General features: G+C 70.1%; 62 protein-coding genes, 1 rRNA gene and 1 other RNA gene (1 of these 64 only partly in view). 38 read left to right on the top strand and 26 right to left on the bottom strand.

Annotated elements, in window-relative coordinates; translation table 11 throughout:
- Positions 1-92 (top strand): 5S ribosomal RNA (gene rrf / locus ACIPC1_RS32600); the annotation flags it as partial.
- A 121-nt stretch (positions 93-213) separates the two neighbouring features.
- Here the strand turns inward: rrf and ACIPC1_RS32595 are convergent.
- From ACIPC1_RS32595 to ACIPC1_RS32575, 5 genes are read right to left on the bottom strand one after another with little or no spacing between them, the layout of a single operon-like run.
- Entirely contained in the window at positions 214-1,524 is a 1,311-nt protein-coding gene (locus ACIPC1_RS32595) for a DUF58 domain-containing protein (RefSeq protein ID WP_402523511.1), read from the bottom strand.
- Positions 1,524-2,513, bottom strand: coding sequence for an AAA family ATPase (locus tag ACIPC1_RS32590; RefSeq protein ID WP_402523558.1), 990 nt, complete (start codon positions 2,511-2,513; stop codon positions 1,524-1,526). The genes ACIPC1_RS32595 and ACIPC1_RS32590 overlap by 1 nt, the downstream gene beginning before the upstream one ends.
- Positions 2,513-3,721 (bottom strand): DUF4350 domain-containing protein, encoded by a 1,209-nt coding sequence (locus ACIPC1_RS32585; RefSeq protein ID WP_402523508.1) that lies wholly within the window; start codon positions 3,719-3,721, stop codon positions 2,513-2,515. Before ACIPC1_RS32585 ends, ACIPC1_RS32590 begins: the two co-directional genes overlap by 1 nt.
- Complete coding sequence (locus tag ACIPC1_RS32580; protein ID WP_402523506.1) at positions 3,718-4,503, bottom strand: DUF4129 domain-containing protein; 786 nt, start codon at positions 4,501-4,503, stop codon at positions 3,718-3,720. The genes ACIPC1_RS32585 and ACIPC1_RS32580 overlap by 4 nt, the downstream gene beginning before the upstream one ends.
- Before the next feature lie 4 nt (positions 4,504-4,507).
- The gene (locus tag ACIPC1_RS32575; RefSeq protein ID WP_402523504.1) at positions 4,508-5,884 is read right to left on the bottom strand and encodes a hypothetical protein; all 1,377 of its coding nucleotides are present in this window, start codon (positions 5,882-5,884) and stop codon (positions 4,508-4,510) included.
- Between the two features lie 140 nt (positions 5,885-6,024).
- Between ACIPC1_RS32575 and mtnA the strand changes: the two genes are divergently transcribed.
- The 7 genes from mtnA to ACIPC1_RS32540 all read left to right on the top strand — a co-directional run bounded on the left by mtnA (position 6,025) and on the right by ACIPC1_RS32540 (position 15,054).
- Positions 6,025-7,170 (top strand): S-methyl-5-thioribose-1-phosphate isomerase, encoded by a 1,146-nt coding sequence (mtnA, locus tag ACIPC1_RS32570; RefSeq protein ID WP_402523502.1) that lies wholly within the window; start codon positions 6,025-6,027, stop codon positions 7,168-7,170.
- Positions 7,171-7,178: 8 nt separating this feature from the next.
- Complete coding sequence (mtrA, locus tag ACIPC1_RS32565) at positions 7,179-7,868, top strand: two-component system response regulator MtrA (protein WP_199820881.1); 690 nt, start codon at positions 7,179-7,181, stop codon at positions 7,866-7,868.
- Between the two features lies 1 nt (position 7,869).
- Positions 7,870-9,963: an MtrAB system histidine kinase MtrB gene (gene mtrB, locus ACIPC1_RS32560; RefSeq protein ID WP_402523498.1), complete on the top strand. Its 2,094-nt coding sequence runs from the start codon at positions 7,870-7,872 to the stop codon at positions 9,961-9,963.
- Entirely contained in the window at positions 9,953-11,797 is a 1,845-nt protein-coding gene (locus ACIPC1_RS32555; RefSeq protein ID WP_402523496.1) for an LpqB family beta-propeller domain-containing protein, read from the top strand. Before mtrB ends, ACIPC1_RS32555 begins: the two co-directional genes overlap by 11 nt.
- Before the next feature lie 282 nt (positions 11,798-12,079).
- Complete coding sequence (locus tag ACIPC1_RS32550; protein ID WP_402523494.1) at positions 12,080-13,093, top strand: ComF family protein; 1,014 nt, start codon at positions 12,080-12,082, stop codon at positions 13,091-13,093.
- 316 nt (positions 13,094-13,409) lie between these two features.
- Complete coding sequence (hpf, locus tag ACIPC1_RS32545; protein ID WP_402523491.1) at positions 13,410-14,102, top strand: ribosome hibernation-promoting factor, HPF/YfiA family; 693 nt, start codon at positions 13,410-13,412, stop codon at positions 14,100-14,102.
- Between the two features lie 205 nt (positions 14,103-14,307).
- Positions 14,308-15,054 (top strand): response regulator, encoded by a 747-nt coding sequence (locus ACIPC1_RS32540; RefSeq protein ID WP_384393188.1) that lies wholly within the window; start codon positions 14,308-14,310, stop codon positions 15,052-15,054.
- A gap of 71 nt (positions 15,055-15,125) precedes the next feature.
- On the opposite strand, the gene ACIPC1_RS32535 is transcribed toward ACIPC1_RS32540, so the two are convergent.
- A complete protein-coding gene (locus ACIPC1_RS32535) occupies positions 15,126-16,316 on the bottom strand; it encodes a winged helix-turn-helix domain-containing protein (protein WP_402523489.1) in 1,191 nt (396 codons plus the stop codon).
- A 184-nt stretch (positions 16,317-16,500) separates the two neighbouring features.
- Positions 16,501-17,091 (bottom strand): GNAT family N-acetyltransferase, encoded by a 591-nt coding sequence (locus ACIPC1_RS32530; RefSeq protein WP_402523487.1) that lies wholly within the window; start codon positions 17,089-17,091, stop codon positions 16,501-16,503.
- A 244-nt stretch (positions 17,092-17,335) separates the two neighbouring features.
- Between ACIPC1_RS32530 and secA the strand changes: the two genes are divergently transcribed.
- Entirely contained in the window at positions 17,336-20,149 is a 2,814-nt protein-coding gene (gene secA, locus ACIPC1_RS32525; RefSeq protein ID WP_402523484.1) for a preprotein translocase subunit SecA, read from the top strand.
- An 85-nt stretch (positions 20,150-20,234) separates the two neighbouring features.
- Here the strand turns inward: secA and ACIPC1_RS32520 are convergent, their stop codons facing one another.
- On the bottom strand, positions 20,235-20,924 hold the full coding sequence (locus ACIPC1_RS32520) for an Rv3235 family protein (RefSeq protein ID WP_402523482.1): 690 nt from the start codon (positions 20,922-20,924) through the stop codon (positions 20,235-20,237).
- Between the two features lie 322 nt (positions 20,925-21,246).
- Here ACIPC1_RS32520 and ACIPC1_RS32515 point away from each other — a divergent pair, with 322 nt between their 5' ends.
- From ACIPC1_RS32515 to ACIPC1_RS32495, 5 genes are all read left to right on the top strand, one after another.
- Positions 21,247-21,762 (top strand): DUF6912 family protein, encoded by a 516-nt coding sequence (locus ACIPC1_RS32515; RefSeq protein WP_402523480.1) that lies wholly within the window; start codon positions 21,247-21,249, stop codon positions 21,760-21,762.
- Between the two features lie 77 nt (positions 21,763-21,839).
- Complete coding sequence (locus ACIPC1_RS32510) at positions 21,840-22,505, top strand: HAD family hydrolase (RefSeq protein ID WP_384392106.1); 666 nt, start codon at positions 21,840-21,842, stop codon at positions 22,503-22,505.
- A 290-nt stretch (positions 22,506-22,795) separates the two neighbouring features.
- A complete protein-coding gene (locus tag ACIPC1_RS32505; protein ID WP_402523476.1) occupies positions 22,796-25,102 on the top strand; it encodes a LuxR C-terminal-related transcriptional regulator in 2,307 nt (768 codons plus the stop codon).
- A gap of 929 nt (positions 25,103-26,031) precedes the next feature.
- Entirely contained in the window at positions 26,032-26,154 is a 123-nt protein-coding gene (locus tag ACIPC1_RS32500; protein WP_402523473.1) for a hypothetical protein, read from the top strand.
- A 131-nt stretch (positions 26,155-26,285) separates the two neighbouring features.
- Positions 26,286-31,223 carry an NAD-glutamate dehydrogenase gene (locus ACIPC1_RS32495; protein ID WP_402523471.1) on the top strand — a complete coding sequence of 1,646 codons (4,938 nt, stop codon included), beginning with the start codon at positions 26,286-26,288 and terminating at the stop codon, positions 31,221-31,223.
- 95 nt (positions 31,224-31,318) lie between these two features.
- On the opposite strand, the gene ACIPC1_RS32490 is transcribed toward ACIPC1_RS32495, so the two are convergent.
- On the bottom strand, positions 31,319-32,146 hold the full coding sequence (locus ACIPC1_RS32490; RefSeq protein WP_402523555.1) for an ABC transporter ATP-binding protein: 828 nt from the start codon (positions 32,144-32,146) through the stop codon (positions 31,319-31,321).
- Position 32,147: 1 nt separating this feature from the next.
- Positions 32,148-33,089: an ABC transporter permease gene (locus tag ACIPC1_RS32485; protein WP_402523469.1), complete on the bottom strand. Its 942-nt coding sequence runs from the start codon at positions 33,087-33,089 to the stop codon at positions 32,148-32,150.
- A gap of 168 nt (positions 33,090-33,257) precedes the next feature.
- On the opposite strand from ACIPC1_RS32485, the gene ACIPC1_RS32480 reads away from it, so the two are divergent.
- Positions 33,258-33,962 (top strand): TetR/AcrR family transcriptional regulator, encoded by a 705-nt coding sequence (locus ACIPC1_RS32480; protein WP_402523467.1) that lies wholly within the window; start codon positions 33,258-33,260, stop codon positions 33,960-33,962.
- A gap of 104 nt (positions 33,963-34,066) precedes the next feature.
- Here the strand turns inward: ACIPC1_RS32480 and ACIPC1_RS32475 are convergent, their stop codons facing one another.
- From ACIPC1_RS32475 to ACIPC1_RS32465, 3 genes are read right to left on the bottom strand one after another with little or no spacing between them, the layout of a single operon-like run.
- Entirely contained in the window at positions 34,067-34,756 is a 690-nt protein-coding gene (locus ACIPC1_RS32475; protein ID WP_402523465.1) for a class I SAM-dependent methyltransferase, read from the bottom strand.
- 55 nt (positions 34,757-34,811) lie between these two features.
- The gene (locus ACIPC1_RS32470) at positions 34,812-35,738 is read right to left on the bottom strand and encodes an ADP-ribosylglycohydrolase family protein (protein ID WP_402523463.1); all 927 of its coding nucleotides are present in this window, start codon (positions 35,736-35,738) and stop codon (positions 34,812-34,814) included.
- The gene (locus ACIPC1_RS32465; RefSeq protein WP_402523460.1) at positions 35,735-36,376 is read right to left on the bottom strand and encodes a TetR/AcrR family transcriptional regulator; all 642 of its coding nucleotides are present in this window, start codon (positions 36,374-36,376) and stop codon (positions 35,735-35,737) included. Before ACIPC1_RS32465 ends, ACIPC1_RS32470 begins: the two co-directional genes overlap by 4 nt.
- A gap of 118 nt (positions 36,377-36,494) precedes the next feature.
- On the opposite strand from ACIPC1_RS32465, the gene ACIPC1_RS32460 reads away from it, so the two are divergent.
- Positions 36,495-37,418 (top strand): oxidoreductase, encoded by a 924-nt coding sequence (locus ACIPC1_RS32460; protein ID WP_402523457.1) that lies wholly within the window; start codon positions 36,495-36,497, stop codon positions 37,416-37,418.
- Here the strand turns inward: ACIPC1_RS32460 and ACIPC1_RS32455 are convergent.
- From ACIPC1_RS32455 to ACIPC1_RS32445, 3 genes are all read right to left on the bottom strand, one after another.
- Positions 37,396-42,306, bottom strand: coding sequence for an amino acid adenylation domain-containing protein (locus tag ACIPC1_RS32455; RefSeq protein ID WP_402523455.1), 4,911 nt, complete (start codon positions 42,304-42,306; stop codon positions 37,396-37,398). The genes ACIPC1_RS32460 and ACIPC1_RS32455 overlap by 23 nt on opposite strands.
- Before the next feature lie 134 nt (positions 42,307-42,440).
- Positions 42,441-43,460, bottom strand: a complete 1,020-nt coding sequence (gene galE / locus ACIPC1_RS32450; RefSeq protein ID WP_402523452.1) for a UDP-glucose 4-epimerase GalE — start codon at positions 43,458-43,460, stop codon at positions 42,441-42,443.
- Positions 43,461-43,571: 111 nt separating this feature from the next.
- On the bottom strand, positions 43,572-44,849 hold the full coding sequence (locus ACIPC1_RS32445) for a glycosyltransferase 87 family protein (RefSeq protein WP_402523450.1): 1,278 nt from the start codon (positions 44,847-44,849) through the stop codon (positions 43,572-43,574).
- 93 nt (positions 44,850-44,942) lie between these two features.
- Here ACIPC1_RS32445 and ACIPC1_RS32440 point away from each other — a divergent pair, with 93 nt between their 5' ends.
- Positions 44,943-46,508 carry a hypothetical protein gene (locus ACIPC1_RS32440; protein WP_402523448.1) on the top strand — a complete coding sequence of 522 codons (1,566 nt, stop codon included), beginning with the start codon at positions 44,943-44,945 and terminating at the stop codon, positions 46,506-46,508.
- Here the strand turns inward: ACIPC1_RS32440 and ACIPC1_RS32435 are convergent.
- Complete coding sequence (locus ACIPC1_RS32435; protein WP_402523446.1) at positions 46,505-47,044, bottom strand: MarR family winged helix-turn-helix transcriptional regulator; 540 nt, start codon at positions 47,042-47,044, stop codon at positions 46,505-46,507. The two genes, ACIPC1_RS32440 and ACIPC1_RS32435, sit on opposite strands and share 4 nt — an antisense overlap.
- A gap of 130 nt (positions 47,045-47,174) precedes the next feature.
- Here ACIPC1_RS32435 and ACIPC1_RS32430 point away from each other — a divergent pair, with 130 nt between their 5' ends.
- Positions 47,175-47,588, top strand: a complete 414-nt coding sequence (locus tag ACIPC1_RS32430) for an organic hydroperoxide resistance protein (protein ID WP_402523444.1) — start codon at positions 47,175-47,177, stop codon at positions 47,586-47,588.
- Here the strand turns inward: ACIPC1_RS32430 and ACIPC1_RS32425 are convergent.
- The 6 genes from ACIPC1_RS32425 to ACIPC1_RS32400 form a co-directional block, all read right to left on the bottom strand.
- Positions 47,537-49,144: a hypothetical protein gene (locus tag ACIPC1_RS32425; RefSeq protein WP_402523441.1), complete on the bottom strand. Its 1,608-nt coding sequence runs from the start codon at positions 49,142-49,144 to the stop codon at positions 47,537-47,539. The two genes, ACIPC1_RS32430 and ACIPC1_RS32425, sit on opposite strands and share 52 nt — an antisense overlap.
- Positions 49,145-49,343: 199 nt before the next feature.
- Complete coding sequence (locus tag ACIPC1_RS32420) at positions 49,344-51,611, bottom strand: CDP-glycerol glycerophosphotransferase family protein (RefSeq protein ID WP_402523439.1); 2,268 nt, start codon at positions 51,609-51,611, stop codon at positions 49,344-49,346.
- A 133-nt stretch (positions 51,612-51,744) separates the two neighbouring features.
- On the bottom strand, positions 51,745-52,626 hold the full coding sequence (locus ACIPC1_RS32415; RefSeq protein WP_384392152.1) for a carbohydrate ABC transporter permease: 882 nt from the start codon (positions 52,624-52,626) through the stop codon (positions 51,745-51,747).
- Entirely contained in the window at positions 52,623-53,981 is a 1,359-nt protein-coding gene (locus ACIPC1_RS32410; protein ID WP_402523437.1) for a carbohydrate ABC transporter permease, read from the bottom strand. Before ACIPC1_RS32410 ends, ACIPC1_RS32415 begins: the two co-directional genes overlap by 4 nt.
- An 11-nt stretch (positions 53,982-53,992) precedes the next feature.
- Positions 53,993-55,408 (bottom strand): ABC transporter substrate-binding protein, encoded by a 1,416-nt coding sequence (locus tag ACIPC1_RS32405; RefSeq protein WP_402523435.1) that lies wholly within the window; start codon positions 55,406-55,408, stop codon positions 53,993-53,995.
- A 738-nt stretch (positions 55,409-56,146) separates the two neighbouring features.
- Positions 56,147-59,809 carry an FHA domain-containing protein gene (locus ACIPC1_RS32400; RefSeq protein ID WP_402523432.1) on the bottom strand — a complete coding sequence of 1,221 codons (3,663 nt, stop codon included), beginning with the start codon at positions 59,807-59,809 and terminating at the stop codon, positions 56,147-56,149.
- A 442-nt stretch (positions 59,810-60,251) separates the two neighbouring features.
- Between ACIPC1_RS32400 and ACIPC1_RS32395 the strand changes: the two genes are divergently transcribed.
- From ACIPC1_RS32395 to ACIPC1_RS32380, 4 genes are all read left to right on the top strand, one after another.
- Complete coding sequence (locus tag ACIPC1_RS32395; protein WP_402523430.1) at positions 60,252-61,943, top strand: protein kinase; 1,692 nt, start codon at positions 60,252-60,254, stop codon at positions 61,941-61,943.
- A 126-nt stretch (positions 61,944-62,069) separates the two neighbouring features.
- A complete protein-coding gene (locus ACIPC1_RS32390) occupies positions 62,070-63,314 on the top strand; it encodes a serine/threonine-protein kinase (protein ID WP_402523428.1) in 1,245 nt (414 codons plus the stop codon).
- Between the two features lie 267 nt (positions 63,315-63,581).
- Positions 63,582-64,688 carry a peptide chain release factor 2 gene (gene prfB / locus ACIPC1_RS32385; protein ID WP_384375442.1) on the top strand — a complete coding sequence of 369 codons (1,107 nt, stop codon included), beginning with the start codon at positions 63,582-63,584 and terminating at the stop codon, positions 64,686-64,688.
- Positions 64,689-64,992: 304 nt separating this feature from the next.
- On the top strand, positions 64,993-65,823 hold the full coding sequence (locus ACIPC1_RS32380) for a hypothetical protein (RefSeq protein WP_402523426.1): 831 nt from the start codon (positions 64,993-64,995) through the stop codon (positions 65,821-65,823).
- A 163-nt stretch (positions 65,824-65,986) separates the two neighbouring features.
- Here ACIPC1_RS32380 and ACIPC1_RS32375 read toward each other — a convergent pair whose 3' ends face one another.
- Positions 65,987-66,178 (bottom strand): hypothetical protein, encoded by a 192-nt coding sequence (locus ACIPC1_RS32375; protein ID WP_402523424.1) that lies wholly within the window; start codon positions 66,176-66,178, stop codon positions 65,987-65,989.
- 376 nt (positions 66,179-66,554) lie between these two features.
- On the opposite strand from ACIPC1_RS32375, the gene ftsE reads away from it, so the two are divergent.
- The 7 genes from ftsE to ACIPC1_RS32340 all read left to right on the top strand — a co-directional run bounded on the left by ftsE (position 66,555) and on the right by ACIPC1_RS32340 (position 71,851).
- Positions 66,555-67,244 carry a cell division ATP-binding protein FtsE gene (gene ftsE / locus ACIPC1_RS32370; RefSeq protein WP_384375451.1) on the top strand — a complete coding sequence of 230 codons (690 nt, stop codon included), beginning with the start codon at positions 66,555-66,557 and terminating at the stop codon, positions 67,242-67,244.
- A 46-nt stretch (positions 67,245-67,290) separates the two neighbouring features.
- A complete protein-coding gene (gene ftsX, locus ACIPC1_RS32365) occupies positions 67,291-68,208 on the top strand; it encodes a permease-like cell division protein FtsX (protein WP_384375454.1) in 918 nt (305 codons plus the stop codon).
- A 67-nt stretch (positions 68,209-68,275) separates the two neighbouring features.
- Positions 68,276-69,466: a S41 family peptidase gene (locus ACIPC1_RS32360; protein ID WP_402523421.1), complete on the top strand. Its 1,191-nt coding sequence runs from the start codon at positions 68,276-68,278 to the stop codon at positions 69,464-69,466.
- A gap of 238 nt (positions 69,467-69,704) precedes the next feature.
- Positions 69,705-70,253: an SsrA-binding protein SmpB gene (gene smpB, locus ACIPC1_RS32355; RefSeq protein WP_384376085.1), complete on the top strand. Its 549-nt coding sequence runs from the start codon at positions 69,705-69,707 to the stop codon at positions 70,251-70,253.
- A gap of 103 nt (positions 70,254-70,356) precedes the next feature.
- Positions 70,357-70,744: a transfer-messenger RNA gene (ssrA, locus tag ACIPC1_RS32350) on the top strand.
- Positions 70,745-70,854: 110 nt separating this feature from the next.
- Positions 70,855-71,331, top strand: a complete 477-nt coding sequence (locus ACIPC1_RS32345; protein WP_402523419.1) for a hypothetical protein — start codon at positions 70,855-70,857, stop codon at positions 71,329-71,331.
- A 28-nt stretch (positions 71,332-71,359) separates the two neighbouring features.
- Positions 71,360-71,851, top strand: a complete 492-nt coding sequence (locus ACIPC1_RS32340) for a hypothetical protein (RefSeq protein WP_402523417.1) — start codon at positions 71,360-71,362, stop codon at positions 71,849-71,851.
- A 113-nt stretch (positions 71,852-71,964) separates the two neighbouring features.
- Here the strand turns inward: ACIPC1_RS32340 and ACIPC1_RS32335 are convergent, their stop codons facing one another.
- Positions 71,965-73,308, bottom strand: a complete 1,344-nt coding sequence (locus ACIPC1_RS32335; RefSeq protein ID WP_402523414.1) for an MFS transporter — start codon at positions 73,306-73,308, stop codon at positions 71,965-71,967.
- Positions 73,309-73,391: 83 nt separating this feature from the next.
- Between ACIPC1_RS32335 and ACIPC1_RS32330 the strand changes: the two genes are divergently transcribed.
- The 7 genes from ACIPC1_RS32330 (at position 73,392) to ACIPC1_RS32300 (ending at position 81,758) form a co-directional block, all read left to right on the top strand.
- Complete coding sequence (locus ACIPC1_RS32330; RefSeq protein ID WP_402523412.1) at positions 73,392-74,372, top strand: LysR family transcriptional regulator; 981 nt, start codon at positions 73,392-73,394, stop codon at positions 74,370-74,372.
- 630 nt (positions 74,373-75,002) lie between these two features.
- Entirely contained in the window at positions 75,003-75,731 is a 729-nt protein-coding gene (locus tag ACIPC1_RS32325) for a hypothetical protein (RefSeq protein WP_402523410.1), read from the top strand.
- Positions 75,731-77,953 carry a glycosyltransferase gene (locus ACIPC1_RS32320; protein WP_402523407.1) on the top strand — a complete coding sequence of 741 codons (2,223 nt, stop codon included), beginning with the start codon at positions 75,731-75,733 and terminating at the stop codon, positions 77,951-77,953. Before ACIPC1_RS32325 ends, ACIPC1_RS32320 begins: the two co-directional genes overlap by 1 nt.
- Positions 77,950-79,227, top strand: coding sequence for an acyltransferase (locus ACIPC1_RS32315; RefSeq protein ID WP_402523405.1), 1,278 nt, complete (start codon positions 77,950-77,952; stop codon positions 79,225-79,227). The genes ACIPC1_RS32320 and ACIPC1_RS32315 overlap by 4 nt, the downstream gene beginning before the upstream one ends.
- Positions 79,228-79,642: 415 nt before the next feature.
- Positions 79,643-80,299, top strand: coding sequence for a hypothetical protein (locus ACIPC1_RS32310; protein WP_402523403.1), 657 nt, complete (start codon positions 79,643-79,645; stop codon positions 80,297-80,299).
- Positions 80,287-81,336 carry a hypothetical protein gene (locus ACIPC1_RS32305; protein ID WP_402523401.1) on the top strand — a complete coding sequence of 350 codons (1,050 nt, stop codon included), beginning with the start codon at positions 80,287-80,289 and terminating at the stop codon, positions 81,334-81,336. The genes ACIPC1_RS32310 and ACIPC1_RS32305 overlap by 13 nt, the downstream gene beginning before the upstream one ends.
- 80 nt (positions 81,337-81,416) lie before the next feature.
- Complete coding sequence (locus tag ACIPC1_RS32300) at positions 81,417-81,758, top strand: transposase (RefSeq protein WP_402523553.1); 342 nt, start codon at positions 81,417-81,419, stop codon at positions 81,756-81,758.
- Here the strand turns inward: ACIPC1_RS32300 and ACIPC1_RS32295 are convergent.
- Positions 81,665-82,108 carry a nitroreductase family deazaflavin-dependent oxidoreductase gene (locus ACIPC1_RS32295; RefSeq protein WP_402523399.1) on the bottom strand — a complete coding sequence of 148 codons (444 nt, stop codon included), beginning with the start codon at positions 82,106-82,108 and terminating at the stop codon, positions 81,665-81,667. The genes ACIPC1_RS32300 and ACIPC1_RS32295 overlap by 94 nt on opposite strands.
- 803 nt (positions 82,109-82,911) lie before the next feature.
- Between ACIPC1_RS32295 and ACIPC1_RS32290 the strand changes: the two genes are divergently transcribed.
- Both ACIPC1_RS32290 and ACIPC1_RS32285 read left to right on the top strand, forming a co-directional pair.
- Positions 82,912-84,327 (top strand): nitrate/nitrite transporter, encoded by a 1,416-nt coding sequence (locus tag ACIPC1_RS32290; RefSeq protein ID WP_402523396.1) that lies wholly within the window; start codon positions 82,912-82,914, stop codon positions 84,325-84,327.
- 146 nt (positions 84,328-84,473) lie between these two features.
- On the top strand, positions 84,474-85,418 hold the 5' portion of the coding sequence (locus tag ACIPC1_RS32285) for a uroporphyrinogen-III synthase (protein WP_402523394.1). The gene runs 285 nt beyond the window's last position; only the first 945 of its 1,230 coding nucleotides appear in the window; its start codon is at positions 84,474-84,476; its stop codon lies off the right edge, out of view.

Genomic DNA, 85,418 nt, shown 5'->3' with positions numbered 1-85,418 from the left:
CGCCCGGTTACATTCCGAACCCGGAAGCTAAGCCTCACAGCGCCGATGGTACTGCAGGGGGGACCCTGTGGGAGAGTAGGACGCCGCCGAACTATTTTTGGAGAAAACCCCCGTACCGGGAAACGGTACGGGGGTTTTCTGCGTTCAGAGGCTTTGTGTGCTTGAAAGGGGGGTCTCTTGGAAAAGAGACCCCCCTTCTTCTTTTGTGCTTGCCTATAGTCGGCCGGCGGCCTTCAGTGCCAGATACGCATCCGCGAGGGCCGGTGCGAGGTTCTCCGGAGTCGCGTCGACGACGGTGACACCGTGGCGTTGGAGCTTTTCGGCGGTCCGATGGCGTTCTGTCTGGGCCTGGGCCGCGGCTGCCGCCTCGTACACCGCTTCGGTGTTGCCGCGGGACGCTGCCATGCGGGCGATGTGCGGGTCCGCCACTGACGCCAGGAGAACAGTGTGGCGTTGCGTCAGGCTGGAGAGCACCGGGAGCAGGCCTTCCTCAATGGGGGCCGTGTCCAGGCTCGTCAGCAGCACGATCAGGGAGCGGCGTGGGGCCGTACGGAGTGCTGTGGCGGTGAGGCCGCGCGCGTCCAGCTCGACGAGTTCCGGTTCCAGCGGCGCCATTGCGTTGACCAGGGAGGGGAGGAGTTCGCCTGCCGCCCGGCCCTGGACAAGGGCGCGTACTCGGCGGTCGTACGCGAGGAGGTCTACGCGGTCGCCGGCTCGGGAGGCCAGGGCTGCGAGGAGTAGGGCCGCATCCATGGAGGCATCGAGGCGTGGGGCGTCGTCGACGCGGCCTGCTGAGGTGCGGCCCGTGTCGAGGACGAGAAGGATGCGGCGGTCGCGTTCGGGGCGCCAGGTGCGTACGGCGACTGTGGTGCGGCGGGCTGTGGCGCGCCAGTCGATGGAACGGGTGTCGTCGCCGGGGACGTACTCGCGGAGGCTGTCGAATTCCGTGCCCTCGCCGCGGGTCAGCACGCTGGTGCGGCCGTCGAGTTCGCGGAGCCGGGCCAGCCTGGAGGGGAGGTGCTTGCGGCTGGTGAAGGGCGGCAGGACTCGTACTGTCCAGGGAATCCTGTGGTTGCCCTGGCGGGAGAAGAGGCCGAGTGGGCCGTAGGAGCGGATGGTGACGCGGTCGGACTGGCGGTCGCCGCGGCGGGTGGGGCGTAGGCGGGTGGTCAGGCGTCGGCGTTCGCCGGCCGGGATCGTCAGGCGGTGGCGGGAAGCGGCGACTTCGGTGCCGGACTCCCAGCTGCTTGGCGGCCAGGCGTCGCGGAGCCGGGCGCGGAGGGGGCGGCCGGAGGGGTTGGTGACGGTCAGGGTGACGTCGGCGGTTTCGCCGAGGCGTACCGAGGTGTCGCCGGAGCGGGTCAGGCCGAGGCGGCGTACAGGTGCTGCCAGTGCGGCGTCGCAGGCGCAGGCCAGGGCCAGCGGGCCGTTGACGGCGAGGATGCCTGTCCAGCTCGGCTCCCAGATGCCGATGGGGAGTGTGCCCAGGGCTGCCAGGAGGGCAGCGCGTCCGGTGAGCGGCATCAGCGGGGGACGGGGACGTGGGTGAGGATCGCGGTGATGACGGAGTCGGCGGTGACGCCCTCCATCTCGGCCTCGGGACGGAGTTGGACCCGGTGGCGGAGCGTGGGGAGGGCGAGGGCCTTTACGTCGTCAGGGATGACGTAGTCGCGGCCGGTCAGCCAGGCCCAGGCTCGGGCCGTGGCGAGGAGGGCCGTCGCGCCGCGCGGGGAGACGCCGAGGGCGAGGGACGGTGATTCGCGGGTGGCGCGGCAGATGTCCACTACGTAGCCGGTGATTTCGGGCGAGACCGAGGTCTTCGCGACTGCGGCCCGGGCGGCTTCCAGGTCTGCGGGGCCCGCTACGGGGCGTACGCCGGCGGCGCGCAGGTCACGCGGGTTGAAGCCCTCGGCGTGGCGGGTGAGGACGCTGATCTCGTCCTGCCGAGACGGCAGAGGGATCGTCAGTTTGAGCAGGAAGCGGTCCAGTTGGGCTTCGGGCAGGGGGTACGTGCCCTCGTACTCGACCGGGTTCTGGGTCGCGGCGACCAGGAACGGATCGGGGAGCGGGCGTGCGGTGCCGTCGACCGTGACCTGGCGTTCCTCCATGGCTTCGAGGAGGGAGGCCTGGGTCTTGGGCGGGGTGCGGTTGATCTCGTCGGCGAGCAGGAGGTTGGTGAAGACCGGGCCCGGCTGGAAGGAGAACTCCGCGGTGCGGGCGTCGTAGACGAGGGAGCCGGTGATGTCGCTCGGCATCAGGTCGGGGGTGAACTGGACGCGTTTGGTGTCGAGTTCCAGTGCCGATGCGAGGGCGCGTACGAGCAGCGTTTTCGCGACTCCGGGGACTCCTTCGAGGAGGACGTGTCCGCGGCAGAGCAGGGCGACGACGAGACCGGTCACGGCGGGGTCCTGGCCGACCACGGCTTTTGCGATTTCGGCGCGCAGGGCTTCCAAGGAGGCGCGGGCGGTGCCCTGGTCCCCGGTGTTCCCGGCGTTGTCAGTGGTCGGGTCCATCATGAATGGCGTACCTCTCTTTCGAGGGCGTCGAGTTGGTCGGCGAGGGAGATGAGGGCCGCGTCGTCGTGGGGTGACGGCCCGAAGAGGAGGGAGTGCAGGGCCTGTCCGTCGCGTTGGCCGCGGAGTTGGGCGGACAGGGCGGGGAGCAAGGACTCGGGCGCGTGCGCCTGGGTGACGGGGACGCCTACGAGGGGGGCGAGGCGGGTGCGGGTGGTGGAGCGCAGGGCGGTGGCCGCGCGGTCGCGGGCGTTGGCCTTGCGGTAGAGACGGGCGCGGCCTTCGACGGTTTCGGAGGCGCGGATCGCTACGGGGAGGCGTTCGGGTACGAGGGGGCCCAGTCGGCGTGCCCTCCAGAAGGCGGCGAGGCCTGCCGCGATGAAGAGCTGCAGCGTGCCCCAGAGCCAGCCCGAGGGCAGTAGGTCGAAGAAGCCCTGGTCGCCCGCTTCGGTGGCCGAGGGATCGGAGAGCGAGGGGAGGTACCAGACCAAGTGGGGACGGGAACCAAGCAGTTGGAGCGCGAGCGAGGCGTTGCCGTGCTTGTCGAGGCGGGAGTTGTAGAGGATGTCGGGGGCGCCGAGTACGACGGTGTCGCCGTCCCCCTTGAGGGCCGGGATGCGCAGCAGGGTAGGCAGGCCTTCGCTGAGGTAGCAGGCGTCGGCGATGGGATCGGTGGTGGTGTAGCGGATACCGCCCGTGTCGGCGGTGCCCGCGCGCTTGGCGGCGGGCAGGTCACACCTTGGGGAGAGCTTCGAGTCGAAGCTGGTCACGGGGTCGGCGGTGACTGCCGGGGCGAGGATGCCCAGGGAGGGCGACGTCGGGGAGATCAGGATCGTGCGGCCGCCGGAGTTCTCGGCCGCCGTACGGAGGAGGGTCTGCTGTCGGTCGGTCAGCAGGTCCGGGGCGGCGATCAGGAGGGTGGTGTCGGGGCCGGCTGCGGCGCGAGCCCCGTCCAGGGTGCTGACCACGCGGGTGGAGACGCCCTCGTCGGCGAGGAGTTCGGCGACGGCTCGGCTGCCGGAGGGGTCGGCGGAGCGGGGGTCGAGCTGGCCGTGCTGGGCGTTGGAGCGGACGGCGGCGATCGCGATGGCGGCCGCGAGGAGGATCACGACCGCGAGGACTACTCCGCGGGCGCGCGTCCACCGCTGGCGGGCCGTGGGCGAGACCGAGGTCGGGGTCGAGGTCGACTGGAAGGTGGCCTCGGTCATTGGGCGGCCCCCTGGCGGGCGTTGTGGGCCGGGCTCTGGGGGCTGCTGCTCGTGAGTACGGGTTTGGTGTGCTCCAGGTCGCGGTCGAGCTCGGTGAGGCGGTGGTATGTGCGCGGGTTCGCGGTTCGTCCGCCGTACGTCACGTCGTCGAAGTCCCGTGCCGCGGCGCGCAGTCGGTCCGCGTGGGAGGGCAGGGTGCGGGCAGCCTCGGCGGCTGCCTCGTCCGCGGTGCGGCCGGGGCGTGGATCGAGCAGGGCGCGCTCTTCCAGAGACCGGACCATGGCGCGCATGCGCTCCTGGACGGCTTGGTTCCAGTGGCCCTGGGCGGCGTGTGCTTTTGCCGAGGCGCGGTGTTCGGCGGCGCTGCGGGGGCGGTCGTCGAAGAGTGCCGGGGCCGATGTGGGGGCGCGGTGCGGGGTGCCCAGGCGCCACCACAGTGCGGCCAGGACCGCCAGCACGGCCAGCACGATGACGACAAGCCCAAGCGTCCCCCCGGGAGCCACGGTCGAGGCGGCGCCGAACAGCTTGTCGACCCAGTCCCAGAAGGCGTCCAGGGCGCGCTGGGCCAGGCTGGGATCGTTCTCGTGGTACATCGGCTTGGACAGCTCGCGTTCGGCCGCCTCCCGCGCGGGGTCGCGTGGGATCGTCACCGGCGGTTCGTCGCCGGTGAGCGGACGTGCCAGGACGGCTGTGACGCCGTTGCGCGGTAGTGCCACGACGCCTGTGATGCCATTGCGCGGTAGTGCCAGTACCGCTGTGAGAACTCCCCCCGCCAGGCTCACCCCATCAGCTCCCCGGAGTGGTGCCGGGGGCGGCGGAGCCGTAGTCCTGGACGCCGGCGGCGCGGGCCAGGTCGAGGTCGAGGGCCTCGCGTCGGATGCGCTGGTCGATGTAGAGGAGCACCGTGACTCCGGCGGTGACGGGGAAGGTGAGCGTGGATCCGATCACCGAGCCGATCCCGCTGATGACGAGGAACGTCCAGCCGAGGGAGCCGCTGTCGCTGTCGAGGAAGCCGGTGATGCCGTCGCCGCTCAGCGCCGCGGCGAGGAAGGTGAACGGGATGACGATGATCGAGGCCATGATGTTGGCGATGATCGTGGCAAGCAGCTGGATGCCGAAAACGCGCCACCAGGAACCGCGCACGAGCTTCGCGGAGCGGCTCATCGACTTGAAGACGCTCTGCTTCTCCAGCATCAGGGCGGGCGAGGCGAGCGAGAAGCGGGTCATCAGCCAGACGGCTACAACGCTCGCGCCGAGTCCGCCGATGACGGCGAGCGCGATGCCCGCGTCACCCGAGACGGCCACCCCGACGATCACTCCGGGCAGGATGCCGACCGCGACGATCGCGGCGGCGATCAGCGGCAGCAGGATGGTCAGGCCGAACAGCTTCGGAAGCTGAGGACGGGCATCCCGCCAGGCCTCAGGGGTGGTCACCGGCTTGCCGAGCACGGCGCGGCTGGTCACGGTCGTGAGCAGGGCCGTGGCGACGATGGTGCCGAGCAGGGTGATGAGCAGGACGGCACCGGAACCCAGCAGGGTGCTCCCGAGGGCGCTGCCCACCTCACTGACGGTGGCGGTCGAGTCGTTGAGGGTGTCCGTGGTGGAGCTGTCGTCCAGGACGAAGCCCTGGAACAGGACGATCGCGATCTCGGTGACCACCGCGACGGTCAGCGAGATGCCGAGGACGGTGCGCCAGTATGTGCGCATCGTGGAGACCGCGCCGTCGAGGATCTCGCCGACGCCGAGCGGACGGAGCGGGATCACGCCGGGTTTGGCCGCGGGCGGCGGGCCACCCCAGTTGCCTCCCCAGCCGCCGGGACCCCCGGGGCCGCCGTAGCCGGGGCCGCCCCAGCCGCCGCCCCCCTGACCGCCGTAGCCACCCTGGGCTCCGTAGCCGCCCGGGCCGCCGGGGTACTGGCCGCCCCAGCCCGGGCCGGGCGGAGGTGGTGGCGGGGTTTGGCCGGGAACAGCGTCCTGGGGGCCGGGGGCGGACCACTGGCCGGGCGGGGGCTGCTCTTTGGACCACTGCGAAGGGGCGTCCGGCTGGTCTGTGCTGCCCTGGTCCGCGGGCTGCTCCGTGGGCTGCACGGCGCCGGAGGTGTCCGGCCCCTGCCCGTCGGAGGGGGCAGATCCGGGCGAGGCCCAGCCCGGAGTGTCGTTCATCGTCGCTCCTTCACGGTGCCCGTCCGCGGGCGCGGCGGCAGGTTGGCAGCCATCGTGCCACGGTGTGCGCGGCTGGGGACCGGCGGTCGTATGAGCTGTACACCTTCAATTGTCTGCCGGGTACGGGGCAGACTGGGCGGATGGCTGATCAGTACGCGCAATCCCGCCAGGACAGCGGGCCGACGGAGATACCCGCGATCCGCTGGGACGAGCCACCCGAAGGCCCCGTACTTGTCCTCCTCGACCAGACGAGACTGCCGGCCGAGGAAGTCGAGCTGGTGTGCACGGACGCGCCCGCGCTGGTGGAGGCGATCCGCACGCTCGCCGTGCGCGGGGCGCCGCTGCTCGGTATCGCCGGGGCGTACGGCGTCGCGCTCGCCGCCGTACGCGGCTTCGACGTGGACGATGCCGCCCGCGCGCTGGCCGGGGCCCGGCCGACCGCGGTGAACCTCGCTGTCGGCGTACGCAGGGCGCAGGCGGCATACCGGGCCGCGCTCTCCGGCGGTGGTGATCCGGAGCGGGCGGCCGGGGCGGCGCTCACTGAGGCGCGTGCGCTGCACCGGGAAGACGCCGAGGCCAGCGCGCGGATGGCCGTGCACGGGCTGGCGCTGCTCGACGAGTTGCTGCCGGGCGGCGGGCACCGGATTCTGACGCACTGCAACACCGGGGCGCTGGTGTCCGGTGGGGAGGGCACGGCGTTCGCGGTGGCCCTCGCGGCGCACCGGGCGGGGCAGCTGCGCAGGCTGTGGGTGGACGAAACGCGGCCTTTGCTGCAAGGTGCTCGCCTGACGGCGTACGAAGCGGCGCGCAACGGAATGGCGTACACCTTGCTCACGGACAATGCGGCGGGCTCGCTGTTCTCGGCGGGCGAGGTGGACGCGGTACTGATCGGCGCCGACCGGATCGCGGCCGACGGTTCGGTGGCGAACAAGGTGGGGAGCTATCCGCTCGCGGTGCTGGCCCGTTACCACCACGTGCCGTTCATCGTGGTGGCGCCGCTGACGACGGTGGACCTGGGCACCCCGAACGGGGCATCCATCGAGGTCGAGCAGCGCCCCGGTCATGAAGTGACGGAGATCACAGCACCGCAGGTGCCGGTGGCAGGAGTGGAAGCGGGAGGCGGGATACCGGTGGCACCCCTGGGGACCCAGGCGTACAACCCGGCGTTCGATGTGACGCCGCCCGAGTTGGTGACGGCGATCGTGACCGAAGAGGGCGCTGTGTCGCCCGTGACAGCTGAGGCGCTTGCCGAGCTGTGTGACAGGTCACGCCAGGTAACGATTTAGTTAATGGGATGATGTCGTTTATGAAGGGACGAGTCCTTGTCGTCGATGACGACACCGCACTGGCCGAGATGCTCGGCATTGTGTTGCGTGGTGAAGGTTTTGAGCCGTCTTTCGTAGCCGACGGCGACAAGGCGCTGGCCGCTTTCCGTGAGAGCAAGCCCGATCTGGTGCTCCTGGACCTGATGCTTCCCGGCCGGGACGGTATCGAGGTGTGCCGCCTGATCAGGGCGGAGTCCGGGGTGCCGATCGTGATGCTCACGGCGAAGAGCGACACCGTCGATGTCGTGGTGGGCCTCGAGTCGGGCGCGGACGACTACATCGTGAAGCCGTTCAAGCCGAAGGAGCTGGTCGCGCGGATCAGGGCGCGGCTGCGCCGTTCCGAGGAACCGGCGCCGGAGCAGCTGGCCATAGGTGACCTCGTCATCGACGTGGCCGGTCACTCTGTGAAGCGGGACGGGCTGTCCATCGCGCTGACGCCGCTGGAGTTCGACCTGCTGGTGGCGCTCGCCCGTAAGCCGTGGCAGGTGTTCACCCGAGAGGTGCTCCTCGAGCAGGTGTGGGGATACCGGCACGCCGCCGACACCCGCCTGGTCAACGTCCATGTCCAGCGGCTGCGCTCCAAGGTCGAGAAGGACCCGGAGCGGCCGGAGATCGTGGTGACCGTCCGTGGCGTCGGTTACAAGGCCGGACCGAGCTGACATGTCCCGGGACAGTGCCGCTTCGGCGCCCGGTGAGCCGGGGGTCCGTTCGGGGCGGCCCGTCGGCCAGAAAGTGACGGGCTCCCCGGGCTCCCGCTGGATGCAGTTCGTCGAGGGCGGGCTGCTTCAGGGCGGAGTCCAGGGCAGCCCGGTCCTTCGGCTGTTCATGCGCTGGGTGCGCCGTCCGCTGCTGCCGGTGATACGGCTGTGGCGGCGCAACATCCAGCTCAAGATCGTCGTCACCACGCTGCTGATGTCCCTCGGCGTGGTGCTGCTGCTCGGCTTCGTCGTCATCGGGCAGGTGCGCAACGGCCTGCTGGACGCCAAGGTGAAGGCGTCGCAGAGCCAGGCCACCGGCGGATTCTCGGTGGCCAAGCAGAACGCGGACTCGGCGGCGACGGCGAACGGCGCCGACACGTCGAGCCCGGACGGCCGCCCCGCCAAGAACGTCAGCCAGTGGATGAGCGACCTCGTGGTGTCCCTCTCCAGCGGCGGCCAGGGCGCCTTCGACGTCGTGACGCTCAGCTCCACCGCGGCCGGTGACGGCGGCGGCGGACTCGGGCCGCGCTCCTCCGGGAACGTCGACCCGACGCTGAGTGTGCCGGAGGACCTGCGCGCCCGTGTCGAGGGCAGCACGGTGGCGGCCCAGAGCTACACACGGGTCGTCTACAAGGACGCCAAGGATCCGCAGCCGGCGCTGGTCATCGGCAAAGAGGTCAACGACCCCAACAACGACACGTACCAGCTCTACTACCTCTTCCCGCTGACCCAGGAGGAGAAGTCGCTGAGCCTGGTCAAGGGGACGCTCGCGACGGCGGGGCTGTTCGTCGTGGTGCTCCTTGGGGCCATCGCCTGGCTCGTGGTGCGCCAGGTCGTCACGCCCGTACGGATGGCGGCGGGCATCGCCGAACGGCTGTCCGCCGGGCGCCTCCAGGAACGTATGAAGGTCACCGGCGAGGACGACATCGCGCGGCTCGGCGAGGCCTTCAACAAGATGGCGCAGAACCTGCAGCTGAAGATCCAGCAGCTGGAGGAACTGTCGCGGATGCAGCGGCGGTTTGTCTCCGACGTTTCGCACGAGCTGCGTACGCCGCTGACGACCGTCCGGATGGCGGCCGACGTCATCCACGACGCGCGCGTGGACTTCGATCCGATGACCGCGCGGTCGGCCGAGTTGCTCGCCGACCAACTGGACCGTTTCGAGACGCTGCTCGCGGACCTGCTGGAGATCAGCCGCTTCGACGCGGGCGCGGCCGCGCTGGAGGCCGAGCCCATAGACCTCCGTGTGGTCGTACGACGGGTGCTCAGCGGGGCCGAGCCGCTCGCCGAGCGCAAGGGCACCCGGATACGCGTTCTCGGTGACCAGCAGCCGGTGATCGCCGAGGCGGATGCCCGGCGGGTGGAGCGGGTGCTGCGCAATCTCGTCGTCAACGCCGTGGAGCACGGCGAGGGCAAGGATGTGCTGGTCAAGCTGGCCGCGGCGGGCGGGGCGGTCGCGGTCGCGGTACGCGACTACGGGGTGGGCCTCAAGCCCGGCGAGGCGACCCGGGTCTTCAGCCGCTTCTGGCGGGCGGATCCGGCACGCGCGCGTACGACGGGCGGAACGGGACTCGGGCTGTCCATCGCCCTGGAGGACGCGCGGCTGCACGGCGGCTGGCTGCAGGCGTGGGGCGAGCCGGGCGGCGGTTCGCAGTTCCGGCTCACGCTGCCCCGGACGGCGGACGAACCGCTGCGGGGGTCGCCCATACCGCTGGAGCCCAAGGACTCGCGGCGAAATCGTGGACTTAATGAGGCCGGTCTGCCGCCCGGTGGCGGTGGCAAGCTCGCGACGGTGCCGGTGCAGCAGCCCGTCGGCGGGAGTACGCCGCCTCGGACGACCATGGGTCCGCGACTGCCCGCGGTGTCGCCCACGGCCGACCCGACGGCGCTGCCGGGCAACGGCGCGCGCGTGGTGCCGCGGCCCACCGGGGCCGCACGACGGCCGGACGACACACCTGCCGCGGACGGCGAGCGGGCCGGACAGGAACGCGGGGCAGCCGACGGAGAGTCGCAGGGGCTCGGACAAGGGCAAGGGGAGGCATTTCGTGGGCGCTGACCGCGAGCGAAGCGGCGGTCGACGGCGTCCGGTGCGGGTGGCCGCGTATGTCGGCTGCGGTGCGCTGCTGCTGGCCGGATGCGCCTCGATGCCGGACAGCGGGGACCTGCGTGACGTCGAGTCCACGCCACGTGCGGACTCCCAGGTCCGGGTCTTCGCGATGCCACCACGGGAGGACGCCCAGCCCGCGGAGATCGTGCGGGGCTTCCTGGAGGCGCTGACCAGCGACGACCCGGAGTACGCGACGGCGCGCCTGTATCTGTCCGCGAGCGCCCACAAGACGTGGGACCCCTACGAGTCCACGAACGTCCTCGCGGACGGACCCAACACCGAGGTGGTGCAGTCGGGGGCCAGAGAGGGCGCCAACGACGATTTCCTGTACCAGTTGAGCGGCAATAGGGTCGCCACGGTGGACACGCAGCACGCGTACGCGCCGGAGTCCGGCTCGTACTCCGAGGCCGTGCATCTCACTCAGCAGCCGGACAAGCAGTGGCGCATCGACCGCCTGCCCCAGGGTGTGGTGATGGGCAAGTCCGACTTCGAGCGCAACTACGACTCCGTCAACAAGTACTACTTCGCTTCCAACGGGTCCTCAGGGACCGACGGACAGCTCGTGACCGTCGCCGACCCGGTCTACGTACGCGGGGAGGTGGACCCGATGACGGAGATGGTCCGCACCCTCCTCCAGGGGCCCACCAGTTGGCTGGACCCGGTGGTGACGTCGAGTTTCCCCTCCGGTACGGCGCTCAAGAAGGGCGTCAAGTCCCTGTCGCCCGATGACCGCAACAGGGTGACGGTTCCGCTGAACAGCAAGGCCGACCAGGTCGGACAGGCCCAGTGCACCAGGATGGCGACCCAGCTTCTCTTCACACTGCAGGACCTGACGCCCACAGGTGTGGACGAGGTCGAGCTGCAGAAGTCGGACGGTTCGCAGCTGTGTGTGCTGACCGAGGGCCGGGCGGAGAGCGTCGCCTCGCACGGCACCGGACAGCCTCCCGAGTACCAGTACTTCATCGACGGCAAGCAGCGCCTCGTACGGATGCCCAGCGGCAACGGGGACAAGCAGCCCGAGCCGGTGCCCGGTGCGCTGGGCGAGGGCGAGACGAAGTTGCGGTCGGCCGCCGTGTCGCGGGACGAGGACATCGCTGCCGGGGTCTCGACCGACGGGAGTTCGCTGTACGTCGGGTCGCTGGTGTCGGGCAGTTCGCTCGGCGAGGCGGTGCTGCACAGCGCGGGCAGGACTCCGGACGACCGGCTGACGACGCCGAGTTGGGACGGGCGGAGTGACCTGTGGGTGGCCGACCGCGATCCGGAGAACCCCCGGCTGCTCCTGCTGGAGAAGGGCGCGGGCGAACCGCTGGTGGTCTCGGCGCCGGGCCTTGACGGGCGCATCGAGGCGGTACGGGTCTCCGCCGACGGGGTGCGGATCGCGCTGATCATCGAGAAGGACGGCAAGAGCTCGCTGCAGATCGGCCGTATCGAGCGCGACACCGAGTCCGCCGAACGCCCCGTCGTCTCCATCCTCGAACTGCGTGCCGCGGCACCGCAGCTGGAGGATGTCACGGCCATGTCGTGGGCCGGGGACAGCCGTCTGGTGGTGGTCGGGCGCGAGGAGGGCGGCGTCCAGCAGATGGCGTACGTCCAGGTCGACGGCTCCACTCCGGTCGGTACGGCTCCCTCAGCGCTGACGGGCGTGAAGGAGATCGCCGCGTCCGAGGACGAGCGGCTGCCGTTGGTGGCGCACTCGGAGGAGGACGGGATCGTGCGGCTGTCGTCCGGGGAGCAGTGGCAGACGGTGGTCAAGGACGGGACGGCGCCGGTCTATCCCGGGTAGCGCGCCGGTCTGCGGGTGACGCCGGGCGGGGTCGAGAGGGGCACGGGCGACGGGGTCGACCGGGCTGTCCGAGGGCTGCGTGGGTTGTCCACAGGGAGTTATCCACAGGGGTGGCCGGTCTGCCCGTGCCTTGGCACAGTGGTGGGCATGCGGGGGTGGTGGCAGGACCTCACGGATCTGGTGCTGCCGGCCGAGTGCGGAGGCTGCGGGAGGCCTCGCACGGTGCTCTGCCCTGAGTGCCGTGCCGCTCTGACAGGGGCCGCACCGAGCCGGGTGCGACCGGTGCCGGAGCCGGCCGGGCTGCCTGTGGTGCACGCGGCGGCTCCCTACGAGGACGAGGTGCGGGCGGCGCTCCTCGCCCACAAGGAACGGGGTGCGCTGCCGCTCGCGGGCCCCCTCGGCGCGGCGCTGGCCGGGGCTGTGCGGGCAGGACTGGGGTACGCGCGCCTCCCTGTGCCGGACGGGCGGCTCATGGCCGTGGAGGGGCAGCTGAGAGCCGGGAACGGGCTGCTGTGGACCGAGGGGCGGTCGGGAGTGGGGGGTGGGTTGCCGGGGACTGTGGACGGCTGGTCGGGGGCGAGTGGATCGCGAGTGGGGCAGGGGGGTCGGGTCGGGGTTCCGGACGGTGGTCCGGGAGGCGGTGGTGGGCAGCCGTTGTCGGGGCGGGAGCGGGCAGGTCCGGGAGATCCCGGGGGAGCCGGACGTGGGGCCGTGCTGCTTGTTCCTGTGCCGTCCTCGCGGTGGGCGGTGCGGGCGCGTGGTCATGATCCGGCGCGGCGGATCGCGCTCGCCGCGGCGGGTGAGCTGCGGCGCACGGGGACGCCGGCCCGGGTGCTTGCGGTGCTGCGGCAGCGGCGGGCCGTGGCCGACCAGTCGGGGCTCAACTCCCGGCAGCGGCTGGACAATCTCGCGGGTGCCCTGGAGGTGGCTGCCGGGGGTGAACGGCTGTTGGCGGCCGGCAGCAGCATCGTGCTGGTGGACGACCTGATGACGACGGGCGCCTCGTTGACGGAGGCGGCACGGGCCGTACGGGCGGCGGTGGCGGACATCGGTGACGCCGACGCCTACGGGGCGGCGGTAGGGGAACGGAGGGCGTCGGCTCGGGCAATGTCGGCGGAGAGGGCGGCCGGGCCACCGGTGGGCCAGGGAATCGCGGGTAGGTGCCAGGCCGGAGGTGCGACGGGTATGGGCGGAGCGGGAGCCATGGCGAGGACGGGTGCGGGCGGCTCGGGAGTCATGATCTGCGCGGCCGTGGTCGCGGCACCTCCGGACTCGTTCGAAATAAACCGGAACTGACTGGAAACTTGCATCGTTGCAGGTAATGAGTCGGCCAATTCACCTGAACGGAGGTACGCCGCAGTAGAGGGTGACGTCATCCGTCCGGGCGAGATATGTTCGGTTGTGAGGCAATGGCGCGGGCCGTACCTCGCTTATCCGAATGCCGTGCCGCGGGTTTTCTGCAATCACCCGCCTCGGTTGGGGTGTAGATCTTGCCCATGGGGGAGGAGGAGGTGAAAGTCACCGAGTCCGAGGTTCCGGGACTCACCGGAGCCTGGTGCAAAAGGGAGATGCTCCGCCAGTGGAGCGGAGCTATCCGGGAACGGAGTTCTGCGTGGACATCGTCGTCAAGGGCCGCAAGACCGAGGTGCCCGAGAGGTTCCGCAAGCACGTGGCCGAGAAGCTGAAACTGGAGAAGATCCAGAAGCTCGATGGCAAGGTGATCAGCCTCGACGTCGAGGTGTCCAAGGAGCCCAACCCCCGGCAGGCCGACCGTTGTGACCGAGTGGAGATCACGCTTCGCTCCCGCGGACCGGTGATCCGGGCGGAGGCGTCGGCGAGCGATCCGTATGCGGCACTCGACCTGGCGGCGGACAAACTCGAAGCCCGGCTGCGCAAGCAGCACGACAAGCGCTACACCCGCCGTGGCACCGGCAGGATCTCGGCCGCCGAGGTCGCCGACCGCGTCCCGGACGCCGCGACGCTGAACGGCGACGGCAGCATCGTCCACGACGAGGAGCCCGACCGCGTGCCGACCAAGAAGGTCGGCCCTCTCGAGGTCATGGGCGAAGGCCCCCTCGTCGTCCGCGAGAAGTCCCACGTGGCCGCACCGATGTCGCTGGACCAGGCTCTCTACGAGATGGAACTGGTCGGGCACGACTTCTATCTGTTCGTCGACTCCGAGACCAAGGAACCGAGTGTCGTCTACCGGCGGCACGCGTACGACTACGGCGTGATCCACCTCAACACGGACCCGATGGTCGCCCGAGCCGGGTCGTCCGCGCCCGGCGGAGCGCTCGGCGGCTGATCCACCCCGGTGACAGTTGGGCCGGTGCCCCTGGAGCGCTCATGCGCCCCCAGGGGCACCGGTGTGCGACCTCTCGCGCCCCGCTCTGTCACCGCATTGGCGTCCGGGCATGGAATCATGGCCGCACCGGCCCAACCCGTGGGCCGCTGCCTTGGGTTGGCGATGGCACAGAAACACAGGGCCACGGCCTTCAGGGGGAGGAACGATGGCGGACAGCTTCGGACCGATGCGTGACGGGGATGCCGACGACGGCGTCACCGGCATGGGCCCGGACGCGGGGTCTCCACGAAAGGAGCCCATCCGGGTCCTGGTGGTGGACGACCACGCCCTCTTCCGCCGCGGTCTGGAGATCGTGCTCGCGGCCGAGGAGGACATCCAGGTCGTCGGTGAGGCGGGTGACGGGGCCGAGGCGGTCGACAAAGCGGCCGACCTGCTGCCCGACATCGTGCTGATGGACGTACGCATGCCGAAACGGGGCGGTATCGAGGCATGCACCTCCATCAAGGAGGTGGCCCCCAGCGCGAAGATCATCATGCTGACGATCAGCGACGAGGAGGCCGATCTCTACGACGCGATCAAGGCGGGCGCGACCGGTTATCTCCTCAAGGAGATTTCCACGGACGAAGTGGCCACGGCCATTCGCGCGGTCGCCGACGGGCAGTCGCAGATCAGCCCCTCCATGGCGTCGAAACTGCTCACCGAGTTCAAGTCGATGATCCAGCGCACCGACGAGCGACGACTGGTGCCTGCGCCGCGGCTGACGGAGCGCGAGCTGGAGGTTCTCAAGCTCGTCGCCACCGGGATGAACAACCGGGATATCGCCAAGGAGTTGTTCATCTCCGAGAACACGGTGAAGAACCACGTGCGCAACATCCTGGAGAAGCTGCAACTGCACTCCAGGATGGAGGCCGTGGTGTACGCGATGCGGGAGAAGATCCTCGAGATTCGCTAGTCACTCGGGTGAGGTCGGGTGAGATCGGGTGAGATTCGGGTCGGTTGGGCGGTCGCGTGTGCGTCGGCTGGTCACGCGAGGGCGTGGGACAGCTCTCTGGTGAGCGGGGCGCGCAGCTCCGGAGCGTCCACCCGTTCCACCCGTACGTCCGTGCAGTCCACCCAGCTCGCGGCCTCCACCAGGGCCTGGGCCACCGCGGGGACTGCCTTGGGGCCGTCCAGGGTGACCTGCTTGGCGACCAGGGTGCGGCCCTCGCGGGCGGGGTCCACGCGGCCGACCAGGTGGCCGCCGGCGAGGACCGGCATCGCGAAGTAGCCGTACACCCGCTTCGGCTTGGGGGTGTACGCCTCCAGGCGGTGGGTGAAGCCGAAGATCCGCTCCGTGCGGGCCCGTTCCCAGATGAGAGAGTCGAACGGCGACAGCAGTGTCGTACGGTGGCGGCCGCGCGGGGGCGACTCCAGGGCCGCCGGGTCCGCCCACGCGGGCTTGCCCCAGCCCTCCACCGTCACCGGGACCAGGCCCGATTCCGCGATCACGGCGTCGACCTGCTCGCCCCTGAGGCGGTGGTAGTCGGCGATGTCCGCGCGCGTGCCGACGCCCAGGGACTGGCCCGCGAGGCGGACGAGGCGCCGCACGCACTCCGCGTCGTCCAGCTCGTCATGGAGCAGCGTGCCGGGGACGGCGCGCTCGGCGAGGTCGTACACCCGCTTCCAGCCGCGGCGTTCGGTGCACACCACCTCGCCGTACATCAGCGCGCGCTCCACGGCGACCTTGGTGCCCGACCAGTCCCACCACTCGCTGGTCTTCTTCGCGCCGCCCAGATCCGTGGCCGTGAGGGGGCCTTCGGCGCGGAGCTGCTTGATGACCTGGTCGTAGGTGCCGTCCGGCAGGTCGTGGTTCCAGTGCGGGCGGGCGCGGTAGGCGCGGCGGCGGAAGGCGAAGTGGGGCCACTCCTCGACGGGGAGGATGCAGGCCGCGTGGGACCAGTACTCGAAGGCGTGGGGTGCGCCGTCGGAACCCGGTGTCCAGTACGCCGCGTCCACCGTCTTGCGGCCCACCGCGCCAAGGCGGGCGTACGGGATGAGTTCGTGGGAGCGGGCGAGGACGGAGATCGTGTCGAGTTGGACCGCGCCGAGGTGCCGCAGGACTCCGCGTACGCCGGCTCTGCGGTCGGGGGCGCCCAGGAAACCCTGTGCCCGTAGGGCGATTCGGCGGGCTTCGTCTGTGGAGAGTTCGGTGGTGGGGGGCGGGAGGGTGGTCATGTCCTCACGGTAGGCGGTGCCACTGACAGTGAGGGGTGGCCGTGGTGCCGGCTGGGGTGGGCGCCCGCTTCATGGTGCCCGGCGTGGGGGCTGGGGTTGGGGGTTTTCGCCCCCTTCGCCCCTACCCGGCCCGTACCTGGGGGCTGCCGCCCCAGACCCCGCGTCGGCCTGAACGGCCTCGTCCTCAAACGCCGGACGGGCTGGAGGGTGTCGGCGTCGGCAAGTACGGCGCTGTCGAGGGGAGGCCCAGGTCCGAGGGGAGCAGGGAGGCCACCCAGCAGTCTCGGCGTACGCCCTTGTTGTTGATGGCGGAGCGGAGGGTGCCTTCGAGGGTGAAGCCGGCGTGTTCGGCGACGGCGCGGGAGGCTGTGTTGCCGACCTGGGCGCGCCATTCGACGCGGTCGAGGGAGATGTCGGTGAAGGCCCAGCGGGAGGCGGCGAGCGCGGCCTCGGTGATGTAGCCGTTGCCGCGGTGTTCCTTCTTCGCCCAGAAGCCGATCTCGCCGACACCCAGGGACCGCATCGTGATGGCGAGCATGCCCACCAGCTCCCCGGAGGGGAGGAAGACACCGAAGGTGAACATGGAGCCGTCAGCCCAGCCGTCGGGCACCATCTGGTCCGTGAAGCCCTCTGCGTGCTCGCGGAGATAGGGCGACGGGATCGTGGTCCAGCGCTGGATGTCGGGGTCCTGGACGGCGTCGTACACGGCGTCCGTATCGAGCGGGCCGACGGTGCGCAGCAGAAGACGGTCCGTGGTCAGGGTGACGGGGTCCATCGGCCGATTCTGCTCGGGCGGGCGCGAGGGCGCCATTCCTTTGCTGAGAGTGAGTCCGCGATTACTTTTCGCGACGCGAACGCGGCACCTTCCGCAACCCCTGGCCGTTGTCCTAGTGGCTCTCACGAGCAGGCCTCCCGGTGCGGTGGGGTCCTCGCTTACGATGGCCGTTGCTCAAGCTGCTAATTGAATCTGTCATTGCAACCGACCGTCCCAGGCCCGACCGGCAAGGAGACATAGCCCAGTGTCCGTCCTCTCAAAGATCATGCGTGCAGGCGAAGGCAAGATCCTGCGCAAACTGCACCGCATCGCGGACCAGGTCACCTCCATCGAAGAGGACTTCGTCGACCTCTCCGACGCCGAGCTGCGGGCCCTCACCGATGAGTACCAGCAGCGGTACGCCGACGGGGAGAGCCTCGACGACCTGCTGCCCGAGGCCTTCGCGACCGTCCGTGAGGCTGCCAAGCGCGTCCTTGGCCAGCGTCACTATGACGTGCAGATGATGGGTGGCGCCGCGCTCCACCTCGGCTATGTCGCGGAGATGAAGACCGGTGAGGGCAAGACCCTGGTCGGCACGCTGCCCGCGTATCTGAACGCGCTCACCGGAGACGGCGTTCACTTCATCACGGTCAACGACTACCTGGCCGAGCGCGACTCCGAAATGATGGGTCGCGTCCACAAGTTCCTGGGTCTGAGTGTCGGCTGCATCCTCGCCAACATGACGCCGGCCCAGCGCCGCGAGCAGTACGCGTGCGACATCACCTACGGCACGAACAACGAGTTCGGCTTCGACTACCTGCGCGACAACATGGCGTGGTCGCAGGACGAACTGGTGCAGCGGGGCCACAACTTCGCGATCGTCGACGAGGTCGACTCCATCCTCGTCGACGAGGCCCGTACGCCGTTGATCATCTCCGGCCCCGCCGACCAGGCCACCAAGTGGTACGGCGACTTCGCCAAGCTGGTCACGCGGCTGAAGAGGGGCGAAGCGGGCAACACTCTCAAGGGCATCGAGGAGACCGGGGACTACGAGGTCGACGAGAAGAAGCGCACCGTCGCCATCCACGAATCCGGCGTCGCCAAGGTCGAGGACTGGCTGGGTATCGACAACCTGTACGAGTCGGTGAACACCCCGCTCGTCGGCTACCTGAACAACGGCATCAAGGCCAAGGAACTCTTCAAGAAGGACAAGGACTACGTCGTCATCGACGGCGAAGTCATGATCGTCGACGAGCACACCGGCCGTATCCTCGCCGGCCGCCGCTACAACGAGGGCATGCACCAGGCGATCGAGGCGAAGGAAGGGGTGGACATCAAGGACGAGAACCAGACGCTCGCCACGATCACCCTGCAGAACTTCTTCCGCCTCTACGACAAGCTCTCCGGCATGACCGGTACGGCGATGACCGAGGCCGCCGAGTTCCACCAGATCTACAAGCTCGGCGTCGTCCCGATCCCGACCAACAGGCCCATGGTCCGCAAGGACCAGTCGGACCTGATCTACCGCACCGAGGTCGCCAAGTTCGACGCGGTGGTCGACGACATCGCCGAGAAGCACGAGAAGGGCCAGCCGATCCTCGTCGGTACGACGTCGGTCGAGAAGTCCGAGTACCTCTCGCAGCAGCTCTCCAAGCGCGGCATCCAGCACGAAGTGCTGAACGCGAAGCAGCACGACCGCGAGGCGCCGATCATCGCCCAGGCCGGCCGCAAGGGCGCTGTCACCGTGGCCACGAACATGGCCGGCCGTGGTACGGACATCAAGCTCGGCGGCAACCCCGACGATCTCGCCGAGGCGGAGCTGCGCCAGCGCGGCCTCGACCCCGAGGAGCACATCGAGGAGTGGGCCGCGGCGCTCCCTGCCGCCCTGGAGAGGGCCGCGAAGGCGGTGGAGGCCGAGTTCGAGGAGGTCAAGGACCTCGGCGGGCTGTACGTGCTGGGCACCGAGCGGCACGAGTCGCGGCGTATCGACAACCAGCTGCGCGGTCGTAGCGGCCGTCAGGGCGACCCGGGCGAGTCCCGCTTCTACCTGTCGCTGGGTGACGATCTGATGCGCCTCTTCAAGGCCGCGATGGTCGAGCGGGTCATGTCGATGGCGAACGTTCCCGACGACGTACCGATCGAGAACAAGATGGTCACGCGCGCGATCGCGTCCGCCCAGTCGCAGGTCGAGCAGCAGAACTTCGAGACCCGTAAGAACGTTCTGAAGTACGACGAGGTGCTCAACCGGCAGCGCGAGGTCATCTACGGCGAGCGCCGCCGCGTCCTGGAGGGCGAGGACCTGCAGGAGCAGATCCAGCACTTCACGGACGACACGATCGACGCGTACATCGAGGCCGAGACCGCCGAGGGCTTCGCCGAGGAGTGGGACGTCGACCGGTTGTGGGGTGCCTTCAAGCAGCTCTACCCGGTGAAGGTGACCGTCGAGGAGCTGGAGGAGGCCGCCGGTGACCGTGCCGGTCTGACCGCCGACTTCATCTCCGAGTCCATCAAGGACGACGTCCACGAGCAGTACGCGGCCCGTGAGGAGCAGCTCGGCTCGGAGATCATGCGTGAGCTGGAGCGCCGGGTCGTGCTGTCGGTCCTCGACCGCAAGTGGCGTGAGCACCTCTACGAGATGGACTACCTCCAGGAGGGCATCGGCCTGCGCGCCATGGCGCAGAAGGACCCCCTGGTCGAGTACCAGCGCGAGGGCTTCGACATGTTCACCGCCATGATGGACGGCATCAAGGAGGAGTCCGTCGGCTATCTGTTCAACCTGGAGGTCCAGGTCGAGCAGCAGGTCGAGGAGGTTCCGGTCGCGGACTCCGCGCCTTCGCTGGACAAGAAGTCGGACACCGTCCCCGCGGGTGCGCGTCCCGAGATCCGCGCCAAGGGGCTCGACGCCCCGCAGCGGCCGGACAGGCTGCACTTCTCCGCGCCCACCGTGGACGGCGAGGGCGGCATCATCGAGGGCGACTTCGCCAGCGACGACGACGAGCCCGTGCGCTCCGAGTCGGACGGCCTCACGCGCGCGGAGCGCCGTAAGCAGCAGAAGGGCGCGCGTCGCCGCAAGAAGTGACCGTTTCCTTCAGCGGTTCAGCGGTTCAGTAGTCGGCTGAGGGCCGGGCACCTTCGGGTGTCCGGCCCTTTGCGCTGCCCCCGGTTCAGTCGTCGCTCGTGTGCGGCATGCGGGGGCCGCCCAGTTCGACCGCTGTGCAGCGCCAGCGGAGGTCGGGAGCCTGTTCCAGGCGGAAGGCCATGGCGCGGAGCTGTTCGCCGGCGCCGATGCGGGCGAAGGCCTCGATCGCGCCGGGGCGCGGCACGTAGTAGCCGATGTCGCGGACGACCGGGCGGGTGCCGCGGGTACGCAGGAGGCCGCGTTCGGCGAGCCAGGCCAGCTCGTCGTAGGCGCGGCCCGCGGTGTGGCGCAGCATGCAGTGGACGGGGCGCTGGCCGCTCAGGACGGCGAGCAGGAGGTCGGCGAAGAGGTCGGTGGGGCGGGGGCGGGAAGTGGGCCTGTGGGGGGTCTGAGCGGGGACCGGGCGGTGGATGGCCGCAGGGGGCGCGGTGCGGGTCGTGGCTCCGGCCTGCGTCGTGGGCGGGCGACCGGCGGGCGGTGTGGTTCGGCTTCCGGGCGGTGTGGTTCGCGATGCGGGAGATGTGGTGTGCGAGGCGGAAGGTGTGGCTCGGGATGCGCCTCCGCCGGGCGGCGGCGGGCTGCCTCCCGGGGGCGTACGAGGCGTGGTGCCGCCGCCCGGTGCGCGCGGTGAGGTGGTAGCCGGGCGGCGGGAGTCCTGACGGCCCGGCGGGCGGCTGCCCGGGTGGCGCGTCGTCCTGGTCATCACCTTGTTCATCCGTGGTCCCCGCTCGCTGGGCCCGGCTTGATACCGGGCGGTAACTTTTGCGTTGGGGATCTTGTACGAGGCGGGTGCGGGCCTCCGCAAGGACGTGGCGCCCGCGTCGGTGCGGCAGGAATGTTCACTCATCAGAGTGGCCGGGCGGTGCGGGAGCCTTGGCGGAGCCGGGGTGTACCGGGTGAATCCCGAGCCGGAGGTGGACGCTCCGGAGGGTGCGACCGGGGACTCGAAAGGGGACGCCCACACGTATCCTGAAGGCCCTCCCGGGAGGCGCAGGAACGCCCTTCCCGGAGCTCTCCGACTACGAAAGCGGCCAGCCATGCGCGTCTACGTCCCCCTGACCCTCTCCGGTCTCGCCGAGGCGTACAAGACGGGGGAGCTGGGGTCGGGACCGTTCGTCGCCTACGCCGTCACGCCCGCCTTGCGGGAGTGGTATCTCTCGGACGACATCGAGGAGCTCGAGTACGCGGCGCTGAACCGTGCCGCGCTGGCGTCGCTGCGGCTGCTCGCGGTCGATCCGGGGGCCGTGCGGCGCCGGGTGGTTGTCGCGGTCGACGTGGCCGACCGGGACGCGGTCGCCGACCCCGACCGGGGGCTGGAACCCGCGGCGCTCGGTGAGGTGCGCGTTTCCGGGGCAGTGCCCCTGGCCAAGGCGGCTGCCGTGCATGTCGACCTGGCGGACGCGGAGGCGGACATCGTCGCCGCGGTGGAGGCGCTGGGGGCGGCCGATCACGGGGACGACGACGCTCAGTTCATCGTGGACGGGGCCGAGGACCACGAGCTGCTGTGGTTCGCCACGCAGGAGATCCCCAACCTGGTGGGCCTGGGGGACTGAGGCTTCGCTGCTCCGGGCGCCGCCGCCGCGGACGGGCTGTCTGGAGCGTTGTCAGTGGGGGCGGGTACTTTCTTGTCATGGGGAAGTACGGAGCAGCGCACATTGTGTGGGACTGGAACGGGACTCTGTTCCACGACAATGCCGCGATCATCGGGGCGACGAACGCGGCGTTCGCCGAGCTGGGCCTTGAGCCGATCACGCTGGAGCGGTACAGGGCGTTGTACTGCGTTCCGGTGCCGAAGTTCTATGAGCGGCTCATGGGGCGACTGCCGACCGCCGCCGAGTGGCAGATCATGGACGAGACCTTCCATCGGTACTACACGGAGCAGCGGGTGGTGTGCGAGCTCACCGCGGGTGTGCCGACGCTCCTGGCGGAGTGGGGGTCGGCGGGGCACAGCCAGTCGATCCTCAGTATGTACGGGCATGAGGAACTGGTCCCGTTGGTGAGGGAGTTCGGGATCGAGCCGCACTTCGTCCGGGTCGACGGGCGGACCGGGCCCTCCGGCGGCAGCAAGGCCGAGCACATGGTGCGGCACCTGAGCGCGCTCGCCGGTGTGGAGCCGGCCCGCGTGGTGGTGATCGGTGACGCCGCCGACGACGCGATAGCCGCCCGCCATGTGGGGGCGCAGGCGGTCCTCTACACCGGCGGTTCGCATGGCCGCGCCAGCCTGGAGGAGGTGGGCGTGCCCGTGGTGGACAGCCTGGAGGAAGCGGTCGTGGAGGCACAGCGGCTGGCGGCCTGACCGGGGTGGGGCAGCCTGGCCGGCGTGAGGTGGCGGCCCGACTGTGACGTGGCGGTGCTCCCGCAGTCTCACTGGGGCATGGCGATGACCGGTGGCCGGTGCGGGCGGCCGGCCAGGGCTTGGCGCCGGGGTGAGCCGGGCGTGTTCGGCGGGATGTGCAGTGAGGCAGTAGGGACTATGAGGGAGTAGGGACTTGAGGCGAAGACGTTAACGCTCCGCTTCCGGGTGCGTACGCTGTGCGGGGGACCAGGGCCCCGGTGTGAACGGTGGCGCGTGCTGTGGGGGGCGCGATGGGATTCGGGTTCGGCTTCGGGCAGCGGCGGGGTGGTCACCTTCCCGTCGAGCTCACCAGTTTCGTCGGGCGGGCCGAGGAACTCGCTCTGGCGCGGGGCGCGTTGGAGCGGGCGCGGCTCGTCACGCTGGTGGGGCCCGGCGGGGTCGGCAAGAGCCGTACGGCGTTGCGGGTGGCGGCCGGGGTCGGGGAGCGGTTCCCGGACGGGGTGTGGCTGGCCGAGCTGTCGGAGCTGCGTGACCCGGAGCTCTTACCGGCGACACTCGCCGCGGTCCTCGAACTGCCGGAGCAGTCCGGCATGAAGCCGCTCGACGCGGTGGTCGCTCATCTCCAGGGGCGTCGCCTGCTGATCGTCCTCGACACCTGCGAGCACCTGGTCGACGGCTGCGCGATGCTCTCCGACATCCTGCTGCGGGAGGCCGAGGGCGTCAGCGTCCTCGCGACCAGCAGACAGCCCCTGGACGTGCCGGGCGAGCACTGTCTCCAGATCGCGCCGCTGGCCCGTGACGACGCGCTGGAACTGTTCGTGCAGCGGGCGCGGGCGGTGGTGCCGGGGTTCGCCGTGGCGGACGGTGACCAGGGGCAGTTGCGGGCGCTCGTCGACCGGCTCGACGGGATTCCGCTGGCGCTGGAGCTGGCCGCGGTGCGGTTGCGCGCGGTGCCCCTGGCGGAGTTGGTGGCCCGGCTCGACCGTCGGTTCGAGGTGCTCACCGGCGGGCGGCGCACGGCGCTGACACGGCACCAGACCCTGCGTACGGCCATCGGCTGGTCGCATGAGCTGTGCACCCCCGAGGAGCGGACGTTGTGGGCACGGTTGTCCGTCTTCGCGGGTTCCTTCGAGCTGGCGGCGGCGGAGCGGGTGTGTGCGGGCGGCGAGTTGCAGGCGGGCGGGGTCCTTGAGCCCCTGATCGGGCTCTTCGACAAGTCGGTGGTGCAGCGCGTCGGGCAGGACGGCGGGCGTTATCGGCTCCTGGACACCATCCGGGAGTACGGCGCCGACCGGCTGGAGGAGTCGGGTGGCGGGGCGGCCGTGCGGGAGCGGCACTTCGCCTACCTGCGGGATCTGGGGGTCCGCTTTGAGGACGGCTTCTTCACGCCACGCCAGACGGAGTTGCACCACGAGGTGCGCGCCGGGATCGCCGATCTGCGGGCCGCGCTGGAGTACGCGTACGAGAGCGGGGTGCCCGGCAGGGCGGAGGAGGGGCTGCGGCTCGCGGCCAGGCTGTGGCCGCACTGGCGGGCCCGCGGGGCCTTGTCCGAAGGGAGGTACTGGATCGAGAAGGGGCTGGAGCGGGTTCCGGGGGACTGTCCGGCGCGGGCCTGGGGGCTGCTGGTGACCGGCATGTTCGGGGTGTGGAACGCCGATCTGGCGCTCGCGCTGGAGCGGACGCGGCAGGCCGAGGAGGTCGCCGCGCGCGTCGGTGGGGAGACGGAGACGGTGGGGCCGATCGCGCGCGGGTACATCGGCGGGCTGCGGGCCTTGTGCGGGGAGGTGAGTTTCGAGGAGGGGCTGGCCATGGTGGAGGTGGAGCGGCAGCTACTTCTCGTGCGCGACGACCTGTTGGGTATCGCGCTGCACCACTACGAGGGAGCGCTCGTACGGGCCGTACTCGGCGATGTGCCCGGCGCGCTGGAGCTGTGCGAGGTGGGGCTCGCCCGGCTTGAGGAGACCGGCGAGCGGCAGATGCACGCCTCCACGCTCGGGGCGTACGGGCTGATTTCGTGGCTCGCCGGGGACCGGACGGAGAGTCCCGCCCGACTGCGGCAGGCCCTCGAAGAAGTGGCCGGGATCGGTGAGGTGCTGGTGGCGGGGCTGTGCTGCCTCGGGCTCTCCTGGTCGGCGGCGTACGAGAAGCGGTATGTCCGGGCTGCCTGGTTGCTTGGGTACGCGGAGAACGCGCAGCGGTTGCACAGTGCGCCGATCGGGCTGTTGCCCTCGGTGCTGCGGGAGCAGGAGTCGGTGGGCAAGGAGATCAGGGTCGCGCTGGGGGGTCCGCAGTTCGAGCGGTGGCGGGTGGTGGGGGCGCGGTTGAGCGGGCCGGAGGTGTTGGAGGCGGTGCGGGGAGATGTGGATACGCCGGGGGCGGTGCCGGGGCCGCGGGGCGGGGTTCGGCGGGGTGGGGCGGATGCGTTGACCCGGCGCGAGCGGGAGGTCGCTGCGCTGGTGGCGCAGGGGCTCTCCAATCGGGAGATCGCTGAGCGGCTTGTCATCTCCAAGCGGACCGCCGATGCGCATGTCGAGCACATTCTGGCGAAATTGGGGGTGGGGTCTCGGGGGGAGATCCCTGCGGGGCCGGACGCCTAGCGGCGGGCTGGGGGGTGCTGACCCCCGGTGCCTGGGCGCCTGGGGAGGGGGCTTACCGGCGTTGACCAGGTACCCGGCGTGGAGGCTTGGGTCGGGGTGGGTCGCGCGGCCCGGCGCTATGCGGGGTGCCGCTGTGCCCACCCGTGCCGCCCCTAGCGGCACGCATGCCCACAGCTAAGACGGTTGCAGCGGCACGCATGCCCACGGCTGGGACGGGAGCAGTGGCACGCACGCCTACAGCTGGGACGGGAGCAGTGGCACGCATGCCCGCAGCTGGGACGGTTGCAGCGGCACGCATGCCCGCAGCTGGGACGGTAGCGGTAGGTACACCTAGCTGTTGGCCTGATCCCCCTATACGTATACGGATCTTCGTGGGTACCGATGGTGGGGGCATGCAGGGTGGGGGAGGCTCGGGTCGAGCTGTTCGGGGTGAGGAATCCGTAGGGAGCGGTTGGGTGTCGGCAGTGTTGGTTCCCGTCCCCACGGGCCTTGGCTGTCATGGCAGGCGCCCAGCCGTTTCGCCCCGGGCGGTGTCACGGCGGCTGCCCTCGTCGGCGGGGCAGCCGCCGCCCGCTGTCATGGGAACCGGGCTAGGTCCTGTCGTCAGAGTCCCGTCGTCGCCCGGAGGGCAGACGGGAATGTGACGACAGGACCTAGGGCCAACGCGCTCGCCCCGCAGGGAAGTCGCCCGCACTGCACGCCCGCGTCCCTTTCGTCCCTGTGCAGAGTGTCAAAGTTCGACCCCTGCTTTTGTACACATACGGCTCATGACGACTCCCCGGTGGGGAGCGATAGCCTGGGGGCGTGATCAGCGCGATATCTCGCGGGGGCCTTGACGCCCCTGCTCCGCGCCCGGACAGCACGGACGACATCCGTGACCGGGCGGCGGTCGTTGATCTTCGCAGGCGGGTCGGGGAGTCAAGGGCAGCATGGACACCCGGAGCGACATCCAGAGCGCCGAGGGCACCCGGGGCAGCACCTGGGACACCCGAGGCACCGGCGGCGCCGAGAGCAGCGTCACAGTCGCCGCGGGTGCCGAGAATGGCCGATAACCCCCCGCTCATCTCTCCGTGCGACATAGCGTCGGACCAGACCGGACACCCCGCGTCACGGCGCTACGTCGGAGAAGAGACCGTACTTCCTTCTACGTCACGCAATGGCGCGCGACAGGAGCCAGAGGACAATGCAGACCAAGCTGGACGAAGCCAAGGCCGAGCTGCTCGAACGGGCCGCCCGGGTAGCTGAGAACAGCCCGGTCGGGGCGCACCTACCGACTGGGACGACGGACGAGGGCACCCCCGACCGGGACACCGTGCTCGCGTTCCTCCAGCGCTACTACCTGCACACCGCAGCGGAGGACCTGACCGACCGTGACCCGGTCGATGTCTTCGGAGCCGCCTTCTCGCACTACCGACTGGCCGAGAACCGCCCCCAGGGCACGGCCAGCGTCCGGGTCCACACCCCGACCGTCGAGGAGAACGGCTGGACCTCCAGCCACTCCGTCGTCGAGGTCGTGACCGATGACATGCCCTTCCTCGTCGACTCGGTCACCAACGAGCTCTCGCGCCAGGGGCGCGGCATCCACCTCGTCATCCACCCGCAGGTCGTCGTACGGCGTGACCTCACCGGCAGGCTCATCGAGGTCCTGACGACCCGGCCCACCGGCGACCTCCCGCACGACGCCGCCGTCGAGTCCTGGATCCATGTCGAGGTCGACCGCGAGACCGACCGCGCGGATCTGAAGCAGATCACCGCCGATCTGCTGCGCGTGCTCTCCGATGTCCGCGAGACCGTCGAGGACTGGGAGAAGATGCGCGACGCCGCGCTGCGCATCGCGGAGGAGCTGCCCAAGGAGCCGACCGCGGACGACCTGCGTGACCAGGAGGTCGAGGAGGCCCGGGGGCTGCTGCGCTGGCTCGCGGACGACCACTTCACCTTCCTGGGATACCGGGAGTACGAGCTGCGGGACGACGACTCGCTCGCCGCCGTGGCCGGTACCGGTCTCGGCATCCTGCGCTCCGACCCGCACCACGCCGGCGAGGACAGCCACCCGGTCAGCCCGTCCTTCGAGCGGCTGCCCGCGGACGCCCGCGCCAAGGCCCGCGAGCACAAGCTGCTGGTGCTGACCAAGGCCAACAGCCGTTCCACCGTGCACCGGCCGTCGTATCTCGACTACGTCGGTGTGAAGAAGTTCGACGCCGACGGCAATGTGATCGGCGAGCGGCGCTTCCTCGGGCTGTTCTCCTCGGCCGCCTACACCGAGTCCGTACGGCGGGTTCCCGTGGTGCGCCGCAAGGTCGAGGAAGTCCTGCGCGGCGCCGGGTTCTCGCCCAACAGCCATGACGGGCGCGACCTGCTCCAGATCCTGGAGACGTACCCGCGCGACGAGCTGTTCCAGACCCCGGTGGACGAACTGCGGTCCATCGTCACCTCCGTCCTGTACCTCCAGGAGCGGCGCCGGCTGCGGCTGTACCTGCGCCAGGACGAGTACGGGCGCTACTACTCCGCGCTCGTCTACCTCCCGCGCGACCGCTACACCACCGGCGTACGCCTGCGGATCATCGACATCCTCAAGGAAGAACTGAACGGCACCAGCGTCGACTTCACGGCCTGGAACACCGAGTCGATCCTGTCCCGGCTGCACTTCGTGGTCCGGGTCGAGCCGGGCACCGAGCTGCCGCAGCTCTCCGACGCCGACAAGGAGCGCATCGAGGCGCGGCTCGTCGAGGCCGCCCGCTCGTGGGCCGACGGCTTCGGGGAGGCGCTGACCGCCGAGCTGGGCGAGGAGCGCGCCGCCGAGCTGGTGCGCCGGTACGGGGGTGCCTTCCCCGAGGGATACAAGGCCGACCACAACCCGCGCGCCGCCGTCGCCGACCTGGTCCACCTCGAACGGCTGACCAAGGACGACAACAAGGACTTCGCGCTCAGCCTGTACGAGCCGGTCGGCGCGGGACCCGGCGAGCGCCGCTTCAAGATCTACCGCACCGGCGAGCAGGTCTCGCTCTCCGCGGTGCTGCCCGCGATCAACCGCATGGGCGTCGAGGTCACCGACGAACGTCCGTACGAGCTGCGCTGCTCGGACCGTACGACCGCCTGGATCTACGACTTCGGGCTGCGCCTGCCCAAGTCCCTGAACGGCAACGGCGATTCCCTCGGCGACGACGGCCGCGAGCGCTTCCAGCAGGCCTTCGCCGCCACCTGGACCGGCGCGGCCGAGAACGACGGCTTCAACGCGCTGGTGCTGAGCGCCGGCCTCAACTGGCGCCAGGCGATGGTGCTGCGCGCGTACGCCAAGTACCTGCGCCAGGCGGGCTCGACCTTCAGCCAGGACTACATGGAGGACACCCTCCGCAACAACGTCCACACCACCCGGCTGCTGGTCTCGCTCTTCGAGGCGCGGATGTCGCCGGACCGCCAGCGCGCCGGTGTCGAGCTGACCGACGCGCTGATGGAGGAGCTGGACGCCGCGCTCGACCAGGTGGCCAGCCTGGACGAGGACCGCATCCTGCGTTCCTTCCTCACCGTCATCAAGGCGACCCTGCGCACGAACTTCTTCCAGGAGGCGCTGGGCGCGAAGCCCCATGAGTACGTCTCCATGAAGTTCGACCCGCAGGCCATCCCGGACCTTCCGGCGCCGCGTCCGGCGTACGAGATCTGGGTGTACTCGCCGCGCGTCGAGGGCGTCCACCTGCGGTTCGGCAAGGTGGCGCGTGGTGGTCTGCGCTGGTCCGACCGGAAGGAGGACTTCCGGACAGAGATCCTCGGTCTGGTGAAGGCGCAGATGGTGAAGAACACCGTCATCGTGCCCGTCGGCGCCAAGGGTGGATTCGTCGCCAAGCAGCTGCCCGACCCGTCCGTGGACCGCGACGCGTGGCTCGCCGAGGGGATCACGAGCTACAAGACCTTCATCTCCGCGCTGCTCGACATCACCGACAACCTGGTGGCAGGTGAGGTCGTCCCGCCCGCGGACGTCGTACGGCACGACGAGGACGACACCTACCTCGTCGTCGCCGCCGACAAGGGCACCGCGACCTTCTCCGACATCGCCAACGGGGTCGCGGAGAGCTACAACTTCTGGCTCGGCGACGCCTTCGCGTCCGGCGGCTCAGCCGGTTACGACCACAAGAAGATGGGCATCACCGCGCGCGGTGCCTGGGAGTCCGTGAAGCGGCACTTCCGGGAGCTGGGCGTGAACACCCAGACCGAGGACTTCACGGTGGTCGGCGTCGGTGACATGTCCGGTGACGTCTTCGGCAACGGCATGCTGCTCAGCGAGCACATCCGGCTGGTGGCGGCCTTCGACCACCGGCACATCTTCATCGACCCGACGCCGGACGCCGAGACGTCGTACGCCGAGCGCCGCCGGCTCTTCGAGCTGCCGCGCTCCTCGTGGGCCGACTACAACAGCGAGCTGATCTCGTCCGGCGGCGGCATCTTCCCGCGTACCGCCAAGGCCATCCCGGTCAACGCGCACATCCGCGAGGCCCTCGGCATCGAGTCCGGCGTCGCCAAGATGACGCCGGCCGACCTGATGAAGGCGATCCTCAAGTCGCAGGTCGACCTGCTGTGGAACGGCGGCATCGGTACGTATGTGAAGGCGTCCACCGAGACGCACGCGGACGTCGGCGACAAGGCCAACGACGCCATCCGGGTCGACGGCGCCGACCTGCGGGTCAAGGTCGTCGGCGAGGGCGGCAACCTGGGGCTCACCCAGCTCGGCCGGATCGAGTTCGCGCAGCACGGCGGCAAGATCAACACCGATGCCATCGACAACAGCGCGGGCGTGGACACCTCCGACCACGAGGTGAACATCAAGATCCTGCTCAACGCGGTGGTGACGAACGGCGATCTGACCGTCAAACAGCGCAACAAGCTGCTCGCCCAGATGACCGACGAGGTCGGCGACCTGGTCCTGCGCAACAACTACGCACAGAACGTGGCGATCGCCAACGCGCTGGCCCAGTCGCCGGACATGCTCCACGCCCAGCAGCGCTTCCTGCGCCACCTGGTCAGGGAGGGCCACCTCGACCGGGCCCTGGAGTTCCTGCCCACCGACCGGCAGATCCGCGAGCGGCTGGCCGCCGGGCAGGGACTGACCGGTCCGGAGACGGCCGTCCTCCTCGCGTACACGAAGATCACGGTCTCCGACGCGCTGCTCGCCACCTCGCTGCCCGACGACCCCTACCTCCAGCGCCTGTTGCACGCGTACTTCCCGACCGCGTTGCGCGAGAAGTTCCGCGAGCAGATCGACGGGCACGCGCTGCGTCGCGAGATCGTGACGACCGTCCTGGTCAACGACACGGTCAACACGGGCGGTACGAGCTTCCTGCACCGCCTGCGCGAGGAGACGGGCGCCTCCCTCGAGGAGATCGTCCGGGCGCAGACCGCGGCCCGCGCGATCTTCGAGTCGAGCCAGGTGTGGGACGCGGTGGAGGCGCTCGACAATGTCGTCGCCGCCGACGTCCAGACCCGGATCCGCCTCCACTCCCGCCGTCTCGTCGAGCGCGGCACGCGCTGGCTGCTCAACAACCGGCCCCAGCCGCTCCAGCTCGCCGAGACGATCAGCTTCTTCAGTGACGGGGTCGAGCAGGTCTGGTCCCAGCTGCCCAAGCTGCTGCGTGGCGCGGACTCGGAGTGGTACCAGCGGATCCACGACGAGCTGACGGGCGCCGGCGTCCCGGACGAACTCGCCACCCGCGTGGCCGGGTTCTCCTCCGCCTTCCCGACGCTGGACATCGTCGCGGTGGCCGACCGCACCAGCAAGGACCCGATGGCCGTCGCCGAGGTCTACTACGACCTCGGCGACCGCCTCGGCATCACCCAGCTCATGGACCGGATCATCGAGCTCCCGCGCGCCGACCGCTGGCAGTCCATGGCCCGCGCCTCCATCCGCGAGGACCTGTACGCGGCCCACGCGGCGCTCGTCGCCGACGTCCTCTCCGTCGGCAACGGCACCTCCACTCCCGAGCAGCGCTTCAAGGCCTGGGAGGAGAAGAACGCGGCGATCCTCGGCCGCGCCCGCACGACCCTGGAGGAGATCCGCAGCTCGGACGCGTTCGACCTGGCGAATCTGTCGGTGGCCATGCGGACGATGCGGACGCTGCTGCGCACGCATTCGTAGCCGACGTACGCCTTCTGCTTTCAGGCGGTACGCCGAAGGGGGCGCCCCCCAGCCATCACGGCTGGGGGGCGCCCCCCTTCTGTCGGTGCCGGGTTCTACTTCCCCGTGAACTTCTCGTACTCCTTGAGGACTTCCTCCGTCGGGCCGTCCAGGCGCAGCTCGCCGCGCTCCAGCCACAGCACCCGGTCGCAGGTGTCCCGGATCGACTTGTTGTTGTGGCTGACCAGGAAGACGGTGCCCGCGGTCTTGCGCAGCTCGCGGATACGGGCCTCGGAGCGCTTCTGGAAGGAGCGGTCGCCGGTCGCGAGGGCCTCGTCGATCATCAGGACGTCGTGGTCCTTGGCGGCGGCGATGGAGAACCGCAGACGGGCCGACATGCCGGAGGAGTACGTCCGCATCGGCAGCGTGATGAAGTCGCCCTTTTCGTTGATGCCCGAGAAGTCGACGATCTCCTGGTAGCGCTCGCGCACCTGCTCCCTGGACATGCCCATCGCGAGGCCGCCGAGGTAGACGTTGCGCTCGCCGGTCAGGTCGCCCATCAGGGCCGCGTTGACGCCGAGGAGCGAGGGCTGGCCGTCGGTGTAGATCCTGCCGTTCTCCACGGGGAGGAGACCCGCGCACGCCTTGAGCAGCGTGGACTTGCCCGAGCCGTTGGTGCCGATGAGGCCGATGGCCTCGCCGCGGTACGCCGTGAAGGAGACGTTCTTCACAGCGTGCACCTTGCGGACACCGGAGGCCTTCTCGGTCTTGCCGCGGTGCAGGATGCGGTTGAGCGCGGCGGTGGCGGAACCGCGGCCGCCGCCGGTGCCGTTGACGCGGTAGACGATGTCGACCTGGTCGACGATGACCGTGGGGATCAGCTCGCCGGGAGTGTCGACGGGGGTGTCGACGGCGGTGGTCTCGGGGTTGCTCTTCGTGATGATGTCAGCCACGGCCGTACGTCTCCTCAGCCTTCCAGAAGTACAGGAACCCGCCCACGCCGGCGAGCAGTGCCCAGCCCGTCGCGACCGCCCACACGTGCGGCGGCAACTGGCTGGCGTGGAAGCTGTCGATCAGCGAGAACCGCATCAGGTCGATGTACACGGCGGCGGGGTTGGACTGCAGCGCCACCAGGACCCAGCCGGGCAGGTCCTGGTTCTTCAGCATGTGCTCGATGCTCCACATGACGCCCGAGGTGTACATCCAGGTGCGCAGCAGGAACGGCATGAGCTGGGAGATGTCGGGGAACTTCGCGCCCATCCGGGCCATGATCATCGCCACGCCCGCGTTGAAGACGAACTGGAGCGTGAGCGCGGGGATGACGAGCAGCCAGGACATGCTGACCGGCACCCCGAAGGCGAGCAGGATCATGACCAGCGCGCACATCGAGAACAGCAACTGCTGGAGCTGCTGGAGGCAGTACGACACCGGCAGCGCGGCCCGCGGGAAGTGCAGGGCGCGTACGAGCCCGAGGCTGCCGGAGATGGCCCGCGTCCCCGCCATGATCGAGCTCTGCGTGAAGGTCCACACGAAGACGCCGGTGACCAGGAACGGGATGTAGTCGGGGATCCCCTTACTGGTGCCCATCAGGATGCCGAAGATGAAGTAGTAGACCGCCGCGTTCAGCAGCGGGGTCGCCACCTGCCAGATCTGGCCGAGCTTCGCCTGGCTGTACTGGGCGGTGAGCCTGGCGGTGGCGAAGGCGGTGATGAAGTGGCGCCGCGCCCAGAGCTGGCGGATGTACTCGGGCAGGGAGGGGCGTGCGCCGCTGACAGTGAGGCCGTACCGGGCGGCGAGCGCCTCGGCGCTCTCCGCGGCGGGCCGGCCGGCTGTCTTGTCGGCGGGGGAGGCCGACACGGGGGGCGGTGTGTCGAGGACCTGGCTCACATCCGCTGCTTTCGCTCGGGGGGTGGGGGGCGAAGCGGTCCGGTTCGTCCTTGACCTGGCTCTTACGTCGTCTTTGCCGTCTTCTTACGTCGGAACGGGACCGTATCGTCGCATCGCGAGCCTAGGCCTATTCCACGTCGGAACGCAACCGTTTCGTCGTCACGCCCTATGCTGGAACGCATGACGACGAACGCCGATGCCACCGGGACCGTGACCGGCGCCGCGACCCGGGCCGGGACCGCGACCGGGGCGGGGAGCGGTCCTGTTTCCGGGAAGGCCCCGCGCCGCCGGGCCCCCGCGGGCGCGGCCGTCCTCCGGGAGGATGTGACCGAAGCCATCCGCGCCGCCGTCTTCGAGGAGCTCGCGGCCGTCGGCTACGCCCGGATGTCCATCGAGGGCATCGCCCGTCGCGCGGGTGTCGGCAAGACGGCGGTGTACCGGCGCTGGCGCTCGAAACTCCACCTCGTCCTCGACCTGGTCTCGGCCATCGCGGTCCAGGGCCTGCCCGCGCCGGACACCGGCTCCCTGGAGGGCGACCTGCGGCTGCTGTACGAGGTCACGTCACGTGCCTTGCGCCACCCCGTGGCCGGCCAGATCATCCCCGACCTCCAGGCCGAGGCGGCCCGCAACCCCGAGATCGCCGACGCCATGCAGAAGGCCCTGCGCGAGGGCCAGCAGGGCGTCACCGACGGGATCGTCGCGGCGGCGGCCGCGCGGGGAGAGGTCCGCGAGGGAATCAGCCTCGACCTCGCGCTCGACCTGATGTCCGGGCCGCTGTACTGGCGGGCGGTGGTGGTACGCAGCCCCAAGCTGCCCAAGGGTTATCTGGCGAGCCTGGCCCGGGCCACGGCGGCGGCGCTCAAGGCGTTGTGAGGGCCGGCTCCGGAGTTGGCGCCGGTGTCGGGCTTGGTGGGGGCACCGGTGTCGGGTTTGGTGTTGGCGCCGGGCCTGCGTTGGAGTCCTGCCGTGCCGCCGCTCTAGGCCTTGACGGCCAGGAACCCGAACAGGTCCGGGATCCCGCCGGGACCGGCCTCCACGGTGCGTACCAGTCGTAGGCCGGCCGCCGTGGTGGCATTGAGCAGGTCCGCGAGCGGGAGGTGCCAGGCGCCGACCCGGGCGCGGACCCCCGCCGGGTTCCACGCGTCATAGCTGCGGGAGCGGTCTTCGTACCGTTCGTCGACGATGACCCTCGGCCGTTCGCTCCAGTCGGCGAACGCGCCGATGTAGCAGGGGTGCACGCCCAGGTGCGCGAACCGGCCGCCGGGTCGCAGGACGCGCGCGACCTCGCGCAGAACAGCCGCGTAGTCGGGTACGTCCGTGTGCGCCAGGACGCAGGCGGCGGCGGGCAAGGAGGCGTCCGCGAACGGAAGCGCCGTCGCGTCCGCCCTGACCACGGGCAACCGCCTCACCGCGTGCCGGAGTTGACCGCCCGACAGGTCCACACCCACGGGCGTCCACCCCAGCCCGGCCAGCGCGGGCGCGTGGGCACCCGTTCCGCAGCAGACGTCCAGGCAGGTCCCCTCGCCGGGTCCCAGCAGATCCTCAAGTGCGCCGTGCACCCGCCGAATGTACTCACCGGGCCCGGCGGCCGACATGAACTCGTTGTACCAGTCGGCGTGTTCGTCGTACGTCGCCCTCGCGGTCCCACCTGCCGTGTCTGCTCCCATACCGCCGATGCTAGGGACGGCGGACGGGAGCGCGGGGCGCTGTTCGCTCAGGGCTTCAGCACGCCAACTCGCCTGCCAGGAGGGTGAGTTCCGCCGTCCGTAGTATCCGTCCGCCGGAGCTCGGCAGAGGTACGTGCAGGGGCTCGGTCCAGCGGGCCGGAATGGCATCCGCCCCGTGTACGGCTCCTGCCAGGGCGCCCGTCACCGCCGCGACGGTGTCCGTGTCACCGCCGAGGTCGATCGCGGCGCGCACGGCATCCTCGTACGACCCTGTCGTCCGCAGGGCCCACACGGCGGAGCCGAGGCAGGGCCACACCGCGCCGTTGAACTCGGTTGCCTGGTCGGGATGCCAGTCGGGGGCGAGGACGGTGGCATAGCGGAGCCGGTGGTCCGGGTGGGTGGCGGTGAGGGTTTCCGGGATCGCGGTGAGGGGGTCGTGGCCCTCCAGTGCGACCCGGATCAACTCGTGGAGGATCGCGGTGCCTTCCCAGGCCGCCCGGTCGCCGTGGGTGAGGGCGGCGATGCGGCGGGCGGCGGTCATGGTGGCCGTACGGCCGTGCGGGGCGAAGTACACGGCGGAGGTGGCCGCCCGCATCAAGGAGCCGTTCCCCGCCGCTCGTTGGTTGATCTGGAAGTGGATCGCGGCGGCCAGGTCCCAGGCGTCTCCGCTCGTCAGGACCGCCTCCGTCTGTAGGCCGATGTCCTTGGGGTCGGCTGCCGCCCATCGCCGGAACCTGCTGAAGATGTCCGGGAGTTCGAGGCCGGCGTGGTCGATGAGCGACTCGCCGACCAGGACCGCCATCTGCGTGTCGTCGGTGGCCTCGCCCGGGTCCCAGCCACCGCCTCCGCACATCTCCCCGCCGTGACCGGGGGTGGGGAAGCGTTCCGTGAACGCGCCTTCGGGACCGAACTCGAAGGGGGCGCCGAGGGCGTCGCCCACTGCGGAACCGAGGATCGCGCCGATGGCGCGGGCGGTGGTCACTGAGGGAGCGTACGGGGGTGTTCGTCCGGCTGGGGGGCGTCCGGGGCGCAGCCTCTGAGGGTGTAGGCGATGACGTTCTCCAGGTCCGAGTCCGTCGACTCGGTGGAGAGGGTGCCGCTCACGGCGAGGCTGGCGAAGCCGTGGAGGGTGGTGAAGAGGGGAACGGCGACGGTGTCGACGGGGCCGGTGCGGACCTCGCCGCGGCGCTGGCCCTCCTCGATGAGCCGAATGGCCAGGACGGACATGTTCTGCGAGGCCTCGACGAGGGTCTCGGAGGCCTCCGGGTCGTGCTTGATCGAGAACATCAGGTCGAGGAGTTCCGCGTTGGCGGTGGCGAAGCCGACGTAGGCGCGGGCCAGGGCGCCGAGGCGGTCGGCGAAGGTCTCGTCCGCCGTCGCCTGTGACGCGGCCAGCGCCTCGCCCATGCGCGCGAAACCGACCTGGGCCAGCGCGTCCAGCAGCGCCTGCTTGTCCTTGAAGTGACGGCTCGGTGCGGCGTGGCTGACGCCCAGGTCGCGGGCCAGTTCGCGCAGGGACAGGGCGCCCGGGCCCTTCTCCCTGAGCGTCTCCTCGGCGCGGGTCAGCAGCGCGGCGCGCAGGTCTCCGTGGTGGTAGCGGCGTGTCTGGCGAGTCTGCATGGCCCTCAGTGTAAGGGCCATGTGACTGCTGGCTACATTGTTGTCGGCATCAACTTTGTTGGCATCGACACCATTGTTGGCATTGACAGCATTGTTGACGACGCCTACATTCATCGGCATGGCTACCAAGCAGAAGTGGAACGCAAGCGATCTCGTCGACCAGACCGGCCGTACCGCCGTCGTGACCGGCGCCAACAGCGGGCTGGGTATCGCCACCGTCGACGCCCTGGCCCGGGCGGGCGCACACGTCGTGCTCGCCGTACGGGACCCGAAGCGCGGCGAGGCAGCCGCCCGTACCGTCCAGGGCGCCAGGGGCACCGTCGAGGTGCGCCGCCTCGACCTCGCGGACCTCGCCTCCGTGCGGGAGTTCGCCGAGTCGTGGCACGGAGACCTGGACCTGCTGATCAACAACGCCGGCGTGATGAACATCCCCGAGGCCAGCACCAAGGACGGCTTCGAGATGCAGTTCGGGACGAACCATCTGGGGCACTTCGCCCTGACGAACCTGCTGCTGCCGTATGTCACCGACCGCGTGGTCACCGTGGCGTCCGGGGCCCACAAGATCCCCCGCAGCACTCACATGCACTTCGACAACCTGAATCTGACCGGCGAGTACTCACCCATGGCCGCCTACAGCCAGTCCAAGCTCGCCAACCTGCTGTTCACCCTGGAGCTCCAGAGCCGGCTGGCCGCCGAGGGATCGTCCGTACGGGCCCTCGCCGCACACCCCGGCTGGGCCGCCACCAGCCTCCAGAGTCACGACGCGAGCGTCGCACGGCGCGCCTTCATGGCGGTGGGCAACCGGTTCATCGCCCAGGACAACGCGGCCGGCGCCCTGCCCACGCTGTACGCCGCCACCCAGGATCTGCCCGGCGCCAGCTACGTCGGACCGGACGGGTTCGCCGAGATGCGCGGCGGCCCGGCCCTCGTCGGCCGGTCGGCCGCGGCCAGCGACCCCGAGTCCGCCGTCCGCCTGTGGACGGCCTCCGAGGAACTGACCGGCGTCACCTTTCCCCAGCTCACCCGGGCAGTGAGCGTCTAGGACCTGTGCGACGAATGTCTTTTGGTGGCTGTTCCGAAGCGAGGTCGAGTCGGCGGGCGAGCCCGGCGACGGTCGGGTTCTCGAACAGTGCGCGCACCGGAAGCTCGACGTCCAGCACGGCTCGTATCCGGCCGGTCAGCCGCAGGGAGAGCAGCGAATGCCCGCCCAGCGCGAAGAAGTCGTCGTCGGCACCGACGGAGGGTACGTCGAGTATCTCGGCGAACAGCTTGGACAGGACCGCCTCCGAGCCTGCCGAGGCCACCCGGCCGGTACGTGGGGCGGGCAAGGACGGGAGGGCGGGCGCCGTGGTCTGTGGCAGGGCGTGATCTGGTATCGGCGAATCCGGTGTGGACTCCAGCTCCGAAACCACTTGGTGCAGGGCTTCGACCAGCGCGGTGCACACCCAGTCGGTGCCGATCGACGGCAGCGCCTGGGCGACGAGCAGGAAGCCGTCCGCGGAGTCGTCGACCGACAGGAAAACCGGGTAGTTCGTCCGCTCCTCGCCCGCCAGGAGCGTGATGCCCGGCACTATCTCCGTCACCCCCGGTTCCAGCACGACGGACGTGGCGTGCCGGTAGTTGAGGACCGTCGTGAACAGCGGCAGGCCGGCGTCCACCGCACCGCAGCGCTGCGCCCGTGCCAGCGAGGCGTGTTCGTGGCGCATGAGCTCGGCCAGGAGCCGGTGTGTGCTGCGCACGCACACAGCGACGTCCTGCGCGCCCGCCCCCACACGGACCGGCAGCGTGTTGACGAAGGCGCCGATCCCTCGCTGCGCGTCCGCGCCGCCTCGCCCGAACAGCACCGTTCCGAACACCGCGTCGTCCTGGCCGGTGGTGCGTGCCAGCGCCCGTCCCCAGGCGACGTGGAACAGCGTCGCCGGTGAAACCCCCGCTCCTCGCGCCGTCCGCCGTACGCGCGCGGCCAGTTCCGTGTCGAGCCATGTCCGTGCCTCGTCGACGCCGAGGCCGTTCCCCTGCACGTCGAGAACGCCGAACGGCGCCGTTGGCTCGGTCACCCCGTCCAGCATCCGCCGGAAGAAGCGGTCGTGCTCCGCCTCCTGCGCGTCGAGGACCGACCGGGCGACCACCGTGCGGTACGGCACGGGGTCCGGCAGCCGTCCGCCGGTACCCGCCATGTGCGCGCCGATCTCGGCGAGCAGAAACTGCAGCGACGTGTTGTCGTCCACCAGGTGGTGCAGCAGCAGCGAGACGAGCCAGCGCCCGTGTTCCGCGTCGAACATGGTGTCGAACATGGTGGAGACCCGCAGCAGCGGTGCCGCTTCGAGATCCATCCGGTACCGGCGCGCGTCGACCGCACTCACCAGGTCCGCGGCCGAGCCCGGCCCGAGCCACCGGACCGGCAGCTCCGCGCGTCGCCGCACCACCTGGACCGGCAGCGGAAGTCCTCGCCACACCACCGCGGTCCGTAGGACGTCGTGACGCTCGACGGACTTGTGCAGTCCGTCGAGGAACGCGTCGAGCCTCTCCCGTGAGTCGACGGCCAGCAGCCCGGAGATCACGTACGGGTCGCCCTCCTGCGCCAGGGCATGGTGGAAGAGCATGCCCTCCTGGAGGGAGGTCAGCGGATAGATGTCCTGCACGCCCGCCGCCCCCTCCGGGACGGTGGCCAGCACCCGGTCGATCTCCCCCTGGGTCAGCTCGACCAACGGCAGCATGTCCGGGGTGATCGCCTCGGTCCCGGGCGTCACCAGGTTCGGCGGTACCTCTGGCTCGGCGCTCGGCACGCCGAGCGCCAGGGCGAGGCCGGCCGCGGTCGGTGCCGAGAACACGGCGCGGACGTCCAGCCGTATCCCCTGGGCGCGCAGGGCCTCCACCAGCTGCACCACCAGCAGGGAATGGCCGCCCAGCTCGAAGAAGTTGTCGTCGACACCCACCCGGCCGACGCCGAGAACCTGCGCGAACGCCGTGCACAGCAGTTCCTCGTCCGGCGTGGACGCCTCCCGGCGCGCGTCCTCGCGGGCTGCCGCGTAATCGGGAGCGGGCAGCGCCGCCCGGTCGAGCTTTCCGTTGACCGTGAGAGGGAGGGCGGGCAGCTCGACGAAGGCGGCGGGCACCATGTGCGCGGGCAACGCCGCCGCCACCCACGCCCGCAGCTCACCGGTGTCGAGACCGCCGGCCGACGTCAGGTAGCCGACGAGACGCCGGTCGCCGGGGGAGTCCTCACGTACCACGACGGCGGCCTCGCCGACCCCGGGATGGGCGGCCAGCCGCGCCTCCACCTCGCCCGGCTCGATACGGAAACCCCGCACCTTGACCTGCGAGTCGGAGCGCCCGAGGTACTCAAGACGCCCCTCACGGTCCCACCGGACGACATCCCCGGTCCGGTACATACGCCTGCCCGGTTCCCCGAACGGACAGGCGACGAACCGCTCCGCCGTCAGGTCGGGGCGCCCCAGGTAACCGCGCGCGAGCTGGGCACCCGCCAGATGGAGGTCGCCCGCCACGCCCACCGGCACCGGACGCAGCCGCGTGTCCAGCACGTACGCCTCCAGACCCGGCAACGGCGGACCGATGACGCTCGACGCCCGCGCCGAGCCGGACTCCACAGGCAGCTCCTGGCAGCTAGCGTGGACCGTCGTCTCGGTGATCCCGTACATGTTCACCAGGCTGGGCGACTGCGTGCCGTGCCGTGCGAACCACCCCTCAAGACGCGCATGGTCCAGTGCCTCGCCGCCGAGGACCACCGTGCGCAGCGCCAGTCGCGCGGACAGCTGCGGTGCCTGTTCGTCGGCGCGCACCAGCTGGTAGAAGGCGGAGGGGGTCTGGTTCAGCACCGTGACCCGCTCACGCACCAGCAACGCGAGGAACTGCGCCGGCGAACGCGAGACCGAGAACGGCACGACGACGAGCCGGCCGCCGTGCAGCAGCGCCCCCCACAACTCCCACACGGAGAAGTCGAAGGCGAACGAGTGGAACAGCGTCCACACGTCATCCGGGCCGAACCCGAAGCGCTCACGAGTCGCCGCGAACAGACTCACGACGCTGCCGTGCTCCACGGCGACCCCCTTCGGCCGCCCGGTAGAACCGGACGTGAAGATCACGTAGGCCGGCTGCCGCGCGTCCACGCCCGGCGTGAGGTTCGCCCCGCTCAGCCCCGCCAGCCGCTCTGCCGTCCCCGGATCGTCCGACACCACGACGGGCACCCCGCCCGATATCGCACCGGCGGACGCGGTATCGGTCACCGCCAGCAGGGGCGTGGAGTCCTCCAGCAAGGAGGCGATGCGCTCTTGCGGATAGCCGGGATCGACCGGGACGTAGGCCGCGCCGACCTTCAGCGTCGCCAGGATCGCCACCACCAGCCCGGTGGAACGCTCCAGCACCACGGCCACGCGCGTGTCCGGCCCTGCGCCCCGGGACCGCAGCAGGCGCGCGAGCCGGTTGGCCCGCGCGTTCAGCTCTCCGTACGACAGCGACTCCGCGCCGTGCGTCAGGGCCGTCGCTCCCGGAGCGCGTAAAACCTGCGCCTCGAACAGCTCCGGCAGCGCCGCCCCGGACACCGTCGGCGCCGGGCTGCTGCCCAGGGCCAGGACGTGCTCGCGTTCGGTGGCGTCGAGCAACTCGGCGTCGCCCACCGTCGCGTCGGCCCCGGACCGGACCGCCCAGTCGAGCACGCGCCGAAACCTGTCGGCGTGCTCACCGACGTCGTGCGCGTCGTACCGGTCGGCGGCGGCGTCGACGACGATCTCCATGCCGTCACCGCCTCGCCTGTCGTACACGGCGAGCGACACGTCTTCCACCGGCCCGTTCGACAGGTTCCGGCCGCTGACCGCACACCCGCCGAAGGACGTCGTCGAGTGGTCGAACGACATCACGTTCACGCGGAAGTCGGCGAGGCCGCCCCGCTCGACGAGCCTCAGGTCGCGGAGCATGTCCTCATAGCGGTACCGCTGGTGCCGCAGCCCGCGTCGCACCGACGCTGTGACCTCCCGCACCACCTCGCCCAGCAACATCCCGGCCTGCACGCGGCAGCGAACGGGAAGGACGTTCGAGGTCATGCCGGGTATCCGGAGCCGCCGGGACCCCGAGCGACCGAGCACAGGGATGCCCACAAGAAAGTCCTCCGCCCCCGTGACGCGGTGCGCGTACACCGCCGAGGCGGCGATGACCAGGCCGGACAGACTCGTCCTCAGCCGCCGGGCCGCCTCGCGCAGCGCCTCCGTCCCGGCCGGACCGATCTGGTGTGTCGCACGCACCGTTGCCCGCGACCAGGCACCCGTGGTGCCGCGTCCCCCGAAATCGAGCGGCGCGGGCGGCTGCGCGAGCGTCTCCCTCCAGTACGCCTCGTCCGCGGCGCGGTCCGCCGACGCACGGTAGGCCGCTTCGTCCTCGAACAGGACGGAAACCGGCGCCAACCGCCCCTCGTCCGGATCGCCGCCGGCCGTCAACGCGTCGTAGACCTGTGCGACGCGGGCCAGGATGACCGAGCCGCTGAACCCGTCGACGGCGATGTGGTGGCACCGCTGGTAGCAGAAATAGTGGTCGTCCCCGGCTGTGAGGAGCGCCGTGGTGAACAGCGGGCCCTCCTGGAGATCCGTGGGGCAGCCCATGTCTGCCCGCATCCACTCCTCCGCCGCCGCACGTGGGTCGGCCTCGGCGCTGACGTCGACCCGGCGCAGTGTCCAGTCGTCGCGGTCCCCCACGACCTGCCACAGGTCCGCGCCGTCACCACCGAACCGCAGATGGAACGCGTCGACCTCGCGCAGCGCCCTCCGCAGTGCTTCCTCGAACGCCGTGGGATCCAACGGGCCCCGGAACTCGAAGTACTCGCCGATGTTGTAGCGAGGGTCGTCGGGGGCGAGCTGTTGGGCGTGCCAGATTCCCAGCTGCCCGGCCATCAAATCCGACCGGGTCTCCCCGCGCTCCGTCATGAGCATGTCCCTCAAGGTGCGGTGGTACAAAAAGTGAGTCCGAGTATGCGTGCTCCGATTTCCCGCTGACCAACTCATGTCATGGGCGGGCCAGGCCGCTGTCGCGGCTGGCGTGCTACCGGGCTCCGGCAGGGTCAACTGCCGTGCGACGGGGCCGAAGTACCCCTGGACCACTGGTCCCGCGCCGCCCCCGGATGCAGCCGCACCCACCCCGCCCACGCCGACGTGATCATGTCCTGGACGCCGTACTTCGCCTTCCAGCCCAGTTCGACGGCGATGCGGTCGGCCGAGGCCACCACGCGGGCCGGGTCGCCGGGACGGCGGGGAGTGGTCACCGCAGGGCGGTCGTAGCCGGTGACCGTGTTGACGAGGTCGATCATCTCGCGGACCGAAACGCCTTCCCCGCGGCCGATGTTGAGGGTCAGGTCCTTGCCCGGCGACGCCACCAGGGCGCGGGCCGTGGCCACATGAGCCTCGGCGAGGTCCACCACGTGGATGTAGTCGCGGACACAGGTGCCGTCGGGGGTGGGGTAGTCGTCGCCGAAGATGCGCGGCGGCGCGTCCTCGGTGAGCTTCTCGAAGATCATGGGGACCAGGTTGAAGACGCCGACGTCCGCGAGTTCGGGCGTCGCCGCGCCCGCCACGTTGAAGTAACGGAGGGACGCGGTGGACAGGCCGGTGGCGCGGCCCGTCGCGCGGACCAGCCACTCGCCCGCCAGTTTCGTCTCGCCGTACGGGCTCATCGGCGCGCACGGCGTCTCCTCCGTCACCAGGTCCACATCCGGCATGCCGTACACCGCCGCCGAGGAGGAGAAGACGAAGGAGGTGACGGACGCGGCGGTCACCGCCTCCAGCAGCACCCGCAGGCCCTCGACGTTCTCCCGGTAGTAGTGCAGGGGGAGGGTCACCGACTCGCCGACCTGCTTCTTCGCCGCCAGGTGCACGACACCGGTGACGGAGTGCTCCCTGAGCGTGCGGGCCAGCAGTCCGGCGTCCAGCGTCGAGCCGACCACCAGCGGGACACCGGAGGGCACCCGCTCCTCGATACCCGTGGACAGGTCGTCGTAGACCACGGCCTGTTCGCCCGCGTCGAGCATCGCGCGGACGACGTGCGCCCCGATGTAACCGGCGCCGCCGGTGATCAGCCAGGTCATGTGCGGCCGTCCCCTCGTGAAGTGAGCTCGGTGGGCCCGGTGAGCTCGGTGGGCTGTGAACCCGTGGTCCTGCCCGTGTCCTGCGGTCGCGTATCAGTGAATCAGGCGCCTTCAGTGCCTGGCCCGGGAGGCGGCGGGAACGGGGAGCGGCATCCGGTGGGAAACGTCCGAGGCGGTCCCCTGGGGCACGACCGAGCCCGACCGCCACAGCCGCATGAAGGACAGTGCCGCGGCGGCCGCCAGCAGACCGTTGCGTACGAGCATCAGCAGGCAGCCCGTCAAGGTGCTGTGGATGACCTCCCCGTACATGGCGGGGTACACGACGGAGCTGACCGCCGTCGCCGCCACGATCAGTGCGGCCACCGGGCGCTGGGTGGTGTGCCGCGAGGTCAGGCACACGGCGGACAGGCCGAGCAGCCACACCATGTACTGAGGGCTGATCACCCGGCTCGTCACGGTGAAGAGCAGTACGGCGGCGAGGGCGGCGTCGTACGGAGTCGCCGCCGTCCAGTGCCGCGCGCGGACCCGCCACAGGAGCAGCAGTCCGAAGGAGGCGACGGTGAGGGCGAGCGAGGCGGCCGCGACGGCGGAGACGTAGGGCCCCACGAACTCCATCGCGCCGTACTGGTAGCGGGCGGTGCCCGGCCACCCGGCGTGGCGCGCGAAGCCGAGGACCGTGCCGCCGAGTGACTCGATCTGCACGCCCCGGCCGCCCTGCTGACGCAGGAAGTCGAAGGGGTTGCTGAATGCGGCGACCAGCAGCAGGAGCATGGCGGCCGCCGTGACCACCGCCGACGTCCAGGCCTGCCGTGTCGTACGGCCCTTCGGCGTGCCGATGAGCACCAGCGCGGGCCAGACCTTCACCAGTGCGCCCAGCGCGGCGAACGCACCGCACGCGCGCGTGGAGCGCGACAACGTCAACAGGGAGATGACGGCGAACGCCGTGACCTGGACGTCGTAGCGAACGAGTGGGAGGTGCAGGAGGAGGGGGAGCGCCGCAATCCACAGGGCCGCGCCGGCCAGCGTGCGGCCGGGGCGGGTTCCCGCGCAGGTGAGGGCGATCATGATCACGGCGTCCGTGGCGAGGGTGAGCGCCACGAAGGCCGTGAAGTACGTCAGGGTCGGCAGCAGTGCCGGCGCGAGCAGTACGGGACCGGCGCCCGGCGGGTACTGCCACAGCCGGTCGTCCGCCGGAAAGCTGCCGTGGGACAGCACGCCGTACCAGCGGAAATAGAGGCTGCTGACCTCGCGTGAGACCCCGCCCCGGCCGAGCAGGCGGAGGTGGTCGTGGGCGAGCAGCCACAGCATCAGCGCCCGGGTGGCGAGCCACCCGGCGGCGAGGAGGAGCGGGCGGCGGTGTTTCGGCGAGGTGCTCATCAAGGTGCTCATCAAGGCCGGATGGTAAGCCGCATGGATGGGTCAAAAGGGCTGATACGCCGTCAATACCTCTCAAAGGTTGTTTAATCGCACAAGATCTTGCTCATGGTGAGCTCGTGGGTGAGGCGGTCGGGGGTCGGACGTACCGAGGTCGTGGCCGTGCTGGTGCCCGTGGCCGTCATGTTCGCGATCGGGCTCTGGGGCCTGGACCGCGGCGGTATGTGGCGCGACGAGGCCGTCACCTTCCAGGTCGCGCGGCGCTCGGTCCCGCAGATCTGGCAGCTGCTGCACAGCGTGGACGCGGTGCACGGCCTCTACTACCTCCTCATGCACGTCGTCCTCGCCCCGCACCCCGGCGAGGTCGCCCTCCGGCTCCCCTCGGTCTGCGGGGCCGCCGCGACCGCGGGCCTCGTCGCCGCCCTCGGCGTCCGCCTTGGCTGCCCGCGGGTCGGCCTGTGGGCGGGTCTGCTGTACGCCGTCACGCCCATGGCCGGGCACTTCGCGCAGGAGGGACGGTCCTACGCGCTGGTCGCGGCCGGTGTCGCGGGCGCGACGCTGCTGCTGGTGAGGGCGGTGCGGACGGGAGCCTGGTGGGCGTACGGCGGGACGGTCGCCGTCACCTGCCTGCTGCACGAGTTCGCGGTGCTGGTGCTGCTCGCGCACGCGGTGACCCTGGCGCTCACGCGGGTGCCGCGGCGGGTGTGGCGGGGGTGGGCGCGGGCGGCCGGCGCCGCGGTGCTGGTGCTGCTGCCGCTCGCCGTCGTCTCCAAGGGGCAGTCCGCGCAGGTCGCGTGGCTGTCGGCGCCCGGGCTCGACAGCGTGGACCATCTGCTGCGGGCGTTCGCGGGACCGGAGTTGATGGTCCACGTGCCCTACCTTGCCCTCATCGCGCTGGCTCTGAGTTTCCCGCCCGCGCGGCAGGGAGCGTGGCAGGGCGAGCGGCGCGGGGCACGGCAGGGCGAGCGGCGCGGCGAGCTCACGCTCCGGGCGGTCGCCCTGCCCCTGATGGTCGTCCCGCCCGCGGTACTGATGACCGTGTCCCGCTTCTCGCCGCTGTACGACGAGCGCTATGTGCTGTACGCCCTCGCCGGGGCCCCGCTGCTGGCCGCGGCCGGAGCCGAACGCCTGGTGCAGCTGGCGCCGAGACTGGCCGTCAGCACCCTCACCGGCACCCTCACCGGCGTCTTCGCCGTCGCCCTCGTCTTCGTCTGGCAGCTCCCCGTCCTCCGCCAGGACCGCACCCCCGATCGCCGCCCCGACAACCTCGCCGTCGTCTCCGCCCTCGCCGGGCGGGAACTGCGGCCCGGGGACCCCGTGCTGTTCCTGCCGTCGATCGTGCGGCGCTCGGCGCTGGCGTATCCGAAGGGCTTCCGCGGGGTGCGGGACATCGCGCTCAGGAAGCCCGGGCCGGTGTCCGGGACCTTGTACGGGCAGGAGACGGACCCGGGAGAGCTGCGGCGACGGCTCGCCCGCCTCGACCGGGTGTGGGTGGTCGCGGAGCCGTTCGCGCTGCGGCCGTCCTGGTATCCGGGCAGCGCCACCGAGCGGGTCAAACTGACCGTGGTCGGGGAGGAGTTCGTGCCGCGCGAGGAGGTCGCGCGCAAGGGCGTGACCCTGCGGCTGTACGTGCGCCGGCCGGCGAATCCGGTCATGGCCCGGGCGGCCGACTAAAGCGCGTGGCTACCCGCGGTCTCCTCCAGTGCCGCCGAGTCCAAGGCCGCCGAGTCCAGGGCCGCCGTCAGGTGGTCGAGGCGGGTTCGCAGCTCATGGATCTCCTCCAGGCTCGCGCCCGTCGCGGCGGCGATCCGGCGCGGCACGACCAGTGCGCGCTCGCGCAGGGCGACGCCCTCGTCGGTGAGGTGGACGTGCACGGAACGCTCGTCGCGGACGCTGCGCTCACGTCGTACCAGACCCGCCGCCTCCAGCCGCTTCAGCAGCGGCGACAGTGTCCCGGAGTCGAGCCGCAGGTGCTCGCCGAGCTTCTTCACGGGCAGTTCGCCGTGTTCCCACAGCACCAGCATCACCAGGTACTGGGGATAGGTGAGCCCGAGGTCCTTGAGGAGCACGCGGTAGACGGCGCCGAAGGCGCGCGACGCGGCGTTCAGGGAGAAGCAGATCTGGTTGTCGAGACGCAGGAAGTCCCCGTCGGCCGGGCCCTGGGGTCTCGGGGACGGCGGACTCGGGGTCGGCGTCGGGGTGGCGGTCATGGGTCCAGGATAGCAAGCTGCCCACCATTCAGTTGTGCGCAATTGAATTGCGTGCTCTAATTGGTGCTGTGAGGCGGCCGGACCGGCCGCCCGGGCAAGACATTGAATCGACCTGAGAGGGATGGTCCCCATGGACGCGCTCTACACCGCCGTTGCCACCGCCACCCACGGCCGCGACGGCCGTGCCGTCAGCTCCGACGGCAAGCTCGACCTCCAGCTCGGCATTCCGGTGGAGATGGGCGGCAACGGCCAGGGCACCAACCCCGAGCAGCTCTTCGCCGCCGGTTACGCCGCCTGTTTCGCCAGCGCCCTCGCCGTCGTCGGCCGCATCGCGAAGGTCGACGTCTCCGAGGCCGCCGTGACCGGTGAGGTCGGCATCGGCAAGCAGGGCGAGGGCTTCGCTCTGAAGGTCACGCTCCGCATCGAGCTGCCCGAGACCCTGGACGAGGCCACCGGCCGCAAGCTGGTCGAGCAGGCCCACCAGGTCTGCCCCTACTCCAACGCGACCCGCGGCAACATCCCGGTCGATCTCGTCATCGAGTAGTCCCCGACCCGCGCCAGCACCTCGCCCGTCTCGCGGCTCCACGCCACCACCACCGCCTCCTCGGGCACCCGCTGCCGGGGCGTCAGCAGCAGCCACCGCACGTGATAGCGGTGCGCCACGGCGGTGCGTGAGGCGCGGGTCGAGGACGGCGCGAGGTAGGCGCGGACCGCCGCGAGCCGCCGTTGCCGTTCCGCCTCGTCGAGGGCGGGGTCGGGCAGGGCGGGCGCGGCGAGGTCCACTCCGTGGCCCGGGATCAGCCGGACCGCGTAGTACCCGTCCGCGATGACCGCCTCGCCGGGCCGGATGTACCGCGCCGCCCAGGCGTACGTCGGCCAGCGCGGCGGCTGCGCGAAGCCGACCGGGTCCAGCGAACGCGGTACGAGGGCCCCGGCCTGCGCGGTCAGCAGGCCGACGCACGCCCCCGTGGCCGCCACCGCCCCGAGCCCGCGCCGCCAGAGCGGCCAGGGCCGCGGCGCCGCAAGCTCCACCGCGAGTGCGAACTGCGGCGCCACCAGCGTCAGCCCCAGGATCCCGCCGACCGCGTGGTGCCCGCCGACCCAGCCGTACGCCACCGCCGCGCAGTCCAGCGCGAACATCAGCACGAGCGGATCCCGTGCCGACCGCCGTGCCCGCAGCCACAGCGCGGGCACCCCGGTCAGCGCCAGCCAGAAGTGGCCCGGCATCCCCGCGTACCACGCGTCCGAGGCGCTGTGTCCGCTTGCCGCGCGGGCATCGAAGTACGGCCAGCAGTACGCCACCAGCAGCGCCGTCATCCCTGACAGCGCCCAGCGGCCCACGACGGCGGCCCGCCACCGGCGCTGCCATCCCGCGACGAGGGCCACCGCGCCGAGCACCGCCGCGAGGGCCGTGACCGGGTGCACGAGCAGGATCAGCCCGTACAGGGCGCCGGCTCCCGCGTACCCGGAGAAGCTCCGCAGCCCGCTCGGTCCGACGTACCGGACCCGGCCACCGCCCCCGCTGCCCCCACGCGCGCGCGTAGCCGTCAACGCCCAGGCCCAGAAGGTCAGTCCGATGGCGAACGTCGACGGATCGCCGAGGTTCCCCGTCATCGGCAGCAGCCCGAGGAAGCCGCTCCACGACGCGCTCTCGGTACCCCACAGGAGGGTCGTCGCGATGAGCGCCAGCACGGGCGCCCAGGGCCTGCGCGGCGCCAGGACGCGCACGAAGCGCGCGATGCCGGTCAGCAGGACCAGCAGGTTCAGCGGTCCGGCCAGCCGTACGACCTCCCAGCCGCCCAGACCCGTCAGCCGGGCGAAGACTCCCTGCGCGAGGGCGTACGGCGAGTAGTACGGGCTGCCCGCCCCGGGCAGGTCCGCCGTCGGGTGGCGGGGGTGCAGGAGACTCGCCCTGAGCCGTTCGACGACCGCCGCGTGCTGGCCGGCGTCGCAGCACAGCGGGACGCGCCAGTACGCGAGCGACATCACCAGCCAGAACAGACCGCCGAAGACCTGGTACGGGGTCGGGCGCCAGGAGGCACCCCCGCGCAGGGCGGTGGCGCCCCGTACGGCCCGCCGCAGGAGGACGTCGGCGCTCACCGGGTGGCGGGGCGGGGCTGGGCGACGGCTTGGGGCATTTGTCATACGTCCCCGCAGTCGTCAAGTACCTAGCCGGACGTCACCTCATCGAGTGATGTCGGCTGCCCCGGTCGGTGTGCACACGGCCGGGGCGTCCGGCCGGTCTCCAGGTGACGGGGCGACTGGGCGTGGGCCTGCTGGAAGACATCGGCGATCCGGTTCAGAGGTTCTCGGACACGGGGACGGACACCGGCCCGGCGGGCCGTGGCACGGTGGCCAGGGGCGTGCGCGGGTGGGCCGCGGCGGCCGACGGGACGGGATGCCGTTCGGGCAGTGGCACGACCGGTGTCTCGCCTTCCCCGAGCACGACCCGGCGTACGACTCGCTCGGCGGCACGCCCGTCGTCGTACGGGCAGAAGCGCTCACGGAACGCGGCCCGCAGCTGGGTGGAACGCGAACCGCGCCAGTGTCCCGTCGCGAAGATGTCGATCAGCTCGTCCTCGCTGCGGGCCACCGCGCCCGGCGGGAAGCCGCGCAGGTCGAAGTAGGTGCCGCGGGCGGCCTCGTACGCCTCCCAGTCGTCGGCGTGGACGACGATCGGGCGGTCGAGGCCCGCGTAGTCGAACATCAGCGCCGAGTAGTCGGTGACCAGCGCGTCCGAGGCGAGGCACAGGGCTTCGATGCTCGGATGGTCGGAGACGTCGATGAGCCGGCCGCCCGAAGCCTGGGTGAGCGGGGCGTCGTAGGAGTGATGGGCGCGGGTCAACACCACGAAGCGCGGGCCGAGTTGGCGCAGGACGCGCTCCAGGTCGAGGGTGTGGCGCTGGGTGCGGCGGTAGTCGCGGTACGTCGGCGCGTACAGGACGGCGACCGTGCCCTCGGGGATGCCGAGCGACTCGCGCAGCCGGGTCACGTCCGCCGAAGTCGCCTGCTGGAACACGTCGTTGCGCGGGAGGCCGTACTCCAGCGTCGTGTACGAGGCCGGGAACACGCGCTCCCAGATCAGGGTGGAGTGGCGGTTGGCGGACAGGCAGTAGTCCCACTTGTCGGCGCCCCGCAGCAGCTCGGCGAAGTCGGTGTCGCGGGCTGCCGCCGGACGGTCCTGGAGGTCCAGGCCCATGTACTTGAGCGGGGTGCCGTGCTGCGTCTGGATCATGACCTGGCCGGGGCGCTTGACCAGCCTGTCGTCGAAGTCGACGTTGTTCACCAGGTACTTGGAGCGTGCAAGCGCCGTCCAGTACGCGGCCGAACCGGGGCGGATCCTGCGCGTCGCGGCCGGGATCGTGTGGTGGTGCTCGGGGCGCGCGATCCACGTGGTGCGGATGTGCGGCGCCAGGGCGCGGAAGGCGGATTCCAGGGCGCCCGGGTTGCAGCCGTGTCCGCGGCCACGGTGACTGGAGAAGACGGCGCGGTCGGCGCGCAGGGGGAGGCGGCGCTGGATGCGGTAGTGGAGGCGGAGGGCGGTGCCGTGTGCCGCGCGGAGTGCCTTTGAACCGATCTTCAGGAAACGCCTGTTGAGGCTCGAAGCCAGCGAGAGCAGCCGGTACGTGCGGTGGGTGCCGAAGCGGACCAGGACATGCCGCGCGCGGGCGCCGACGCGGGCCTGGGCGCCCGGTGTGCGGTAACGGCGGTAGTGGGCACGGGAGTTGCGCAGGAATTCGGCGCGGGAGCCGCGCGGCAGCCGGTCGTGCCTGACGAACACCGCGGAGAGATGGTCGACCATGCGGCGGAACAGGACCGGGCGCCAGCGGGCCAGCTCCGGGTGCGAGTCGAGGTACGCGAAGAGGCGGTCGTACTGCTCGAAGATGTCGAAGTGTCCGGCGCTGCTCGTGGTGAGGACGCCGGTCCGGCGGCGCCTGCGGTGGTGGACGCAGACCCGGTCGAGGGTGGTGATCGTCTTCGCGGACATCAGCACCGGATACGTCCAGGGCGTGTCCGTGCAGTGGCCGGGCGGGAAGGTGAGGCCCGTGCGCTCGACGAACTCCCGGCGGTACGCCTTGTTCCACGCCACCGGCAGGGCCGAGAGCAGCCCCGGCCGGTCGTCCAGCCGGAAGGGGGCCGGGCCCTCCTCCGTGAGCTGCTGGGCGAGTTGGCTGCGGACGGTCTCGCCCGACCAGTCCGTGCGCGCGAAGTCGTAGACCAGGACGTCCGGTTCGGACGTCTCCTTCAGACGGTCCGCGATCGTGCGCAGAGCGTCCGGAGTGAGGGTGTCGTCGCCGTCCAGGAAGATCAGGTAGTCGCCCCTCGCGTGCTTCAGGCCCGCGTTGCGGGCGCGGCCACGGCCCACGTTCTCCGGCAGATGGACGGGGCGTACGCGGGCGTCGCGGGCCGCGAACTCGTCGATGAGCGCGCCGCAGGCGTCGGGCGAGCAGTCGTCCACCGCGATCAGTTCGAGGTCCGGGTGGGACTGTCCGAGGACGGATTCCAGGCATTGGCTCACGTACGCCTGAACCTTGTATGCGGGGACGATGACACTGAACCTGGGCAAGGCACATCCATGGGTCGGCGCGGCATTACGCCCGGGAACGGCCGAAGAGGTGACCTGGTTACGCCAGTTGCGGCATCCGGGGGAATCCCGGGTGCCGCAACTCGGAGCATCCGCCGACTCGGAGAACCTCCCGCTACTTCACCGCGCCCGCCATCACCCCCGACACGAACTGTCGCTGGAACGCGAAGAACACGGCCAGCGGGATCACCATCGAGATGAAGGCGCCCGGTGCCAGGATCTCGATGTTGCTGCCGAACTGCCGTACCTGCTGTTGCAGGGCGACCGTCAGCGGCTGCGAGTTCGAGTCCGAGAACACCAGGGCGACCAGCATGTCGTTCCACACCCACAGGAACTGGAAGATCCCGAGGGACGCGATCGCGGGCGCGCCCAGCGGAAGGACGACGGTCGCGAAGAGCCGGGCCTCGCCAGCGCCGTCCAGGCGTGCCGCCTCCAGGAGTTCACGCGGGATCTCCGCGAAGAAGTTGCGCAGGAGGAAGATCGCGAAAGGGAGTCCGAAGCCCACGTGGAAGAGGACGACACCGATGATGTCGCCGAAGATCCCGATCTTTCCGAAGAGGCTGGAGAGCGGGATCAGGGCCACCTGCACGGGTACGACGAGCAGCGCCACCACCGCCATGAACCACCAGTCGCGCCCCTTGAAGTCCATCCACGCGAAGGCGTATCCGGCCATCGCGCCGATGATGACCACCAGCAGGGTCGCCGGGACCGTGATGTAGATGGTGTTGAAGAGGGCGCTGGTGACGTCGCCGTTCTCCAGGAGCGACTGGTAGCTCTTGGTGGTCAGCTGGGCGGGCGCCGAGAAGACCTTCCACCAGCCCGACGCGGCGATGTCCGTCGGGTCGCGGAACGAGGAGACCAGCAGGCCGAAGGCGGGCACCAGCCAGAACAGCGCGACCATGAACAGGAAGACGCGCAGTGCTCCGCCGGCCGCGCCGCTCGCCACCCGGGCGGCGAGGGAGCGCTTGGCGCGTACGGACGTGTCGAGTGCGGTCACCGCTGACGCTCCTTCCTGAGACGGCGGAGGTTGACGTACATCATCGGCAGTACGAGCAGCAGCAGGATGACGCCGATCGCGCTGCCCACGCCGTAGTTGCCGCCGCCGCCGAAGGAGGACTGGAACAGTTGCAGGGCGAGCACGTTGGCGTCGTCCTGACTGGGCTGCGGCGCGATGATGTAGATCAGGTCGAAGATCTTCATCACGTTGATCATCAGCGTGACCAGGACGACGATCAGGACCGGTGCGAGAAGGGGAACGGTGACCCTTCTGAACACCTGCCACTCGTTCGCGCCGTCGACTCGTGCCGCTTCGAGGAGGTTGCGGTCGACCCCCGCGAGTCCCGCCGCGATCAGCACCATCGCGAAGCCCGCCCACATCCAGACGTACGACAGGATGATGGACGGTGTCACGAGCGTCGGGCCGAGCCAGTCGACGCCGTTGTAGGGGGCGGCGAAGTTCGAGCCGGGGAGCCGGAGTTGGGCCCCGTCGGCCTCCTTGGGGAGGGTGAAGGTGCCGTCGGCGCCCGTGGTCGCGGAGGCGACGGTCCTGCCGTCCTTCACCGCCTCGACCTTGACGCCCTTCAGGGCCTTCTCACCCGGGTCGATCCTGCCCTTCTCACCGCCGCCACCGAGCTTGAAGTCCAGCCAGACCGTGCCGGTGATTTCGTTGTTGGTTGTCGGCGTCCTGGCGTCCTCGGGGGTGCCGGGGAGCTTGTTCGGTGCGATGCCGACGAGCGGGAGCAGGGCCGGAGAGCCCGCCCGGACGGTGCCCGTACTCGTGAAGGAACCGCCGCCGGACGCCTTCAGGTCGCTCACCTGGGCGTTCGGTCTCGCCTTCGGATAGACCGAGGAGTCGACGAAGGCGTCGTGCACCGAGGTGACGATCGCGTTGGCGACACCCTGGTCCGGGTCCTGCTCGTACACCAGCCGGAAGATGATGCCCGCGGCGAGCATCGAGATCGCCATCGGCATGAAGACGATCAGCTTGAACGCCGTACCCCAGCGCACCCGTTCGGTCAGCACGGCGAAGATCAGGCCGAGGACCGTGACCACCGCCGGGGCGACCGCGACCCAGATCGCGGTGTTCCGCACCGCGGTGAGCGTCGAGTCGGTGGTGAAAATGTCGATGTAGTTGTCCAGGCCGACGAAGCCCGAACCGCCGGCGTCGTAGAGACTCCGCCAGACCGAGTACCCGATCGGGTAGACCACGAGCGCGCCGAGCAGGAGCAGCGCGGGCAGCAGAAACAGCACCGCCACCCACAGCCTGGTCCCGGTCACGCTCTTGCGCGTTTTCCCGGCGGGGGGCACCGGCAGTTCGCCGGCACCGCCCGCCTTCAGCGTCGAAGACGACATCCCGGGTGCCGTCAGCTGCTCTTGTACGCCTTGGCGGCGTCGGCCTCTAGCTGTTTCTGGGCGCCCGCGACGTCGGACGGGTCCTTCAGGAAGTCCTGAAGGTCCTTCCACTCACCGATGCCCTGCGTGCCGCCGAAGGCCGCCGGGGCCTGGTCCGACATGTCGAAGCGGAAGTCGTCACCCGCGGCGAGCAGCGCCTTGGCGATGCCCCGGGTGACATCGTCCTTGTAACTGGCCTGGTCCAACTCCTTGTTGGGGGAGAGGAAACCGCCCTGGGCCGCCCAGATCTCCGCCGCGTCCGTCGAGGCGAGGAAGGTCAGCAGTGCCTGGGCGCCCGAGCCGCCCTTCAGCGCCACGGCCACGTCGCCGCCGCTGACCACGGGGGCCTTGTCGCCGACCGCCGGGAACGGGAAGACCTTGGCGTCCGTGCCGACCTTCGCCTTGGTGTCCGCGTTGATGTTCGCCGTCACGAAGTCGCCCTCGAAGACCATCCCCGCCGGGGTGTCACCGGAGAACGTCTGCGTCACCGACTTCGGGAACTCCGTCTGTAGCGCGCCCGAGCGGCCGCCCGCGATCAGGTCGTCCTTGCCCCACAACTCGGCGAGCGTGGTGAGCGCGTCCTTGACGGACGGGTCCGTCCACTTGATCTCGTGCGTGGCAAGCTGGTCGTACTTCTCCGGGCCCGCCTGGGAGAGGTAGACGTTCTCGAACCAGTCCGTGAGCGTCCAGCCGTCGGCTCCGCCGATGGAGACCGCGGGGGAGCCGGCGTCGGACAGCGTCTGCGCGGTGGAGATGAAGTCCGGCCAGGTGGTGGGCGTCCCGGTGATGCCCGCGGCCTCGAACGCCGCGGTGTTGTACCAGACCAGGGACTTGTTGGCGGCCTTCACATAGATGCCGTACTGCTTGCCCTCGTACGCGCCCAGGTCCTTCCAGCCCGCGGAGAAGTTCTTGTCGAGCTGGGCCTGGGCGTCGGGGCCGATGTCCTTAAGCCAGTCCTTCTGTGCGAACTGGTGGAGGACGCCGACCTGGGGGAGGAACGCCACGTCCGGCGGCTTGCCGCCCTCGATCTTGGTACCGAGGAAGGTGGAGGTGTTGTTGCCGGTCGGCACGAAGTTGACTGTGGCGCCGGTGCGCTTCTCGAACTCGTCGAGGACCTTGGTGAAGTTGGCCTGCTCCGGGCCGGTCCAGACAGCCGCGACTTCGAGGGTCTGCCCGTTCAGTTTGGGGAGTTGGACGGAGGCGCTGCTTTCTTGGCCGCCGCTGCTTTCCGTGTTGCCCGCGTTGTCGTTGCTGTCGCCGCCGCATGCGGTGAGTGCGAGGGCGAGTACGCCTGCGGTTACTGCGGCTGTGGCGGTTTGTGCGGCTCGGGGTGACCTGTGGTGTGTGGAGCTCTCGGGCGACCTGCGTGTACGAAGTGTGCTGCGCATCTTTGCCCCGTTCATCGTTCCTCGTCGAACGTCCGGCGCTGTCCCGTGCGGTCTGGTCTACGCCCGTGTCTGCGAGGGCGGCAAGAGCGCCGACGCTGTCAAGTGAGCGATCGTGACCGCGTCGTGATGTGTTCTGGCCGGGGGTGCGCTGGGCTGGTGCGGGGCTGGTGGGTGCGTTTGCCGTCCGGTGCGGGTGCGCTGTCCGGTGCCGGTGCGTGTGCCGTCTGGTGGGTGGGTCGGGGGCGTGCCGGTACGTCCCGCCCGTCGCCGACGGATCAGACGTCGGGCAGGGTGCGGGGGTTCGGTGACGCGGGCGTACGCGACGGGCATCTGGACGTACCGGCACGCCCCCTTCCGTCGTCGTTCGGCTGCGGGTCGTGGGGCGGCGGCAATGCTTTTCGGCTCCGGCCCGGTGGTCTGCGGTCGGCAGCTCGCGGTCTGCGGTGTTGCGGTGTCCCTCACCCGCCCGTCGGGGCTCCACATTTCGGTCCCGGGAATTGTCTTCAGCCTGGCCGAGCAGTCTGCGGCTTGTCCGGCGTGCTTGAGGGCGGGTTGTGCCGTCCCGATCCCCACCCGCCCGTGGGGGCGGCGTTTCAGCCTGTCCGGCGTTTGAGGACGAGGCCGTTCAGGCCGGTGTGGGGGTCTGGGGGTCTGGGGGCGGTAGCCCCCGGGAACAAGGGACGGGTAGGGGCGGAGGGGGCGAGGAAAGGTTGTTGTGGTCGGCGTTCGCGTCGGGGGTTAGAGGAGGGAGGGGACTTCGGTGGCGGACACTGAGCGGGCGGCGCGTTCCAGGGCGCTGGCCAGGAGGGCCAGGTCTGTGGGGCCGTTGCCGAGTTCGCGGACGGGGCGGCGCGCCGGTGGGTCGCCCATGCGGTGCCACTCCAGGGGGACGACCGTGGGTCGAAGGGTGGCCGTACGGGGGATACGCCCCGTGACCCGCCCGGCCTGGAAGGGTGTGACCCGCCCGTCGGGGCCGAGCAAACGCCCCCGCCCGGGCGCGGGTTCGTCCGGCCCGGGCACCGACGCCGCCGCGTCAAGAGTGACCCGCAGCGCCGCGGAACGACCCAGCTCGGAATCCCCGGTACGCCCCTCCACACCCGCCGCCGCCACGAGATGCACCCCGAGCCGCTGCCCTTCACGGGCAACCGACTCCAGAGCTCGTACGACCGACCCGGCCGAAGGCCGCCCCAGCGACCCCAACGCAGGGGAAAGCAGCGCGTCCAGGTCATCGACGACCACGACGAGACGAGCCAACGCCGGCCCTGGCTCCGTACGCTCCCGCGCCGCCGCCGGCCGCAACCGCAGCGTCGAACTGGGCTGCGCGTCGAGTTCCCCGGCGCCGGACGAGCCACCGGCCGCCGATCGCTGCGTGACTATCCGCCCCGACACCTCGCGCCGGGTGTGCCACTCCGTGAAGTCGAGACGTCCGAGCAACTCCGCCCGCCGCTTCAGCTCGGCGCTCAGCGACTGGGCGAACTCCCGCATCCGTACGGGGTCGTTGGCGGCGAGGTGCGTGGTGACATGGGGGAGGTCCGTGCAGACGCGCAGCCCCTCGCCCTGCCCGGCGACATTGCCTCCGGTGCCGTCCCGCCCGTCTATGAGGACGATCCCGAGCCGGTCCGGGCGCTCGGCGGCGGAGAGGGAGGCGGCGATGGAGCGCAGCAGTTCCGTACGACCGCTGCCCGACGGGCCCTCGATCAGCAGATGCGGGCCCTCGGCGGCGAGGTCCACACAGACGGGCCCGCGGGGACCGGCACCGAGCACGGCCCAGCCGCGCCCGCCCAGCGTCTCCGCGTCGTCGCCCGCGTCGGCCCAACGGGCCATCAACGACGCCGGGGTGGCCCGCGCCAGCCCCAACTCGTCCAGCAGCCGCGCCATTTGAGGCAGTGGCACGGACACCCGCACATGCCGCTCCCCCTGCGCACCAGCACCATCCGTACGCAAGGGAGCCAACGCCCGGGCGAACCGCTCCGCCCACGCCACCGACACGGCGTCGACCGCGGCGACCGTGCCACGGCCCACGGGCCCACGGGTCACGGGGCCGGCTGGCAGGTGTCCGGAGGAGGTGGGGAGTGGGGAAGTGGGGCTGAGGGGGGCGAGGCGGGTGGAGCCTCCGTGCGTGGTGCCTCCGTGCATGGATCCGGCTTCGGTGCGACCTGCGTGTGGTGCCGCCGAGCCGCCGGTCTGGGGCGGTTCGGCGTGTGAGGGGGCGTCGTGTGCGGGTCCGTGCCCGTGGCCGGCATGCGCGGGGCCGCTCCCCGTGGTCCCGCTGTCCTTGGACCCGGCATGGGGGGATCCGAAGCGTGCGGACCCGGCGTGCGTGGACCCGGGATGCGTGTTCTCGGGATGCGTGGCCGAGGAATCCGTGGCCAAGGAATCCGTGGATCCCGAATACGGGGTCTCGCCCCGGCCTGGAGTCGTCGCCTCCGGTGACCCTGCCGGGGCCACCCGCAATAGCCGCAGCGCCGTCGCCACATCTCCGCTGAGCAGCGCGACCGCCCCGCACTCCCGGAACGGCGGTGACGTCACGCACGCCGCCTCGTAGGTGTCCGTCACCGGGGACGCGGGTGAGGCGGATGCCGTCTCGGCGAGGCAGATGACATGGATGCCGGCCCGCGGACCCTCGTGGGCCAGCCGTGCCACGGACTCCCGTACGTCGGCGCCTCCGGGGTCGCCGTCCACGACGACGACCGTGTACGGGCCGTCGAAGGCGCCGTCCGCCGGGTCCTCGTCGCGGGCCCACGAAGGGCGCCGGGCTCCGCCGGGATGGGGGGTGTCGGGCGTCGGCGGGTGGTCGTCCAGGCGGCGGAGGAGTTCGTCGGTGCGGGCCGTGGCCTGTTCGCGGTCGTAGGCGAGGAGGAGGCGGCAGTCCTGGCCGTGGGTGGGGCGGAGGTGGGGGAGCCAGCCGAGCCAGGACCACTCGGCGGTGCGGTCCTCCACCGTGCGGGAACGGTCCGCGCTGAGCAGGACGATCTCCAGCACGTCGGGCGAGTGCAGCGCGGCGAGTTGCGCCACGACCGCGCGGGCCAGCCCCATGAGCCGGTCCCGCGGGCCGGCCAGGCCCAGCGCGCCGGCCTCCCGCAGGTCGGCGGTGACCGGCACCGCGGGCAGTAGGCCGGAGCCGTCCGGCGCCGCCCGGTCGGCCGTACCCAGCCGGACCGTCAGTGTCTCCGGGTGCCCCGGACCGCGTTCCCACAGCCGGGGTCCCGGTCCCAGCGCGGTGAGCAGCAGCATTGCCGGGTCGGGCCAGCTCTCCGGTGACTGCGTCACCGGAAGGGGGTGCTTGTCTTGTGCGGTTTCTTCCTCGTCGTACGGGTCCTGCCCGGCCTCTGCCGGCTCTGCGCGTCCGCCGGCCAGTCGCCGGGCCCATGCGCCGAGTCCGGCTCGCTTGCGTACGCCGGAGGGTACGTCCGTGTCCCTGGGGGGAGTGCCTTTCCGCCCGCCCATGCCAGGAGCGTCCGCGTCGGCCGGGTCGTCGCTGTCCGTGCCTTCACCGGGAGGGGCGGTGGTCGTACCGGAGGATTCGCTGTTCTCGATCCGCGGGGCCCTGCCCTGTTCCGGCACGGCCGGGCCGTGCTCCTGGGCGGCGGTGATGCCCTCGGCCGACCCCCACTCCGCGGATCCGTAGGCGTGATGTGTCTCCCCGCCGGGCGGGCGGCTGGCGCCTGCGTCTCCCGCGCGCGCGTGGGGCACGCTCGCCGTTGGCGCGGACCGTGCCTGTCCGCCGCCGGGCGCACTGGCACTGCCGGTATCGCCCTGGACGGGCACCCGGACATGCCCTTCCCCGTCGGGTGTCGTCGCCACCGGCCTCGTACCCCCGGGGAGAGCGAGCCTCAGGGCCGACTCGCCGACGCGCAGGAGCGCGCCCGGGGCGAAGCGGACCGGGCGGGTGCCCACGCGGGTGCCGTTCAGCACGGTGCCGTTCGTGGAGCCGAGGTCGGCGACCGAGACGCGGCCTTCGGGGGTGACCGTGATGGCCGCGTGCAGGCGGGAGACGTCGGGGTCGTCCAGCGGTACGTCCGCGTCGGCGGAGCGGCCGATGCGGATCTGGCCGCCGTGCAGCAGGTGGACGCCGCCCGCGTCGGGGCCCGCGACCACCTGGAGCTGGGCCGCGACGTCGTCCACGTCGGGACCGGGCTCCGCGGGGGAGCCCAGGGACAGCACGGCGCCGTCCGTCAGCGGTGGCTCGCCCACCGTGCAGCGCTGGGCGTCGAGGCGCTCGGCGCCCGCGTACAGCACGACCTGGCTGTCGCTTGCGCCGACCGCCGAGGCCAGACCGGACGCCACCGCCGCCAGTGCCGTCCCGGCGGGGGCGGTGACCAGCACATCGCAGGTCGCGGCACGCCCCCGCGGCTCCGGGGGCGGGCCCAGCGGGTCTACGACGGTCAGCCGGATCTGCATCGCCGTCAGAGGTCCCTTCCGCGCGGGTGTCCGCGACGAGGACGAGGCTGCGCTGTGGTCCCTCCACCGCAGATTCCCCCACCGCCTACGGGCACGTCGGCCAGTAAGGAAAGCATCCTCGCACCTGCCACTGACAACACGCCCGCCCCCCACCCGTAAGTGATCTTGATTGGTCGGCTCTGCCCGGAAAAGTTCCTGACCAGTGCCCTACCCGTGTCCGACCGGTACCCGCTTGAGATCGGTCACGTTCACGTCTCGGCAACCAACGGACCAGACCGAGCGTCTTTCCATCGAACATGTACGGCAACTGGTACGTAAGCGACTATGAGGCGCACGGGACGAGGGGGGCAGCACAGGAGGACGACAGCCCGGTGCTCTGCACCCCGGCACTAGAGTGGGTCGGAATCAGCAGGCGAGAAGCAAGCAACAGGGAGCGCATGACGTGCGGCCGGTAGGGAGCAAGTACCTCCTTGAGGAACCGCTGGGACGCGGCGCCACAGGCACCGTCTGGCGCGCCCGCCAGCGGGAGACGGCGGGCGCCGAGGCGGCGGTCCAGGGCCAGCCCGGCGAGACCGTGGCGATCAAGGTCCTCAAGGAAGAGCTCGCGAGCGACCCCGACATCGTGATGCGGTTCCTGCGGGAGCGCTCCGTCCTCCTCCGGCTGACCCACCCGAACATCGTGCGCGTACGGGACCTCGTCGTCGAAGGTGATCTGCTCGCGCTCGTCATGGACCTGATCGACGGTCCCGACCTGCACCGCTACCTCCGCGAGAACGGCCCCTTCAGTCCCGTCGCCGCCGCCCTCCTGACCGCCCAGGTCGCCGACGCGCTCGCCGCCAGTCACGCCGACGGCGTCGTGCACCGCGACCTGAAGCCGGCAAACGTCCTGCTCACCCAGTACGGCGGCCAGATGCACCCGATGCTGACGGACTTCGGCATCGCCAGGCTCGCGGACTCCCCGGGGCTGACCCGGACCCACGAGTTCGTCGGCACGCCCGCGTATGTCGCGCCCGAGTCCGCGGAAGGCCGTCCGCAGACGTCCGCCGTCGACATCTACGGCGCAGGCATCCTGATGTACGAGCTGGTCACCGGACGTCCGCCGTTCGGCGGAGGGTCCGCGCTCGAGGTGCTGCACCAGCACCTGAGTGCCGAACCGCGCCGCCCGTCGACCGTCCCGGACCCCCTGTGGACCGTCATCGAGCGCTGCCTGCGCAAGAACCCGGACGAGCGGCCCAGCGCCGAGAACCTCGCGCGCGCGCTGCGTACGGTCGCCGCGGGCGTCGGTGTGCACGCGAACTCCGCGCAGATCATGGCCGCGGAGGGCGTCGGGGTGCTGCTCGCCCCCGACCTGTCCCCAGCGACCGTCCCGGGCATGCCCGGCGCCGCCGACCCCACCCAGGTGCTGCCGCAGGGCGCGGGCGCGTACGACCCGAACGCCGCGACCAGCTACCTCCCGCACACCGGCGCCGCCGACCCCACCTCCGTACTCCCGGGCCGTGGTGCGGCCGACCCGACCGCCGTCATGCCGCCCGTGCCGCAGAACCAGCCGGGCGCACCGGGACCCGAGGACCCGCACCCCTGGCAGAGCCAGCTCCGCGCGGCCCGCGACCGCAACGAGCCGACGCAGGTCCAGTACCTCGACCCGAACGAGGACCCGCTGCGCCGCCGCCCCCAGCGGCAGGTCGCGCGGCCCCAGCAGCGACCGCAGCAGGGTCAGCAGCCGCCGCCCGGATACGGATATCCGCAGCAGCAACAGCCGCAGCCCCAGCAGTACGCGCCTCAGCAGCCCCGGCGTCAGCAGCCTCCGCCGCAGCATCAGCAGCCCCAGAGGTACGCTCCCGCGCCGCAGCAGCCGCAGCAGCCCGCCCCGCGTGAACCCCGCGAGCCGCGGCAGCGCAGTGCCAACCCGATGAAGATTCCCGGGCTCGGCTGCCTCAAGGGATGCCTGTTCACCCTCGTCATCCTCTTTGTCGCCGCTTGGCTGATCTGGGAGTTGAGTCCCCTTCAGGATTGGATTGGGACCACCAGGAGTTTCTGGCAACAGCTGACGACGATGTACCACACCGTCTCCGGGTGGGTCGGGGATCTCGGCGGAGGTTCCAGCGGGAGTTCCAGCGGGAGTTCCGGGACGTAATTCGGGACTTCTGGGAACCGACTCTGGGGATTTGTCGACACCCGGCGGGTGATTTCCGGCTCCGGCGTGAAGGTTGGCTCTTCAGGCGCGTACTTTTAGCGACAACACGCGTCCGTAGGAGCAGCCTTGGCACGGAAAATCGGTAGCCGGTACACCGCGAACCAGATTCTTGGGCGGGGCAGCGCCGGCACGGTGTGGCTGGGTGAGGGGCCCGACGGGCCCGTCGCCGTCAAGCTGCTGCGCGAGGACCTCGCCTCCGACCAGGAGCTAGTGGGGCGCTTCGTGCAGGAGCGCACGGCGCTGCTCGGGCTCGATCATCCGCATGTGGTCGCGGTGCGGGATCTCGTCGTCGACGGCAATGACCTCGCGCTCGTCATGGATCTCGTACGAGGCACGGATCTGCGGACCCGGCTGGACCGGGAGCGGCGGCTCGCCCCCGAGGCCGCCGTCGCGATCGTCGCCGATATCGCGGACGCGCTGGCGGCCGCGCACGCCGCCGGCGTCGTCCACCGGGACGTGAAGCCGGAGAACGTGCTGCTCGACATGCAGGGTCCGCTCGGGCCCGGCGGCTCGCACCCGGCGCTGCTGACCGACTTCGGTGTGGCCAAGCTCATCGACTCGCCCCGGCGGACCAAGGCGACGAAGATCATCGGTACGCCGGACTATCTCGCGCCCGAGATCATCGAGGGGCTGCCGCCCCGCGCGGCCGTCGACATCTACGCCCTGGCGACCGTGCTGTACGAACTGCTCGCCGGGTTCACGCCCTTCGGGGGCGGACATCCGGGAGCGGTGCTGCGGCGGCATGTGACCGAGACGGTGGTTCCGCTGCCCGGGATCCCGGACGAGCTGTGGCAACTGCTCGTGCAGTGTCTGGCGAAGGCGCCGGCGTCGCGGTTGCGGGCGTCCGAGCTGGGGGCGCGGTTGCGGGAGCAGTTGCCCATGCTGGCGGGGATGCCGCCCTTGGACGTCGATTCCCCGGACTCCGAGTCCGGGGAGGACCAGGGGTACGAGGAGGCGGAGCCGACCGCGCCGCGGGATCCGTCGCCGGTGCGGCGGGGGGCTGTGCCGCTCGTGCCGGGGGCTGTGTCCGACTCGAACCGGGACACCCATACGTCGATGCGGGTGCCGGGGCCGGATGAGCTGGCGGGGGGTGCGCGGGGGACGGCGCGGGTGCCGCGGGCCGCGGGGACGCCGCGTCCTGGGTCCGCGCGGCATCGGGCTTCCGCTCGGCGGCGGCGGATCACGCTCGGGACGGCGGCCGTCGCGCTGGTGGCCGCGGTGGGTGTCGGTACGTGGCTGGCCACCTCGGGGGAGGACGGCGGGTCCACGCCGTCGCCGGACACGAAGAACTCGGCCCCGGCGGCCCCGTGAACCTGGTTTTCTCCGCCCTCTCCGCCCTCTCAGCCCCCTCCGTTCCTTCCCGCCCCTTCCCGTCCCTTGTTCCTGCGGGCTGCCGTCCCCAGGCCCCCGCTGTCGGCCTGAACGGCCTCGTCCTCAAACGCCGGACGGGCTGAAGATCTTCAGCCCGTCCGGCGTTTGAGGAGCGGGGTCTGGGGCGGAGGGGGCGAGAAATCCCTCCTCAGCCCCACCCCCGACCGAGCGGACGGCCCCGGTTGTCGTTGCCGTTACGCTGGAGGCGTGGCAGTCGTCGATGTATCCGAAGAGCTCAAGTCCCTCTCCTCGACCATGGAGTCGATCGAGGCCGTCCTGGACCTCGACAAGATGAGGGCAGATGTCGCCGTGCTCGAGGAGCAGGCGGCCGCGCCGTCCCTGTGGGACGACCCGGACGAGGCGCAGAAGATCACCAGCAAGCTGAGCCACCTCCAGGCGGAGGTCAGGAAGGCCGAGGCGCTGCGCGGGCGTATCGACGATCTGAGCGTGCTCTTCGAGATGGCCGAGGAGGAGGACGACCCGGACACCCGCGCCGAGGCCGAGTCCGAGCTCACCGCCGTCAAGAAGGCGCTGGACGAGATGGAAGTACGGACCCTGCTCTCCGGTGAGTACGACTCCCGCGAGGCAGTCGTCACCATCCGCGCCGAGGCCGGCGGCGTCGACGCCTCCGACTTCGCCGAGAAGCTGCAGCGCATGTACCTTCGCTGGGCGGAGCGCCACAACTACAAGACGGAGCTCTACGAGACCTCGTACGCGGAAGAGGCCGGCATCAAGTCGACCACCTTCGTCGTGCACGTTCCGTACGCCTACGGAACGCTCTCCGTCGAGCAGGGCACCCACCGGCTCGTCCGGATCTCCCCCTTCGACAACCAGGGGCGCCGCCAGACGTCGTTCGCCGGTGTCGAGATCCTGCCGGTCGTCGAGCAGACCGATCACCTCGAGATCGACGAGTCCGAGTTGCGTGTGGACGTGTACCGCTCGTCCGGACCGGGCGGCCAGGGCGTCAACACGACCGACTCCGCGGTCCGCCTGACCCACCTCCCCACCGGGATCGTGGTGTCCTGCCAGAACGAGCGCTCCCAGATCCAGAACAAGGCCAGCGCCATGAACGTCCTCCAGGCCAAGCTGCTCGAGCGGCGCCGCCAGGAGGAGCAGGCCAGGATGGACGCCCTCAAGGGCGACGGTGGCAACTCCTGGGGAAACCAGATGCGTTCGTACGTCCTGCACCCGTACCAGATGGTCAAGGACCTGCGCACCGAGTTCGAAGTCGGTAACCCCGAGGCCGTGTTCAACGGTGAGATCGACGGTTTCCTCGAGGCCGGAATTCGCTGGCGCAAGCAGCAGGAGAAGTAAGCGGGAGCTTTGAGACCGCTTTGTCGACAAGGCAACTGCCGTCACATCGACGGCAGTTGCCTTTTGTGTGTGGGTTGTCTGGGTTTTACATCACAGTCACATGACTCACGCCAGTCAAATGATGTTGATCCGGACATCGCGTACGCAACGACCTTGACGTTGCTTTGAAAAGTGGGGATGGTAACGCGAGGCATGCGTATCTCTGGGGCGCATGTGAACCGGGGGGCTTGAGTAAGGCCTCCTGTGACGCCATGGCCCCGTTGCGCTGCTCCACTCACGATGAGCTACTGGGGGTAGCAAGCAGATGACCAAGAAGACGCGGATCCGTGTGGCACGGATAGCCGCTGGTGCCGTGATCGCCGCCGGCGCCTCGCTGACCGCCGCGGGAGCCGCTTCGGCTCTGGACGTCGGCATCGAAGCAGGGCCGATCAGTGTCAGCGTGGGCGACGGCGGCACCGGTGACGACGGTGGCGCGACGACCGGCGGTGACACCACGGTCGGTGCGACGACCGGCGACACGACCGGTGGTGGTGACACCACGGTTGGTGCGACCACTGGTGAGACGACTGGTGGTGAGACGACCGGCGGTGAGACGACCGGCGGCGAGACCACCGGTGGTGCGACGACCGGTGAGACGACTGGTGGTGAGACGACCGGCGGTGACACCACCGGTGGTGCGACGACCGGCGAGACGACCGGCGGTGACACCACGGGTGGTGACACCACGGGTGGTGACACCACGGGCGGTACGTCCGGTGGTGGCGACACGACCGGCGGTACGACTGGTGGTGACACCACGGGCGGTACGTCCGGTGGCGACGACACGACTGGTGGCACGACTGGTGGTGACACCACGGGCGGTACGTCCGGTGGCGACGACTCGACCGGTGGTTCCTCGACCGGTGGCACCGACACCGACGGTGGCAACAACCCCGTCGAGCAGGGCGAGGGTTCCTCGTCCCTGACCGACACCGGCTCCGACACCTCGGCCCAGGGCTCGGGCGGCGAGCTCGCCGAGACCGGTGCCGCGGAGACCACCTTCCTGGTGATCGGCGCGGCCACGATGATCGCCGGCGGTATCGGCTTCCGTCTGCTGCCGCGCCTCATGGGCGGCCGCGGCGGCGCAGTCGCCTGACGCACACGTGCATGAAGGAGGGCCCGGAGCGTCATGCTCCGGGCCCTTCTCATGTTCAGTCCGGTCTCACGTCAGCTCTCCGGGCCGCGGTGCCGGCGGGCGACTCCGGGCGTCCTTCGGACATGGGGCGCGGTGGCCGCCGTAACGCCGGAATTCGTGGGTCTCACACCGTCTGGTGGGCCACCAGTACCAGTGCCGCGACCAGCACGGCCAGCAGTGAAATCAGTGCCATGGGGTTCAGACCGGCGAACGGGCTCTCCTGCTGGAGTCGCTCCCGGTTCGCGCGGCAGACGCGGCAGCGACCCTCGCTCACAGGCCCCGCGCAGTTCGCGCACACCAGTCGGTCGTACGTCATGCGCTTGCCCTCCTTGCGCCGGCTCTCCGCTGACATAACGCTGCGGGGAACGCAACCGTTCCCCCTCCACTGTGCCAGGTTCCGTGGATTTCGGCTCGGTTCCCCTTATCCTGCCCCGACGCTCCGCTGGTTAGGCCGTCGCTCTCGTCGGGGTGGCTGACGTTTTGTCCCGCGGCTGCGGGTGCGTCGTGGTTGCTCGCGCAGTTCCCCGCGCCCCCATGGGGCGCCCCCGTGACGCGGCGTTTTCATGGCGGGGCGCCTTCACGACCCACACAAAAACGCACAACCCACACGCAACCGCGACCGGCGACTGCGCTCGCCCATCCGGTTCGCGTATGGTCACGCACATCTACCCCCGGCGACCCGTGGTGCATCCGTGATCCGATTCGACAATGTCTCCAAGGTCTACCCCAAGCAGACCCGTCCCGCTCTCAGGGATGTCTCTCTTGAGGTCGAGCGCGGCGAGTTCGTGTTCCTCGTGGGGTCCTCCGGCTCCGGAAAGTCCACCTTCCTGCGGCTGATCCTCCGCGAGGAGCGGACCAGCCACGGCCAGGTGCACGTCCTGGGCAAAGACCTCGCGCGCCTCTCCAACTGGAAGGTGCCGCAGATGCGCCGCCAGCTGGGAACCGTGTTCCAGGACTTCCGGCTGCTGCCGAACAAGACGGTCGCCGAGAACGTCGCCTTCGCGCAGGAGGTCATCGGCAAGTCGCGCGGTGAGATCCGCAAGTCCGTGCCCCAGGTGCTCGACCTCGTCGGCCTCGGCGGCAAGGAGGAGCGGATGCCCGGTGAGCTGTCCGGTGGTGAACAGCAGCGCGTCGCGATCGCGAGGGCGTTCGTGAACCGGCCCAAGCTGCTCATCGCCGACGAGCCGACCGGAAACCTCGACCCGCAGACCTCCGTCGGCATCATGAAGCTGCTCGACCGCATCAACCGGACGGGCACGACCGTGCTGATGGCGACACACGACCAGAACATCGTGGACCAGATGCGCAAGCGCGTCATCGAGCTGGAGGGGGGCCGTCTCGTCCGCGACCAGGCGCGCGGCGTCTACGGCTACCAGCACTGACCGCGACACTCCCGCACCTGTCCATGGAAAGGCCTGAGTAGACGCCATGCGCGCCCAGTTCGTCTTGTCGGAGATCGGAGTCGGTCTCCGCCGAAACCTGACCATGACCTTCGCGGTCGTCGTGTCGGTCGCCCTCTCGCTCGCCCTGTTCGGCGGCTCACTCCTGATGAGCGACCAGGTGAGCACCATGAAGGGCTACTGGTACGACAAGGTCAACGTCTCGATCTTCCTCTGCAACAAGAGCGACGCGGAGTCCGACCCCAACTGCGCCAAGGGCGCGGTCACGGCCGACCAGAAGAAGGAGATCCTCGGCGACCTGGACAAGTCCACGGTCGTCGACTCGGTCACCTACGAGTCGGCGGACCAGGCCTACAAGCACTACAAGGAGCAGTTCGGCGACTCCCCGCTGGCCGCGTCCCTCACACCGGACCAGATGCAGGAGTCGTACCGGATCAAGCTGAAGGACCCGGAGAAGTACCAGGTCATCGCGACCGCCTTCGACGGGCGTGACGGCGTGCAGTCCGTGCAGGACCAGAAGGGCATCCTGGACAACCTCTTCGGGCTGCTCAACGGCATGAACTGGGCCGCCCGCGCGGTCATGGCGATGATGCTCGTCGTCGCGCTGATGCTGATCGTCAACACGGTGCGCGTCTCGGCGTTCAGCCGACGGCGTGAGACCGGGATCATGCGCCTGGTCGGCGCCTCGGGCTTCTACATCCAGGCGCCGTTCATCATGGAGGCGGCCGTCGCGGGACTCATCGGCGGCACGGTCGCGTGCGGCTTCCTGGTGATCGCGCGGTACTTCATCATCGACCACGGTCTGGCACTGTCCGAGAAGCTGAATCTGATCAACTTCATCGGCTGGGACGCCGTTCTCACGAAGCTTCCGCTGATCCTCGCGACGAGTCTGCTGATGCCGGCGCTGGCCGCCTTCTTCGCGTTGCGCAAGTACCTGAAGGTGTGACGCATGACAAGGGGGCCGTACTGCCAACCGGCGGTGCGGCCCTTCGCGTTGTCCTAGACTCACCGGCATGTCAGGCCGTGACCTGTTCTGTGAGCCCCGCCGCATCCGCCGCGGGGCCGCCCTGACATTGCTTTTCGCCAGCGTCCTCGTCGCCGGAGCGGCCACCGGGTCCTTCCCCGACCCCGGCCGGAAATCCACTGCCGAGCCCTCCGCGGCTTCTTCCGGGGACCGCTCGACGTCCACGAGCGACCAGCAGGACGTCACCGAGGCCGCCGAGGAGGCCATGGCCGCCGGGAAATCCCCCATGGAGGCCGCCGAGCGTGCCGTCAGCCGCAGCGGCGACCGCTGGGGCGCGGTCTACTCCGAGGGCGAGTACGAGGAGTTCGAGGAAGCCCTCGACGGCCAGTACACCGGCGTCGGGCTGTGGGCCAGGCGCGAGAGCGACGGACGTATCGAAGTGACCCAGGTGCAGGCCGGCTCGCCCGCGGCCGTCGCCGGGATCCGCAAGGGCGACCTGCTGCGCAGCGTCGACGGTGCGAAGGTCGACGGCCGTCCGGTGACAGAGGTCGTCTCCTTGCTGCGCGGCGACGCGGAGGACGCAGCCGCCGGTACGGAGGTCTCGCTCGGTCTGGAGCGGGGCACGCGCGCGTGGAGCGAGACGCTGCGCCGGGCCCGGCTGTCCACGGACTCGGTGACCGTGCGCAAGCTCGCCGACGGCGTCACCGTGATCAAGGTCGACGCGTTCACCAAGGGCTCGGGCGATCTGGTGCGGACCGCCGTCGCCGCCGCGCCCCAGGGTTCCGGGATCGCCCTCGACCTGCGCGGGAACTCCGGCGGCCTGGTGACCGAGGCCGTCGCCGCCGCCTCCGCCTTCCTCGACGGCGGCCTTGTCGCCACGTACGACGTCGACGGTGCTCAGCGCGCCCTGCACGCCGATCCCGGCGGGGACACCCGTAGACCTCTGGTGGTGCTCGTCGACGGCGGCACGATGAGCGCGGCCGAGCTGCTCACCGGCGCTCTCCAGGACCGCGGCCGCGCGGTCGTCGTGGGCTCCCAGACCTTCGGCAAGGGTTCGGTCCAGATGCCCAGCCGACTGCCCGACGGCTCCGTCGCCGAGCTGACCGTGGGGCACTACCGCACCCCCTCCGGACGCGGCGTCGACGGGCAGGGCATCACTCCCGACCTGGACGTGGACGCGCAGGCGCAGGCACTGGAGCGGGCCGAGACCGTGCTCAGCGGGCTCGGGGATCCTTCGTAGCCGACGGGACGACCCGACCGGGTGACCTGTCGAAGCCGGCCGGGTGACCCTTCGTAGTCGATGGGGCGACCTGTCGTAGTCGACGGGGCGACCTGTCGTAGCCCACGAGGACGACCCTTCGTAGCCGACGAGGACGACCCTTCGTATCCGACAGGGCGTCCCTTCATAGCCGACCGGCACGGTGCCCGGTAATCGGCTTTCCCTCCTGCCCCTCTGTAGTGCGAAAATGGCCAGCACTATGAGCAAGGGAATGTACGTACCGAAGGAGTCCCAGCCGAAGCAGGGCGGCCAGGCGGGATCCGGCAAGGTCAAGGACGGCAAGCGCAAGATCGTCGCGCAGAACAAGAAGGCACGGCACGACTACGCGATCGTCGACACCTACGAGGCCGGGCTCGTCCTGACCGGCACCGAGGTGAAGTCGCTGAGGCAGGGCCGCGCCTCGCTGACCGACGGCTTCGTCCAGATCGACGGGAACGAGGCGTGGCTGCACAACGCCCACATCCCCGAGTACAGCCAGGGCACCTGGACGAACCACACCGTGCGCCGCAAGCGCAAGCTGCTCCTGCACCGCGAGGAGATCGACAAGCTGGCGTCGAAGTCGGAGGAGACGGGTCACACGATCGTGCCCCTCGCCCTGTACTTCAAGGACGGCCGGGCGAAGGCCGAGATCGCGCTCGCCAGGGGCAAGAAGGAGTACGACAAGCGGCAGACCCTGCGCGAGAAGCAGGATCGGCGGGAGTCGGACCGCGCGATCGCGGCGGCCAAGCGGAAGCAGCGGAGCGAGTAGGCGCGCGTCGGGCGAGCGGGAATACGGCTGGCGCCGTCGTGCGTTGTTCACGTACGATGGACCCTGCACCTCATAGCGGGTGCGCGCATTGAAAAAACAACATGGGGATGATCGGTTTCGACAGCGGCTGTCGAAGCAGGTGAAGCGAGCCGAGGAAGCGGCAATGATCTCGTTAACCATATGTCGCAACCAATAATCGCCAATTCAAAGAGCGATTCCCAGTCCTTCGCCCTCGCTGCCTAATAACAGCGACTGAAGGACCCTAAAAGGGTGTCAGCCCGGGAGTGTTCCCGACCCGGATCCTGGCATAATCTAGGGAACTAAACCGCCGAGCCCGGTCACGGGGTTCGGTGGGAAATCAAACAGTGACTGGGCCCGTCGGAGACTTGTTCGCGAGATCGCCGGGGCCGAGAAAATCACAGCGAACTGCGCTCGGAGAAGCCCTGATTCTGCACCGTTGGACGCGGGTTCGATTCCCGCCATCTCCACTCATCCCATGTTTTGTATGAATGCAGTGTTTTGTATGAATACAGTGGCAAGGCCTCGTCGCTTTCGAGCGGCGGGGCCTTTGTCATGCGGCGAGAGGTACTAAACCCGGCTCATGTTCCTCCTCTATCTCCTGCCCCGGCTGCCCCGCGAGATATCCCTCGCCGTCTTCGGGCTGGTCGTCGGCCTCTTCCTGGCCGTCCACGGCGGCATGCAGGCCTACGCCGAATCGACCGGCGTCCCCGGAACCATCCATGTCAGCGACTGCAACCACGCCGAAGGCGGCTGGGACGAGCTGTGGACGGAAGGCTGGGCGTGCGAAGGGCAGTTCGACGCCGACGACCGCACCGTCCACATCGCCGGCGTGGCCGTCGACGGCATCCTCGACTCCCGCCCGGACGCCTCGCTCGCCGCCCTCGTCGACGGGCCCGGCGCCCACACCGCTGCCCAGGACGGCGCCGGCGCCTGGAAATGGCCGGCCGTCACCGGCGTTGTCATTCTCGCCTTCACTGCTTGGCGGATCCGCACGCTCACCTTGCTGTTCCGGCTCCGCCGGGCCGTACGGGCGGCCGACGCCGCCGTAGCGGCCTGATGCCCCATTTCCGAGAGAGGTGATCCGCATGAGCGGCCCTGCGAGTCCCTTTCCTCCAGGCGACTCCGGTGGACGACCGGCACTGACGTTCCGACTGGGGGCGCTGCAGGTTGCTGCCCCCATTCTGGGCGGGCTGCTGGCCGGCACCGCGTTGGCGAACGTCCTCCTGGTGGTCACCGCCGGTGAGTACATGACGTCGGGGGAGCTGCGGTCCTGCCTTTCCGCGGTCGTGATCGCGAGCCTGGTCGTTCCGGCCCTGCCTTCTCGCTACGGAGTCGAGCTCACCCACAACTGGCTTGTCGTCCTGGGGAACAGGCGTCGCGAGATCGCGTGGCGGGACATCATCGGCCTGGAGATTCGGAAGACCGCCGGGATCCGGACGGTCATCGTGGTGGTGGCTGACGGGCGCCGGATACTGCTCCGTGCGCCGATGTCCCTCCTGGACCGCCGCTTCGACCACAAGGCCCAGATCCTCACCGACTGGTGGGTCGCGGGCCGGGGTGGACCCTACGGCGGGTAGCCGCCGTCCTTCTCCTGTGTGCAGAACATCGCAGCCGACCTGCGCACCTGCGAGGCTGAATCCGGCGCAGGCACTCGAAGGCGACCTTGGTGAAAGGGCTTCGGCGCGTTCGGTCAAGCCGTGGACGCCGTGGACGCCGCGGCCGGAAGGGCGATCAGCACCGCCAGTGCCGCCGCCGCAACCGGAACCCCGTACCCCGCCGTCACCGACACCCGCTCCACCACCCACCCCCCGACCGCCGCGCCGCACGCGATCCCGCCGAGCAGGCCGGTCACCGCGAGGGTCATGCCCTCGTTCAACCGGCCCTCGGGAGTGCGGCGTTGGACGAGGGCCATGCCGGTGACCATGGTTGGGGCGGTCGCCATGCCGGCGAGGAGGAGGGCGGGGGCGAGAACGAGGAGGGAGCCGGTCAGGGAGGCGGCGAGCAGGGGGAGGGTCAGCAGCGCTGCCATGACGGCGACGCACCTCACGTAGCGCCGTTCGGCGGGACCGGTCGGCTTACGGGCCCCGTACAGCAGGCCTGCCACGCACGAGCCCGCGGCCTGGAGAGCGAGAACCGCCCCCGCCGCCGACTGATGGCCCCGCGCGTCCGCGAACGCGAGCGTGACGACTTCCATCGAGCCGAAGACCGCGCCGGTGGCGAGGAATCCGAGGAGGAGCGGGGGCATTCCGGTTGCCCGGACAGGGGACTTGGTGTTCGTACGTCGCTGAGGTGGCGGTTCCGTCGAGCGCTGGGCGGCGAAGAGCAGGACGCCCGTCATCATCAGGACGCCCCCGACCAACGTGCCCGCCTCCGGGAACAAGGTCCCGCAGAGGAAGGCCGCGAGGACCGGACCCAGCATGAAACACAGCTCGTCCGCGGCCTGTTCGAAGGAGTTCGCGGTGTGCAGGGCCTTGTCGTCGCCCTTGTGGAGGTGGGCCCAGCGGGCGCGTGACATGCCGCCGGTGTTGGGAATCGTGGCGGTGGCGGCGTAGGAGACGAACAGGGTCCAGTCGGGCGCTCCGTGGTGCACGCACAGCATCAGCGCGATGGTGCCAAGGAGGGCGAAGGCCGTCGCGGGCACGGCAACGCGCGCCTGACCGTGGCGGTCGATGAGCCGCGCGGTCCAGGGAGCGACCGCCGCCGTCGCCGCCAGACCCGTCGCGGTCACGGCACCGGCGAGCGCGTAGGACCCCCGCGACCCCGCGATCATGATGACCGCGCTCACACTGAACATGCCCATGGGGAGGCGGGCGAGGAGATTCCCGAGAGTGAAGGCGCGGGTGCCGGGAGTGCTGAAGAGGCGGCGGTACGGGCCCGGTTGGCGTCCTTGCTTGCGGCGCGGGCGGAAGTCGGTGGCGGCGAGGGTGTCGGCGGTGACGGTGGGGAGGGTGTCGGTGGTGACGGTGACGTGGGTGTCGGCGGTGACGGTGAGGAGCGGCAAGTGCGCCTGCTCGGAGGGCTGTTGCGGCGGCATGGGTCAAGCGTCGCGTCGGGCGGTGCCCGGGGTCCAACACCTACTCCGTGGTGATTGACGCACCTGGGTTGTAAGTTCGCGTGGTGTCCGCTCAGCAACCGATCCTTGATCCCCGTCTCCTCCGCGCTTTTCTCGCCGTCGCCGAAGAGCTGCACTTCACGCGTGCCGCCTCCCGTCTCTACGTCGCCCAGCAGGCCCTGAGCCGGGACGTCCGGCGCCTGGAAAGGGAGTTGGGCGCCGATCTCTTCGTACGCACGACCCGGCAGGTGGCGCTGACGGCGGACGGTGAGCGGCTGTTGCCGTACGCGCGGCGTGTGTTGGAGGCGCAGGACGAGCTGCTGTCCGCGTTCACGCGGGGGCAGCGGGAACGCCCCCTGCTCGTCGACGTCAACTCCCCGGGCCTGGTCTCCGGCCGGGTGCTCGACCGAGCCCGCGAACTCGCCCCCGGCAGCGAACTGATGGCCCGCTTCGAGAGCGGGCTCACCGGCGCGGCGGGGGAGATGCTCGCGGGCCGTCTTGATGCGTCGTTCGGGCGGTTCGCGGGGCTCGACCCGGCGCTGCGGGCCCGGCTGGAGCAGCAGCCCGTACGGTACGAGCCGATGGCCGTCGTGCTGCCCGAGGATCACCACCTCGCCGCACTGGACGAGGTGCCGCTCGCCGCTCTGGCGGGCGAGACCGTATACGCCGGTGCGGGAAATCCGCGGACTTTGGAGTGGACCGACCTGGCCCGCCACCTGTTCGAGGGACGCGGCATCGCACTCGCGCCACCTGCTCCGGTGGCCGTCGGGGCGGAGGAGTTCCGGCGGGTCATGGCGAGGACGCGGACTCCGGTCCTCGTCGTGGTGGATTTTCCGGCCATGGCGGAAACCGTCCTTAAGCCCCTCGTGGACCCCGTCCCCCTGTCACCGGTGTCTCTGGTGTGGCGCAAGGGGCTGGTTCATCCAGGAATTGACGCACTCCGGCGTGCGGCCGTCGAACTTGCGGGCGAGGAAGGATGGCTGCGGCATCCCTTGGACGTATGGATTCCGGCCACAGATGCACTCATCATGATGAGTCCCAGCTGATACCCAGCAACGTGTGTCACTGGCGTGCGCTACATTCAGTGTCCGGGCGCAGTGTGGTAATGGGGGGCGCTGGATCAGGTGGGGGCCTGATCCGGACGACGAACGAGCAAGGCCCGGAGTCGTGTGCGCACCCAGTAACTGTCCCGTGGGGGGATGCGCGTGCACGTAGAAATCTGGCGGAAAGACGCCCAACCGGTCGGACGAGATGTCGATCAGCCGAATGGTCGTGGAGCGGATCCGTCACAGCCGCAGGAGCGTGGAGTGGATCCGGCGCAGCCCCAACCGCAGTCCCAGTCGTATGGAAATGGAAACGGTCCGTTGCAGTCGCGTGACGCCGACAAGTCCTCTATACCGGAGCCCGGCGGGCCGGTGGTCTGGCCGGAGGCCGGTGGCAGAACCTCGTCCTGGCCGCTGATCCAACGACAGGGGTCGAGCGGCGCGGAGCGCGGGTCGGAACCGGAACCGGAACATGGTGGATCGGGACCGGCCTCTGAGTCGGGACCGGCTTCGGAGCCGGAGTCGGCGGCGGAGCCCCGGTCGTCGGGTGCTCAGCGCGGCCCCGCTCCGGAGTACCCGCACCCCTCCTGGGAGCAGCCCGACGAACCGGGCCACACCCATGATCCCCACGAGGTGACGATCCAACTTGACGGCGCCGGACGTCAGTTGGAGGACTGGCTGGTCCAGCAGGCCAAGGGCGAACCGGCGGCCCAGGAGGGCTCGGACGGTCCGGTCTTCGTCGACGCGTCGGGCCGGCGCAGCCGGAGATACCGCCGCCTCGGCATGCTCGTGGGCCTGGCCTGTGCCGTCTACGCCATCGTCATCGTCGTCACCCTCCTGTCGGGCAACTCGAACGCGCCCTGGATCCCGATGCCGGGCCAGCAGGAGGATCAGCCGGCGGGCCAGGTCGACACGTCACCGTTGCCCGCCGAGACGGTCGGCCCGACCGGCACGGCCGACGTCTCGCCGGGCGCGACTGCGACGACCAGTGACGGTACGACGCCGGAGCCGGGCGTCAGCCCGACGCCGGACGCCTCGGCAAGCGCCGCGAACCCGGGCACGTCCACGGACCCGAAGCCCTCGGTGTCCGCCACGGACAAGCCGGACCCGGGCACCAGCACCACGCCGGGCCCGGACCCCGATCCGACCGCCACGGCGACCGCCCCTCCCGACCCCAGTCCTCCGGTCAGCCCCACATTCCCCACGCCGTCGGACAGCCCGGTCGTCGGCGGCGGCCCGGGCGGCGGTTCGGGAGGCGGCCCGGGAAGCGTCGCCGGCGGCTCCGTCGATCAGAACCCCGTAGCGACCCTTGAGCCCGAGCCGAGCACCACCAGCTCCTCGTCCCCGGAGAACATCCTCTGATGGCATCCCGCACCAGCCGTCACGCCTCCGCGCCCCGCGCGAGGCGACCCGAACCCAGCGCCGGGCGCCGACGCCTGCCCATGCGCTATCTGCTGCCGTCGCTCATCCTCGTCGCCCTGCTGGCGATGTTGATGCTGCGCGGTTACACACACAGCGAGATCCTCGCCGACCACCGAGTCCGCCCCCCGGTGTCCTACGACCAGGTGCCCGACAAGATCCTCAGCGGCGGCCCGGTCATCGACACCCGAAGCGGCCGTACGGAGACTCTGAGAGTCCCGGACCACCGTCTCGTCCTCACCTTCGACGACGGCCCGGACCCGAAGTGGACGCCGAAAGTCCTCGACGTCCTGAAGAAACACCATGCGCACGCCGTCTTCTTCGTCACCGGCACCATGGCCTCGCGCTACCCCGAGCTGGTGCAGCGCATGGTGGACGAGGGTCACGAGGTCGGCCTGCACACCTTCAACCACCCCGACCTCTCCTACCAGTCCACGAAGCGCATCGACTGGGAGCTCTCCCAGAGCCAGCTGGCGCTGGCGGGCGCGGCGGGCATCCGTACGTCGCTCTTCCGGCCCCCGTACTCCTCCTTCTCCGACGCCATGGACAACAAGTCCTGGCCGGTGACGAAGTACATAGGGACCCGCGGCTACATCACCGTCCTCAACAACACCGACAGCGAGGACTGGAAGAAGCCCGGCGTCCGCACGATCATCGAGAACGCCACGCCCAAGCGCGGCCGGGGCGCGATCGTCCTGATGCACGACTCCGGCGGCGACCGCCACCAGACCGTCCAGGCGCTCGACAGGTTCCTGCCCCAACTCCAGCACCGTGGCTACGAGTTCGAGAACCTCACCGAGGCGCTCGACGCCCCCAGCGCGAGCACCAAGGTCACCGGACTCGACCTGTGGAAGGGCAAGACCTGGGTCAACCTGGTCCAGGCCTCGGAGAGGACCACCGACGCCCTCGTCGTCGGCATCGCCGTCATCGGCGTCCTGGTCTTCACCCGCTTCGGCCTGATGCTCCTGCTCTCCGTCCTGCACGCCCGCCGGGTGCGGCGCACCGGCTTCCGCTGGGGTCCGCTACCGATCACCGAACCGGTGTCGGTGCTGGTCCCGGCGTACAACGAGGCCAAGTGCATTGAAAACACGGTGCATTCGCTGATGGCGAGCGAGCACCCCATCGAGATCATCGTCATCGACGACGGCTCAAGTGACGGTACGGCCCGCATCGTCGAGGACCTGCGCCTGCCGAACGTACGCGTCGTACGGCAGCTCAACGCGGGCAAGCCCGCCGCCCTCAACCGCGGTATCGCCAACGCCCGTTGCGAGCTCATCGTGATGATGGACGGCGACACGGTCTTCGAACCGGCGACGGTACGCGAGCTGGTCCAGCCCTTCGCCGACCCGACCGTCGGCGCCGTCGCCGGCAACGCGAAGGTCGGCAACCGCGACTCCCTCATCGGCGCCTGGCAGCACATCGAGTACGTGATGGGCTTCAACCTCGACCGCCGGATGTACGACATGCTGCGCTGCATGCCGACGATCCCCGGCGCCGTCGGGGCCTTCCGCCGCTCCGCGCTGGAACGCGTCGGCGGCATGAGCGACGACACCCTCGCCGAGGACACCGACATCACCATGGCGATGCACCGCGACGGCTGGCGGGTCGTCTACGCGGAGAAGGCACGCGCGTGGACGGAGGCACCGGAGTCCGTCCAGCAGCTCTGGTCCCAGCGCTACCGCTGGTCGTACGGCACGATGCAGGCGATCTGGAAGCACCGCAGGGCGGTCATCGAACGAGGCCCGTCGGGTCGCTTCGGCCGAGTGGGCCTCCCCCTGGTGTCCCTCTTCATGGTCCTGGCCCCGCTCCTGGCCCCGCTGATCGACGTGTTCCTCCTCTACGGGCTGGTCTTCGGCCCGACACAGAGGACGATCCTGGCCTGGCTGGGCGTCCTGGCGATCCAGGCGGTGTGCGCGGCGTACGCCTTCCGCCTCGACCGGGAACGCATGACACACCTGCTCTCCCTTCCGCTCCAGCAGATCCTCTACAGGCAGTTGATGTACGTCGTTCTCCTCCAGTCCTGGATCACCGCGCTCACCGGAGGCCGACTGCGCTGGCAGAAGCTCCGGCGCACGGGTGTGGTGGAGGCACCGGGATCGATCCCGCGACAACCGGACCGGGACTTGCGTGACCGGACCTCGAACGATCGGAGGCCGGTCGGATGACGGCGCAGGACTACACGGCGGGTACGACACCGGCGTTGGGGGCGGCGAGGGCGGTGGTGCCTGAGCAGGCGCCGGCCGCGAGTGGTGTTGCGGACGTGGCTCCGTCCGTGAAGAGGCCGGGCCGCGACCGCTACTTGGACATGCTGCGCACGATCGCTCTGGTCCGCGTGATCGCGTACCACCTCTTCGGCTGGGCGTGGCTGACTGTCCTCTTCCCCTCCATGGGCGTGATGTTCGCGCTGGCGGGTTCGCTGATGGCGCGCTCCCTGGGCCGCCCGGCGTGGGGTGTGATCCGCGGCCGCATTCGCCGACTGCTGCCGCCTCTCTGGGCGTTCAGTGCGGTGGTACTGATCCTGCTGTACGCCGGCGGCTGGAACCTGTCGAAGGACCCGGACCACGGCGGCACCTGGGGCCTGGTCGAGATGATCAACTACGTCATCCCGATCGGTGCCCCACCGTTCCCCTGGAGCATCGGCTCCAAGTCCGGCCTGCTGGAGAACACTTGGGCTGTCCAGGCAGTGGGCCCGCTGTGGTACCTCCGCGCGTACCTGTGGTTCGTGATCGCCTCCCCGCTGCTGCTGTGGGCGTTCCGTCGCGCACCCTGGCCCACGCTCCTCGCCCCCCTGGCTCTCACCGCGGTGGTCGGCACCGGCGTGGTGTCGATCCCCGGCGAAACGGGCAACGCCGTCTCGGACTTCGCGGTCTTCGGCGGCTGCTGGGTCCTGGGCTTCGCCCACCATGAGGGCGTCCTGCCGAAGGTTCCCCGCTACCTCGCGATCTCCTGCTCGGCCCTGCTCATGGCCTTCGGCCTGTGGTGGGCGTCGGGCCATCTGGGCCCGGACGGCTGGGACTTGAACGACATCCCGCTGGCCCAGGCGACCTGGTCCTTCGGCTTCGTCGTCATCCTGCTCCAGTACGCCCCGTCGTGGCAGGAGTTGCCGGGCCGCCTGGCCAAGTGGGACAAACTGGTGACTCTGTCCAACAACCGCGCGGTGACGATCTACCTCTGGCACAACATGCTCATCATGGCCACGGTCCCGATCATCGACCTCGCGTACAACCTGCCCTTCATGCAGAGCGAGGGAGCGACCGGCCTGCTGGACTCCACGTACATGCTGTGGATGTTCGTCCTGGTCTGGCCCCTGATAGGCCTCGCGATCATCTCCGTCGGCTGGATCGAGGACCTCGCGGCGAAGCGGAGCCCCAGGTTGTGGCCGACCGGCGCGAAGCGGGGGGCTTCCCCCTCCTCCTCCCGGTCTCGGCGGAAGCCTTGATGTGAGTACGTACTTGAGGACGTACTTGAGTATCTGACGCGGTTGTGGGTGGGCGGCGTGTGGTGAAGGGTGGGTCGGGCGGGGCGGGATGGGTGCCCCTGCGCCCCACCCTCGCCTCGCTGACGCGACCCTAGGAGTGACACCCACGGATGACTCAGTGTCCTGCCCGACTCGGGGCGGTGCAGACGAAGAGGGGCCATGGCGCAGATCTGGAATTTGCGGTGGCCAACGAGGTCACCCTTCCCGCCCGCCACGGTCACTCAATCGAAGGTTCCGGAACGCTATTCAGCGCCGCTCTGTGCCGCTATGTCCGGAGTGTGTTCCCTCTTGGGTGCAATTCGCTCTGGTGTCGCCCTGCACGCCCCCGATACCGTATCGCTGCCCTCTCGAACCCCACCCCGCACAGGAGTCTGCCGTGAACCGCCGTCCCCGCCTGCTCGCCACGGCCGCCTTCGCTGCGGCCACGGCCCTCGTTCTGACCGGGTGCGGGGGCGGTGACGGTGACTCCGCGGACAACGACAAGATCGCTGGGGCTGATACGGGGGGTGAGACGTCGGCTTCGCCGAGCGCCTCTGCCTCGCAGGCCGCTGATCGGCCGAAGATCGAGTTGCCGTCGGACGTCACGGACAAGTACGAGAACTGGAAGACCGGCGACGACACCAAGGACGCAGTCCTGGCGGACACCGCCGGGCGTATCGACGCCACGAACGACGCCATCTTGCGCGGCGACGCCGGTACGACGGGGCTTTCCTTCTACTACCGGGACAAGGCGTTGACCGATGCGGTGGAGTGGGTGCAGGCGTATGTGGACGCCAACCTGTCCTTCACTGGCACGACTCGTTACTACGCACCCAAAGTCACCTTGTCCGGTGAGAAGTCGGCGGATGTCGTCTACTGCGCTGACGAGAGCAAGGGGTTCAACAAGAACCGCAAGACGAACAAAGTCGATACGACGCCCTCGGACGAGAGCCCGTACGTGCTCTACAACACGCGCCTTGAGAAGAGCGAGCAGGGCGTTTGGCAAGCCATCAACCTGATCTCGAAACGGGGAGACAAGACATGCGCCGCGTGAGCGGATGGGGACGCACCTTGGCCTTGAGTTTGATGATTTCCGTCTGTGCCGCGGCGTTGCCCGGCACCGCTGTGGCTTACGGGCCGGGTGAGGGGCAGGGGTCCGGCACCACTGGCCCTTCCGGTAACGCTGACAACAAGGGCAACATCTCAGCGACCGCGGGCGCCGTTGTCTTTGACCGTTCGAAGAATGGTTCGGGTGAGTCGGCGGGTCCGGTGGCGTCCACCGCGAGTACATGGACCCCGCCTGCCTGTTATTACGCGCCGAAGTACTCGCCTGCTCAGTTGCAGAAGTATCTGGAGCCGATCTGGGCGGTTGATTCGACGGGTTATGAGTGGGATGCGAAGCAGCGTGACCACTACGTCGAGGGCAATCCGTACACGGACTTCAACAAGGAGAAGGCCGGTAAGGGTTATTGGTGGTCCTCGTATGTGACCGAGGGCCGCGAGGGTGATCCGGGTGCGCTCGACTGTGACGCGGACATCTTCTGGGTGGACACCGGTGATCCGCCGCCGGCGGCCATTCCGGAGGCGATTACGCCGGAGATGCTGGCGCAGTTGGCGTACGCCGAGATCCGCGTGCCCTCGACGAAGGTGACCCTGGCGCCCGAGGGCACTACCAAGGTGAATCTGCCGACGTGGGCGTGGCTGGACACAGCCGAGTTCAAGACGGTGTCGGTCACGGCTTCGGTTCCGTTGCTCGGTATCAACGCGACGACCGTCGCGGAGCCGGTCTCGCTGAAGATCGAGCCGGGGACTGCCGATGCCACGACGTACCCGGCGTCCGGGGTGTGCACGCTCAATGGTGACGACTCGATCGGTGAGGCGTACGCGGCCGGCAAGGCGGACGAGACCCCGCCGTGCGGGGTGAAGTACCTGCGTTCCTCGGGCGACGACTCGTACCAGCTGAGGGCGACCATCACCTGGAAGATCCACTGGACCGGCACCGGCGTCGACGCGGATCAGCCGCTGCCGGACGGTGAGTTCGGGGCGGAGCAGGAAGTTGTCGTGCAGGAGATCCAGGCTGTCAACCGCTGACGTTGGGACAGGACAACCGGGCAGGGAGGCCCGGCAGTACTCCTGGGGCGCTGGGCGGGATCGGACTGTGCCGGGTCGCGGTGCACCACCTCTCCTACGCGAGCGCCGACGGACACGCTCTGACCGACCGCCGCCTGCATCGGGGCTGGGCCGCTGATGACGAAGGGCGCACGCCGACCGGGTTACCGGACGAGACGGTGTTCGCCACCAAGTTGCAGCCGGCCGGCGACATGCTGGAGGCTGCGCACACCTCGGGCGTCCGCGCCGCGTGGGTGGCGGCCGACGAGGTCTACGGCGGTGGGCTGTCAGCCGCCGGTCGAGCCGCCACTCAGTCGCGCACGGTCAGCCGGATGACGGCAGCCCCTGCGGACAAGGCGCGACGAAGGTCGGCACGGTTCGGTTGTCCGTCCGGGTCGATGTGAATTCCGGCGTAGCGAGCGTGCACGGGGTTTCGGGGGAGGATCACGCGATAGAACTCGGCCGCACGCTCCTCGTCGGTGATTACCTCGGCTTCGGCCCGTACGTCGACTCCACGCAGGCGGATCGGAACTAGCTCGCCGGGACGGAGGTTGCGTCGCCAGCCTGCGACGCTGCCGACCAACAAGGCACCGTCATGCTGGGCGTACCCGACCGGATTGGAATAAATACGGCCGGTCTTACGGCCGGTCACAGTGATGATCAGCAATCGTTGGCTGAGCAGTCCGTGCAATGGCGACCGCAACAGCTTGCGAACGACCACGTCGCCAGCACGTCCAAAAAGGGTGCCGCTCATCTCAGTCTCCAAACCCATTGACTGAATATCGGTCGAAAAAGTACACCCGAGGCCGGGCATGCAACTACGAGCGTATATTACAAAGTTTATGCTTCCTATAGTGTCGGGCAGCACTGGCCTCGATTCGTCAGCGGGATCTGGAAGCAGGTCCTCTCCGGCTACGGCACCGTCGCCAACGACGTCCTCGGCACCGGTGACCCGGCCTACGACAAGAGCCTCCCGCAGCGCACCCGCGACCTCGCCAAGGGGGGAGCGGGCGTTGGCTGACGGCGTTGCCGGTGATGGGTAGCTCTGTGCCGCTACCGGGGGTGCCGTGTTGTCTTGTTTCCTCGGTGCCTGGTCGCGAGCCGGTGGCCAAAAGTCTCCAACTGGTCAGGCGTGGCCCACGGCCGGGAGGGTTTTTCATGCCTTGTATCAGGGTGTGGAGGCAGTCAAGGGTTGTTGTCACCATGACGTCCGGTTCATCGCTCTCGCGGAGGTACGGTCAGTCGGCCCCGGCCAGCCGATCCCCGCCCCGCCCCCGCCACACGCCCGCCCCGCCCCGTACGGACAATCGCAGCCCCATCCGTGCCGCAATCCCTACACCCACCCCCCAGCAGCAGCCACATACCCTGGTGCCTCCCCGCACCGGACACCCGCCGGCCCGCGGAAGCCTGACGGCGACCTCACCGACGGCCCCCCACCAGAGTGAGAGCAACGTTCCCTTCCGGTCACCCACAGCCACAGCGTGGAAACGCGCCCTCCCTACCTTCGGTCTCATCCCCAAGTACGAGACCTGAGCACCGGAGAACCGTGGAGGCGTCATGACAGCCCCAGCCCCAGCCCCAAGTCCCGGACCCCCGCCCGCAACCCCCACCCCCACCCCGAGCCGGCAAGGCCACTGGATCGACCAGTGGAACCCCGAGGACGAGACCTTCTGGAAAGAGGGCGGCGCAAAGGTCGCCCACCGCAACCTCTTCTTCTCCGTGCTGTCCGAGCACATCGGGTTCTCGATCTGGACCCTGTGGTCGGTGATGGTGCTCTTCATGGGGCCGGAGTACGGGCTGACCCCGGCGGACAAGTTCTTCATCGTGTCGATGGCGACGCTGGTCGGCGCGATCGTGCGCGTCCCCTACACCTTCGCCGTCGCCCGCTTCGGCGGCCGGAACTGGACGATCATCGCGGCGAGCATGCTGCTGGTGCCGACCGTCGCCGCGTTCGTCGTGATGGAGCCGGGCACGTCGTTCGGGACCTTCCTGGTCTGCGCGATGCTCGCGGGCGTCGGAGGCGGCAACTTCGCCTCCTCCATGACGAACATCAACTCGTTCTTCCCGCTGCGGAAGAAGGGCTGGGCCCTCGGGCTCAACGCGGGCGGCGGCAACATCGGCGTGCCGGTGGTGCAGCTCGTGGGGCTCGCGGTCATCGGGGCGAGCGGCGGACCGAGGGTGCTGCTCGGCATCTACATCCCGCTCATCGTCGTCGCCACCGTGCTCGGCGCCCGCTACATGGACAACATCTCGTCCGTGAAGAACGACACCGGCGCCGCGAAGGAAGCCGTACGCGACCCGCACACCTGGATCATGTCCTTCCTCTACATCGGGACATTCGGGTCCTTCATCGGATACAGCTTCGCGTTCGGTCTGGTGCTCCAGACACAGTTCGGGCGTACGCCGCTGGAGTCCGCGTACGTCACCTTCATCGGGCCGCTGCTCGGTTCGCTGATCCGTCCCGTCGGCGGCTGGCTCGCCGACCGCTACGGCGGCGCGAAGATCACCCTGTGGAACTTCGTCGGGATGGCCGCCGCGACCGCGGTCATCGTCGTCGCCTCCATGCAGGAGTCGCTGGCGCTGTTCACCACCGCGTTCATCGTTCTGTTCGTGCTGACGGGCCTCGGCAACGGGTCGACGTACAAGATGATCCCCGGCATCTTCCAGGCCAAGGCCGTGGCCAAGGGGCTGAGCGGAGAGGAAGCGGCCGCCTACGGCCGTCGGCTCTCCGGCGCCGCCATGGGGCTCATCGGCGCGGTGGGCGCGCTCGGCGGGCTCGGCATCAACCTCGCCTTCCGGCAGTCCTTCCTGAGCGTCGGTTCCGGCACCGGTGCCTTCGTGGGCTTCCTCGCCTTCTACGCGCTCTGCTTCGCGGTCACCTGGGCCGTATACCTTCACCGTCCGGCGGCCGCCGCGGAGGCTTCCGTACCGGCCAAGAAGGAGAAGCTCCAGCTCGGCTATGTCGAGGTGTGACGTAACACCGGCGACATGCGGCTGAACCGGGCCTGTCACGGGGCGTTGACAGGCTCGGTCAGCCGTAAGGCGAGCCAGTTACGGCCAGCCCGCCAGCCCTGAGTGCACGACGACTCGAGTGCAAGACGAGAGCCGGGACGACAGTCATGTACGACGAACAACAGCGACCAGGACCAGAAGCTCCCTCGCGCGGCCCCCTTGCTGAACCAGAAGCGCCCTCGCACAGCCCCCTCGCAGAACCGGAAGCCCCGTCGCACGGCCCCCTCGCCGGATTCACCGTGGGCGTGACGGCCGCCCGCCGGGCCGACGAGCTCGGGACGCTGCTCCAGCGGCGCGGCGCCTCGGTCGTACATGCGCCCGCCCTGCGTATCGTGCAGCTCGCCGACGACAGTGAACTGCTCACCGCCACCAAGGAGTTGATCGACCAGGCACCGGACGTGGTGGTCGCCACGACCGCCATCGGGTTCCGGGGCTGGGTCGAGGCCGCCGACGGCTGGGGGATGGGGGAGGACCTGCTCGCGCGGCTGCGCGGTGTCGAACTGCTCGCCCGCGGCCCCAAGGTCAAGGGCGCGATACGGGCCCAGGGGCTGACCGAGCACTGGTCCCCCTCCTCCGAATCCATGGCCGAAGTGCTCGACCGGCTGCTGGAGGAGGGCGTCGAGGGCCGCCGTATCGCCATCCAGCTGCACGGCGAGCCCCTGCCCGGGTTCGTCGAGTCGCTGCGGGCCGCCGGAGCCGATGTCGTCGTCGTCCCCGTGTACCGGTGGATGCCGCCCGAGGACATCGCACCCCTCGACCGGCTCCTCGACGTGGCCATCACCCGCGGCCTGGACGCGATCACCTTCACCAGCGCGCCCGCCGCCGCGTCCCTGCTGTCCCGGGCGGAGGTCCGCGGCCTGCTGCCCGAACTGCTCGCCGTCCTCCATCACGACGTACTGACCGTCTGCGTCGGCCCGGTCACCGCGCTGCCGTTGCAGGCCCACGGCATCGACACGGTCCAGCCCGAACGCTTCCGGCTCGGCCCCCTCGTACAGGTGCTGTGCAAGGAACTCCCCGGCCGGGCCCGTACGCTGCCCATCGCCGGCCACCGG

The organism is Streptomyces sp. NPDC087263 (assembly GCF_044744645.1).
In the GTDB taxonomy this organism is placed as follows: domain Bacteria; phylum Actinomycetota; class Actinomycetes; order Streptomycetales; family Streptomycetaceae; genus Streptomyces.
The sequence above is the reverse complement of the archived record's forward strand: the minus strand, read 5'-3'. Positions and strand labels throughout refer to the sequence as shown.

Coding starts and splice junctions, on each gene's coding strand:
- ACIPC1_RS32535 (WP_402523489.1), bottom strand. CDS start 16,316: ATGACCACCCTCCCGCCCCCCACCACCGAACTCTCCACAGACGAAGCC.
- galE (WP_402523452.1), bottom strand. CDS start 43,460: ATGACCTGGCTGATCACCGGCGGCGCCGGTTACATCGGGGCGCACGTC.
- ftsX (WP_384375454.1), top strand. CDS start 67,291: ATGCGCGCCCAGTTCGTCTTGTCGGAGATCGGAGTCGGTCTCCGCCGA.
- mtnA (WP_402523502.1), top strand. CDS start 6,025: ATGGCTGATCAGTACGCGCAATCCCGCCAGGACAGCGGGCCGACGGAG.
- ACIPC1_RS32305 (WP_402523401.1), top strand. CDS start 80,287: ATGCGCCGCGTGAGCGGATGGGGACGCACCTTGGCCTTGAGTTTGATG.
- ACIPC1_RS32435 (WP_402523446.1), bottom strand. CDS start 47,044: ATGACCGCCACCCCGACGCCGACCCCGAGTCCGCCGTCCCCGAGACCC.
- ACIPC1_RS32345 (WP_402523419.1), top strand. CDS start 70,855: ATGTTCCTCCTCTATCTCCTGCCCCGGCTGCCCCGCGAGATATCCCTC.
- ACIPC1_RS32375 (WP_402523424.1), bottom strand. CDS start 66,178: ATGACGTACGACCGACTGGTGTGCGCGAACTGCGCGGGGCCTGTGAGC.
- ACIPC1_RS32380 (WP_402523426.1), top strand. CDS start 64,993: ATGACCAAGAAGACGCGGATCCGTGTGGCACGGATAGCCGCTGGTGCC.
- ACIPC1_RS32440 (WP_402523448.1), top strand. CDS start 44,943: ATGGTGAGCTCGTGGGTGAGGCGGTCGGGGGTCGGACGTACCGAGGTC.
- ACIPC1_RS32335 (WP_402523414.1), bottom strand. CDS start 73,308: ATGCCGCCGCAACAGCCCTCCGAGCAGGCGCACTTGCCGCTCCTCACC.
- ACIPC1_RS32530 (WP_402523487.1), bottom strand. CDS start 17,091: ATGGACCCCGTCACCCTGACCACGGACCGTCTTCTGCTGCGCACCGTC.
- ACIPC1_RS32540 (WP_384393188.1), top strand. CDS start 14,308: ATGGCGGACAGCTTCGGACCGATGCGTGACGGGGATGCCGACGACGGC.
- smpB (WP_384376085.1), top strand. CDS start 69,705: ATGAGCAAGGGAATGTACGTACCGAAGGAGTCCCAGCCGAAGCAGGGC.
- ACIPC1_RS32595 (WP_402523511.1), bottom strand. CDS start 1,524: ATGCCGCTCACCGGACGCGCTGCCCTCCTGGCAGCCCTGGGCACACTC.
- ACIPC1_RS32445 (WP_402523450.1), bottom strand. CDS start 44,849: ATGAGCACCTTGATGAGCACCTCGCCGAAACACCGCCGCCCGCTCCTC.
- ACIPC1_RS32505 (WP_402523476.1), top strand. CDS start 22,796: ATGGGATTCGGGTTCGGCTTCGGGCAGCGGCGGGGTGGTCACCTTCCC.
- ACIPC1_RS32475 (WP_402523465.1), bottom strand. CDS start 34,756: ATGGGAGCAGACACGGCAGGTGGGACCGCGAGGGCGACGTACGACGAA.
- ACIPC1_RS32585 (WP_402523508.1), bottom strand. CDS start 3,721: ATGACCGAGGCCACCTTCCAGTCGACCTCGACCCCGACCTCGGTCTCG.
- ACIPC1_RS32290 (WP_402523396.1), top strand. CDS start 82,912: ATGACAGCCCCAGCCCCAGCCCCAAGTCCCGGACCCCCGCCCGCAACC.
- ACIPC1_RS32465 (WP_402523460.1), bottom strand. CDS start 36,376: ATGCAGACTCGCCAGACACGCCGCTACCACCACGGAGACCTGCGCGCC.
- mtrB (WP_402523498.1), top strand. CDS start 7,870: ATGTCCCGGGACAGTGCCGCTTCGGCGCCCGGTGAGCCGGGGGTCCGT.
- ACIPC1_RS32400 (WP_402523432.1), bottom strand. CDS start 59,809: ATGCAGATCCGGCTGACCGTCGTAGACCCGCTGGGCCCGCCCCCGGAG.
- ACIPC1_RS32575 (WP_402523504.1), bottom strand. CDS start 5,884: ATGAACGACACTCCGGGCTGGGCCTCGCCCGGATCTGCCCCCTCCGAC.
- ACIPC1_RS32495 (WP_402523471.1), top strand. CDS start 26,286: ATGCAGACCAAGCTGGACGAAGCCAAGGCCGAGCTGCTCGAACGGGCC.
- ACIPC1_RS32515 (WP_402523480.1), top strand. CDS start 21,247: ATGCGCGTCTACGTCCCCCTGACCCTCTCCGGTCTCGCCGAGGCGTAC.
- ACIPC1_RS32520 (WP_402523482.1), bottom strand. CDS start 20,924: ATGAACAAGGTGATGACCAGGACGACGCGCCACCCGGGCAGCCGCCCG.
- ACIPC1_RS32295 (WP_402523399.1), bottom strand. CDS start 82,108: ATGAGCGGCACCCTTTTTGGACGTGCTGGCGACGTGGTCGTTCGCAAG.
- ACIPC1_RS32455 (WP_402523455.1), bottom strand. CDS start 42,306: ATGACGGAGCGCGGGGAGACCCGGTCGGATTTGATGGCCGGGCAGCTG.
- ACIPC1_RS32510 (WP_384392106.1), top strand. CDS start 21,840: ATGGGGAAGTACGGAGCAGCGCACATTGTGTGGGACTGGAACGGGACT.
- ACIPC1_RS32480 (WP_402523467.1), top strand. CDS start 33,258: ATGCTGGAACGCATGACGACGAACGCCGATGCCACCGGGACCGTGACC.
- ACIPC1_RS32315 (WP_402523405.1), top strand. CDS start 77,950: ATGACGGCGCAGGACTACACGGCGGGTACGACACCGGCGTTGGGGGCG.
- ACIPC1_RS32410 (WP_402523437.1), bottom strand. CDS start 53,981: ATGTCGTCTTCGACGCTGAAGGCGGGCGGTGCCGGCGAACTGCCGGTG.
- ACIPC1_RS32590 (WP_402523558.1), bottom strand. CDS start 2,513: ATGGACCCGACCACTGACAACGCCGGGAACACCGGGGACCAGGGCACC.
- ACIPC1_RS32430 (WP_402523444.1), top strand. CDS start 47,175: ATGGACGCGCTCTACACCGCCGTTGCCACCGCCACCCACGGCCGCGAC.
- ACIPC1_RS32360 (WP_402523421.1), top strand. CDS start 68,276: ATGTCAGGCCGTGACCTGTTCTGTGAGCCCCGCCGCATCCGCCGCGGG.
- ACIPC1_RS32460 (WP_402523457.1), top strand. CDS start 36,495: ATGGCTACCAAGCAGAAGTGGAACGCAAGCGATCTCGTCGACCAGACC.
- ACIPC1_RS32405 (WP_402523435.1), bottom strand. CDS start 55,408: ATGCGCAGCACACTTCGTACACGCAGGTCGCCCGAGAGCTCCACACAC.
- ACIPC1_RS32340 (WP_402523417.1), top strand. CDS start 71,360: ATGAGCGGCCCTGCGAGTCCCTTTCCTCCAGGCGACTCCGGTGGACGA.
- ACIPC1_RS32500 (WP_402523473.1), top strand. CDS start 26,032: ATGGACACCCGGAGCGACATCCAGAGCGCCGAGGGCACCCGGGGCAGC.
- ACIPC1_RS32320 (WP_402523407.1), top strand. CDS start 75,731: ATGGCATCCCGCACCAGCCGTCACGCCTCCGCGCCCCGCGCGAGGCGA.
- mtrA (WP_199820881.1), top strand. CDS start 7,179: ATGATGTCGTTTATGAAGGGACGAGTCCTTGTCGTCGATGACGACACC.